Source organism: Pseudomonas sp. Marseille-P9899, assembly GCF_903166565.1.
Classification (GTDB): Bacteria; Pseudomonadota; Gammaproteobacteria; order Pseudomonadales; family Pseudomonadaceae; genus Aquipseudomonas; species Aquipseudomonas huaxiensis.
Genome location: NZ_CAESCG010000007.1, coordinates 276136 through 382633, shown reverse-complemented (window position 1 = coordinate 382633; position 106498 = coordinate 276136). Strand labels below are relative to the sequence as shown.

103 protein-coding genes and 3 pseudogenes (1 of these 106 cut by a window edge) are annotated in these 106498 nt (G+C 62.0%); 55 read left to right on the top strand and 51 right to left on the bottom strand.

The window, feature by feature from the left end:
* Positions 1-15: 15 nt before the first annotated feature.
* Positions 16-2157, top strand: coding sequence for a TonB-dependent siderophore receptor (locus HWV67_RS28135; protein ID WP_256680224.1), 2142 nt, complete (start codon positions 16-18; stop codon positions 2155-2157).
* 133 nt (positions 2158-2290) lie between these two features.
* Here the strand turns inward: HWV67_RS28135 and HWV67_RS28130 are convergent, their stop codons facing one another.
* The 3 genes from HWV67_RS28130 to HWV67_RS28120 all read right to left on the bottom strand — a co-directional run bounded on the left by HWV67_RS28130 (position 2291) and on the right by HWV67_RS28120 (position 4396).
* A complete protein-coding gene (locus HWV67_RS28130) occupies positions 2291-2884 on the bottom strand; it encodes an HAD family hydrolase (protein ID WP_175653595.1) in 594 nt (197 codons plus the stop codon).
* On the bottom strand, positions 2881-3750 hold the full coding sequence (tesB, locus tag HWV67_RS28125) for an acyl-CoA thioesterase II (protein ID WP_110968997.1): 870 nt from the start codon (positions 3748-3750) through the stop codon (positions 2881-2883). The genes HWV67_RS28130 and tesB overlap by 4 nt, the downstream gene beginning before the upstream one ends.
* A 76-nt stretch (positions 3751-3826) precedes the next feature.
* Entirely contained in the window at positions 3827-4396 is a 570-nt protein-coding gene (locus HWV67_RS28120; protein WP_175653594.1) for a GNAT family N-acetyltransferase, read from the bottom strand.
* Positions 4397-4535: 139 nt separating this feature from the next.
* Here HWV67_RS28120 and HWV67_RS28115 point away from each other — a divergent pair.
* Both HWV67_RS28115 and HWV67_RS28110 read left to right on the top strand, forming a co-directional pair.
* Positions 4536-4940: pseudogene (locus HWV67_RS28115) on the top strand (histone deacetylase); the annotation flags it as partial.
* A 187-nt stretch (positions 4941-5127) separates the two neighbouring features.
* Positions 5128-5682, top strand: a complete 555-nt coding sequence (locus tag HWV67_RS28110) for an arsinothricin resistance N-acetyltransferase ArsN1 family A (RefSeq protein ID WP_175653593.1) — start codon at positions 5128-5130, stop codon at positions 5680-5682.
* Here HWV67_RS28110 and HWV67_RS28105 read toward each other — a convergent pair.
* Positions 5627-6670: pseudogene (locus tag HWV67_RS28105) on the bottom strand (flavin-containing monooxygenase); the annotation flags it as partial. The gene HWV67_RS28110 and the pseudogene HWV67_RS28105 sit on opposite strands and share 56 nt — an antisense overlap.
* Positions 6671-6714: 44 nt before the next feature.
* Complete coding sequence (locus tag HWV67_RS28100; RefSeq protein WP_175653592.1) at positions 6715-7053, bottom strand: ArsR/SmtB family transcription factor; 339 nt, start codon at positions 7051-7053, stop codon at positions 6715-6717.
* A 128-nt stretch (positions 7054-7181) separates the two neighbouring features.
* Between HWV67_RS28100 and HWV67_RS28095 the strand changes: the two genes are divergently transcribed.
* From HWV67_RS28095 to HWV67_RS28050, 10 genes are all read left to right on the top strand, one after another.
* Positions 7182-7538: a metalloregulator ArsR/SmtB family transcription factor gene (locus tag HWV67_RS28095; RefSeq protein ID WP_175653591.1), complete on the top strand. Its 357-nt coding sequence runs from the start codon at positions 7182-7184 to the stop codon at positions 7536-7538.
* Positions 7539-7557: 19 nt separating this feature from the next.
* On the top strand, positions 7558-8028 hold the full coding sequence (locus HWV67_RS28090; RefSeq protein ID WP_175653590.1) for an arsenate reductase ArsC: 471 nt from the start codon (positions 7558-7560) through the stop codon (positions 8026-8028).
* A gap of 18 nt (positions 8029-8046) precedes the next feature.
* The gene (gene arsB / locus HWV67_RS28085) at positions 8047-9108 is read left to right on the top strand and encodes an ACR3 family arsenite efflux transporter (protein ID WP_175653589.1); all 1062 of its coding nucleotides are present in this window, start codon (positions 8047-8049) and stop codon (positions 9106-9108) included.
* Positions 9109-9112: 4 nt separating this feature from the next.
* Positions 9113-9829: an arsenical resistance protein ArsH gene (gene arsH, locus HWV67_RS28080; RefSeq protein ID WP_175653588.1), complete on the top strand. Its 717-nt coding sequence runs from the start codon at positions 9113-9115 to the stop codon at positions 9827-9829.
* A gap of 12 nt (positions 9830-9841) precedes the next feature.
* Positions 9842-10345, top strand: coding sequence for a cyclin-dependent kinase inhibitor 3 family protein (locus HWV67_RS28075; protein ID WP_175653587.1), 504 nt, complete (start codon positions 9842-9844; stop codon positions 10343-10345).
* Positions 10346-10377: 32 nt separating this feature from the next.
* On the top strand, positions 10378-11382 hold the full coding sequence (locus tag HWV67_RS28070) for an ArsJ-associated glyceraldehyde-3-phosphate dehydrogenase (RefSeq protein ID WP_175653586.1): 1005 nt from the start codon (positions 10378-10380) through the stop codon (positions 11380-11382).
* 9 nt (positions 11383-11391) lie between these two features.
* A complete protein-coding gene (arsJ, locus tag HWV67_RS28065; RefSeq protein ID WP_175653585.1) occupies positions 11392-12624 on the top strand; it encodes an organoarsenical effux MFS transporter ArsJ in 1233 nt (410 codons plus the stop codon).
* A 409-nt stretch (positions 12625-13033) separates the two neighbouring features.
* The gene (locus tag HWV67_RS28060; RefSeq protein WP_175653584.1) at positions 13034-13309 is read left to right on the top strand and encodes a metal/formaldehyde-sensitive transcriptional repressor; all 276 of its coding nucleotides are present in this window, start codon (positions 13034-13036) and stop codon (positions 13307-13309) included.
* 20 nt (positions 13310-13329) lie between these two features.
* Positions 13330-14232, top strand: coding sequence for a CDF family Co(II)/Ni(II) efflux transporter DmeF (gene dmeF / locus HWV67_RS28055; protein WP_175653583.1), 903 nt, complete (start codon positions 13330-13332; stop codon positions 14230-14232).
* Positions 14233-14479: 247 nt separating this feature from the next.
* Complete coding sequence (locus HWV67_RS28050; RefSeq protein WP_031314395.1) at positions 14480-14812, top strand: DUF2790 domain-containing protein; 333 nt, start codon at positions 14480-14482, stop codon at positions 14810-14812.
* Between the two features lie 69 nt (positions 14813-14881).
* Here the strand turns inward: HWV67_RS28050 and HWV67_RS28045 are convergent, their stop codons facing one another.
* From HWV67_RS28045 to HWV67_RS28015, 7 genes are all read right to left on the bottom strand, one after another.
* Positions 14882-15337 carry a DUF411 domain-containing protein gene (locus HWV67_RS28045; protein ID WP_088851393.1) on the bottom strand — a complete coding sequence of 152 codons (456 nt, stop codon included), beginning with the start codon at positions 15335-15337 and terminating at the stop codon, positions 14882-14884.
* Positions 15327-16109, bottom strand: coding sequence for a c-type cytochrome (locus HWV67_RS28040; protein ID WP_175653582.1), 783 nt, complete (start codon positions 16107-16109; stop codon positions 15327-15329). The genes HWV67_RS28045 and HWV67_RS28040 overlap by 11 nt, the downstream gene beginning before the upstream one ends.
* 9 nt (positions 16110-16118) lie before the next feature.
* Positions 16119-17249, bottom strand: coding sequence for a copper resistance protein B (locus HWV67_RS28035; protein ID WP_175653581.1), 1131 nt, complete (start codon positions 17247-17249; stop codon positions 16119-16121).
* On the bottom strand, positions 17239-17568 hold the full coding sequence (locus tag HWV67_RS28030; RefSeq protein WP_175653580.1) for a hypothetical protein: 330 nt from the start codon (positions 17566-17568) through the stop codon (positions 17239-17241). The genes HWV67_RS28035 and HWV67_RS28030 overlap by 11 nt, the downstream gene beginning before the upstream one ends.
* 14 nt (positions 17569-17582) lie before the next feature.
* Positions 17583-19496, bottom strand: a complete 1914-nt coding sequence (locus tag HWV67_RS28025) for a copper resistance system multicopper oxidase (RefSeq protein ID WP_175653579.1) — start codon at positions 19494-19496, stop codon at positions 17583-17585.
* A 182-nt stretch (positions 19497-19678) separates the two neighbouring features.
* Positions 19679-19882, bottom strand: a complete 204-nt coding sequence (locus HWV67_RS28020; RefSeq protein WP_031314397.1) for a co-regulatory protein PtrA N-terminal domain-containing protein — start codon at positions 19880-19882, stop codon at positions 19679-19681.
* Between the two features lie 251 nt (positions 19883-20133).
* Entirely contained in the window at positions 20134-20493 is a 360-nt protein-coding gene (locus HWV67_RS28015) for a co-regulatory protein PtrA N-terminal domain-containing protein (protein WP_049274248.1), read from the bottom strand.
* 197 nt (positions 20494-20690) lie between these two features.
* Here HWV67_RS28015 and HWV67_RS28010 point away from each other — a divergent pair, with 197 nt between their 5' ends.
* The 6 genes from HWV67_RS28010 (at position 20691) to HWV67_RS27985 (ending at position 29469) form a co-directional block, all read left to right on the top strand.
* Entirely contained in the window at positions 20691-21368 is a 678-nt protein-coding gene (locus tag HWV67_RS28010; RefSeq protein ID WP_023628542.1) for a heavy metal response regulator transcription factor, read from the top strand.
* On the top strand, positions 21368-22774 hold the full coding sequence (locus tag HWV67_RS28005; RefSeq protein ID WP_175653578.1) for a heavy metal sensor histidine kinase: 1407 nt from the start codon (positions 21368-21370) through the stop codon (positions 22772-22774). The genes HWV67_RS28010 and HWV67_RS28005 overlap by 1 nt, the downstream gene beginning before the upstream one ends.
* 494 nt (positions 22775-23268) lie before the next feature.
* Entirely contained in the window at positions 23269-24522 is a 1254-nt protein-coding gene (locus HWV67_RS28000; protein ID WP_175653577.1) for a TolC family protein, read from the top strand.
* On the top strand, positions 24519-25982 hold the full coding sequence (locus tag HWV67_RS27995; protein WP_175653576.1) for an efflux RND transporter periplasmic adaptor subunit: 1464 nt from the start codon (positions 24519-24521) through the stop codon (positions 25980-25982). Before HWV67_RS28000 ends, HWV67_RS27995 begins: the two co-directional genes overlap by 4 nt.
* Positions 25979-29137: an efflux RND transporter permease subunit gene (locus HWV67_RS27990; protein WP_175653575.1), complete on the top strand. Its 3159-nt coding sequence runs from the start codon at positions 25979-25981 to the stop codon at positions 29135-29137. The genes HWV67_RS27995 and HWV67_RS27990 overlap by 4 nt, the downstream gene beginning before the upstream one ends.
* Positions 29134-29469, top strand: a complete 336-nt coding sequence (locus HWV67_RS27985) for a copper-binding protein (RefSeq protein WP_175653574.1) — start codon at positions 29134-29136, stop codon at positions 29467-29469. The genes HWV67_RS27990 and HWV67_RS27985 overlap by 4 nt, the downstream gene beginning before the upstream one ends.
* A gap of 372 nt (positions 29470-29841) precedes the next feature.
* On the opposite strand, the gene HWV67_RS27980 is transcribed toward HWV67_RS27985, so the two are convergent.
* The 4 genes from HWV67_RS27980 to HWV67_RS27965 all read right to left on the bottom strand — a co-directional run bounded on the left by HWV67_RS27980 (position 29842) and on the right by HWV67_RS27965 (position 35391).
* Positions 29842-30048 carry a hypothetical protein gene (locus HWV67_RS27980; protein ID WP_175653573.1) on the bottom strand — a complete coding sequence of 69 codons (207 nt, stop codon included), beginning with the start codon at positions 30046-30048 and terminating at the stop codon, positions 29842-29844.
* A 475-nt stretch (positions 30049-30523) separates the two neighbouring features.
* Positions 30524-32611, bottom strand: a complete 2088-nt coding sequence (locus HWV67_RS27975; RefSeq protein WP_175653572.1) for an integrase — start codon at positions 32609-32611, stop codon at positions 30524-30526.
* Complete coding sequence (locus tag HWV67_RS27970) at positions 32604-34151, bottom strand: site-specific integrase (protein ID WP_175653571.1); 1548 nt, start codon at positions 34149-34151, stop codon at positions 32604-32606. Before HWV67_RS27970 ends, HWV67_RS27975 begins: the two co-directional genes overlap by 8 nt.
* Positions 34117-35391 (bottom strand): tyrosine-type recombinase/integrase, encoded by a 1275-nt coding sequence (locus HWV67_RS27965; RefSeq protein ID WP_175653570.1) that lies wholly within the window; start codon positions 35389-35391, stop codon positions 34117-34119. The genes HWV67_RS27970 and HWV67_RS27965 overlap by 35 nt, the downstream gene beginning before the upstream one ends.
* A 130-nt stretch (positions 35392-35521) precedes the next feature.
* Between HWV67_RS27965 and HWV67_RS27960 the strand changes: the two are divergent.
* A pseudogene (locus HWV67_RS27960) lies at positions 35522-36049 on the top strand (histone deacetylase family protein); the annotation flags it as partial.
* A 151-nt stretch (positions 36050-36200) separates the two neighbouring features.
* Positions 36201-37490 carry a TIGR03862 family flavoprotein gene (locus HWV67_RS27955; protein ID WP_175653569.1) on the top strand — a complete coding sequence of 430 codons (1290 nt, stop codon included), beginning with the start codon at positions 36201-36203 and terminating at the stop codon, positions 37488-37490.
* Positions 37491-37495: 5 nt separating this feature from the next.
* On the opposite strand, the gene HWV67_RS27950 is transcribed toward HWV67_RS27955, so the two are convergent.
* On the bottom strand, positions 37496-38818 hold the full coding sequence (locus tag HWV67_RS27950; protein WP_175653568.1) for a DEAD/DEAH box helicase: 1323 nt from the start codon (positions 38816-38818) through the stop codon (positions 37496-37498).
* A 58-nt stretch (positions 38819-38876) separates the two neighbouring features.
* On the bottom strand, positions 38877-39812 hold the full coding sequence (gene yedA / locus HWV67_RS27945) for a drug/metabolite exporter YedA (protein ID WP_175653567.1): 936 nt from the start codon (positions 39810-39812) through the stop codon (positions 38877-38879).
* A gap of 153 nt (positions 39813-39965) precedes the next feature.
* On the opposite strand from yedA, the gene HWV67_RS27940 reads away from it, so the two are divergent.
* On the top strand, positions 39966-40415 hold the full coding sequence (locus HWV67_RS27940; protein ID WP_095159276.1) for an Lrp/AsnC family transcriptional regulator: 450 nt from the start codon (positions 39966-39968) through the stop codon (positions 40413-40415).
* On the opposite strand, the gene HWV67_RS27935 is transcribed toward HWV67_RS27940, so the two are convergent.
* The 3 genes from HWV67_RS27935 to HWV67_RS27925 form a co-directional block, all read right to left on the bottom strand.
* Positions 40412-41017, bottom strand: a complete 606-nt coding sequence (locus tag HWV67_RS27935; protein ID WP_175653566.1) for a 3'-5' exonuclease — start codon at positions 41015-41017, stop codon at positions 40412-40414. The genes HWV67_RS27940 and HWV67_RS27935 overlap by 4 nt on opposite strands.
* A gap of 9 nt (positions 41018-41026) precedes the next feature.
* Positions 41027-41506, bottom strand: coding sequence for a LabA-like NYN domain-containing protein (locus HWV67_RS27930; RefSeq protein WP_175653565.1), 480 nt, complete (start codon positions 41504-41506; stop codon positions 41027-41029).
* Between the two features lie 219 nt (positions 41507-41725).
* Positions 41726-42472, bottom strand: coding sequence for a DUF2076 domain-containing protein (locus HWV67_RS27925; protein ID WP_175653564.1), 747 nt, complete (start codon positions 42470-42472; stop codon positions 41726-41728).
* Between the two features lie 137 nt (positions 42473-42609).
* Here HWV67_RS27925 and HWV67_RS27920 point away from each other — a divergent pair, with 137 nt between their 5' ends.
* Positions 42610-43275 carry a hypothetical protein gene (locus HWV67_RS27920; protein WP_175653563.1) on the top strand — a complete coding sequence of 222 codons (666 nt, stop codon included), beginning with the start codon at positions 42610-42612 and terminating at the stop codon, positions 43273-43275.
* Between the two features lie 46 nt (positions 43276-43321).
* Complete coding sequence (locus tag HWV67_RS27915; RefSeq protein WP_175653562.1) at positions 43322-44407, top strand: endonuclease/exonuclease/phosphatase family protein; 1086 nt, start codon at positions 43322-43324, stop codon at positions 44405-44407.
* Positions 44408-44759: 352 nt separating this feature from the next.
* On the opposite strand, the gene HWV67_RS27910 is transcribed toward HWV67_RS27915, so the two are convergent.
* From HWV67_RS27910 to glnT, 4 genes are all read right to left on the bottom strand, one after another.
* Positions 44760-46085 carry an FMN-binding glutamate synthase family protein gene (locus HWV67_RS27910; protein ID WP_110969006.1) on the bottom strand — a complete coding sequence of 442 codons (1326 nt, stop codon included), beginning with the start codon at positions 46083-46085 and terminating at the stop codon, positions 44760-44762.
* Between the two features lie 21 nt (positions 46086-46106).
* Positions 46107-46781 (bottom strand): protein glxC, encoded by a 675-nt coding sequence (locus HWV67_RS27905; RefSeq protein WP_110969007.1) that lies wholly within the window; start codon positions 46779-46781, stop codon positions 46107-46109.
* Positions 46782-46793: 12 nt separating this feature from the next.
* Positions 46794-47693, bottom strand: coding sequence for a class II glutamine amidotransferase (locus tag HWV67_RS27900; protein ID WP_095159284.1), 900 nt, complete (start codon positions 47691-47693; stop codon positions 46794-46796).
* A gap of 125 nt (positions 47694-47818) precedes the next feature.
* On the bottom strand, positions 47819-49153 hold the full coding sequence (gene glnT, locus HWV67_RS27895) for a type III glutamate--ammonia ligase (RefSeq protein WP_110969008.1): 1335 nt from the start codon (positions 49151-49153) through the stop codon (positions 47819-47821).
* 351 nt (positions 49154-49504) lie between these two features.
* Here glnT and HWV67_RS27890 point away from each other — a divergent pair, with 351 nt between their 5' ends.
* From HWV67_RS27890 to HWV67_RS27850, 9 genes are all read left to right on the top strand, one after another.
* Positions 49505-50098, top strand: coding sequence for a helix-turn-helix domain-containing protein (locus tag HWV67_RS27890; protein WP_110969009.1), 594 nt, complete (start codon positions 49505-49507; stop codon positions 50096-50098).
* Between the two features lie 302 nt (positions 50099-50400).
* Positions 50401-51267 (top strand): formyltetrahydrofolate deformylase, encoded by an 867-nt coding sequence (purU, locus tag HWV67_RS27885; protein WP_110969010.1) that lies wholly within the window; start codon positions 50401-50403, stop codon positions 51265-51267.
* Positions 51264-52187, top strand: a complete 924-nt coding sequence (gene folD / locus HWV67_RS27880) for a bifunctional methylenetetrahydrofolate dehydrogenase/methenyltetrahydrofolate cyclohydrolase FolD (protein WP_175653561.1) — start codon at positions 51264-51266, stop codon at positions 52185-52187. Before purU ends, folD begins: the two co-directional genes overlap by 4 nt.
* Positions 52169-53410: an FAD-dependent oxidoreductase gene (locus HWV67_RS27875; RefSeq protein ID WP_175653560.1), complete on the top strand. Its 1242-nt coding sequence runs from the start codon at positions 52169-52171 to the stop codon at positions 53408-53410. The genes folD and HWV67_RS27875 overlap by 19 nt, the downstream gene beginning before the upstream one ends.
* Before the next feature lie 11 nt (positions 53411-53421).
* Positions 53422-53724, top strand: coding sequence for a sarcosine oxidase subunit delta (locus HWV67_RS27870; RefSeq protein ID WP_110969012.1), 303 nt, complete (start codon positions 53422-53424; stop codon positions 53722-53724).
* Positions 53721-56618, top strand: coding sequence for a 2Fe-2S iron-sulfur cluster-binding protein (locus tag HWV67_RS27865; RefSeq protein WP_175653559.1), 2898 nt, complete (start codon positions 53721-53723; stop codon positions 56616-56618). The genes HWV67_RS27870 and HWV67_RS27865 overlap by 4 nt, the downstream gene beginning before the upstream one ends.
* Positions 56619-56621: 3 nt before the next feature.
* Entirely contained in the window at positions 56622-57191 is a 570-nt protein-coding gene (locus HWV67_RS27860) for a sarcosine oxidase subunit gamma (protein WP_175653558.1), read from the top strand.
* A 153-nt stretch (positions 57192-57344) separates the two neighbouring features.
* Complete coding sequence (locus HWV67_RS27855; protein ID WP_175653557.1) at positions 57345-58115, top strand: IclR family transcriptional regulator; 771 nt, start codon at positions 57345-57347, stop codon at positions 58113-58115.
* Positions 58116-58296: 181 nt separating this feature from the next.
* Positions 58297-59652: an APC family permease gene (locus HWV67_RS27850; RefSeq protein WP_175653556.1), complete on the top strand. Its 1356-nt coding sequence runs from the start codon at positions 58297-58299 to the stop codon at positions 59650-59652.
* A gap of 36 nt (positions 59653-59688) precedes the next feature.
* Here HWV67_RS27850 and hrpB read toward each other — a convergent pair whose 3' ends face one another.
* A complete protein-coding gene (gene hrpB, locus HWV67_RS27845; RefSeq protein WP_175653555.1) occupies positions 59689-62214 on the bottom strand; it encodes an ATP-dependent helicase HrpB in 2526 nt (841 codons plus the stop codon).
* A gap of 119 nt (positions 62215-62333) precedes the next feature.
* On the opposite strand from hrpB, the gene HWV67_RS27840 reads away from it, so the two are divergent.
* On the top strand, positions 62334-62753 hold the full coding sequence (locus tag HWV67_RS27840; protein WP_095159295.1) for a polyribonucleotide nucleotidyltransferase: 420 nt from the start codon (positions 62334-62336) through the stop codon (positions 62751-62753).
* Between the two features lies 1 nt (position 62754).
* Positions 62755-63627, top strand: a complete 873-nt coding sequence (locus HWV67_RS27835; protein WP_175653554.1) for a cation diffusion facilitator family transporter — start codon at positions 62755-62757, stop codon at positions 63625-63627.
* Between the two features lie 67 nt (positions 63628-63694).
* Here HWV67_RS27835 and HWV67_RS27830 read toward each other — a convergent pair whose 3' ends face one another.
* The gene (locus HWV67_RS27830) at positions 63695-64522 is read right to left on the bottom strand and encodes a DUF6515 family protein (protein ID WP_175653553.1); all 828 of its coding nucleotides are present in this window, start codon (positions 64520-64522) and stop codon (positions 63695-63697) included.
* Positions 64523-64921: 399 nt separating this feature from the next.
* Between HWV67_RS27830 and HWV67_RS27825 the strand changes: the two genes are divergently transcribed.
* Together HWV67_RS27825 and HWV67_RS27820 are read left to right on the top strand one after the other, a co-directional pair.
* Complete coding sequence (locus tag HWV67_RS27825) at positions 64922-65398, top strand: Lrp/AsnC family transcriptional regulator (RefSeq protein WP_009394930.1); 477 nt, start codon at positions 64922-64924, stop codon at positions 65396-65398.
* 55 nt (positions 65399-65453) lie between these two features.
* Positions 65454-65660: a DUF2788 domain-containing protein gene (locus HWV67_RS27820; protein ID WP_095159298.1), complete on the top strand. Its 207-nt coding sequence runs from the start codon at positions 65454-65456 to the stop codon at positions 65658-65660.
* A gap of 3 nt (positions 65661-65663) precedes the next feature.
* On the opposite strand, the gene HWV67_RS27815 is transcribed toward HWV67_RS27820, so the two are convergent.
* The 4 genes from HWV67_RS27815 to HWV67_RS27800 form a co-directional block, all read right to left on the bottom strand.
* Positions 65664-66293: a pseudouridine synthase gene (locus tag HWV67_RS27815; protein WP_256680221.1), complete on the bottom strand. Its 630-nt coding sequence runs from the start codon at positions 66291-66293 to the stop codon at positions 65664-65666.
* A 6-nt stretch (positions 66294-66299) separates the two neighbouring features.
* A complete protein-coding gene (amn, locus tag HWV67_RS27810; protein ID WP_175653552.1) occupies positions 66300-67772 on the bottom strand; it encodes an AMP nucleosidase in 1473 nt (490 codons plus the stop codon).
* A 66-nt stretch (positions 67773-67838) separates the two neighbouring features.
* Positions 67839-69491: an acyl-CoA dehydrogenase family protein gene (locus HWV67_RS27805; RefSeq protein WP_175653551.1), complete on the bottom strand. Its 1653-nt coding sequence runs from the start codon at positions 69489-69491 to the stop codon at positions 67839-67841.
* Positions 69492-69575: 84 nt separating this feature from the next.
* Positions 69576-71561 (bottom strand): sensor histidine kinase, encoded by a 1986-nt coding sequence (locus tag HWV67_RS27800; RefSeq protein ID WP_175653550.1) that lies wholly within the window; start codon positions 71559-71561, stop codon positions 69576-69578.
* Positions 71562-71821: 260 nt separating this feature from the next.
* Here HWV67_RS27800 and HWV67_RS27795 point away from each other — a divergent pair, with 260 nt between their 5' ends.
* The 4 genes from HWV67_RS27795 to HWV67_RS27780 all read left to right on the top strand — a co-directional run bounded on the left by HWV67_RS27795 (position 71822) and on the right by HWV67_RS27780 (position 75337).
* A complete protein-coding gene (locus tag HWV67_RS27795; RefSeq protein WP_175653549.1) occupies positions 71822-72619 on the top strand; it encodes a hydroxymethylpyrimidine/phosphomethylpyrimidine kinase in 798 nt (265 codons plus the stop codon).
* Positions 72620-72647: 28 nt separating this feature from the next.
* On the top strand, positions 72648-73274 hold the full coding sequence (thiE, locus tag HWV67_RS27790) for a thiamine phosphate synthase (RefSeq protein WP_175653548.1): 627 nt from the start codon (positions 72648-72650) through the stop codon (positions 73272-73274).
* Positions 73275-73290: 16 nt separating this feature from the next.
* The gene (gene hemL / locus HWV67_RS27785) at positions 73291-74574 is read left to right on the top strand and encodes a glutamate-1-semialdehyde 2,1-aminomutase (RefSeq protein ID WP_175653547.1); all 1284 of its coding nucleotides are present in this window, start codon (positions 73291-73293) and stop codon (positions 74572-74574) included.
* 214 nt (positions 74575-74788) lie between these two features.
* On the top strand, positions 74789-75337 hold the full coding sequence (locus HWV67_RS27780) for a tetratricopeptide repeat protein (protein WP_095159306.1): 549 nt from the start codon (positions 74789-74791) through the stop codon (positions 75335-75337).
* Between the two features lie 20 nt (positions 75338-75357).
* On the opposite strand, the gene HWV67_RS27775 is transcribed toward HWV67_RS27780, so the two are convergent.
* Positions 75358-75684, bottom strand: a complete 327-nt coding sequence (locus HWV67_RS27775) for a DUF1820 family protein (protein WP_095159307.1) — start codon at positions 75682-75684, stop codon at positions 75358-75360.
* 244 nt (positions 75685-75928) lie between these two features.
* Here HWV67_RS27775 and HWV67_RS27770 point away from each other — a divergent pair, with 244 nt between their 5' ends.
* Genes HWV67_RS27770 through lnt form a run of 4 tightly spaced genes read left to right on the top strand, consistent with a single transcriptional unit; the run spans position 75929 to position 79785 of the window.
* Positions 75929-76927 (top strand): PhoH family protein, encoded by a 999-nt coding sequence (locus tag HWV67_RS27770; RefSeq protein ID WP_095159308.1) that lies wholly within the window; start codon positions 75929-75931, stop codon positions 76925-76927.
* The gene (ybeY, locus tag HWV67_RS27765; protein WP_175653546.1) at positions 76920-77414 is read left to right on the top strand and encodes an rRNA maturation RNase YbeY; all 495 of its coding nucleotides are present in this window, start codon (positions 76920-76922) and stop codon (positions 77412-77414) included. The genes HWV67_RS27770 and ybeY overlap by 8 nt, the downstream gene beginning before the upstream one ends.
* Before the next feature lie 5 nt (positions 77415-77419).
* Complete coding sequence (locus HWV67_RS27760; protein ID WP_095159310.1) at positions 77420-78259, top strand: HlyC/CorC family transporter; 840 nt, start codon at positions 77420-77422, stop codon at positions 78257-78259.
* Positions 78260-78267: 8 nt separating this feature from the next.
* Complete coding sequence (lnt, locus tag HWV67_RS27755) at positions 78268-79785, top strand: apolipoprotein N-acyltransferase (RefSeq protein ID WP_175653545.1); 1518 nt, start codon at positions 78268-78270, stop codon at positions 79783-79785.
* 3 nt (positions 79786-79788) lie between these two features.
* On the opposite strand, the gene HWV67_RS27750 is transcribed toward lnt, so the two are convergent.
* The gene (locus tag HWV67_RS27750) at positions 79789-80550 is read right to left on the bottom strand and encodes a YdcF family protein (protein WP_175653544.1); all 762 of its coding nucleotides are present in this window, start codon (positions 80548-80550) and stop codon (positions 79789-79791) included.
* A gap of 269 nt (positions 80551-80819) precedes the next feature.
* A complete protein-coding gene (locus HWV67_RS27745) occupies positions 80820-81137 on the bottom strand; it encodes a hypothetical protein (protein WP_175653543.1) in 318 nt (105 codons plus the stop codon).
* A 239-nt stretch (positions 81138-81376) separates the two neighbouring features.
* Between HWV67_RS27745 and leuS the strand changes: the two genes are divergently transcribed.
* The 5 genes from leuS to HWV67_RS27720 all read left to right on the top strand — a co-directional run bounded on the left by leuS (position 81377) and on the right by HWV67_RS27720 (position 87352).
* The gene (leuS, locus tag HWV67_RS27740; RefSeq protein WP_175653542.1) at positions 81377-83983 is read left to right on the top strand and encodes a leucine--tRNA ligase; all 2607 of its coding nucleotides are present in this window, start codon (positions 81377-81379) and stop codon (positions 83981-83983) included.
* A 66-nt stretch (positions 83984-84049) separates the two neighbouring features.
* Positions 84050-84655 carry an LPS-assembly lipoprotein LptE gene (locus HWV67_RS27735; RefSeq protein ID WP_175653541.1) on the top strand — a complete coding sequence of 202 codons (606 nt, stop codon included), beginning with the start codon at positions 84050-84052 and terminating at the stop codon, positions 84653-84655.
* Between the two features lie 36 nt (positions 84656-84691).
* On the top strand, positions 84692-85729 hold the full coding sequence (holA, locus tag HWV67_RS27730; RefSeq protein WP_175653540.1) for a DNA polymerase III subunit delta: 1038 nt from the start codon (positions 84692-84694) through the stop codon (positions 85727-85729).
* Positions 85730-85815: 86 nt separating this feature from the next.
* On the top strand, positions 85816-85980 hold the full coding sequence (gene arfA, locus HWV67_RS27725) for an alternative ribosome rescue factor ArfA (RefSeq protein WP_175653539.1): 165 nt from the start codon (positions 85816-85818) through the stop codon (positions 85978-85980).
* 61 nt (positions 85981-86041) lie between these two features.
* Positions 86042-87352, top strand: a complete 1311-nt coding sequence (locus HWV67_RS27720; protein WP_175653538.1) for a lytic murein transglycosylase — start codon at positions 86042-86044, stop codon at positions 87350-87352.
* A gap of 152 nt (positions 87353-87504) precedes the next feature.
* Here the strand turns inward: HWV67_RS27720 and lipA are convergent, their stop codons facing one another.
* From lipA to HWV67_RS27660, 12 genes are all read right to left on the bottom strand, one after another.
* A complete protein-coding gene (lipA, locus tag HWV67_RS27715) occupies positions 87505-88503 on the bottom strand; it encodes a lipoyl synthase (protein WP_095159319.1) in 999 nt (332 codons plus the stop codon).
* 2 nt (positions 88504-88505) lie between these two features.
* Positions 88506-89153 (bottom strand): lipoyl(octanoyl) transferase LipB, encoded by a 648-nt coding sequence (lipB, locus tag HWV67_RS27710; RefSeq protein ID WP_095159320.1) that lies wholly within the window; start codon positions 89151-89153, stop codon positions 88506-88508.
* Positions 89153-89428, bottom strand: coding sequence for a DUF493 domain-containing protein (locus HWV67_RS27705; protein ID WP_095159321.1), 276 nt, complete (start codon positions 89426-89428; stop codon positions 89153-89155). The genes lipB and HWV67_RS27705 overlap by 1 nt, the downstream gene beginning before the upstream one ends.
* Positions 89429-89502: 74 nt before the next feature.
* The gene (locus tag HWV67_RS27700; RefSeq protein ID WP_175653537.1) at positions 89503-90663 is read right to left on the bottom strand and encodes a D-alanyl-D-alanine carboxypeptidase family protein; all 1161 of its coding nucleotides are present in this window, start codon (positions 90661-90663) and stop codon (positions 89503-89505) included.
* A gap of 146 nt (positions 90664-90809) precedes the next feature.
* Entirely contained in the window at positions 90810-91808 is a 999-nt protein-coding gene (locus HWV67_RS27695; RefSeq protein WP_095159323.1) for a septal ring lytic transglycosylase RlpA family protein, read from the bottom strand.
* Entirely contained in the window at positions 91808-92818 is a 1011-nt protein-coding gene (mltB, locus tag HWV67_RS27690) for a lytic murein transglycosylase B (RefSeq protein ID WP_095159395.1), read from the bottom strand. Before mltB ends, HWV67_RS27695 begins: the two co-directional genes overlap by 1 nt.
* Before the next feature lie 17 nt (positions 92819-92835).
* Complete coding sequence (rodA, locus tag HWV67_RS27685) at positions 92836-93939, bottom strand: rod shape-determining protein RodA (RefSeq protein WP_175653600.1); 1104 nt, start codon at positions 93937-93939, stop codon at positions 92836-92838.
* Between the two features lie 38 nt (positions 93940-93977).
* Entirely contained in the window at positions 93978-95873 is a 1896-nt protein-coding gene (gene mrdA, locus HWV67_RS27680; protein ID WP_095159325.1) for a penicillin-binding protein 2, read from the bottom strand.
* A 17-nt stretch (positions 95874-95890) separates the two neighbouring features.
* Positions 95891-96358 (bottom strand): 23S rRNA (pseudouridine(1915)-N(3))-methyltransferase RlmH, encoded by a 468-nt coding sequence (gene rlmH, locus HWV67_RS27675; protein WP_009397919.1) that lies wholly within the window; start codon positions 96356-96358, stop codon positions 95891-95893.
* A 9-nt stretch (positions 96359-96367) separates the two neighbouring features.
* Positions 96368-96787 carry a ribosome silencing factor gene (gene rsfS, locus HWV67_RS27670; RefSeq protein ID WP_095159326.1) on the bottom strand — a complete coding sequence of 140 codons (420 nt, stop codon included), beginning with the start codon at positions 96785-96787 and terminating at the stop codon, positions 96368-96370.
* Between the two features lie 51 nt (positions 96788-96838).
* Entirely contained in the window at positions 96839-97492 is a 654-nt protein-coding gene (gene nadD / locus HWV67_RS27665) for a nicotinate-nucleotide adenylyltransferase (RefSeq protein WP_095159327.1), read from the bottom strand.
* Position 97493: 1 nt separating this feature from the next.
* Positions 97494-98765, bottom strand: coding sequence for a glutamate-5-semialdehyde dehydrogenase (locus HWV67_RS27660; protein WP_175653536.1), 1272 nt, complete (start codon positions 98763-98765; stop codon positions 97494-97496).
* Positions 98766-98974: 209 nt separating this feature from the next.
* Here HWV67_RS27660 and HWV67_RS27655 point away from each other — a divergent pair, with 209 nt between their 5' ends.
* Together HWV67_RS27655 and HWV67_RS27650 are read left to right on the top strand one after the other, a co-directional pair.
* Positions 98975-99667, top strand: coding sequence for a DNA-3-methyladenine glycosylase (locus tag HWV67_RS27655; protein WP_095159329.1), 693 nt, complete (start codon positions 98975-98977; stop codon positions 99665-99667).
* A 4-nt stretch (positions 99668-99671) separates the two neighbouring features.
* Positions 99672-100988, top strand: a complete 1317-nt coding sequence (locus HWV67_RS27650; protein ID WP_175653535.1) for a bifunctional DedA family/phosphatase PAP2 family protein — start codon at positions 99672-99674, stop codon at positions 100986-100988.
* 3 nt (positions 100989-100991) lie between these two features.
* On the opposite strand, the gene HWV67_RS27645 is transcribed toward HWV67_RS27650, so the two are convergent.
* Genes HWV67_RS27645 through HWV67_RS27635 form a run of 3 tightly spaced genes read right to left on the bottom strand, consistent with a single transcriptional unit; the run spans position 100992 to position 102667 of the window.
* A complete protein-coding gene (locus tag HWV67_RS27645) occupies positions 100992-101582 on the bottom strand; it encodes an LON peptidase substrate-binding domain-containing protein (RefSeq protein WP_095159331.1) in 591 nt (196 codons plus the stop codon).
* 9 nt (positions 101583-101591) lie between these two features.
* On the bottom strand, positions 101592-102308 hold the full coding sequence (locus HWV67_RS27640; protein WP_095159332.1) for an LrgB family protein: 717 nt from the start codon (positions 102306-102308) through the stop codon (positions 101592-101594).
* Positions 102305-102667 (bottom strand): CidA/LrgA family protein, encoded by a 363-nt coding sequence (locus HWV67_RS27635; RefSeq protein WP_095159333.1) that lies wholly within the window; start codon positions 102665-102667, stop codon positions 102305-102307. The genes HWV67_RS27640 and HWV67_RS27635 overlap by 4 nt, the downstream gene beginning before the upstream one ends.
* Positions 102668-102837: 170 nt before the next feature.
* Between HWV67_RS27635 and HWV67_RS27630 the strand changes: the two genes are divergently transcribed.
* The 3 genes from HWV67_RS27630 (at position 102838) to HWV67_RS27620 (ending at position 105770) form a co-directional block, all read left to right on the top strand.
* Entirely contained in the window at positions 102838-103293 is a 456-nt protein-coding gene (locus HWV67_RS27630; protein WP_175653534.1) for a MaoC family dehydratase, read from the top strand.
* An 87-nt stretch (positions 103294-103380) separates the two neighbouring features.
* Positions 103381-105102: a C13 family peptidase gene (locus tag HWV67_RS27625; RefSeq protein ID WP_175653533.1), complete on the top strand. Its 1722-nt coding sequence runs from the start codon at positions 103381-103383 to the stop codon at positions 105100-105102.
* Between the two features lie 26 nt (positions 105103-105128).
* Complete coding sequence (locus HWV67_RS27620; protein ID WP_175653532.1) at positions 105129-105770, top strand: oxidoreductase; 642 nt, start codon at positions 105129-105131, stop codon at positions 105768-105770.
* A gap of 41 nt (positions 105771-105811) precedes the next feature.
* Here HWV67_RS27620 and HWV67_RS27615 read toward each other — a convergent pair whose 3' ends face one another.
* Complete coding sequence (locus HWV67_RS27615; RefSeq protein WP_175653599.1) at positions 105812-106072, bottom strand: YceK/YidQ family lipoprotein; 261 nt, start codon at positions 106070-106072, stop codon at positions 105812-105814.
* Positions 106073-106095: 23 nt separating this feature from the next.
* Positions 106096-106498: the 3' portion of a flavin prenyltransferase UbiX gene (gene ubiX, locus HWV67_RS27610; protein WP_110969055.1), read on the bottom strand. It continues 227 nt past the right edge of the window; the window shows 403 of its 630 coding nt (coding positions 228-630); the start codon falls outside the window, past its right edge — the gene reads right to left on this strand; the stop codon is at positions 106096-106098.

Below are 106498 nucleotides of genomic sequence, written 5' to 3'. Positions count from 1 at the left end.
CGCCAAGGGAGGGGCGTGGATGTGCGGTCCCGGCGGGGCGCGGGCAGCCCGGTGGCCCGGGGCCCCACAAGCGCCGCCGACCGGTGGCTCGACGACACCCCCGAGCGCTCCGGCAGCTACACCACCGGTGTGACCCGCACCGCCACCAAGTTGCCGCTGTCGATCCGCGAGACCCCGCAATCGGTGACCGTGGTCACCCGCCAGCAGATGGACGACCAGGGCGCCAAGAGCATCGCTGACGTACTGCGCAACACCCCCGGCGTCGCGGGCCAGGTCTACGACAGCGACCGCACCGAGTTCTCCAGCCGTGGCATGGTCATCACCAACTATCAGTACGACGGGGTCAACACCGTTTACGACGGCGTCTACAACGAGGGCGTGACCCAGGTCGACATGGCCACCTACGACCGCGTCGAAGTGCTCAAGGGCGCCACCGGCCTGATGACCGGCTCGGGTGATCCCTCGGCCACCGTCAACCTGATCCGCAAGAAACCCACCGCGCAATTCCAGGCCTCGCTGACCGGCAGCGCCGGCTCGTGGGACAACTACCGCGGCGAAGGCGACATCTCCGGCCCGCTCAACGACTCTGGCAGCCTGCGCGGCCGCTTCGTCGGCGCCAAGCAAGACCGCAAGGGCTATCAGGACCACTATCAGCAGAAAAAAGAAGTCTGGTACGGCATTCTCGAAGCCGACCTCAGCCCCGACACCCTGCTGACCGTCGGCATCGACCAGCAGACCACCACACCGCGCGGCACCTCCTGGACCGGCAACCCGGTGTACTTCGCCGACGGCGGTCGCACCGATTTCTCACGCTCGTTCAACCCCGGCGCAGACTGGAGCCGCCGCGACTTCCAGAGCCGCACCTACTTCGCCAGCGTGGAACAGGCGCTGGCCAACGACTGGACACTTAAGCTCAGCCTCAACCAGATGCAGTCCGATCACGACACCCGCCTGGCCTCGGCCAGCGGCGGCAATCCGGACCGCGCCACGGGCGACGGCATGTTCTTCTACTGGGGTCGCTGGGAAGGCCATCGCGTGCAGAACAGCGCTGACCTGAGCCTGTCCGGACCGTTCAGCCTGTTCGGCCGCGAGCATGATCTGGTGGTCGGCTTCAACAACTCGACCTCGCGCCAGACCGGCGCCACCTACGACACCAGCCTGTTCGCCATGGTCCCCGGGAGCATCTACGACTGGCAGGGCGATATCGACCGTCCGGTATTCCCGAAGAACGGCAAGTACGAGCAGAACAAACGGCAGAACGGCGCCTACATCGCCACCCGCTTGAAGCCCGCGGACGACCTGTCGGTGATCCTCGGCACCCGGGTCAGCAACTTCAAGTACGACGATGATTACAACTACGACGGCCTCAACCCGGCGTTCCAGGACAGCCAGGCCGGTTACAAGCAGCATGGCGTGGTCACGCCCTATGCCGGGGTGGTCTACGACCTCGATGACACCTGGTCGGTGTACGCCAGCTACACCTCGATCTACCAGCCGCAGACCAACAAGGACATCAACGGCGCGACCCTCGATCCGGTGGAAGGCGACAGCTACGAGACCGGCATCAAGGCCGCGTTTTTCGGTGGCAAACTGAACGCCAGCCTGGCGCTGTTCCGCATCGAGCAAGACAACGTCGCCGAGTCGATCGGCACCAACCCTGTGACCAACGAAGGCATCTACAAATCCCCCGACGGCGCCACCACCAAGGGCCTGGAACTGGAAGTGGCCGGCGAGCCGCTGGAGGGCTGGAACATCAGCGCTGGCTACACCTATGCGCGCACCCGCGACGCTGATGAGCAACGCATCTTCGGCTTCCCGATGACCACCACCAAGCCCGAGCATCTGGTCCGCCTGTTCACCACCTACCGCCTGCCGGGCGCGTTGGACAAGGTCACCGTGGGTGGCGGGGCGAGCTGGCAGAGCGCGTTCTACGGCAATATCTGGCATCCGGTGCTCAACGACTACAGCCGCATCAAACAGGGCGGCTATACCCTGGTGGACCTGATGAGCCGCTACCAGTACGACGAGCACCTGAGCTTCACGCTCAATGCCAACAACGTGCTGGACAAGCGCTACCTGAGCGGACTGGGGAACTTCGACACCACCTATTACGGTGAGCCGCGCAATGTGATGGTGACGACGCGCTGGGAGTTCTGAGGAAAGGCAGAGCCGCTTTGCGGCTCATCGCTGGCAATCGTAAACCGTCGTCCACTTCACAATCCTGTGGGAGCGGTGTCCTTAAGCTTTTTACTAGCCTGCGAGATGTGTAGATACCCATGCAACGATAGGGTCAGCCCGCCAACAACTGCTGCAATGCTCGGCAATCCGCCGCATGCCAGTCCGTCAGTTCCGGCCAGGGATTGTCCGGCAGGTTCACCAGCACCGTGCGGGTGCCAGCAGCGCGACCGCAGTCGAGATCGAAGCGGTAATCACCGACCATCACCATCCGCGCCGGCGCCACATCCCAGGCCTCGGCCAGTTTCAACAAACCGCCCGGGTGCGGTTTCGGCGGCGCTTCGTCGCGGCCCAGCACGCTGTCCGCCGCAAAGCAGTCGGCCAGGCCAATCGCTTCCAGCGTCACATGCGCCAGCTCCCGCGCATTGCGAGTCAGGATGCCGAGCTGATAACCCCGCCCCGCCAGTTCGCGCACCAGCTCCACCGCGCCCACCGCCGGTTTCGATGCAATCGCCAGGTCCCGCTCATGCTCCAGCAACCACGCATGCTTGGCCTGTGCCTCCTGCGCCGGCAACGCGGCGAGGTGGGTGAGGATGTCGTCTTCGGGGGGAATGCCCAGCGCTTCGCGGATTGCCGCGAAATCATGCACGGCCACCGTCAGGGTGCCGTCCATGTCGAACACCCAGTGACGAATCTCGGCAAGGCTCATGTCCAGTCCTTGCGGTGGCGAATCAGCCCTTCCTGACACGACGACGCCACCAACTGCCCCGCGCGGTTGAAGATGCTGCCACGGGAGAAACCACGGGCATTGCCGGCCCACGGGCTGTCCATCGCGTACAGCAACCACTCGTCCGCACGCAGGTTGCCGTGGAACCACAGCGCGTGGTCGAGGCTGGCGATCTGCATGTCCTTGTGCCACACCGATTTGCCGTGAGGCATCAGCGAGGTGGTCAGCAGGCCGAAGTCGGAGGCGTAGGCCAGCATGTACTTGTGCAGGGCCTGTGAGTCGGGAAGCGTGCCGTCGGCGCGGAACCAGACGTACTTCACCGGATCGCCGGGCTTGGGATTGAAGGGGTCTTTCTCGGTGATCGGGCGCACTTCGATAGGCTTGGCGCACAGCAGCTTGTCGTGAATGTGCTCGGGGAGCTGGTCGGCCATGGCCCGGGCCAGTTCCACTTCCGATGGCAGGTTTTCCGGGCCGACCACGTCGGGCATCTGGCCCTGGTGCGAGAAGCCTTCTTCGTCGTACTGGAACGAGGCGCTGCAGGTGAAGATCGGGTTGCCCTTCTGGATCGCCGTCACGCGCCGTGTGCTGAAGCTGCCGCCGTCACGCACGCGGTCCACCGAGTAGACCACCGGCATGGTCGCGTCGCCCGGACGCAGGAAATAGCCATGCAGAGAGTGCACGTGGCGCGCCTCTTCGACCGTCTGGCTGGCGGCCGACAACGATTGGCCGAGCACCTGGCCACCGTAGAGCTGACGAAAGCCCAGGTCCTGGCTACGGCCGCGGAAGAGGTTTTCCTCGATCGCTTCCAGACTCAACAGATCGACCAGATCGTCCAACACGTGGCTCATTCGAGATTCTCCAAAGCAGGGCGCAAGGCGGCAAATGATACAGGATCTGTCATTACTGGCCTGTATGTTCGCTGATTCAGCCGCGCAAGGTGGACTGCCACTGGGCGCGGTTGATGCGGTACAGCACGTGGGGGCGCAGCGGATGGCCGGTTTCGAGTTTCGGATGTTCGAAGTCGCCGGCCGGGTCGGCCTGCATGCCGATGGCCTGCATCACCTTCTGCGACGCAAGGTTGTCGCGGCAGGTGAACGACACCACTTCTTTCAGGCCGATCTGGGCGAAGGCGCAGCGCAGAGAGGTCCAGGCCGCCTCGCTGGCAAAGCCCAGGCCCCAGTGACGGCGGGCCAGGCGCCAGCCGATTTCCACCGCCGGGGTGAAATCGGCGTCGAAGCTGACCTTGGCCAGCCCGGTCATACCGATGAAGGCACCGGTGTCCTTGCGCTCCAGCGCCCAGAGACCAAAGCCGTATTCGGCGAAATGCCCGCGGATCCGCCCGATCAACGCGGCGCTTTCCAGCCGGGTCAGGGGCGCGGGGAAATAGCGCATCACCTGCGGGTCGGCGCACAGGGCGGCGAACTCCTTCAGGTCATCGTCCTGCCACTGACGCAGCAGCAAGCGCGCACTTTCCAGTTCAAGTATGGGGGTCATCAGCGCCTCCAGAATCCACGGCCTCGCATTCTACAGCGTAGGCAGGCAATGCTGGCCCTGCATGGCCATCATCGCCCGGCGCTGGCGCACCTCGCCGGGCAACTGGCAAGATCGACCGATCTCCACCAGCGGACCCACCATGCGCCTGCCTCTTGTCTATCACGACGACTACAGCCCGGAATTCCCTGCCGAACATCGCTTCCCCATGGACAAGTTCCGCCTGCTGCACGACCACCTGATCGACAGTGGGCTGACCACCGACGCGGCGCTGCTGCGTCCGGAAATCTGTCCCAGCGACATCCTCGCCCTGGCCCATGACCGCAGTTACATCGAACGCTACCTGAACGGCGACCTGTCCCGCGAAGACCAGCGCCGCCTCGGTCTGCCCTGGAGCGAAGCCCTGGCCCGGCGCACCGTGCGCGCGGTGGGCGGCTCGCTGCTGGCGGCGGAACAGGCACTGCAACACGGCATCGCCTGCCACCTGGCCGGCGGCACCCACCACGCCCATTACGATCACCCGGCCGGTTTCTGCCGTTATGCGGACCAAATTTGTAAACAAAGTCCACATTTCATTGAAAATACATGATTTTTCTACACTCGATGTCGGCAGAAGCGTCACAAACCAGGCATTTCAATGAAAAAGTTTACAATTCCAGAGCGCAGCGAGCCTAGAGGTTTGAGCCTACGACACTCATGCTCAATGGCTTCGCGCCATTCCAAAAGGAAGCAAGATGCACATCCGCCTCGCTCAACTCGGTGATGTTCAGGCCATTGCCGAGATCTACAACCAGGGGATCGAAGACCGCAGTTCTACGTTCGAGACCCAGCCGCGCACCGCCAAGGATGTACAGCCTTGGGTTGCCGACACGTCCCGCTATCCGGTGCTGGTCGTCGAGGTCGACGGCGCGGTAGCCGCGTGGGCAAACCTGAGCAGCTACCGCGCGCGTTCGTGCTACGCCGGCATCGCCGACTTCTCGATCTATCTGCACCGTGACGTCCGCGGACGTGGCATCGGTAAGGCGCTGCTCAAGGCATTACTCAGCGAGGCTGAGGCACGTGGTTTCTGGAAAGTCCTCTCCCGCATTTTCACCTTCAATGAGGCGAGTCTCGCGCTCTGCCAGTCCTGCGGCTTCAGAACGGTTGGCGTCTATGAGAAGCACGCTTGCCTTGAAGGCAGGTGGCTGGATTGCGCGATCGTTGAGCGGGTGTTTCCGTCGAACCAACCCGGTCCAGATGACGAAGTAGCTGGGGCAAGAGATAGCGTGCGTCAGCCCCTACACCCCTGAGGGTTGCTGAGGCGAAATTCCTTTGTTTGGGCAGCCCAACGAAGTACAGGCCGGGCACCTGATCTGCCATGCCGTTTCGCTGCAGGACACGACCGTGCTGGTCGGCGACTGGAAGCTGTGCCAGAAACTCCAGGTTCGGCCGGAAACCGGTGGCGAAGATCAGCGCGTCGGCCTGATGGGTGGTTCCATCCGGCCACACGACGCCGTCGGGCAACACCTTCTGGAACATCGCCTTGCGCTGGAGTCGCCCGGTATTTAGGGCCTTCCGGTACTTGCCGGTATCCAGTACAGGCGTGCTCTGGTCACTCAGCCAACGTGTGTGCTCCAACCGGGTGAATTTCAACCACGCGTGAAAATCGAGCCCCAGGATTCGCTGGGGGAAGAAGCGGATATTCTCGCGGGTGGCCAGCACCACCTGCGCAACACTTTCAAGCTCATAGGCAATTTGAACAGCCGAATTTGCCGCACCGACCACGACGACACGCTGGCCGGCAAAGGCCTCAGGCGTTCGATACGCCGAGCTGTGCAGACAGGTCCCTGAGAAGCTTTCCAGGCCAGGAATGTCAGGCATGTTTGGACGGCTGAAGCCCCCCGATGCAACGACCACCGCACGCGCCGTGAAGGTCGACCCATTGGCGGCGAGAACCTCAAATGCCTTGTCCTTCTGCACGACCTCCGTCACTCGGGTACCGCCCTCAAAAGGCAGTTGAAACTCGGCGGCGTATGCCTCCAGGTACTGCACCACTTCGTCTCGCAAAGGGTAGCCCTGGGGATCGCCGGGAAACACCATCCCCGGTAGCGCTGAATACTCCGCCGGGGAGAACAGCTGCAGGCTGTCGTAGTAGTTTCGCCAGTTTCCGCCCGGGCGCGTCTGCTCATCCAGGATGAGAAAGTCCAGGCCGTGTTGCCGCAAATGCCAGCCAAGCGCCAAACCCGCTTGCCCACCACCGATGACGATCACATCCATCGCGCGACTCAACTTATTCATATGTGCGCACCCATGCATATATAAGGGTAAAACAAGGGCTATAGCTACGGGCAGCACAGCGAAACCAGACCCTTGGTTCGCTGGAGCAAGCCCTCAAGGCGCTCGACGATCGCCCCACCATTCACTTCGTAGAACACCTGCCTGCCCACCTTGGTGGCCTTCACGATCTGGGCGTCGTGCAGCACCTGAAGGTGCCTGGAGATCACCGAGCGCTCCTGAGGCAGCTCTTTGGCGATTTCGCCGACATCCGCCCGGCCCAGCAGGAGTACGCGCTTGAACACCGCGACCCTGGATGGCTCGCAGAGCGCTTTGAAGAAGGCTTCGTCCAGCGACTCGATGGCAGCGTCGATGGCTTGGGTGCGGAGGTTCTGGTTGGTCGTCATGCCGACAATATATGTGCACAAACATGCACATGTAAAGCTACCCATAACCGGAGGAGTTGCGATACATTCGAAAAAGCGTATATTCGAAAAACCATATACGTGCAGTAACCCGCACATCGAGAGCCGATATGACTGACTCACTGACCCCTACCAAGGTTTTCAAATGCCTCGCCGACGAGAACCGCATTCGGATGATGCTGCTGATCGCCCGCGAGGAAGAGCTCTGCGTCTGTGAGCTGACCTGTGCACTGGAAGAAAGCCAGCCCAAGGTTTCCCGCCACCTGGCGCAGCTGCGCACGTGTGACCTGCTGGCAGACCGCCGCCAGGGCCAATGGGTTTACTACCGGCTGCATCCAGAGCTGCCCGCCTGGGTGCGCGAGATCCTGAAAACGACGCTGGAGGCCAATAGCGAGTGGCTGAACAGCAGTTCCACTCGATTGGACGCAATGGGTGACCGCCCACAGCGCGTCGCCACCTGCTGCTGATCACTGCCGAGCAAAACCGATGAAAGTTCTGTTCCTCTGCACCGCCAATAGCTGCCGCAGCATCCTGTCAGAAGCCGTGTTCAACCACCTAGCCCCGGCCGGTATGAAGGCCTACAGCGCCGGCAGCCAGCCCAAAGGCGAGGTACATCCGTTGTCCATCTCCGCGCTGCAGCGCGCCGGTATTTCCACCGATGGCCTCAGCAGCAAGTTCAGCGATGCGCACGCCGAACTGGCCCCGGACTTTGTCATCACCGTCTGCGACAAGGCTGCCGGCGAACCCTGCCCCGTGTTCTTCGGGCCGGCAGTAAAAGCCCACTGGGGACTTTCCGATCCGTCGGACCTGCAGGGCAACCCCGCCAAGTTGGACGCGGCGTTCGACACCACGCTTGAGCAGATTAAGCGACGCCTCAAGGCATTCCTTGCACTGCCTTTTGAACAATTGGATGCCGCCCAGCTCAAGGTTGAGCTGGCCCGCATCGGAACGCTCTGACGTATAGGGAGATCCACCATGAGCAAAAGCCGACTTTCCTTCCTCGACCGTTACCTGACGGTTTGGATCTTTCTGGCCATGGGCTTGGGTATCGCCCTGGGCAGTCTGTTCCAGGGATTGCCCGCGTGGCTGAACAGCCTGTCGGTAGGCTCGACAAACATCCCCATCGCGATTGGCCTCATCGTCATGATGTACCCGCCGCTGGCGAAGGTGAAATACGAGGAACTGCCTCAAGTTTTCAAGGACAAGCGCATCCTCGTGCTGTCGCTGGTCCAGAACTGGGTAATCGGCCCGGTGCTGATGTTCGGGCTGGCAGTAGTGTTCCTTCCCGACAAGCCTGAGTACATGACTGGCCTGATCCTCATCGGCTTGGCGCGCTGCATCGCCATGGTGCTGGTGTGGAACCAGATCGCCGGTGGCAACAACCAGTACGTGGCGGGCCTGGTCGCCTTCAACAGCATTTTCCAGATCCTGTTCTTCAGTGTGTACGCCTGGATCTTCCTGGGCCTGCTGCCGCCGCTGTTTGGACTTGAAGGCAGCGTCATCGAGACGAGTTTCCTCGATATCGCTCAGTCGGTGCTGATCTACCTGGGCATCCCGTTCCTGGCCGGTTTCCTGACCCGCAAGATCCTGATCAGTAGCAAGGGCGAGACCTGGTACCAGGAGCGCTTCATTCCGAAGATCAGTCCGCTGACGCTCGTGGCGTTGCTGTTGACCATCGTGGCCATGTTCAGTCTGAAGGGCGACATGGTGCTGCAGCTGCCGCTGGATGTGCTGCGCATCGCCATCCCGCTGACCATCTACTTCGTGGTGATGTTCTTCATCAGCTTCTCGATGGGCAAGCTGCTGGAGGCCGACTACCCACGCACCACCGCGCTGGCGTTCACCGCAGCAAGCAACAACTTCGAACTGGCCATTGCCGTGGCCATCGCTACCTTCGGCCTCGCTTCGCCGGTTGCCTTTGCAACCGTCATCGGGCCCTTGGTGGAAGTGCCGGTACTGATCTCACTGGTGGGCGTGGCCTTGTGGCTCAAGCGCCGCTGGTTTGATCAGCCCTCTGGTGCCTTGTCTCAGGAGTAAAATCATGACCGAACATCACATCCCCAACATCGACAACGAACTGGTCGACCTGCCGTCCGCCGACAAGCTCGCGATCGAGCAGCAGTCCACCCATAAACCGCGCATCCTGCTGCTGTACGGATCGACACGCGAACGCTCCTTCAGCCGTCTGCTGACAGAAGAAGCGGCACGCCTGCTGGAGCACTTCGGTGCGGAGACGCGGATCTTCAATCCCACTGGCCTGCCACTGGCGGATGACGTGCCCGATGACCACTCGATGGTCAAGGAACTACGTGACCTGGTGCTGTGGTCGGAAGGCATGGTCTGGTGCTCGCCTGAGCGCCACGGCGCGATGACCGGCGTGTTCAAGTCGCAGATCGACTGGATTCCACTGAGCATGGGCGCCGTACGCCCGACGCAAGGCAAGACCCTCGCGGTGATGCAGGTCTGCGGCGGCTCGCAGTCTTTCAACGTTGTGAACCAACTGCGCGTCCTCGGCCGCTGGATGCGCATGTTCACCATCCCCAACCAGTCATCCGTACCCAAGGCCTATCTGGAGTTCGACGAGGCGGGCCGCATGAAGCCCTCGGCGTACTACGACCGTGTCGTCGACGTGATGGAGGAGCTGGTGAAGTTCACCCTGTTACTTCGTGATCGCTCCGACTACCTGGTCGACCGTTACTCCGAACGTAAAGAGTCGGCTGAAGAACTATCCAAGCGTGTCAATCAACGATCCATTTGAGGCTTTGTGAGCATGCAATTGCACCCGTATTCCGTGTTGGCCAATTCCGAACTGGTCGGCCAGCTGATCTTCACTCCGTGCCCAGGTACCAAGGACACCTCAGTATCTCAGGCGTTGGCAACGCTGCGCGAAGCCGGTGCGAGTGCACTGGTAACTCTGATGCCGAGTGAAGAACTGCTGCAGAACGAGATCGACCTGCTGCCTGAGGAGTGTCAACTGCTGGGCCTCGAATGGTTCCACCTGCCGGTGGAAGACGACCAGGCACCCGGCGAGCCATTTGCTGCCGCCTGGGAGATCCACCGGGAACGCCTGAAAGAGTTGGTGATGACTGGCAAGACGATCGCCATTCACTGCAAAGGTGGCTCCGGCCGCACCGGCCTGTTTGCGGCCCGCCTGATGATCGAGTGCGGCATTCCTGTGCAGGAAGCAGTTGCCCAAGTCCAGGCTCTGCGCCCACGTGCGATCCAGAACCCTGCGCACGTCGACTACATCAACCAGTTCGCCAATACCCTCTGACCGTCCCCTGACGGCTACGCGAGAACAACAACATGGCAATCAAAGTAGGCATCAATGGGTTTGGCCGCATCGGTCGCTTGGCGCTGCGCGCGTCTTGGGACTGGCCAGAGTTCGAGTTTGTACAGATCAATGACCCGGCCGGCGACGCCGAGACCCATGCCCACCTGATCAACTTCGACTCGGTCCACGGCCGCTGGCACCGTGAAGCCCGTGCTGAGGGCAGTACGGTGGTGATCGACGGCAAGCGCATTCAGGTCACCGCGAACAAGACCATCGCAGACACCGACTGGTCGGGCTGCGACCTGGTCATCGAGGCCAGCGGCAAGATGAAGTCGGTAGCCGTGCTCCAGGCCTACCTGGATCAGGGCGTCAAACGTGTAGTGGTCTGCGCTCCAGTGAAGGAGAAAGGCGCACTGAACGTGGTGATGGGCGTCAACCAGCACCTGTTCGACCCGGCGCAGCATCGCATCGTTACCGCCGCCTCCTGCACTACCAACTGCTTGGCCCCGGTGGTCAAGGTGATTCACGAGAACCTGGGCATCCGCCACGGATCGATCACCACCATCCACGACCTCACCAACACCCAGAGCATCCTCGATACGCCGCACAAAGACCTGCGCCGCGCCCGCGCCTCTGGCATGAGCCTGATCCCAACCACCACGGGTTCGGCCACTGCGATAGCCGAGATCTTCCCCGAGCTGCGCGGCAAGCTGAATGGTCACGCCGTGCGTGTACCGCTGGCCAACGCCTCGCTGACCGACTGTGTGTTCGAAGTCGAGCGTGAGACGACGGCTGAAGAGGTCAACGCGCTGCTGAAGGCGGCGGCCGAAGGCCCGTTGAAAGACATCCTGGGCTACGAAGAGCGTCCACTGGTATCCATCGACTACCGCACCGATCCGCGCTCCTCGATCATCGACGCGCTGTCGACCTTGGTGGTCAATGGCACCCAGGTGAAGCTCTACGCCTGGTATGACAACGAATGGGGCTACGCCAACCGTGCAGCGGAACTGGCCCGCTTGGTCGGCGCAGCGGAGTAAACAGCGATCATGAAGGCGTTGTCAGCCCTGTCTGCGGAAGTGCGTCAGTACCTGCTGGTTACCGGCAACTACTGGGCCTTCACCCTCACCGACGGCGCATTGCGCATGTTGGTGGTACTGCACTTCCATTCGCTGGGCTACACGCCGCTGCAGATCGCAGCGCTGTTCCTTTTCTACGAAGTGTTCGGCGTGATCACCAACCTGGTGGGTGGCTACCTCGGCGCCCGCCTGGGGCTCAACCGCACCATGAACATCGGCTTGGGCATGCAGGTCTTTGCACTGCTGATGCTCACGGTGCCGGCAGCCTGGCTGACGGTGCCGTGGGTAATGGCCGCCCAGGCGCTGTCCGGCATCGCCAAGGACCTGAACAAGATGAGCGCCAAGAGCTCCATCAAGCTCCTGGTACCGGACAGCCAACAGGGGACGCTCTACAAATGGGTGGCCATCCTGACGGGCTCGAAGAACGCGCTCAAAGGCGTGGGCTTTTTCCTCGGCGGAGCACTGCTCGCGTTGCTCGGCTTCACCCTGGCGGTGCTGGCCATGGCAGCAGTACTGGCCATGATCTGGATCGGTAGTCTGGTGCTGCTGAAAAAGGACTTGGGCAAAGCCAAGGCCAAACCCAAGTTCCGCGACATGCTGTCCAAGAGCCGAGCCATCAACATCCTCTCGGCCGCACGGCTGTTTCTCTTCGGTGCCCGGGACGTCTGGTTCGTCGTGGCGCTGCCGGTGTACCTGAGCACCGCGTTTGGCTGGGACTTCTGGCTGGTCGGCGGCTTCCTCGCCGCGTGGATCATTGGCTACGGCATCGTCCAGTCGTTTGCTCCTCACATCACCGGCAAGAAACGAGGTCATGTGCCGGACGGCCGAGTGGCCTTCATCTGGGCAATCGCACTGGCTGGATTGCCTGCGCTTATTGCTGTGGGCCTATCGGCGGGCTGGTCGGCGCAGTTGGTTCTGCTCGGTGGGTTGATGCTGTTCGGCGTGCTGTTCGCGGTGAACTCATCGCTGCACAGCTACCTGATCGTCAGCTATGCCAAGGAAGACGGCGTCTCCCTGGACGTAGGCTTCTACTACATGTCCAACGCCCTGGGGCGGCTGGTCGGTACGCTGCTGTCGGGCTGGGTGTTCCAAGCCTATGGTTTGCAGGCTTGCCTGTGGGTTTCCAGCATTTTCGTATTGGCCGCCGCGCTCATCTCGATCGGGTTGCCCAGACATAGCGAAATGTCGCAGCAGACGCACTGATCACGCAGAGAGAGCGGAGGCACTCACGCCTCCGCTCTCACCAGAAACTGCTCGATGGCAGCGACAGTGCTCCTGGCTGTGCGCGTCATCCCGATCAAGGTGGCGGATGTAGAGCCTGTCCACTCTCCATAACCCACCAGCCATAGGCCAGGCGCATCCACTGCACGTGTACCTGTAACTTCGACGCGACCGTCCCCAGTGACTGCCCCGAGGCTCGCTAAGTGCCCCAGCGCCGGCTTGAATCCGGTGCGCCCTATCACCGCGTCGACTGAGGTCTCTGCCCCGTCCTCACAGACTACACCGTCGGTGGGTGAAGCGAGCGAAGGGCTTCATAACGTGCAGAACGCCCTGCCTTGCATAGGTATAGGGGGTATGCCTATTATGCGCATAATTCAGGTAGGAGTACTCCATGAGTCATATCGCGGCAAACAAAGACGATCTTCTCAAACGCGTTAAACGTATCGCCGGACAAGTCCAGGCCATTGAGCGGGCGCTGGAGTCTGATCTCGATTGCGCCAAAACGTTGCATCTTGTCGCCGCCACTCGCGGAGCTATCAACGGATTGATGGAGGAAATCATCGAAGACCACGCGCGGGAGCATGTTGCTAACCCGGCGCTGAGCGAAGAAGAGCGCAAAAAAGGCGTCGAAGAGCTTCTTGAAGCCATTCGCCGTTACTCCAAGTGAACGGATCCGGGTATACGCACATGAGCAGCACCAGCATCAACCACACACACGACCATATGTTTCTTGGCTCGGCACATGATGAAAACGCCAAGCGAACGCTTTGGGTCGTGGCATTGACCGTTGTGATGATGGTTGGAGAGATCACCGCAGGCTATCTCACAGGCTCGATGGCTTTATTGGCCGATGGATTTCACATGGCAACTCATGCCGGTGCATTGGGCATCGCGGCGGCCGCATACGGATATGCAAAACGGCACGCTTCCAGCCAACGCTACAGTTTCGGTACAGGAAAGGTAGGGGACTTGGGCGGTTTTGCCTCTGCATTGATTCTCGGAATCGTCGCCTTGGGAATTGGCATTGAATCTGTCATGCGCCTCTTGCAACCAACAGACGTTCAGTTCGGTACCGCTACGCTAATCGCGATTGCCGGATTGATAGTCAATGTTGTCAGTGCACTGTTGCTGGGTCACGGCCACAGTCATGACCATGACCATGTTCACCACGGGCACGATAACAATCTGAAATCGGCCTACATCCATGTCCTCGCTGACGCGCTCACTTCGGTGCTAGCGATTGCTGCACTGCTCGCCGGCCGGTATCTCGGTTGGGCGTGGCTGGACCCGGTTATGGGGATCGTAGGTGCCATCGTTATTGCGCGTTGGGCCTGGACCTTGATGAAGGTTACTGCAGGAGTACTGCTGGATCAGACAGACGTACATGTCGCCGATGAGATTCGCGAACTGGTTGAAAAACCGGGGGATGTCACGATTACGGATCTGCATGTTTGGCGGGTGGGACCACAAGCCCATGCCGCTATCGTCAGCGTTCTTGGTGAAGACACTGGCAGCGCGGAGAGTATTCGTGAACGGATCAAGCCGGTTCACGAAGTCTGCCATCTGACGGTAGAGTTCCGAGCGGTCTGATAGCAGAGCCCCCAACCTGTGCTTGATCGGCGTAACCTGTAAGCAGCGTATCGACAGGCTGGAAGGACCGGAGTCGGCATCAACGCTGTTTCCTTAGCCACAGCGCGGTCGATGAAGATGGCTACTCTATCAACCGTCGTTTTCCCGATTTAGTGCAAAGAAGGCTTACTTAGATGTAATCCCCCGATCATTTGGCCGACAGGTCAACCCGCTTAAGATTCAATCACACCAGATCGGAGTGATGAACATGAAAGCTCTCAAAAGTATTGCCGCCTTGCTGATTCTTACTGCCTCCTCGGTTGCACTGGCTGAGGGGGGCTCAGACCGCCTGCATGGCCAGATGATTCAGGCAAATGAGCAAGCAATGCGGGCGTACGCCGCCGCCAACGGGAAAAACGAACCTGAGGTCACCCATTATCGGTATGGGATGAAGCTCGACGTGGCCAAAGTGATCAGCGTGACCTCGAACCGGGGTAGCTGCGACGTGATGCCAGCACAGATGAACTATGAAGACTCAACTGGAAAGCTCAACATCCTCGAGTACCGTACATCCGGGATTGGTTGCCGCGGCCAGAATTGAGGAGTTCAGATGCTCACATATCCAACGAAAACGGCGCCAGGAAGGCGCCGTTTTCGTTGGTTGGTAGGTTTACTTGGCAGGATAATTTGCAACCACGCGATCTTCCCCACCTATGGTAAGGCCTATGACCTGGTAAGCATGACTTACGCCATCCCCCTCCATTCCTGGAGAACCAGCAGGCATACCAGGCACGGCGACCCCAACCAAATCATTTCGCTCTGAAAGCTGTCGAATCTGTTCGGCCGGAACATGGCCTTCAACGAACTTTCCGTTTATCACTGCGGTGTGACAGGAAGCTAGGCGCGGCGCTACCCCTAGCTTCTGCTTAACAGCACTCATATCGGCTTCAACGTGATCGATGACCTTGAAGCCATTTTGCTCCAAGTGAGCAATCCACTTTTTACAGCACCCGCAGTTTGCATCCCGGTGCACGTCAATAGTGGTTGGCACTGCCGCGTTGACTGGCGGAAGCACGAGAAAAGCAGCGAGTGCTGCCAAGCTAAGGAATCGCCTTCTAGCCCTCATGGGTGTGCTCCTTACCATCTTTGTGAGTATGCGACTTTGGGGTCGGTTTGGAGTGATGGTCACTATCAGCTTCCGTGACTTCATGCTCGTTGTGGTGATCGGCTTCAGGCTTGGCATCTGCAGGCTGCGCATGATGGGCTTCAGGCTCTCCCATATCATGATGGCCCTTCGCGGAGGCCGCCTCGCCGTGGTGATCAGCGTCACTTTTATCGTGCTGGCCTTCATGATTGTGCATATCACTTTCCCCACCGCCGTGCTGGTGGCCGCCGCTGGTCGCTACCATTGACTTGTATTGCTCAGCGTTCATCTGTGGGAGCTGATCTAAGAAAGCAACGATCCCCCAGATGTATTGATCACCCATGCTCTTGCCCCAAGCAGGCATGCCTGTGGCTTTGATGCCGTGTTTAATAGTCCAGAATGCAGCGGCAGCGCCCCCACCAACACCGATCTTGGAGAGATCGGGTGGAGACGGGTAAAGCGCTTGACTGAGCTCGGTCTTATCAACGCCTGGAGCGAGGTGACAGCCAATGCACATGGCATTGTAGTTTCCGGCGCCTGTTCGAATCAGGGTTTCATCTTTGAGATTCGGCACCTCGATATCCTTGGCACGCACTTCGATGGAGCGATCTCTCGCCATGGCGAGAAAAGCATGCACAGCGGGGAAATGAGGGTCATCAGCGCCCACGTTGACCAGACCAAAATAGGCGGCTCCCAATACAGCCGCGCTACCCACGACGCCAGCTGCGACCAACGTTGTAATTGTTTTTTTCATGTCAGGTTCTCAAAACCACATCCGAATACCGGCAACGAAACGCGCTTCACTCACATCCCCGCCTTCGTCCCGAATCAGGTCAGCAGTATTGCCGTAAGAGCGGCTCCAGGTGACGCCTATGTAGGGAGCAAATTGGCGAACAATTTCATACCGAAGACGTAGACCCACCTCGGTATTGGCAAGACCCGAACCAACATCACGCTCAGGGTCATTTTTGCCATAGAAGTTCGCTTCGGCGGTGGGCTGTAGGATGAGGCGATTGGTTAAAAGGATGTCGTAATCGCCTTCCAACCGTGCGGCAGTCTGGCCATTCTCACCAATGAACGCTGTGGCTTCCGCTTCAAACGCATAGAGAGCCATACCCTGAATACCAAAGGCTGCCCACGTCTGGGGAGATTCGGGTTGGAAATCCTGGCGCACCCCTGCAACAACATCCCACCACGGACCAATTGATCGGCCGTAGAGGAGCTGCAGCTCGGCATCCTCGGTTACACCATTTGTTCGCTCGCCCTCAGAGCGAATCCAAAGACGATTGATGTCGCCACCAACCCACCCAGAGGCATCCCAAGCCAAGGTGCTACCCTCGTCAGCATCCTGATACTCCAGCTGATCTAACAAGAAGAAGCTGTTGATGGCGCTGTCGTGAACCTCATGACCGCCCAAAGGGGGAAAAGCCGCTTTACGGTCTGCATCCGTCAGGACAGGAATTGGGGTACGACTGACTGCAGTAGGTGCATCAGCAGAACCGTGGTTCATTTTCGAATGATCCATCGTTCCGGGCCCCATCCCTTCCATGCTCCCATGACCCATATTGCTGTGGTCCATAGGGGCAGGCTTCACCTTAGGTTGACCATGTCCCATCGTGCGGTGATCCATGGTGCCCATGCCACCCTGCATGGCGCCATGATCCATCTTGCTATGATCAACAAGGGCAGGTTTTTTCTCCTGCTTGCTTGCTCCCATCTGGCTCTGGTCCATACCCGGCATCGGGTTTTGAGAAGGGGCAGAGTCCATTTGCATAGATCCATGCCCCATTGCCGAATGGTCCATTTCTTCAGCCGCGAAACTAGTTGTCCCCCCGAATGCGCTCAGGGAGACAGCCAATGCCAAGAGCGATGGTCGTGCCAGCCTATTGGTCATCTTTCCCTGCCTTAACTTTATCCCCGCCCTGCGATTCCATCATTTTGCTGTGATCCATACCTTCCATCGAGCCGTGATCCATACCTTCCATGGACCCGTGATCCATGCCTTTCATGGAGCCATGGTCCATGCTACCGGCCTGCTTATCCTGCGCCGTCTTTGCTCCTGCGTTGGATTTCGCTGCGTTAGGTGTATCTACAGACTTCTGGGAATGTTGGTCATGGTTTTCACCGGACCACGAGGACGGGGCGTAAACAGCCAGAAGTCCTACCATGGCAGCAGAGAAGAAAAAGGCGCTACGTTTCATTGGTTTGCTCATCTCAAATCTCCAGATCATTCGTCCACACGGACTTCTCGGAACATGCCCATTTCCATGTGGAGCAGTAGGTGGCAGTGATAGGCCCAACGGCCTAATGCATCCGCAGTTACGCGGTAACTTCGTTTAGAGCCAGGCGGCATGTCGATGGTGTGTTTTCGGACCATGAAATTACCGTTCTCGTCTTCCAGATCACTCCACATGCCATGAAGGTGAATTGGATGCGTCATCATGGTGTCGTTGACCAAGGTGATGCGAAGACGCTCGCCATATTTGAGACGCAGCGGCTCGGCATCTGAAAATTTGATTCCGTCAAAGGACCAGGAGAATTTTTCCATGTGACCAGTGAGGTGAAGCTCGATTGTTCGACCTGGATCGCGGCCGTCGGGATCAACGAACGTGCTTCGCAGATCTGCGTAGGTAAGGACACGACGCCCGTTGTTCCGCAGTCCGATTCCTGGATCGTTCAACTTAGGTGTTGGCGACATCGTTTGCATGTCGACAAATGGATTATTGGTCTCCGACGCAGGGTGAACCTGCATGGCGCCGCCCATCCCAGCCATCTTGCTGTGATCCATGCCAGCCATGCTGCCCTGGTCCATCCCAGCCATCTTGCTGTGGTCCATGCCAGCCATGCTGTCCTGGCCCATCCCAGCCATCTTGCTGTGGTCCATGCCAGCCATGCTGTCCTGGCCCATCCCAGCCATCTTGCTGTGATCCATGCCAGCCATGCTGTCCTGGCCCATCCCAGCCATCTTGCTATGGTCCATGCCGGCCATACTTCCATGGTCCATCCCACCCATACTGCCGTGATCCATGCCCATATCGCTCATCGAGATTAGAGGGCGTGGATCAACGGCTGGTACTGGTGCTTGCATACCTTCGCGCACGGCCAGGGTGCCTCTGGAGTAACCAGTACGATCCATGGATTGCGCAAAAATGGTGTAAGCCTGTGCGTCATCTGGTTCGACGATGACATCGAAGGTTTCGGCTACTGCAATTCTGAATTCATCCACCTTCACCGGCTTGACATGCTGTCCATCGGCTGCGACTACAGTCATTTTCAAACCAGGGATCCGCACATCGAAGTACGTCATCGCGGATGCGTTGATGAAGCGCAGGCGGATCTTTTCGCCCGGCTTGAAGATACCCGTCCAGTTACCGTCCGGAGCCTGGCCATTCATGAGATAGGTGTAGGTATAGCCACTAACGTCGGCCAAATCAGTGGGGCTCATTTTCATCTCAGCCCACATTTTCCGATCCGCTACTGCTGCTGACCAACCCATCTCACTGACGTCATTGACGAAGTCGCCAACCGTCCGCTTATGGAAGTTGTAGTAGTCCGACTGCTTTTTGAGCTTGGACAGTACTCTGGCAGGGTCCTCGTCCGTCCAATCGCTGAGCAGCACGACGTAGTCTCGCTCGTAGGTGAACGGCTCGGGCTCCTTCGCATCGATGACCAATGCGCCGTACACTCCGATCTGCTCCTGAAGACCAGAATGGCTGTGGTACCAGTAGGTACCGTTCTGATGGACCTTGAACTTGTACTCATACATGCCATCGGGTGCGATGCCATGGAAACTTAGGCCTGGGACACCATCCATGTTTGCCGGCAGAATGATGCCGTGCCAATGAATAGATGTGTCCTGCTGCAAACGGTTTCGAACCCTAAGGGTGACAGTGTCACCTTCGCGCCAACGAAGAATGGGACCGGGCAGTGAGCCGTTGATCGCCATTGCCGTGCGAGCAGCTCCGGTAATATTGACTGGCAGCTCACCGATATACAGATCAAAATCGTTCCCTGTCAGCACGTTAGCTTGGCCAGGGCTGGTCACGGCCCACACCGGCGTGCGCCACATGCCCAATCCACCCAATAATCCAGTGGCGGCCAAGCCTTTAACGAAGGATCGTCTCGTGGTTTTGCTTTGCATGCCGTAGTGTCCAGTGAGTCAGGTAATTCGCTGATATCCGGGCCTGCGCGAAGCCGCAGCACCCCGTTTCCTTAGAATTCCCGCAAGCTTTGTGAATTTCATACACAAGATGCGGCGGGAACGAGCACTCTGAAGCTGCCACACAAAAGATTCGTGAGTGATTACATTTCTGTAAGCTCGACTCAGCAATTCTCGTGTTTGGTCTCTCGGTGCTTAGCAGCAACTGGGACGGTGTCCTTCTTCTGCTGCGCGATCTGATAGGCCTGCATAGACGATTGGCGAGCTGTCTCCATCCTTGCAAAAGTGCGGTCGGCACCACCTTCAGCTAGGGCAACGCCAGCCAAACCAAAAGTGATCATCATCACAAGCGCTTTCACCATGTTCATTCCTAGTCTCTCTGCAGTCAGTTGGAGGCCCATTGGGTAGGCTTGGAGTCAACAATAGCCCCGCCTCGCTTTCAGGTAGCTGAGCTCGACGTTACAGATCTGTCAGCTTCTAGGGTCCAAGGAACCTCATCTGTTCCGGACCTTTCGAGAGGCTGACCAAGGAAAACTGCAGCCACGCGTCACCCAAAAAAACGGCGCCGGTTGGGCGCCGCAAGGCCAAGGAGCACTGGGGAACGGCCACGAAGAATGGATTATGGATGACATTCCTTGTCCGCCATCATGAGCTGGTGTTCACGAACCATCTGACCAAGGACGTCATCTACCATCTTGTCGTGTTTCTCCATCCACACGAGATGCTCATCCTTTGACATGCCGGCTTTGGGGTGGTCTTGATGCAATTGGCTCATCAAATCCTGAAGCATAGACATGTGTTCTTTCATATGAACGTGCCGTTGGCTGGGGTCGGCTTTCTCCGCCTTGATCAACACAGCTTCGGCCTTGTCTCGAAGTGACTGAATTCTTTCAAGCGCGCGGTCGCTTCCACCTTCAGCAAACGCAGCTGACGATATCAGCATAGCTGTAGCAAGAATCATGGGTTTGAGCGATTTCACAGGACGATCTCCATCAGGTTGTCAGGGTCACTGCTACCGCTAAATGACAGACAGGATCGATTGAAATGCCTGTCATGAATGACCGTAGACGGGGCTGCCTGACAGCGGCCTGATACCTAAATTACTTTTGCGTCAGGTTCTGGTTAGGTGGTGTTTTTGCTGCAAACTGGGCATGTACACCTTTGGGGTTGGAGCACATGAAATTACTCGTAGCTGAGGATGAGCCGAAAACGGGAGCCTACTTGCAGCAGGGCCTGGCAGAGGCAGGGTTCACCGTTGACCGAGTCCTCTCGGGTACCGACGCTCTTCAAAATGCACTGAGTGAGAGCTACGACCTGTTGATCCTCGACGTCATGATGCCGGGGTTGGATGGGTGGGAAGTCCTGCGGATGGTTCGTGCTGCAGGTAAGGACGTCCCGGTCTTGTTCCTGACCGCTCGGGATGGAGTGGACGATCGAGTGAAGGGCCTTGAACTGGGCGCCGATGACTATCTGATCAAGCCCTTCGCCTTCTCTGAATTGCTAGCTCGGGTACGAACATTACTACGCCGGGGAACCAGTGCCTCAGCCCAAACCACCATGAAGATGGCAGACCTTGAGGTAGACCTACTCAAGCGCAGAGCCACCCGAAGCGGCAAGCGAATCGATCTGACTGCCAAAGAATTCTCTCTTCTTGAGCTGCTGATGCGCCGACGCGGCGAAGTGCTGCCCAAGTCCTTGATTGCCTCCCAGGTTTGGGACATGAACTTCGACAGCGACACGAACGTGATTGAGGTAGCAATTCGCCGCCTACGTGCAAAGATCGATGACGATTTCGCTCAGAAGCTCATTCATACCGCCCGTGGAATGGGTTACATGATGGATGAGCCAGAGTGATGCTATCCCAGTCCTCGCTGGTCAAGCGTCTGACCCTCATGATCATGTTCGCGGTCATTTCGGTACTGGTGGTCGCAGGCATCAGCGTCAACATGTTAAGCCAGCATCACTTTCGCATGCTTGATGAGCAGGCACTGTCCGAGAAACTGGAGTCGACAAGGCACATCCTGTCAATTCAAACACAAGGGACGAGGCAAGAGGAGCTGCGAGAACAACTGCGCGCGCTGCTGGGCGCACACCAAGATTTGACGGCGGAAATTCTCACCTCGGATGGCGGCGTACTTTTTTCTGATCTCAAAACCACCCTAATCCCCGACCGATACAAGGTGGCGGGAAAGGACAATATGTGGGAGTGGCAAGACAGTTCCCATAATTTCCGTGGTGTAACCTCTCGCGTTCAGATCCAAGGCGATCCAGCCCTGGGTACCGTCATGCTGATGCTGGATGTCACTAGCCATGCTCACTTCTTTGAAACGCTGCAACGGTGGTTCAGTATCGGCTTGGTCATTAGCGCATTGGTCAGCGCGGCATTGGGTTGGGTGGTTGCAAAAAGTGGGTTGCGTCCCGTCGAGCAGATAACGAAGGTTGCGACATCCATGTCCGCGAGATCACTCCAAGAGCGCATCCCGTTGGAGCCTGTGCCCCTTGAGCTTCAGGAAATGATCGTGTCTTTCAACGGGATGCTTGCGCGTCTAGAAGATGCATTCATTCGCCTATCCAACTTTTCGGCCGATATCGCACATGAGCTAAGAACGCCAGTGAGTAACTTGCTAACGCATACCGAGGTAGTGCTTACAAAAAAACGTGATTTGGTCGCGTACGAGGAGAACCTGTACTCGAATTTGGAGGAACTGAAGCGAATGTCTCGAATGATCGATGACATGCTCTTCCTCGCCAAAGCCGACAATGGCCTCATCATTCCTGAGCAAGTTGATATCAAACTCGAAAAGCTAGTGGCTAAGCTCTTCGACTACTACCAATTGGTGGCTGAGGATCGGGGTATACGGCTAACCCTCCAAGGAGAGGGTGTTGTCTCTGGGGATACACTCATGATCGACCGTGCCCTTTCCAACATCTTGTCGAACGCTATGCGGTACACCCCCGAAGGAAGCTCAATCTCGGTAGGGATCCAGGAAACCTCTGACACCGTGACCCTCACTACTCGAAATGGGGGGGGCACAATTGCTCCAGAGCATGCCAAGAAAATCTTTGACCGCTTCTACAGGGCCGACCCGGCAAGACGGGAAGGGGGGCCCAGCAACGCCGGACTCGGCCTTGCAATAACCCGTTCCATCGTCGAAGCACACAACGGACGGATATGGTGCGCACCGGAGGACGGTGAGACTGCATTCCACATTGCATTTCCTGCCAGGAAGCGGCCGATGAATGATCGTGCCCACCATTAATGCCGGGCTAATCGATTTAACCTACACTCGACCACTATGATCCGCTTTGTACGACTGCTCACCATCCTGCTGCTCGTTCTATCGCTTCCCCTCAACGGTATGGCGGGAATTGACTCGCCCATCGAGCCCTGCCCAATGCAGGCGATGGACATGGAAATGATGGCGGGCATGGAGCACGACTGTTGTCAGGACCAGGACCAAGGGAAGTCTTCCCAGCACGCCTCCAAAGCCTCCAAAGCCTCCAAAGCCTGCAAAGTCGGCCAAGAGTGTAGAACCGCGAGCACACTTCAAGTCAGCTTGCTCGAACCCCAGCTGACCTTCTCTACTGCGCCCCCTGCGGATGCTTATGCCGTAAGCCTGGTAACTCGAGCGCCGCCAGATCACTGGCGTCCTCCGCGCGCCTGATTCCTTCGTAAACCTCAAACCCGTTGTTCTGCCTTGGCGGCCGAACGATGGCATGCGCCTGTGCGCTGGTTTTTCGAGGAATCGTGGTCATGACTCCCCTACGTTTCACTACAGGACGGATACTTCCGGCTGCCTTGGTAATGCTGCTACCGATGCTATCGGCGCAGGCGGCTTCGCTTTCTCTGGATGATGCGCTGCAATTGGCTGAGCGTAATGCGCCTTCGCTTCAGGCACGCCAAGAGCAAGTGTCGGTGGCGCGTCACTTAGTCGTGCCAGCGGGTGAACTACCCGATCCGCGGCTTAACCTCGGGGTCCAGAATCTACCGATCGAGGGCAGCGATCGCTGGAGCACCAACCGAGACTTCATGACCATGCAAGTGGTCGGGCTTTCTCAAGAGGTGCCCAACCGCGACAAGCGCAACGCACGAGTCGAGACAGCACGGGCCACAGTCGAACGCGCTGATGCCGAAGCTGTCTTCGAGCGTTTGAAGGTGCGCGCGGCGACGGCGCAGGCTTGGGTAGCCGCCTACACGGTGCAACGCAAGCTGCAACAGTTCGATGAGTTCTATAAGGAAAGCCGCCTGCTGGCTTCCGCCGTGAGGGCTCGTCTAGCCGGCGGGGGGGGGGCGTCGGCCGATGCGCTTGCGCCGAGTCAGGAAGTAGCACAGCTGGATGAACAAAAGGACCTGCTAATGAGCCAGGCGGCCCAGGCAAGAGCGGCACTCAAGCGCTGGGTCGGACAGGACGTGGATGCACAAGCACCGGTGTTTCCGCAGTGGCCAGTGAAAGCGCCGGAATATCTGCACGCACTGCATGCGCACCCCGAACTGGCGGCCTACGGCGCCAAGGCCCGTGAAGCCGAAGCACAGGTTCATCAGGCGGTCGCCGAGAAAAAGTCGGATTGGGGCTGGCAATTGGATTACCAACGTCGTGGTCCGGACTTTAGCAACATGGTCAGCGTGCAAGTCAGTTTCCAGTTGCCGCTGTTCACAGGCTCTCGCCAAGACCCAACGATCGCTGCGCGGCAAGCTGAGGTGCGCCAGCTGGAAGACGAGCAAGAGGCTGCGCTGCGTGAACATACCGAGCGGTTGGAGTCAGATCTGGCGGAATACCAGCGCCTGCAACGGGCAGTGACCCGTAGCCGCGAGACCCTATTGCCCCTCGCCGAGGACCGGGTTCGCCTGGCACTGGCGGACTACCGGGCGGGAAAGTCGACATTGAGTGAGGTGCTTGCGGCACGACGCCAGCGGCTCGAGGCCCGGCTACAGGATATCGACCTGCAAGGGCAATTAGCCGCGACAGCGGCGCGCTTGCACTTCGCATATGGAGAGGTTCGGGCATGAGACCTATGTCGATAGGATTGATCGCAGCGCTCGCACTGGCCATAGGCGGTGGTGCGGGCTATTGGCTGGCTCAACAGTCCCAAAGTGGACCGGCGCCGACACCAGAACAACGCAAAGCGTTGTACTGGTATGACCCGATGTACCCTCAACAGCACTTCTCTGAGCCTGGTAAGTCACCTTTCATGGACATGCCATTGGTCGCCAAATATGCCGATGGCACACAGGATCAAGCAGCGCCTGCGGTACAGATCACCACGGGTATACAGCAGAACCTCGGCGTGCGGCTCGCGACAGTGGGCCAAGGCCGCCTCGAACGCACGCTGCAGGTCAGTGGTGTGCTGGCCTTCGACGAGCGAGATTTCAGTGTGCTGCAAGCACGGACCGCAGGATTTGTCGAACGCACCTATGGCCGAGCCACGGGCGATGTCGTGGCCAAGGGCGCACCGCTGGCCGATGTCTTGACCCCCGAATGGGCAGGATTGCAGGAGGAGTATCTGGCACTGCGGCGCTTGGGCGATGGCGAACTGCAGGCCGCAGCCCGTCAACGCTTATTGCTGGCCGGAATGCCTGCCGAGCTCATCGAGCGGGTCGCGCGCATTGGCAAGGTACAGAACCTTGTCACGCTGCTAGCACCAAGCGCCGGGGTGATCCAAACGCTGGACCTGCGTCCGGGCATGAGCTTGGCGCCAGGGGCTACCCTGGCGCGGATCAATGGTGTGGCCAACGTCTGGCTCGAAGCCGCAGTGCCGGAGGCGCAGGCCCAGGGCCTGCGCGAGGGGCAGGCAGTGCAGGCGCATTTACCCGCCTATCCAGGTGAAGCCGTGCCGGGAAAGCTGACCGCTTTGCTTGCAGACGCCAACCCGCAAAGCCGTACTTTGCGCCTGCGTATCGAGCTACCCAATCGCGACGGCCGGCTGCGACCGGGGATGTCCGCCCAGGTCGCCCTGCATCCAGCCGGGCAAACCGATACCACACTGCTAGTACCCGCCGAAGCAGTCATCCGCACCGGCAAACGTGATCTGGTGATGCTGGCCGAAGACCAAGGTCGTTTCCGCCCAGTGGAAGTGGTGCTGGGTCAGGAGAGCGGCGGCCAGGTTGCCGTGCTGCAAGGGCTGCAGTCAGGCCAGCGGGTGGTGACATCGGGTCAGTTCCTCATCGACTCCGAAGCCAGCCTAAAGGGCATTGAGGCCATGACCACGCAGGAATCCCCACCTGCACCAGCACTGCCCGCACTGCATGAGGCAGACGGACGCATCGTGCAAATCGAGGGCAATCAGCTGACGATCGCTCACGGTCCCTTCCTCACCCTGGGCATGCCTGGCATGACCATGACCTTCCCCGTGTCTGATCCAACGCTGATTGTCGGGCTGAAGTTGGGCCAACGTATTCGCTTCGGAGTCCGCGAGCGGGATGAGGGCATGGTGATCGAGCAGATCAATGCGCTGGAGAGTCAACCATGATCGCGAAACTGATTCGCTGGTCGGTGGGCAACCGAGTGCTGGTGCTGCTCGCCACACTGTTCCTGGTGGCCTGGGGCGTGTTCTCGCTGCGCAGCCTGCCGATCGATGCACTGCCGGACCTGTCGGACGTGCAAGTGATCATCCGTACCTCCTATCCAGGTCAGGCGCCACAGATCGTCGAAAACCAGGTCACCTACCCGCTGACAACCACCATGCTCTCGGTACCGGGGGCCAAGACTGTGCGCGGCTTCTCGGCCTTCGGTGACAGCTTTGTCTACGTGCTGTTCGAGGATGGCACCGACCTGTACTGGGCACGCTCGCGGGTACTGGAGTACCTGAGCCAGGTGCAGTCGCGCTTGCCGGCGTCGGCAAAGCCGGTGCTCGGGCCGGACGCCACCGGCGTGGGTTGGATCTATCAGTACGCGTTGGTCGACCGCAGTGGTGGGCATGACTTGGCGCAATTGCGCAGCCTGCAAGACTGGTTCCTGCGCTTCGAACTCAAGACCTTGCCGGATGTCGCTGAAGTGGCGAGCATCGGCGGGATGGTCAAGCAGTATCAGGTGGTGCTTGATCCGCTGCGGATGGCCAGCCTGGGCATCACCCAAGAGGAGGTGTCGGACGCTATTGGAAAGGCCAACCAGGAAACCGGTGGCGGCGTGCTGGAACAAGGCGAAGCCGAGTTCATGGTGCGGGCGTCAGGGTACCTGAAGACGTTGAACGACTTCCGCGCCATTCCCCTGCGCCTGGCCACCAACGGTGCGCCGGTGACACTCGGCGATGTCGCCACGGTGCAACTTGGCCCAGAAGCGCGTCGGGGTATCGGTGAGCTGGATGGTCAGGGCGAGGCCGTTGGCGGTGTGGTGATTCTGCGCAGTGGCAAAAACGCCAGGGAGGCCATTGCCCACGTCAAGGACAAGCTTGAAGCGCTGAAAAAGAGCCTGCCCAAGGGCGTGGAGATTGTCACGACCTATGATCGCAGCCAACTGATAGATCGCGCAGTGGACAACCTCAGCCACAAGCTGATCGAAGAATTTATCGTGGTCGCGCTGGTGTGTGCGGCGTTTCTCTGGCACCTGCGCTCGTCGCTGGTGGCAATCGTCTCGCTACCGGTAGGGGTACTGATCGCTCTGATTGTCATGCGCCATCAAGGCATCAACGCCAACATCATGTCGCTTGGCGGTATCGCAATCGCCATCGGTGCGATGGTCGATGCTGCCGTGGTGATGATCGAGAACGCGCACAAGCGAGTCGAAGCCTGGCATGCACGCAACCCGGGGATGTCGCTGCGCGGCGAGCAGCACTGGAACGTGATGACCGAGGCGGCGGTCGAGGTGGGGCCGGCGCTGTTCTTCAGCCTGATGATCATTACTTTGTCGTTCATACCGGTGTTCACCTTGCAGGCCCAGGAGGGACGACTGTTCGCTCCCTTGGCGTTCACCAAGACCTACGCCATGGCAGCCGCGGCAGGGCTGGCGGTGACCCTGGTACCCGTGCTGATGGGCTACTGGATTCGCGGCCCTCTGCCAGCAGAGGAACGTAACCCACTCAACCGCGGCCTGATCCGTCTGTATCGGCCTGCGTTGGAAGTGGTGCTGCGCTGGCCCTGGATGACACTGGTTGGCGCGCTGGCGATCTTGTTCAGCAGCCTGTGGCCATTGAGCCAGCTGGGTGGGGAATTCCTACCACCGCTGGACGAAGGTGACCTGCTGTACATGCCCTCGGCCCTGCCAGGCCTGTCGGCGCAAAAGGCCTCGGAGCTGTTGCAACGCACCGACCGGCTGATCCGTACCGTGCCCGAGGTCGCCAGCGTGTTCGGCAAGGCTGGCCGAGCCGAATCAGCGACCGACCCGGCGCCGCTGGAGATGTTCGAAACCATCGTGCGGCTCAAGCCGAAAGATCAGTGGCGTCCGGGCATGACCACCGAAAAGCTGATCGAGGAATTCGACCGTACGGTGCGGATACCGGGCCTGACCAACATCTGGATTCCACCGATCCGTAATCGTATCGACATGCTGGCCACCGGCATCAAGAGCCCGATCGGCGTGAAAGTGGCGGGCAGCGACCTGACGCAGATCGACCGCACGACCCAAGCCATCGAGCGAGCCGCCAAAACCGTGCCCGGTGTGACCTCGGCACTGGCCGAACGTTTGACCGGCGGCCGTTACATCGATCTTGACATCGATCGCCAGACTGCATCTCGATATGGCCTGAACATTGCCGACGTGCAGTCCATCGTTGCCGGTGCCATTGGTGGCGAGACCATCGGCGAGACGGTCGAGGGCCTGGCGCGCTACCCGATCAGCGTGCGCTACCCCCGCGAATGGCGCGACTCGGTCGAAGCCTTGCGCCAACTGCCGATCTACACCGCGCAAGGCGGCCAGATCACTCTCGGCACCGTGGCCCATGTGCGCATCACGGAAGGTCCTCCGATGCTCAAGAGCGAGAATGCCCGCCCATCCGGTTGGGTATACATCGACGTGCGAGGTCGTGATCTGTCCTCTGTGGTCGCCGACCTGCGCCAGGTGGCGAGTCGCGAGGTGAAGCTCGATCCTGGCATGAGCCTGAGCTATTCCGGCCAGTTCGAGTACCTGGAGCGCGCCAACGCACGTCTGGCCTGGGTGATACCGGCGACACTGGTGATCATCTTCGTGCTGCTCTATCTGACATTCGGTCGCCTCAGCGAGGCGCTACTGATCATGGGCACTTTACCTTTTGCCCTTACCGGCGGCGTGTGGCTGCTGTACCTGATGGGCTTCAATTTGTCGGTGGCCACCGGCGTGGGCTTTATCGCCCTGGCTGGGGTCGCGGCGGAGTTCGGGGTGATTATGCTCATCTACCTGAACAACGCATGGACCGAGCGACAGTCCAATAGTGAGCGCACGCAACTGGCGCTACTGGAAGCGATCCGTGAGGGTGCGGTGCAACGCATCAGACCCAAGGCGATGACTGTGGCGGTGATCGTCGCAGGCCTGCTGCCAATTCTCTGGAGTGATGGTACCGGCAGCGAAGTAATGAGTCGCATCGCCGTGCCCATGGTGGGCGGCATGCTCTCTGCCCCCTTGCTCTCTCTGTTCGTTATCCCGGCGGCGTATTGGTTAGTCCGGCGCCGTAATCTCGCAGTAACTAATAATTCCAAACTAGGAGAAACCCGATGAAAAACGTCTATCTCGGCGCTGTACTGATGTTGGCTTTCGCGACTGGTGCACAGGCCCAGGACAGCATGGCAGGCATGAAGGACATGCAGATGAAGGCCGAGCAAGCGGCACTGGTCGCCCACGCGGAGGGTACGATCAAAACCATCGATCTCGATCAGGGCAAGGTCCTCTTGGCACACGGACCAGTGGTCGCGTTGAAATGGCCAGCGATGACCATGGGGTTCAAGGCGACCGCGCAGCAGCTTGAAGGACTGAAGGTGGGGGACAAGGTGGCGTTCGACTTCCGGATGGAGGGCAGTGCGGCAACGATTGTTGAAATCCGGAAAGAGTAAGCAACCTACTCTCATGGAGGGGCCGTAGGACAATCGAGGCAGCTCCTAGGCAACACTTTGGGGGTTGCCACAATTAAGACCGCTTTGCTCAGGTACGGCTCTATCCAAGGACCCGCTTCGCAGGAGCTGCCTGGCGGCGGTGAGCGACAAAAATGAACTTTCAAGCCGGATGCAGTAGATCGATCTGATTGACCACTACAGCGGTAACACCGCGTTCCAAGAGCGTGCCCGACGATTGCGAGTCCGCCTGGAGAGGTGAGGCCCAGGTGGGGAGTGCTTGCTCCCCCTAACCACCGCGCTCATCTCACCGCACTCACCTTGATTGATTTGCCCAAGCATGATGAAACAGAAAAACGCGCAAGGTAAATGATCTTAGATTGGATCAGGTCCATCTTCGAAACCGTGGAAAGTTATCTCTGCGGGTTCAGTTTCACGTTGCCATCCGAACACATACTGCCACTGATGTTCACCCTGCTGCCGGTCGGCTACCAGCAGAAGCGTCCAACCCGCAGTGAGCAGCTGGTTGGCATTCATCTCACTTCGAGTGCTGATTAGCCGGGTAGTCTTGTCGATATTCATTGACTGTTCCCCTCCCCTGATACCAATGATGAAATTGCTCGGCAATGCTTCGAGCCGAGCGGTTTCTAAGGCGTCCGTTGCCGGTTTGTCGGAGGCAGAGGGCGAGATAGGAATTGCTCATTCAAACCCCGGCTAAACGCGTTATAGGCCCAGCGCACGAACTGTTCGAGTAACCGCTCATTTTCCATTCGCAAACGCTGGTTTTCCCCTTCCAGTCGGGCGATGCGATCGGCGGCCGCTTGCAGCTCAGGGGTGGCAGCTTTCTTCGACACAGGCGATTCCATGAGTGCCTGCTTGCGTAGAGTGAAGGCGTGCCGAATCCGCTCGTGCTTGTGCAAAGCTTGCCGCGTATAGGTACTTCGCAAATGCCGGGAGACTGCAACGATGAGCAAATCCCAGGTCAACTTCCCGGCCCATCCGTCCAAGATCGATACAACCTGCTCAATTGCGGAGGGAGTGAGATTTCTTGAGCGGCTCATCCTTTTTCCTCTTCCGAAGCAAGCCTAGGGCGCAGATAGGTGCCTGTGTCCTGTCCGATCTCACTCTGTAGCACCTGGACAGAGCCCACTAACTGCTGCAGCTTCGATGCAGGCACGACACCACTGGGCCTGATCACAGCACCAATTGGAACGTCAGGATCGTCCAGGATTGCGCATAAGTCGTTCAGCCTTTTTAACGTCAGCGTCTGATGCTCAACCCAACGGTTGGCACCAAACTGCTCCTCGCCCAGCGCCTTGAGCGCCTTCTGCAATAGTGATTCCGTTTCTTGACGATGTTTTCGTAAGGCGCGTTCTCGAACAGGATCACCTTTTATACAGAGGTGCTCGTCGCAATTTGAACAGTCGCGATGTAGCTGACAGGGCAGCATCGAAAAATCATGCACGCAGTAGCCTAGATCAGTGGTGTGCGCAGTTAGAATTTTAAGCTCGGCAAATTGATCCCGACTGATCAAACTACTCTGAGGAATACTTGCAACGTAGCCAGCTGACTTCTCTGGGTTACCTAGGGCCTCCCTAGCCAAAGCAAGAATGTCCCGATCAGATTGATGGTCGTAGCATTTGTTCTGTGTGATCTTTGCCCGACCGCTCCACTTAGCAACATCAAGTTGTGAAAGCCCTCCCATCTGAGCCACCGTGTTCAGGTAGTGCCGAAACTGATGCGTAGTAATTTGCATCTTACCCCCGTCTTTTTCGGAAAAACCAAACCTATCAAAGATGTTGGTCACTGACGGGGTGCCGGTTAGCTGAGCTTGAATGTAGCCTGTGTCTGGCAATACAATCACAGCTCGATAGGTCATAATGTTATTCAGCTCGTTTTTTCGAACCAAACACAAAGCATCGCTGTACTTAAAATTACGTTTCTTATCCACATATGGGAAACCCTTTGGCTTGAGCTCAAGTATTGACCTTTCCACATCTCGAAAGGCGTACCTGGGTGCGTCCTTATGTTTTGGGTCGTACGGAATAACCTCAGGTATATTGTGCTTTCTGCACCAGTCCCCGCCACGCCTAGTTTCATCACTACTCAAGGGAGAATCTAGAAAAACAACCCTACTGACTTGTTTTGCCGACAACAGATGGCTGTTGCGTAGTTCTTCAAGCTCGGGAGGCAGAAACAATCGATCTGGGTTAAACTCGTACCATATAGCAATCTCCCTTGCAGGCTCTGACAAAGCCCTCAGCTTTTCTACAGCATCACGCACCACACTGGCCATCGATTGAACCACCCATTTCACTTGTGGTTTTCCTCCCTTCGAAGGAAACCAGCGAAGACCGTACAGAAACTGATCACTCTTAGCGTCGAACTCTTCAACTTCACAATTAATTGATATCGAAAGCACCTCATTGATACGACTGGGTGCAGAAGCTAAGACGGCACAAATACTGGACGTAAAAACGTCGCCCGGCTGCCGGGCGGCCCCAAAAATTTCAGCGATCGCTGATAGAGACTCCGGCGAGGGCAACCGAGCACGTCGGGTCGAATCAAATTCAGGCCCTACACTACGTTGAATGTTTTTTGGGGATTTGAGAGGATTTCGCCATGGGGCGGGCAACAAGCAATGTTGTTGTCGTACCAGAAAATTGGAAATCCTTTTAAGCTCCTCTGCAGCCATAAAAGCTGAGGCGATCTGATAGCGCTCATTGAGGATTGAGCAGGCCCTATTAAAATGTAAAATGGAGGCTTTGACCGGCGTGATACATTCTTCTGTTTCCTCTAGGGCCATTGCCAGCGCCCGTAGAGCTGCCAGCCGTGAGCTTACAGTAGTGTAAGCAACCATCGAGTAGTCGTAACTACAATAAGCTTTGGCAAAGTCCTTGTAAGGTTGACTGAAGCTATCAGAATCTTTGAATCCCTTCACGCTCGGGAAGCCGCGAAAAATTATTCGAGATCGAGTGTTCCGTCTTTTCAGCCTCACATAATCAGAGACGTCCCACGCATCACTTTCAAAGTCCAGATCGTCGCCAAAAACCTTGATTTTTTTTGCCAACGAAATAAAATCTTGCAGATTTTCTTCCATTGTTTGATCTTTTAGCGACTTAAACACAAAAACATTTTCATTCATCGATCTGTTTCCTTCTTTCACGGCAGAGCTGGACAACTTGAGCTACGGCGAGCGCCGTGCGGTCATTGATCGATGAAATACGCTCATCAGAAAAGCGCTTTTTATCCTCTAAGAGAAACTCCAGGACAGCTTCATGAGGTCCGTCCAACCAAGGCTGAAAACACTGGCAGGTGTAACAAGCAAGGGGGGCGTTTAACCCACAGAAGCTATAACTACCGCAAGACCCCATAGGCCGTGCAATTTGGTCTATTCGCAAATCGACAATTCGACTAGATGAATCCGAGCCGCGAACTGCTTGAGATTCATGATCAACCAATTTACCTTTGAATGCCTGAGCTAAAGGAGCCATGTGCAGAGCGGTTGCTTTATCTATGCGTACTGCAAGCTCGGGAGTTGCCGCAACATATACAGCAGCAGTATCTGTTCTCGTATGATCGAGCAGTTCCGCTATCACGTGAACCCCATGCCCTTCTCGCGCAACATTTGTACCCATGGTTCTGCGAAACCGTATTGCACATAAATTAATAGCTTTCCCTGTGCGCTCAGAGCAGACAGAAAGATGTTCTAGGGACCTGACTAAAAACTTGCTAATGCTTTCGCTAGTACGATGAAACTTGCTCCACTCGGGCAGATTCTGATCCAACCCCGAACGCAGGTTCGCAGGTATAGGAAATAAAGGTGCCTGTGAAGGGTCAGCTAGAACACTGACAAATTCCGACCTTACATTCATTGCGTAACGAAATATCAGGCAGCCTAGTTGATTTATCAAAACCCTTGGCTTTAACTCTTGCCGAATTAATGCGTTTTGTTGCTTTGCTCTAGGAACATAGATCAAGTATGACTCAGTTCCGTCACCCGCCACAGAACGTACAACGTCGCAAACCTTCATCGCCGCAATCTGGATAGGACGTGCCCCCAGAACAACAAACAACCAGGACAGAGTATGCGCCTCTTCGGTCAGCAATCCCGCTCCGTAAGCATCAATAAGCGCGCCCTGAATACCCTCTTGTTCAATTTCAGTAAAGGGTCCTAAATCTTGGTCCCAGGTCAAAACGGCCCCGCCAAGCTCTCGACGCCGTAATTTTTTATGATCAAGGACGTAAATAATATCTTCGTTCACCCCCGGAAGCCCTAATGCGTGCCATCGGCGCAATAAAGAGAAAAGGTTTCTGGTACTGAAATCTTCCGCATCACAAAACTTCAGAATAGTAATTTGAGATATCTCATCTAACGGTGCTCTATGATTCTTTTGTACCCGCATCGCAAAGTTTTTCAGAGCACGAAAGTGCCCCAAGAATGTTGACGGCGCCCGATTCTCGACGAACCAAATTAACGTCAGACGGAACGAATTCATAAACAACGGAGTAAAGTTTAATGTAGAAAAATCCATTAAAATTGAATAAAGGCCATCTTGGTAAGACCAAAGCGATTGTCGAGGGTCTAGATCAACGCCCCCTTTAGTCCGAATCTGCGAAGGCAGGGGCGGAAATGGAAGTTCTTCACCTTTAGTCGGCGGTTTCTTGTTTTGACTTTTTCTCATCTGAGCCTCCGGCCATGCTAATTCTGCCTTGCATTTCCAATGAAACTTCAGTTGCTTTTTTTCTAATGTGACGCTGATTGTAAACCTTCGCCATTCCAGACGTTTCAGACCACCCCATCATCCGAGAGCGTATTTTTTGCTCTAACTCAGGTGAAACCCCATGTTTATCTACAGCATCAGAAAACAGCTCATTCCAGGTGTGTCGGAGAGTATGCGGGGATAGATCGTCGGGTAGGAGTTCACAATTTAGGCGCAAGGTTTTGAAAATCTTGTTCAAACACGCAAGGCTCATAGGTCTTCCAGTTCCCATCGCTCCCCATAAGAACTCATGCCGCTGTGCCCCCGGAATCATCCTTCGGTCTGACATGATGTAGTTCCGGGTCAATCCCGCCAGTTCAGGATCAAGTGCCAATAACCGTGACGAGGTTTTCGTACAAGGTTGGCGCCGCCGAGGATCAGCGGGATCATCTGATCGTCTGGCAATGAACACCTCATTACTTTGAAAGTTAATATCTGAAATCTTTATCCCGAGCAGCTCGCCTCTGCGAACCCCTAGCGAGAGTAGCCAGCGAAAAATTAGATAGTTCCTCTGCCGAACGTGGGCTCCCCCCCAAGGATTCGCCTCGAAATCTGGCGCAACATGCCGCTGCATCAACTTCAAGTCGCTTTCACTCAAACCTGCTTTCGAACCACTTCCTAGATAATGCCGACCTGATGGGATTCGTGCCTGCACAGACTCCAAGACCAGCACTTTGAGTTTTTCTAACGGTAGAAAATTTGGACTGCCCGCACCAATGGCCATCAAGTGAGTGGTAGCAAGCCAACCCAGATAGCGTTTTATGTAATACAATCTGATTGAAACAGTGCTCACGCTGACTTGAGGACTTGACTTCTCTACAGCATTTACTTTCCCGCCGGGCATTGCACCTAGCGATTTTGCTACTTCACCAGCTGGAAACTTACAGCGCCGAGCGACAAGCTCAATTTCACCGACTGTTAGAAAGGCACCACCATATAGCCGCTCGACCAAATCAATTTCCAACTCATCAAGCACATTCAACAAAACCATTATTGACTGCAGTGCTTGCTGGATTGTGCTGACTGACAAATTCACTGCGCGCAACTCTGTCAGCACCCACAAAGTTACCTTATGGATCGGCAGACCACTCTGTCGATCACACAGTATCGGGAGGCGCTCGCCACTCTCCAATCGCACCAGCTTGATCGCATAGTGAGCCATTGTTTACTTTTCCGATAGGTAAGCGCTAAGAACGCTAGCTCACCATCGGCTTCGACGCCAGTAAAAACTTAAGCCTCTAATATCTATAAGAAAAATAAATTTATGTTTACAGATAAAGAGAAGTCATCCTTTCTGCATCTTCAACGACCTGGCGGTGATCAGCCATTACCTGCTGGAGGCCGGCCGGGTCCACCGGGTGCTGATCTTCGACTGCGACGTGCACCAGGGCGACGGCACCGCGCGGATTCTCGAACACACCCCAGACGCCATCACCGTGTCGCTGCACTGCGAACAGAACTTCCCCGCGCGCAAGGCCCGCAGCGACTGGGACATTCCCCTGCCCCGCGGCATGGGCGACGCCGATTACCTGAAGGTGGTGGACGATGCGCTGAACTACCTGCTGCCGCTCTACCAGCCGGACCTGGTGCTCTACGACGCCGGCGTCGACGTGCACAAGGACGATGCCCTCGGCTACCTGCAACTCACCGACGAAGGCCTGGCCGCGCGGGATACCTGCGTGCTGCGCCACTGCCTGGGCCGCGATATCCCGGTGGTGGGCGTGATCGGCGGCTGCTACAGCAAGGACCGCGAAGCCCTCGCCCGTCGCCACGGCATCCTCCATCACAGCGCGCAACGGGTGCTGGATTACCCACAATGACTGTGGAACCGCTTGTGGATAACCTGAGCGAAAGCCCGTTTGGTCCTTTGAAACCGGGCACGCGCGGCACTTGATCGTTTTTTGTACAGTGCCGCCGGTAACCCACCTCGGGTAGAATGGCCGGCTCTTTTATCCCCAGCCTGCCGCCACCATGACCGATACCCCCGCCACTCACCCCGCCCACGTTGCCATTATCGGCGGCGGCCCCGCCGGCCTGATGGCGGCGGAAGTCCTCAGTCTGGCCGGGGTTCGGGTCGATCTGTACGACGCCATGCCCTCGGTGGGGCGCAAGTTTCTCCTGGCCGGCGTCGGCGGCATGAACATCACCCATTCCGAGCCCTACCCCGCCTTTATCTCCCGCTACGCCGAGCGTCGCGAAGATATCGCCGCGCTGCTGCAAGGCTTCGACGCCGATGCGCTGCGCGCCTGGATTCACGGCCTGGGCATCGACACCTTCGTCGGCACCTCGGGGCGGGTTTTCCCCACCGACATGAAAGCCGCGCCCCTGCTGCGCGCCTGGCTCAAGCGCCTGCGCGACGCCGGCGTAGTTATCCACACCCGCCATCGCTGGTTGGGCTGGAATGACGATGGCGCGCTGCGGATCGGTTATCCACAGGGCGAACTGGCGGTAAAACCCGACGCAGCCATCCTCGCCCTCGGCGGCGGCAGTTGGGCGCGGCTGGGGTCGGATGGCGTCTGGTTGCCGCTGCTGGCTGGGCGGGGTGTGGATATCTCGCCTTTGCAGCCGGCCAACAGCGGTTTCGAAGTGGCGACCTGGAGCGACTTGCTGAAACAGAAATTCGCCGGCGCCCCGTTGAAGAACATCGCCCTCAGCCTGCCCGGCCAGGCGCCGCGCCTGGGTGAATTCGTGCTGACCGAAGGCGGCGTCGAAGGCAGCCTGGTATATGCCTGGTCGGCGCAGGTACGCGAAACCATCAACCGCGACGGCAGCGCCACCCTGCTGCTGGACCTGCTGCCGAACAAGCCTGTGGATAAAATCGCCGCTGCGCTGAGCAAGCCGCGTGGATCGCGCTCCATGGCCAAGCACCTGCACGGCCAGTTGGGTCTGGACGGCGTGAAAGCGGCGCTGCTGCGGGAGTTGACCGGACCTGAGGTGTTCGCTGACCCGCAACGGCTGGCGGCGGCGATCAAGGCGTTGCCCATAGTGGTCGTGCGGCCACGGCCGCTGGATGAGGCGATCAGCAGTGCTGGCGGGGTGAAGTTCGAAGCACTGGATCAGGGCTTGATGCTGAAGCAGGTGCCGGGCGTGTTCTGTGCCGGCGAGATGCTGGACTGGGAGGCGCCGACAGGGGGGTATTTGCTGACGGCGTGTTTTGCCAGTGGGCGGGTGGCGGGTTGGGTGTGCTGGGGTGGCTGGAAAACCGGTGATTTTCGATTGATTGTTCCGGCCTCATCACGGGCAAGACGCGATGAGGCCTGAACGAACTAAGGCTTACGCTTCTTGGGCCCGGTATTGAACGCCGGCACCTTGCGTACCGCCTTCGCCGGCACCGGCGCATCGCCGCTGTCGGTCCAGCGCCCGAGGCTGCCTTTCGCGCCGCTCTGCTTGGGCTTCTTCGGCTTCTTCGGCTTTTTCAGGATCTGCCCGCTGGCATCCGTCTCCGGTACCCGGTGATCCGGCTCGAAATCCGGCTGCATATGACGCGGCAAGGTCTTGCGGGTCAGGGTTTCGATCGCCGAAAGCAGTTGCACTTCATCAGCGCAGACCAGGGAAAGCGCTTCGCCGGTATTACCCTTGCGGCCAGTCCGCCCGATGCGGTGGATGTAATCCTCGGCCACGATCGGCAAATCGAAGTTCACCACCAGCGGCAGGTCATCGATATCCAGGCCCCGCGCCGCGACGTCGGTGGCGACCAGAATCTGGGTTTCCCGCGCCTTGAAACTGTCCAGCGCGCGCTGGCGGGTTGCCTGCGGGCGATCACCGTGGATGCCGTCGGCATTGATGCCCAGGCCGACCAGACGCTCAACCAGTTGGTCCACACCGTTACGGGTCTTGGCGAACACTAGCACCTGGCTCCAGCGCTGCTTGCGCAGCAGGTGGCAAAACAGCTCGGTCTTGCGCTTTTTATCCACAGGCACGATCCACTGCTTCACCGTGCTCGCCGCGACGTTGCGCGGGCTGACTTCGATGCTCAGCGGGTCGTTGAGCATCTGCCCGGCCATCAGGCGGATTTCGTCGGAGAAGGTGGCGGAGAACAGCAGGGTCTGACGCTTGGCCGGTAGTGCGGCGTAGATCGAACGCAGCTCTTCGGCGAAACCTAAGTCCAGCATGCGGTCGGCTTCGTCCAGCACCAGCGCCTGGAGCTGGTTGAACTTCACCGCGTTCTGGCGGAACAGGTCGAGCAGGCGGCCGGGTGTCGCCACCAGCAGGTCGATGCCCTTGCGCAGTTTCATCATCTGCGGGTTGATGCTGACGCCGCCGTACACCGCGTAGGTGCGCAGCGGCAGGTGCTCGGCGTATTCGCTGATGTTGGCGTGAACCTGCTCAGCCAGTTCGCGGGTCGGCACCAGCACCAAAGCGCGGACCGAGTTGCTGGCGACCTGGGCGCCTTCCATCGTCAGGCGCTGCAGCAGCGGCAGGGCAAAACCGGCGGTCTTGCCGGTGCCGGTCTGGGCCGCGGCCATCAGGTCGCGACCGGCCAGTACGGCGGGGATGGCCTCGGCCTGAACCGGTGTCGGGGTGTTGTAGTTCAGGCCTTCGAGGGCGCGCAGCAGCGGTTCGATCAGGCCGAGTTTGGCGAATGTCATGGAAATACCGTCAGGGGATTCGTGCAATGGCGCGAAGTTTACCCTGTTCGGCCCCGGATCACCGAGTTCCGGACATCTCGCCCTTCAGCACCTCGGGTACGGGCGGCGTCACCGGCGTCTTGCGCCACTGCGGAATGCCGATCAGCACCACCGCGCCGATGATCACCGCCATCGCCAGGCATTCCTCGGCGCCGATCTGCTCGCCGGCAAAGGCGATGCCCAGCAGCACCGCCACCGCGGGGTTGACGTAGGCGTAGCTGGTGGCCGCCGCCGGGCGCACATGCTTGAGCAGGTACATGTAGGCGCTGAAGGCCAGGATTGAGCCGAACACCACCAGATAGGCCAGCGCGCCCCAACCAGCGGCGGTGGGCATCTGGGTCATGCGTTCACCGCTGAACGCACTCGCCACCAGCAAGGCCACGCCGCCCACCAGCATTTCCGCGGCACTGGCCATCGGACCTTGGGGCAGCGGCAGGCTCTTGCTCCACACCGAGCCGAACGCCCAGGACGCCGCCGCGAACAGGATCAGCGCCGCACCCAGCGGACTGGCCTGCAGGTTGGAACCGAGGTTGAGCAAGCCGATACCGAGCAGCCCGAGAAAGATCCCGCCCCATTCCAGACGGGTATTGCGATGCCCGAAGAACAGTCCGAACAACAGGGTAAACAGTGGCACCGTGGCCACCGCCAGCGCCGCGACACCGGAAGCGACGCCCGCGTGCTCGGCCACCGTCACCCCGCCGTTGCCGCAACTGAGCAAAAGCACGCCGATCATCCCCGCCGCCTTCCACTGTTGCCAGGTCGGCGCCGGAACCCCGCGCCAGCGCAGGAAACCGTAGAGCAGCGCCCCCGCCACCACGAAGCGCACACCCGCCATCAGCATCGGCGGCCACGACTCGACACCGATGCGAATGGCCAGGTAGGTAGACCCCCAGACCAGATAGAGGGCAAGGAACGCACCGATCAATAACCAGGGAAAACGACGGGAGGCAGGCATGGGGGGCTCGAATTTGAGTTGTTGTGGCGTTAGTTTAGAAAGCTTAACCGGCAAAATTAAGTTTCAAAAAACGCTTATCGAGCACCTGGACTTTCGAAAAAACGGATCTTTCAGGTGTTTCCCTTTGTTTTCACAAGGCCCTTTGCAGACCCCATGGACAAGTACGATCGCATGCTCCTCGCCGCCCTCCTGGAAAACGGCCGCGCCTCGTTCGCGCAACTGGCGCGCACGGTCAATCTCTCGGCTCCGGCGGTGGCCGAGCGGGTGGCGAAGCTGGAAGCCAGCGGGGTGATTACCGGTTATCAGGCCAAGGTCGACATGAGCAAGATCGGCCTGCCGATCCAGTGCGTGATCGAGCTGCGCCTGGCCAGCCACGGCAATCAGCAGGCGTATGAAGCGCTGACGCAGATTCCGCAGCTCACCGAATGCCACCGGGTCACCGGCGATCCCTGCGTGATCATGCAGGCGGCGGTGGGCTCGATGCCGGAGCTGGAAGAGCTGATCAACCGCGTGGCGCAGTTCGGTTTCAGCAAGACCTCGATCATCCTCTCCAGCGCCGTCGAGCGGCGGGTGCCGCTGGGGCAACTGGAGAAAAAGGCTTAGCGGTATTTGCTCAAGGCGTCGCGGATTTTTGCGGCGGGGACCTTCTGCAGGCGGCACAGGAATGAGTGGGACAGCTCCTGCACACCGTGGGTCTGGCGCAGTTCGCCGACCAGATGCTGCAGCAGGTTGGCGGCCATCTCGGCGTCGGCCATGGCCCGGTGCGCGGTGCCGGTGTCCGGCAGGCCGGCCCAACGGGTCAGGGTGCCGAGCTTGTGGTTCGGCGCTGCGGGCAGCAGGCGCCGCGACAACAGCAGCGAACAGGCGAACGACTGGTTGCGGCTACGACCGATGCGGCTCAGTTCGTAGTCCCAGAATTTCTGGTCGAAAGCGGCGTTGTGCGCCAGCAGCGGCGTGTCGCCAACGAATTCGGCGACTTCGTTCATCACCTGATTGACCGGCGGGGCGCTGCGCAGCATTGCCGTGTTGATGCCAGTCAGCGCCGCAACGAAGGCCGGCACCGGCACGCCAGCATTCATCAGGCTCTGGTAGCGCTCGACGATGCGCCCCTGCTCCAGCATGACCACCGCCACCTCGGTGGCGCGGCAGCTCGCGCCGGGGGTGATGCCGGTGGTTTCAAAGTCGATGACAGCGATACGTTCCACGAAAAAACCTCAATGCTTGAGCAAAAGCGCGCCGTCGATGGGCACATAGCGACTGGCGGCGCGGATCAGCGAATTCGCGGTCAGCCCCGGCACGCCGTAGGCCACGGCCTCGACGCCATGGCGCTGAATGATGCGCTCCAGCAGCAGGTCGAAATCGCCGTCGCCGGACGCCAGCACCACCTGATCGACCCGGGCGGCGGCGTCCACCACATCCAGGGTGATGCCCACGTCCCAGTCGCCCTTGGCCGAGCCATCGCTGCGCTGGATATAAGGCTTGAGCTTGACGGTAAAACCGAGGTTGCGAAGGATCTGCTGGAATTGCTGCTGCTTGCTGTCGCCACGGTCGATGGCGTAGGCGAAGGCCTCGACGATCTCGCCATCACGGCTGACGTCGGCCCAGAAGGCGGCGTAGTTGAAATGACAACCATAGGCCTGGCGGACGGTGTAGTAGAGGTTCTGGACATCGACGAACAGCGCGATTTTCTTCACTTCCACCTCCTTTCACACCGGGTTTGAGCCAACAAAGGCGCCCAGTATGCCAGCCCGGAGGCGTATCCGTTAGTTGATCGCAAGAACCCTGTGGGAGCGAGCTTGCTCGCGAAGGACTGCAAAGCAGTCCCCAGCAGATGTCCAGGGATGGGGCGCGTTGCGCCCCTTCGCGACGGTTCGGCGCACCGACAAGCTCCCACAGTTTCTCGTTCGGCTGGATCAGACGTAATCGTCGTCGGAGAAGAAGCCGCCACCGTCGTCGTTGTAACCGGTGTCGGTGAAGCCCGCGTCGTTGCCGTTATCGGCGGTATAGCGCTGGTTGTCATCATTCCAGCCGCCGTGATCACTGGTCGGTGCCGGCTCTTCCTTGATGACTTCGACAATTTCTTCCGGCTGCGAATTGTGGTGGAACAGGCTGCTGATGCCTTGCGCCAGCATCACGCCACCGGCCACGCCGGCCGCAGTCTGCAACGCACCGCCGAGGAAGCTGCTGGCACCACTGCGGGCCGGGGCCGCCTGGGGCGCTGGCGCAGGTGGCGCGCCCCAGTTGGATTGCGCAGCCACACCTCCACCGCTGCCAGGGCCATCACGCCAGCCGCCGCCGCTCGATGGCGCCGGGGTCGGCGCAGCCGCAGGCTGGCTCGGCGCCGGACGGCTACCGGAACCGAAAATGCTCGACAGGAAACCACCACTGCTCTGCTGCGCCGGCGCACTCGCGGCGGCGGCGGCCTGGGCCTTTGCCTCGGCCAATTCGGTCTGCAACTGCCGGTTCTGCTCGTCGAGGCGCTTGATCGCGGCCTCCTGGACCAGAATCGCCTGGGCCATGTAGTACGGCGCGACCGCATGTTGCTGAACAAGGCCCGCGATATGGGCCTGTGCCTGGGCATCCCGCGGTGCGCCTTCGGCTTCGGCCTGGCGCAGCCTGGCGAACAGCCCATCGATCAGGGTTTGTTCTTCGTGATTCATGACGCGACCTCTCTAGTACGGTTGCAGTGAACATGCGGACAAGCATCGCCAATTCAATGCGACACCGGCATGAAACTTTGTTCAGATTCGGCCCCTGCGCTAAAGTGGCCGCTTGCTTTGGACTTCGAAAACGACCCATGAATCCGCTCAGTGTTTTGCGTGACTCGCTGTATTTCTTCCGCCGCCACCTGATCAGCATCGCCGGCCTGTGCCTGCCGCTGGTGATCATCGAGGCGCTGTGCACTCAACTGCTCTACGGCCAGTTGGGCGATGACGCTTCGCCGGCCTACGGCCTGTTGGTCGGGTTGCTGTTCTACCCGCTGTACAGCGGCGCCCTGATCCTTTACCTCGACGCCCGCAGTGACGGCCACGAGCCGCTCAAGCGCAACCTGCTGGCCCGCGCCCTGCAGTTGTGGCCGTCTTTCGCCCTGCTGGTGCTGCTCAGCTCGCTGCTGATCATGGCGGGCATCTCGCTGTTCATCCTGCCCGGCATCTGGGTGATGACCAACCTGGTGTTCGCCGAGTACCTGCTGGTGCTGCAGGGCCGCGCGCCGATCGCCGCCATGCGCGAGAGCTTCCAGATGGTCAACGGCCACTTCTGGCGGATTCTGGTGTGCATGCTCGGGGTCATGGCGCCGCTGTGGCTGTTCAACGGCCTCACCCTGGCGCTGCTGCCCGAGCAGGTCAGCCCGGTGCTGGAGCTGCTGGTGAATGTGGTCAACAGCTTCGTGCAACTGTTCAGCACGGTGGTGCTGTTCCGCCTGTTCATGCTGATAAGCGAGTCCAGCCCGGCGCGTTCCTGAGCCCCGGGGCTATGCTCAATCGTCACTCCCGACCTTGCCGAGCCCGATGACCCGACTACTGCGCAACATCCTGCTGATACTGCTGTTGATTGCCGTCCTGCTATGGCTGCTGGCCTGGCAGGCGAGTTGGCGACCGGAGCCGGAAGAAGCGCTGCCGGTGGCCTGCACCGCTCCGGCCAAACCGCTGGCGCCGGGTCAGCAGCTCAAGGTGATGAGCTGGAACGTGCAGTACCTGGCGGGCAAGCGCTATGTGTTCTGGTATGACGAGGCCAAGGGCAGCGACCGCCGCCCTACCGAGCAGGACCTGGCCGTCAACCTCGATGAAGTGGCGCGGGTGATCCGCGCCGAGCAGCCGGACATCGTCCTGCTTCAGGAGCTGGACAACAACGCCAAGGCCAGCGACTACCAGGACCAGTTGGCGCTGCTGCGCGAACGCCTTGCTGATCTCTACCCTTGCGCCGTCCAGGCGTACCAGTGGAAAGCCGAATTCGTCCCCGACTGGCATATCGCCGGCAGCGTCGGCCGCACCCTCGCCACCCTCAGCCGCTACCCGATCCAGCAGGCGCAGCGGATCCAGTTGCCGCTGGCGTCCGACAACCTCCTCAGCCGTTTGCTCCAGCCGCAACAAGCGGTGCTGGTGAGTTACCTGCCTCTGCGCGAGGGCGGTCAGTTGGCGGTGCTCAACACCCAACTGGCACAGCATGAACCGGGCAACGATGTGCAGGCGCGCCAGATCGCGGAACTGGAGCGATTACTCGACCAGTTCGAACGCCAGGGCACGCCGTGGTTGATCGGTGGGGATTTCAATCTGCTGCCACTGGGGCAGTACCGGCGGTTGAAGCCGGAACAGCGCCAGTTCTATTCGCCGGACAGTGAACTGCATGTGCTGTGGGACAAGTACCCGATGATCCCCGGCAATGCCGAAGCCACCGGTGCCGAGCGGTCGGCGTGGCTGACCCATTTCCCCAATGACCCGCAACTGGACGGGCCGGACCGGACGCTGGATTACCTGCTCCACAGCCCGAAACTGCGTCGGGTGAGTGCGCAGGTGTTGCAGCAGGACACGTTGGAGATTTCCGATCATTTGCCGGTGACGGCGCGGCTGTTGTTGCCGATGCCGCCGGAGTCCTGAGGGCCCTATCGCTGCACGGGTATCTACACATCTCGCAGGCGATCGCAAACCGTCAGCCACTTGCGATTCTGTGGGAGCGGATTCATCCGCGAAGGGCCGCATAGCGGCCCTAAATCCATCCAGCACATTGTTTCTGTCTGGTCTGGATATCATATTCAGGCATCCCGAAGGTCGAAAGAGATACCTGACATAGACAGCTACCTCGTGCTGGATGGTTTTGGGGCCGCTATGCGGCCCTTCGCGGATGAGTCCGCTCCCACAATATACGAGGCGATCTGACGTCCTGCGCTGCCTGCGAGATGTGTAGATACCCATGCTCATCGCTGGCAAGCCAGCGATGAGACCAGTCACCTCAATATTGCTGCTGCCCCGGCACCCAGTTGGTCCCCGCCAACGGCACCCGCGCCATCGCCGCCGCTTCCACTGTCAGCGCCACCAGATCCTCGGGATCAAGATTGTGCAGGTGCGACTTGCCGCACGCCCGCGCCATGGTCTGCGCTTCCAGCACCAGCACCCGCAGGTAATTCGCCAAGCGGCGCCCTGCCTCCACCGGATCAAGGCGCTTGGACAGCTCCGGGTCCTGGGTGGTGATGCCCGCCGGGTCGCGGCCGTTCTGCCAGTCGTCGTAGTAACCCGCCGCCGAACCGATTTTCTTCAGTTCTTCATCCAGCCGCGGATGGTTGTCGCCCAGCGCCACCAGCGCTGCGGTGCCGATTGCCACCGCATCCGCGCCCAGGGCCATGGCCTTGGCCACGTCGGCGCCGTTGCGGATACCACCAGACACGATCAACTGAACCTTGCGGTGCATGCCCATCTCCTGCAGCGCCTGGACCGCCTGCGGAATGGCCGGAAGAATCGGGATGCCGACGTGTTCGATAAACACTTCCTGAGTCGCCGCGGTGCCGCCTTGCATGCCATCGAGGACGATCACATCAGCACCGGCCTTCACCGCCAGCTTGACGTCGTAGTACGGGCGGCTGGCGCCGATCTTCACGTAGATCGGTTTTTCCCAGTCGGTGATTTCCCGCAGTTCGGCAATCTTGATCGCCAGGTCGTCCGGGCCGGTCCAGTCCGGGTGACGGCAGGCGCTGCGCTGATCGACGCCGATCGGCAAGGTGCGCATGCCGGCCACACGCTCGGTGACTTTCATCCCCAGCAGCATGCCGCCGCCACCCGGCTTGGCGCCCTGGCCAAGGACGATTTCGATGGCGTCGGCCTTGCGCAGGTCATCCGGGTTCATGCCGTAGCGTGACGGCAAATATTGATAGACCAGATGCTGCGACTGGCCGCGCTCTTCCGGGGTCATGCCGCCGTCACCGGTGGTGGTGCTGGTGCCGGCGATGGTGGCGCCGCGGCCCAAGGCTTCCTTGGCGTTGGCCGACAGCGCGCCGAAGCTCATGCCGGCGATGGTCACCGGGATTTTCAGGTGGATCGGCTTCTTCGCGAAGCGGGTGCCGAGCACCACGTCGGTGCCGCATTTCTCGCGGTAGCCTTCCAGCGGATAACGCGACACCGAGGCGCCGAGCAGCAGCAGGTCGTCGAAGTGCGGCAGCTTGCGCTTGGTGCCGCCACCGCGGATGTCATAGATGCCGGTCTCGGCGGCGCGCTGGATTTCCTGGATGGTCAGGCGGTCGAATGTCGCGGACTCGCGCAGCACAGGGGTGTTTTTTTCGCTCATGGGAATACTCCTCGCCGCGGGTCAGTAGGCGGATGCGTTATCGACTTTGAAGTTGTACAGCTCGCGCGCCGAGCCGTAGCGCTTGAAGCTGGCCGGGTCTTCGGCGAAGCCTGCGCGGTTGAGCAGTTCTGCCAGTTCGCTCAGGTGCTCGGCGCGCATCTCTTTCTCGATGCAGTCCGAGCCCAGCGACTTGACCGTGCCCTTGACGTAGATGCGCGTCTCGTAGAGCGAATCGCCCAGCGCATCGCCAGCATCGCCGCACACCACCAGACGCCCGGCCTGGGCCATGAAGCAGCTCATGTGGCCGATGCTGCCGCCGACCACGATGTCGACGCCCTTCATGGAAATCCCGCAGCGCGCGCCGGCATCGCCCTCGATCACCAGCAGCCCGCCATGGGCAGTGGCGCCGGCGGCCTGGGAGGCGCTGCCTTTGACCCGTACCGAGCCGGACATCATGTTTTCCGCAACGCCGACACCGACGTTGCCGTGCACGGTGATGCAGGCTTTCTGGTTCATGCCGGCGCAGTAGTAGCCGGCGTGGCCCTGGATATCGATGCTCACGGCCTGATTCAGGCCCACCGCCAGGTTGTGCTTGCCGTCCGGGTGGCTGACCAGCCACTCGCGGTCTTGCACGTCGCCGTGCAGGGTCTGGTTCAGTTCACGCACCGTGGCGCTGGAAAGGTCGATGGTTTTCATGTGCGGGGCTCCTCAGGCACGTTCCCAGATGTACATGGTGGCGGGTTCGGGCTCCCAGACTTTCGCCTTGTCGATGCCCGGCAGGCTGGCCAGCGCCTGGTATTCGGAGGCCATGGCGACGTAATCTTCGGTCTCGGCGAGGATCGCCGGCTTGCAGGCGATCGGATCGCGGATCACGGCAAAGCCGTTGCGGGTGCCGATGGCGAAGGTGAAGAAGCCGTCCAGATCTTCCAGGGATTTATCCAGCGCCTCTTTCAGGCTGTCGCCCTGACGCAGGCGCCAGGTCAGGTAGCCGGCGGCCACTTCGGTGTCGTTGTCGGTCTCGAAGGTGATGCCTTCGCGCTTGAGTTCCTGACGCAGGCGGAAGTGGTTGGACAGCGAGCCGTTGTGCACCAGGCACAGGTCGGCGCCGGTGGAGAACGGGTGGCTGCCTTCCATGGTCACGGCGCTTTCGGTGGCCATGCGGGTGTGGCCGATGATGTGGCTGCCTTTCATCCCTTTGAGGCCGAAGCGCTCGGAGATTTCCCGCGGCAGGCCCATGCCCTTGAGGATTTCGATGCTCTGGCCGGCGCTCATGATGCGCACGTCCGGGGCCAGTTCGGCGAGGGCTGCGCGTACCGGCTCCTCGGCGCTGTGGGCCTTGAGCACGGCGGCGCTGGCGTTCTGGAACCAGTCCAGCGAGCAGCCGAGGCGGCCTTCCAGCTCGCCCATCAGGTGTTTCCAGTCGTAGCCGAGGTCGGTGGCCTGGAGGGTCAGCTTGACCCAACCGTCGGCGACTTCATCGCCGTAGATAGCGAAGCCGGCACTGTCCGGGCCGCGGTCGGTCATGGCTTCGAGCATGGGTTCGAACAGTTTGCCGAGCTGGCCTTCAAGCTCGGGCTTCTTCAGGTAAAGACCTACGATTCCGCACATAAGCGCCTCACTTTGTTCGGCAGCAAGCGACAAGCGGCAAGCTGCAAGTTGTCCGTGTAGAACGGGAATAAGGTGTGCGCCGCAAACTGCCCTCTCTTGCAGCTCGCAGCTTGAAACTTGCAGCTTCAAAAGAATTCGGTGTATCGCTGGATCTCCCAGTCGGAGACATGGCGGCTGTACTCCACCCATTCCATGCGCTTCTGGCGGATGAATTCATCGACGATTTCCGGGCCCAGCACCTCGCGGAACAGCGGGTTGGCGGCCAGGGCGTCGGTGGCTTCCTTGAGCGACTGCGGCAGGGTCTTGATGCCGCGGGCGGCGATTTCTTCGAGGCTGAGGTTGTAGAGGTTCTCGTTGCACACGAAGTCCGGTTCCAACTGGCGTTCGATGCCGTCAAGCCCGGCGGCGATGATCGCGGCGGTCACCAGGTACGGGTTGCAACCGGCATCCGGCAGGCGGAATTCGAGGCGGCCATACGGCACGCGAACCATCGCCGAACGGTTGTTGGAACCGAAGGCGATGAACGCCGGGGCCCAGGTCGAGCCGGACAGCGAACGGCCGACGACCAGGCGCTTGTAGGAGTTCACCGTCGGCGCGGCGAAGGCGCACAGCGCAGGGCCGTGGGCCAGCAGGCCGGCGGCGAAGTGATAGGCCATTTTCGACAGGCCCATGCCGCTCGGATCGCTCGGGTCGTGGAACAGGTTCTTGTTGGTTGCGCTGGCGATCGACAGGTGGAAGTGCATGCCGTTGCCGGCGCGCTTAGGGTCGGGCTTGGGCATGAACGAGCAGATCATGCCCATGTCGTTGGCGATCTCGCCGGCGGCCATGCGGAAGAAGGTGAAGCGGTCCGCCGACTCCATGGCGTCGCTGTAGGTGTAATTGATCTCGAACTGGCCGTTGGCGTCTTCGTGGTCGATCTGATAGATCTCGAAGCCCACCGGCTGCAGCGCTTCGGTCAAACGTTCGAGGAATTCGCGGGAGCGCGACAGGCCTTTGTAGTCGTAGCAAGGCTTGTCGAGGTTGTCGGAGACGTCCACCAGTTGCAGCTTGCCGCCCGCGTCACGGCGGAACAGGCTGAATTCCGGTTCCAGGCCGGTGTTGAGGGTCCAGCCCTTGTCAGCCAGGCGCTGCACCTGCTGTTGCAACACGTAGCGGGTGTCGTAGGGCCAGGGCTGGCCATTGACGTGACCGATGCAGACGATCCGGCCGTAGCCCGGTTGCCACGGCACCGGCACCAGCGTGGACAGATCGCCCCGGGCCATGAAATCCGGGCCGTGGGGTTCCATGCCCATGCCGCAGATCGCGAAACCGGCGAACCCGGCACCATCCTCGGCCACCGCCTTGAGCCCGTTGACCGGGACGGATTTGGTCTTCGCGGCGCCATGGATATCGACGAACTGGGCCAGCACGTACTTGATGCCGTGCTGTTCGATGATGCGCTGCGTTTCAACTGGCAACATGATTCTTCACTCCTGGAAAAGGGCAAGGCGGTCGATAGAAGGCAGGCGAACAAGGACGGAACGCGCCAGCACCTGTGCCCGAAGAAGCGAAACCCGCGGTGGGAAGCTGGCTGTGATCATGTGAATTCCAATCAGGAAAGTTAGTTTCCCTACAGGAATGCAATGCGCTTGCCAGTTTTTCAGCGACCGGAAGAAATGGCCCCGGCGTTGCACCGGTCTGCTGTTTATATGGGAAACTCTCTTTCACCCGAGGAAAGTCCCGGCGCCCGAACCAGGCGCCGGGTTATTTTTTGCACTTTCTCAGTGCGAATTTAAGTTTCCTGAACCGAAAACAAGCAGGATTGACCGACTGTGAATACCGAGACCCCGCCTCGCCTTCGCCTGGAGCAGTACCTGGGCATGCAGATCCGCCGCGAGCGCCAGGCCCAGGAGCTGAAACTGGCCGATGTGGCGCGCATCGCCGGGATCAGCCAGGGCATGCTGAGCAAGATCGAGAACGCTCAGGTGTCCACCAGCCTGGATATCCTCAGCCGCCTGTGCGACGTGCTGGGCATGCCGATGTCGAAGTTGTTCAGCCAATATGACCAGCCGGACGGCAATGCCATCCTGGTCAAGGCTGGCGAAGGCATGGAAGTGGTGCGCCGCGGCACCGAGAAAGGCCACACCTACCACCTGCTCAACCACACCCGTGGGCCGAAGAAGAATTTCGAGGCGTACATGGTGAGCATGGATGACGCCAGCGAAGAGTTCCCCACCTTCGCCCACCCCGGCACCGAGTTCCTGCACCTGCTGGAAGGCGAGCTGGTGTACCGGCATGGCAACCAGCTCTATCACATGCAGGCCGGCGACAGCCTGACCTTCGATGGTGATGTACCGCATGGGCCTGAGAAGCTGGTGCAGGTGCCGATTCGGTTGTTGTCGGTGATGAACTACGGCAACGACTGAAATCTTCTGTCGTTCTCTGGCCTCATCGCTGCGGGTCGGCGTCCCGACAAGCCAGCTCCCACATGTAGGAGCTGGCGTTGCCAGCGATGAGGCCCTCACGAACAACCTGATCCCAGCCAGCAAGTTTCCTCCCAAGATAAAAATTTTCCCCACAGGCTAGACCTGCACCTTCCTTTCGCCTATAAAAGCGAAAAAGGAATATTTTATTCCCACCAATAAATAATCTTCACCGACAAAACGTCGCTTCACCGCTGAAATTTCCGCCTTGCGAGAGCTGCCGCCACTCCACCCGAGGACCTGAAATGCAACACGCCACCAGCCACTACATCCTCAAGATCAGTTGTCCGGCCACGTCCGGCATCGTCGCGGCGGTCACCACTTACCTGGCGGAAAAAGGCTGCTACATCAGCGAAATGTCGCAGTTCGACGACGAGACCAGCGGGCGTTTCTTCATGCGTGCGGTGTTCCGTTTCAACGATCACTACGAAGGCGACATCGACGAGGTCGAGCAAGGTTTCGACCCGGTGGCCCAGCGCCTCGACATGCAGTGGAGCCTGCACGGCAGTTCGCAACCGATGCGCGTGCTGCTGATGGTCAGCAAATACGACCACTGCCTCGCCGACCTGCTCTACCGCCACCACAAGGGCGAGATGGACATGCAGATCACCGCCATCGTCTCCAACCACCTCGACCTGCGCCCCATGGCCGAACGCGAGGGCATCCGCTTCATCTACCTGCCGGTGACCCGGGACACCAAGTCGCAACAGGAAGCGGCGCTGCTGCAGATCGTCGAAGAAACCGGCACCGAGCTGGTGGTGCTCGCCCGCTACATGCAGATCCTTTCCGATGACCTGTGCAAACAGCTTGCCGGCCGCGCCATCAACATCCACCACTCGTTCCTGCCCGGCTTCAAGGGCGCCAAGCCCTACCACCAGGCCTACGCCCGCGGCGTGAAGCTGATCGGCGCCACCGCCCACTACGTGACGTCCGACCTCGACGAAGGCCCGATCATCGAGCAGGAAGTGCAGCGCGTGGACCACAGCTACCTGTCCGACGACCTGGTCAACGTAGGCCGTGATACCGAAACCGTGGCCCTGTCCAAGGCGGTGAAATACCACCTGGAGCACCGGGTTTTCCTCAACGACGACCGCACGGTGATCTTCCGGTGAACACTCATACCTCCCCCAAAATCATCGACGGCAAAGCCGCCGCCGCCCGCGTCCTCGCCGAGGTGAAAAGCCAGGTGCAGGCGCTGAACGCCGAAGGCATCGCCCCCGCACTGGCGGTGGTGCTGGTCGGCCAGGACCCGGCCAGTCAGGTCTATGTGCGCAACAAGGTGCTGCGCGCCGAGGAATGCGGCATTCGCTCGCTGGAACACAAGCTGCCGGCGGACACCGCTGAATCCACGCTGCTGGCGCTGATTGCGCAGTTGAATGCCGACCGCGACGTGCACGGCATCCTCGTGCAGTTGCCGCTGCCGGGGCACATTGATGAAACCCGCGTGCTGCAGGCCATCGACCCGCTGAAGGACGTCGACGGCTTCCACGCCGAGAACGTCGGCGGCCTCAGCCAGGGCCGCGACGTGCTCACGCCCTGCACCCCCGCCGGCTGCCTGCGCCTGTTGCAGGACACCTGCGGCGACCTCGCCGGCCAGCATGCGGTGGTGATCGGCCGCTCCAATATCGTCGGCAAGCCGATGGCCGCGTTGCTGCTCAAGGCGCACTGCACGGTGACCGTGGTCCACTCGCGCAGCGCCAACCTCAAGGAGCTTTGCCGCCAGGCCGACATCGTCGTCGCCGCCGTCGGCCGCCCGCGTTTGGTGGACGCCGACTGGCTCAAGCCCGGCGCAGTGGTGATCGATGTCGGCATCAACCGCATCACCGAAGGCGAGCGCTCGCGGCTGGTGGGCGATGTCGATTTCGACAGCGCCCTGTCCACGGTCTCGGCCATCACTCCGGTGCCCGGTGGCGTCGGCCCGATGACCATCGCCTTCCTGATGAAAAACACCCTGACCGCCGCCCGCCTGCAACAGCTGGCGTCAGTCACTTTCGCTGAGCATCCGGAGGCCGCATGCCCTTCAATCTCCTGAAATACGGCCTGAGCTCCGAGTACCCGGCGGAAGTCGATCTGCCACCGCCCACCGAGCTGAAAGCCTCCTACGACGTGGTCATCATCGGTGCTGGCGGCCATGGCCTGGCGATCGCCTATTACCTGGCCAAGTACCACGGCATCACCAATGTCGCGGTGCTGGAAAAGTCCTATCTCGGTGGCGGCAATACCGCACGCAACACCGCGGTGATCCGTTCCAACTACCTGACCAGCGAAGGTGTGCGCTTCTACATCGAGTCGGTGAAGATGTTCCAGGAGCTCTCCAACGAGTTCGATTTCAACATCATGTATTCCGAGCGCGGCCAGCTCACCCTGGCCCACACCGACGCCACGGTGCGCGCCTTCCGCCAGCGCGCCGAAGTGAACAAACACTTCGGTGGCCGCACAGAAATGCTCGACCGCCAGCAGATCCGCGAACTGGTGCCGACCCTCAACCTCGACCCCGGCCACCTGCCGGTGATCGCCGGGCTTTGGCATATCGACGGCGCCACCGCGCGCCACGACGCGGTGGCTTGGGGCTACGCCAAGCAGGCGGCCAAGCGCGGGGTGGAAATCCACCAGCTCACCGAAGTGCAGGACCTGGTCATCGAGCACGGCCGCATCACCGCCGTGAAGACCAACCGCGGCACCGTGAAGTGCGGCTGCGCCGTGCAAGCCATCGCCGGCGCCAGTTCGCTGATGCTGCAAAAGGCCGGGATTCGCGCGCCGATCCACACCTACCCGTTGCAGGCCATGGTCACCCAGCCATTCAAGCCGTTCCTCGACCCGCTGGTGAGTTCGTCCGCCCTGCACTGCTACGTGCAACAGACCAGCCGCGGCGAGATCGTCTTCGGCGGCGGCTCCGATCCCTACCCGCTGTACAACACCCGCTCGACCCTGGACCTCAAGGAAAGCCTGCTGGCCCACGCCATCGAGATGTTCCCGTTCATGGCCAACGCCAAGTTGATGCGCCAGTGGGCCGGGATTACCGACATGACCCCGGACTACAGCCCGATCATGGGCCTGTCGCCGGTGCAGAACTATTACCTCGATGCCGGCTGGGGCACCTGGGGCTTCAAGTCCACGCCCATTTGCGGCAAGACCATGGCCGAACTGGTGGCCAGCGGCGGCCGCGTGCCGGAGCTGATCAAACCGTTCGCCCTGGAGCGCTTCAGCACCTTCCAGCAGGTCAACGAAATGGGCGCCACCGCGGCCAGCCACTAAAGGGGAAAGTCATGAAAATCATGCACTGCCCGCTCAACGGGCCGAGAAACATCAGCGAGTTCACCTACGGTGGCGAGTTCAAGGCGATGCCCGACCCGGCCACCTGCAGCGACACCGAGTGGGCCGACTACGTGTTCAACAGCGACAACCTCGCCGGCGTCGTCCGCGAGTGGTGGCTGCACAACGCCTCCAGCTACTGGTTCCTCGCCGAGCGCCACACCGTCACCGACCAGATCATTCGCACCTTCGACGCGAAGGAAATCTTCACCCAGCGGGTCGACTTCGCCCCGCGCACCGAGGAGATCGCCGGATGAACCGCCTCCCCGCTCCGATGGGCCTGCTGATCGACCGCCAGCAGCCGCTGCGTTTCAGTTTCGACGGCACCGATTACCAGGGCTTCGCCGGCGACAGCATCGCCAGCGCCCTGGTCGCCAATGGCCGCTGGTTGCTCTCGCGCTCGTTCAAATACCACCGCCCGCGCGGCCCGCTGACCATGGCCGGACAAGACGCCAACACCCTGGTGCAACTGCCGGACGAACCCAACGTGCTGGCCGATGCGCACGCCATCGACGCCGGCATGACCGTCACCGGGCAGAACTTCAACGGCTCGCTGGACAGCGACAAGGACGCCTGGCTCGGCAAGTTCTCGCGCTTCATGCCCGTGGGTTTCTACTACCGCTCGTTCTACAAACCCAAGGGCATGTGGAAAGTCTGGGAGCCGCTGATCCGCAAGAAAGCCGGCCTCGGCGTGCTCGACCTGAACTTCAAGCCGCAGTACTACGACAAGGCGTACCTGTTTGTTGATGTCGCCATCATCGGCGCCGGCCCCGCCGGACTCAGCGCCGCCCTCACCGCCGCCAACGCCGGCGCGCGGGTGCTGCTGGTGGAACAGCAGGCGCTGCTCGGCGGCTCGCTGACCTACGCCCGCTTCGACACCGAAGGCCAGCGTGCGCACACCCTGCGCCGCGAACTGGTGGACGCAGTGCAAGGCCACGCCAATATTCAGGTGCTGACCCAGGCCACCTGCAACGCCTGGTTCACCGACAACTATCTGCCAGTGATTCAAGGCCGACGCATGTACAAGGTGCGGGCGAAACAGTGCATCGTCGCCGCCGGCTCCTTCGACCAGCCGGTGGTGTTCCGTAACAACGACCTGCCGGGCGTGATGCTCGCCAGCGCCGCGCAACGATTGATGAAGCTGTACGCGGTGAAACCGGGCAACTGCGCGGTGGTGCTGGCCGGCAACGACGACGGCTACCTCGCCGCCCTCGACCTCGCCGAACAGGGCGTGAAGGTCGCGGCGCTGGTGGATATGCGCCAGCAACCTGCCGACGGCGCGCTGAAAGTCGCGCTGGAGAAACAGGGCATCCCCGTGCATGTCAGCAGTACCGTGTACGAAGCGCTGCACGATAAAGGCATGCGCCATGTCAGCGGTGTCGACATCCGCCGCATCACCGCCCAGGGCCAGGTCGCCGAACAGGGCCTGACGCTGGACTGCGACCTGCTGTGCATGTCCGCCGGCTACATGCCGGTCTATCAACTGCTGTGTCAGGCCGGCGGCAAGCTGGCCTACGACGAACAACGCGCCGAATTCGCCATCAGCGGCCTGCCGGACGGCCTGACCGTCGCAGGCTCGGTGAACGGTCGCCATCAACTGGACAACGTGCTGCTGGACGGCAGCCGGGTTGCCGCCGCCGCCGTGCAGGCGCTGGGACTGGCGCCGGGCATCGGTGACGTCACCTTCACCGGCGAGGCGCGGGTCAATTTCGACTGGCCGATCTTCGCCCATCCCAAGGGCAAGGATTTCGTCGATTTCGACGAAGACCTGCAAGTGCGCGATATCGTCAACGCCACCCGCAGCGGCTACCGCGACGTGCAACTGGTCAAGCGCTTCTCCACGGTTGGCATGGGCCCGTCCCAGGGCCGTCACTCGGCGCTGCCGACCGCACGGCTGGTGGCCCAGGCAACCAAACGCAGCATCAGCGAAACCGGGGTGACCACCGCCCGTCCGCCGTTCGAAGCGGAAAAACTCGCTCACGTCGCCGGCCGCGCGTTCGACCCGTATCGGCAGACCGCCATGCACAGCCGCCATGTCGCCGCCGGCGCCAAACTGATGCCCGCCGGCATCTGGCAGCGCCCCGCTTACTACGGCCACGCCGACGAGCGTGAGCGCTGCATGCAGGACGAAGTTCGTCAGGTGCGCGAGAAGGTCGGCCTGATCGACGTCTCAACCCTTGGCGGCCTCGACGTGCGCGGCGCGGATGCCGCCGAGTTGCTGGAGCGCATGTACACCATGCCGTTCAAGAAACAGCCGGTCGGCCGCACCCGCTACGGCCTGATGACCAACGAACACGGTGTGGTGATCGACGACGGCGTTATCGCGCGCATGGCCGACAACCACTTCTACGTCACCGCTACCACCAGCGGCGTCGACCGCATCTACCAGCAGATGCTCAAGTGGAATGCGCAATGGCGCCTGGACGTGGACATCACCAACGTCACCGCCGCCCTCGCCGCGGTAAACGTCGCGGGGCCGCTGTCGCGCAAGGTGCTGGAGAAGGCCTGCGCCGATGTCGATCTGTCCGCCGAAGGTTTCCCTTATCTCGCGGTGCGCACCGGCAGCGTGGCGGGGATTGCGGCGCGGCTGATGCGGGTCGGTTTCGTCGGTGAACTGGGTTACGAAATCCATGTGCCGGCACGCCATGGCGGCAAGCTCTGGGACGCGTTGATGGAGGCTGGCGCCGCGTTCGGCATTCGTCCGTTCGGCGTGGAAAGCCAGCGCCTGCTGCGCCTGGAAAAAGGCCACGTGATCATAAGCCAGGACACCGACGGCATGACCCACCCCGGCGAGATCGACATGCAGTGGGCGATCGGCCGCAAGAAGCCATTCTTCGTCGGCAAGCGCTCGATCGAAATCCTCGAACGCCAGCCGCTCAAGCGCAAACTGGTGGGCTTCAGCCTGCCCAAGGGCAGCAGCCAGCCGCTGGAAGGTCATCTTGTGCTCAGCGGGCCGGACATCAGCGGCAACGTCACCTCCTGCGAGTACTCCGCGACGCTCGGCCAGATCATTGGCCTGGCCTACGCCGGCGCCGACCAGGCCGAGCCGGGCATGCGGATTCCGATCCGTGTCGAAGGCGGCGAAGTGGTCCAGGCCACCGTGGTGAAACTGCCGTTCTACGACCCCGCCAACCAGCGCCAGGAGCTCTGAGCCATGACCAGCCTCAACCCTATCGAGCGCTGCGCGCTCATCGACCTGACCGACCTGCCGCGAGTGGGCTTTCGCGGCGCCGATGCCGCCGCCTGGCTGCAACAGCGCGACTACGAACTGCCGCCGACGCCCAACCAGGCGGTGTTTCTCGCCGACGGCACGCTGGTGGCGCGGCTGTCGCAGACCGAGTATCTGCTGCTGGGCAGCCTGGTGGATCGCGGCGAGCGCATCGCCGCCGAAGAAGCCGGCTGGCAGTTCAGCGAGCAGCGCAATTATCTGCTGCCACGCCAGGACAGCCACGCATGGGTGCAGTTGTCCGGACGGCATGTGGCCGACGTGATGGCCAAGCTGTGCGGCGTCGACCTGCGCAGCGAAGCCTTCCCGGTGGGTAGCGTGGCGCAGACTTCGGTGGCGCGGCTCAATGCGATTGTGATCAACGCCGGGAATGCGGAGTTGGCGCGGTTCCACATTCTTTTTGATCGGGCTTCGCTGGCGTATTTCCAGGATGCGCTGCTGGATGCGATGGGGGAGTTTGGTGGGTTGCCGGTGAGCCTTGAGAGTTTGCTTGGCTGATCCATTTTTGGAACCGCCTTGCGGTTCTTCGCGACGGTGCGGCGATCCGCCGAGCTCGCTCCCACAAGGTGGACTCAGATACCTGTGGGAGCGAGCTTGCTCGCGAAGGGCCGCAAAGCGGCCCCGTCGTTCCCACCCTCTGACGAGCCCCCAATGACCGCCATCGAACCCACCGACTACCACGTCCCCGCGCTGCAACGCGGCCTCGCCATCCTCGGCATGTTTAACGGCCGCCAGCGCACCCTGAGCATGCAGGACATGGCCGAGCGCCTGGCCGTCAGCCCCTCCGCCGTCTACCGCATCGTGCAGACGCTGGTGGACATGGGCTACCTGCGCAAGGTCGGGCGCAGCGACTTCGAGCTGGGCAGCCGGGTCATCTCCGACGGCTTCGCCTACCTCGCCAGCCGCGACATCGTCGAAGTCGCCATGCCCCACCTCAACGACCTGCGTGACCGCACCTCGCTGTCCTGCCACCTGAGCATTCGCGAACAAACCGACAGCCTCTACATCTACCGCGCCTTCGCCCCGCAGCGCCTGACGGTGAACATCCCCATCGGCACCCGCCTGCCCTGCCACGGCACGGCCCTTGGCCGGGTGCTGCTGACCGCCTTGAACGATAGCGAACTGAGCCAGCTCTACCAGCACGTGCGCCTCGACGACTACCCGCCGCCCGCGCCGCGCACGCTGCCGGAACTGCGCCGGTTGATCGCCGAAGACCGTGAACGCGGCTGGGTGCTGCACCGCTCGGATTACTCCACCGCCATCGCCAGCGGAATCCGCGATCACAGCGGCGCCATCACCGCCGCGATCAACCTGTCCGGCCCGGACGCGGTGATGAACACCTCGGCGGCGCAGGAGGCGTTTCTCGATGCCCTGCTGGCAGCGAGCGGGGAGATTTCGGCGGCACTGGGGTTCAACGCCTGAAGGCGCTAGCGCTCTAGACCGGGCATCTCGGCAATCACACCTTGCGCGCATGCAATATCAATTCGCTTACGGTGCTTTGTCCTCGGCTGCTAGCCTAGCCCGCACACAGGACAGCATCGGCAGGTATCGCCACCGCATGGTTCATGCGTGCAACCGTATAAAAAAAATAACGGGATTCCAGATGACCACTAGCAATCACACCCTCACAGCGAAGGGTGACGAACAACTTCGTCGCGTCCTGGGGCTGCCCGCCCTGGTCTTTTTCGGGCTGGTGTACATGGTGCCGCTCACCATCTTCACCACCTACGGCATCGTGACCGAAACCACCGGTGGCAGAACCGCAGGCGCCTATCTGGTGACCCTCGCCGCCATGCTCTTCACCGCCGCGTCCTACGGCATCATGGTTCGCCGCTTTCCGGTAGCGGGTTCGGCCTACTCCTACACCAATATCGCCTTCGGCTCGAATGTCGGCTTCCTCGCCGGCTGGTCGCTGCTGCTCGATTACCTGTTCATCCCGATGATCAACTACCTGTTGATCGGGCTGTTCCTGAACATCGCCTTCCCCGCCATTCCGGCCTGGGTTTTCGTCCTGGTGTCGATCGCCCTGGTGACCGTGCTCAACGTCCTCGGGATCCGCTCGGTCGCCAAGGCGAGCAACCTGATCGTCGGCGCGCAGGTGATTTTCATCGTGGTGTTCGTGGCCCTGTCCTGTAACTCACTGGGCAATGCCGGACCTGTCGACTACCTCTCGCCGCTGCTGGGCGACGGCAGCAAGCCCGGCTTCAACCCGCTGATGGCCGGCGCCGCGATCCTGTGCCTGTCGTTCCTGGGCTTCGACGCCGTCTCTACCCTCGCCGAGGAAACCCGTGACGCCCGCCGCACCGTGCCGCGCGCGATCATGCTGACCACACTGGCGGCGGGCGTGCTGTTCACCCTGCTGGCCTACCTCAGCCAGTTGGCGATCCCGGGCAGCCACTTCGAAAACGCCGACACTGCCGCCAATGAAGTGATGTTCACCGTCGGTGGCCAATTCCTCGCCAACTTCTTCACTGCGGCTTTCGTGGCCGGCAGCCTGGGTTCGGCGCTGGCCTCGCAAGCGGCCGTCTCGCGGATCATCTACAGCATGGGCCGCGACAAGCTGCTGTCCGAGCGCTGCTTCGGCACCCTGTCGGCGCGCTTCGGCACCCCGGTCAACGCGACCCTGCTGGTGTCGCTGATTTCGCTGGTGGCGCTGGTCATCGACCTGGGAACGCTGGCATCGCTGATCAGCTTCGGCGCACTGGTGGCCTTCTCGGCGGTGAACATGGCCGTGCTGCGCACCCACCTGTTCGCCAAAGGCCAGCCGAAAAACCTGCTGCTGCACGGTGTGGTGCCGCTGATCGGCCTGGCCCTGACGCTGTGGCTGTGGACCAGCCTGTCCGCCCTGACCCTGAGCATCGGCCTGGCCTGGTTCGGCGTCGGCGTGGTCTACCTGCTGGTGCTGACCAGCGGATTCCGGCGGAATGTGCAGGTTGCTGACTTTTCCGAAGCCGGCTGAGAACCCTCCCAAACCTGAGTGCGCTTAGCAGCGCACTCAGGTCCCCCGCGGCTTCGCCCGCGCCGTCGCTTCCGCCACCAGCGGGTCATCCGGCCAGTAGTGCTTCGGATAGCGTCCCTTCAAATCCTTCTTCACTTCGGCGTAGGTGCTGCGCCAGAAGTTCGCCAGGTCCTGGGTGACCTGCACCGGCCGTCGTGCCGGCGAGAGCAGGTGCAGCAAGACCTTCTGCCGGCCCTGAGCAATACGCGGCGTGTCGGCCAGGCCGAACAGTTCCTGCATGCGGACCGCCAGCACCGGCGGCTGCTCGCTGTAGTCGATGCGGATGTTCGAACCCGACGGCACGTTGATATGCACCGGCGCCCATTCGTCCAGGCGCTGCGGCAGCGGCCACGGCAACAAATTGCGCAGGATCGAGGAGAGGTCGAGCTGGGCGAAGTGGCTCAGGCGGGTGACTTTGCCCAGGTACGGCTGCAGCCAGTCCGGCAGGGTCGCCAGCAAGGCGTCGTCGCTCAGGTCCGGCCATTCGCTTTGCCCGCCAGCGGCAAGGTCGAGCTGGCGCAGCAACGCCACCCGCGCCTGCCACTGGCGCAGTTCCGGGGTCCATGACAGCAGCGCCAGGCCTTTGCGCCGCACTAGGTCGAGCAAGGCGCGGGCACGGGCGTCGGCGTCCAGGCCGGTCAGCGGTTCGCGGCTGAGTACCAGTTCGCCGAGCTTGCGCTGGCGCTCGGCGCGCAGGACGTTTTCCTTTTCATCCCACTCCAGTTGCTCGACCACGCTGACCTGCTCGGCGAGCACGTCATCGAACAGCGCCGGATCAAGCTCGGCGGCCAGATAGATGCGCTCTTCGCGCTGGCCCTGGCGACTACCGAGGTCGGCGACCACCAGCCAGGGCTCTTTCATCAAGGCATCGGCCTCGCCGAACTGCGCGGCGCGACCATTGGCCAGCCGGTACTCCGCGCCGCCAGCGCGGCGCTGTTGGGCCACCCGGTCCGGGTAGGCCAGCGCCAGCAGTGCGCCGAGCCAACGCGGGTGATCGGGATCGGCGACGGCGGCGCCGGGCTTGTTGCGCAGAAAACCGCGGTATTGCCGCGACAACTGCCGCGCCCGCTGCACGCCGCCCTGGCCGCCACGATTGGCGCGGGTTTCGCCGCTGAGCAGGCTCAAGCGGCTGTGCAGATCGGCGCCAGCACCGCGAAGAATGTCGCGCTCGCCGAGCAAGGCGGCGACATCACAGGCCATCGCGGTCAGCCCCAGGTCCTGGCCGCGCAGCAGCAGGTGGGCGATACGCGGATGGGCCGGCAGTTCGGCCATCGCCTGGCCGTGCGCGGTGAGGCCGAGGCGCTCGGCGGTCAGCGCGCCGAGGCGCAGGAGCAGATCCTGAGCCTGGGCGTAGGCGGCGGCGGGCGGCACATCGAGCCAGCGCAATTGCGTCGGGATCACGCCCCAGCGGCTGAGTTGCAGGGCCAGCCCGGAGAGGTCGGCCTGGATGATTTCCGCGGTGCCGTAGGCCGCCAGTTGCTCGTGCTGGGCCTCGGACCACAGCCGGTAACACACGCCCGGTTCCAGGCGTCCGGCGCGACCCGCACGCTGGGTCGCGCTGGCGCGGGAAATACGCTGGGTATCGAGGCGGGTCATGCCGCTGCCGGGGTCGAAACGCGGCACCCGCGCCAGCCCGGCATCCACCACCACCCGCACGCCGTCGATGGTCAGGCTGGTCTCGGCGATGTTGGTCGCCAGCACCACCTTGCGCGTGCCCGCCGGGGCGGGCTCGATGGCGGCGCGCTGGGCGGACAGGTCGAGTTCACCATGCAGCGGGCACAGCAGAACGCCAGCGCGGCCACCCAACGCGTCCTGCAAGGACTGATGCACGCGGCGAATCTCGGCCTGACCCGGCAGGAACACCAGCAAGCTGCCGCTCTCGTCGTCCAGCGCCTGCAGCACGGTGTCCACCACCCGTGGCTCGATGTACTCGCCGGGCTGGAACGGCCGGCTCCAGCGCATCTGCACCGGGAACATGCGGCCTTCGCTGCTGATCACCGGGGCATCGTCCAGCAGCGCCGACAGGCGTTCACCTTCCAGGGTCGCGGACATCAGCAGGATTTTCAGCGGCGAATCATCGCGCAGCAGCTCACGGCCATTGAGGCTCAGGGCCAGGGCGAGGTCGGCATCAAGGCTGCGTTCGTGGTACTCGTCGAAGATCAGCAGGCCGACGCCATCCAGCGCCGGATCGTCCTGCAGACGGCGGGTGAGGATACCTTCGGTGACCACTTCGATGCGCGTGCGCGGGCCGACCTTGCTGTCCAGACGGATGCGATAACCGACCGTCTCGCCCACCTTTTCGCCCAGTTCGCTGGCCAGCCGCTCGGCGGCGGCGCGGGCGGCCAGGCGCCGTGGTTCGAGCATCAGGATGGTCTGCCCGGCCAGCCACGGCTCGTTCAGCAGCGCCAGCGGTACGCGGGTGGTCTTGCCGGCGCCAGGCGGTGCTTCGAGCACGGCTTCGTGGCGTTGCGCCAAGGCTTCGCGCAGCGCTGGCAGAACGGCATCAATCGGTAAGGAAATCATGGTAGCCCTCAAACAATGGGGCGAGTATAACGGCGAACCCAGCCTGCCCTATCATGGTCTTATCCCCTGAAGCCGGCCTTTTGCCGGTATCGTTGCGGCTTTCATTGCGGAGACTCTCAATGCGTATTTCTTCCCGTGTCACTGGTGGCGCCCTGATCGCAGCCCTGCTGACTCAGCTCACGGCCTGCGGCACCCTGTTCTACCCCGACCGTCGCGGCCAGATCGAAGGCAAGATCGACCCGGTGATCGTCGCCCTCGACGCGGTCGGCATCCTCTTCTATGTGATCCCCGGTCTGATCGCCTTCGGCATCGACTTCGCCAGCGGCGCGATCTACCTGCCGGGCGGCAGCACCGCGCAAGTCTCGCCAGAGAAGCTCAACGAAGCCATCGGCGCTGACGGCAAAGTGGACAACACCCGCCTGCAAGCCATTATCGAAAGCGAACTGGGCCAGCGCCTGCCGCTGAACGACCCACGCCTGATCCAGCACAAGGGCAGCACCGAACAACTGGCGATGTACGGCCTGGTTCCTGCCGCCTGACATGACCACCACCTCCGTCGAGCACGCTCGCCTGCTGCGCCTCGCCACTCGCGCTTCGCTGGCGGTGGCGTGCATCCTGATCGTCAGCAAGGCAATCGCCTGGTGGCTTAGTGGTTCGGTCAGCCTGCTGGCCGGCCTGACCGACTCGCTGCTCGACGGCGCCGCGTCCTTTCTCAACCTGATCGCGGTGCATTACGCGCTGCGCCCCGCCGATGAAGATCACCGTTACGGGCACGGCAAAGCCGAAGCGCTGGCGGGCATGGCGCAGGCGCTGTTTATCAGTGTCAGTGCGGTGCTGATCGCGTTCCAGGCCGTGGAGCGGTTGCAGAACCCGCAGCCGCTGGGCAATGCCGGGCTGGGCGTGGCGGTGATGGTGTTGTCGCTGGTGCTCACCGTGGCGCTGCTGATGGTGCAAGCGCGGGTGATCCGCATCACCGGCTCCACGGCAGTGCGGGCTGATTCGCTGCATTACCGTTCCGACCTGCTGCTCAACGGCAGCATCCTCGTCGCCCTGTTGCTGGCAGCGTTTGGCTGGCCGCAACTGGATGCGTTTTTCGGTTTGGGGATTGCGGTCTACATCCTCTGGAGCGCGCTGACCATTGCTCGCGAGAGCTTTGCCACGCTGATGGATGAGGAATTACCGGCGGATGTCAGCGAGCGGATGCTCGGCCTGGTGTGTGCGGTGCCGGGCGTAGTCGGTGCGCATGACCTGCGCACGCGGGTTTCGGGGAGTCGCTGGTTCGTGCAGGTGCATCTGGAATTGCCGGGGGCGTTGCCGCTGACCCAGGCGCACGGGTTGTGCGAGGACGCGGCGGCGGCGATCACTCGTGAGTATCCGCGGGCCGAGGTGCTGGTACATGCGGATCCGGTTTAGGGGTGATCTCCAGGGCCTCAATCGCGGCGGTTCGGCACCCCGACACGCCAGCGATTGAGCCCCAGGATCAGTTGACGCTATACCCCCGCCCCGCCATGCAAGCCCCCATCGCCCGCCGATAGGTATCCGCCACCTGCACCGGTGGCGCCTGGTTGGCATAGGCCGGGTCGAAGCCACTCTGCTCCACCGCCCAGCGATGGCATTGATAACGGTCCTGCTCGACCTGCTGCGGCGGCTGGCCCTGCATCGGGTAGGCGACCACGTCATAGCCGCTGCCCTGCACCGGCACCGGCTGCTGAACCTGCGGTGGATTGACCACCACGTACTCGCGGCTGTCGTTCTGATACTGGTAATAGGTGTCCGCCACCAGGAAGAACAGCGCCCCGCCGATCCACATCTCGCGGGCGTAATCCGGCAGGTAAGCCACCCGCACGCCGTAAGGCGGCGTCACCACCACGTAACCGCCGCCATGCGGGCGATACCAGTAGCCGCCGGAGAAGAAGTAGTCCTGACCGCGATACGGCACCCGCGAGAAACGATCAGGGAAGCGATCGATGGTGTGCCCCGGCCGGTATTGCGGTCCCGGCCCCCAGCCATTGCCATGCCCGTCGGGACGGCCCGACCAGTTCGGCTGCTGCGGGCGTTGGCCGCCCTGGTTGCCCTGCCAGTTCGGGTTGCCATCGTTGCGCCGGGGGATGTCCTGGTAATGGCCCTGCCGCGGCTGCTGGGTCTGTCGCACTTCGTCCGGCCGCTGGCCCAGCGGCGATCCCTGTTGACGCTGCTCGCCGCCGCGGGACTCCGAAGGCCCGCGGTGATCCCGCTCGTCATCGGCATGGACGCCCAGGCTCAGGCAGAGCACGCCGACACCCACCAACGGCCAGATACGCAAGGTCATGCTGTTCCTCTTTCATCGTAGGAAATGATCACAGCGCCACTCTAGCAGGCGCAGTTCCGGTCGCCAGATGAAATCTCGGACATTAAAAAAGGGCGACCGTTGGGTCGCCCTTTGAGAATTTTGTCCTGGCTCGGCGCTTGTGACGCCGGCTCACCTCACACCTGTCTTGTGGACCGTGTGTAGCCCGGGGGCCAAGCACAACCCTGTGGGATTGCTGGCCGCGACTGTCCTGATTGAGTCAGTCGCCGTGGACGTGTGTCCGGGCAGTGATTCTGGAAACAATCATAGGAAAATCGAGGTGACAGAGGATTGCGAAGATTGCGGGAAAAAACATCACTTGCGCAATTTTTTACTAAATATTAATAATTGTCAGCAATTCAAACAGAAAAGGCCTGATCGATGAGCAAGCTGGACCGCTATGACCTGAGCATTCTCGCCGAATTGCAGCGCGACGCGCGCATCTCCAACCAGGAACTGGCCGAGCGCATCGGGCTGTCGCCCTCGCCCTGCTCGCGTCGGGTCAAGCAACTGGAAGACGACGGCTTCATCTCCCGCCAGGTGGCGTTGCTGGACCGCAAGAAGCTCGGCCTGAGCCTGACCGCCTACGTGCTGATCGGCATGGACCGACACACACCCGAGCGTTTCGAGACTTTCGAAGCGGCGATCCGCAACCTGCCCCAGGTGCTGGAATGCAGCCTGGTCACCGGGATGGACGCCGACTACCAGCTCAAGGTGGTGGTGCCGGACATGGATCATTACCAGAAACTGCTGCTCGGTCACCTGACCCGCATCGAGGGCGTGACCAGCGTTCGCTCAAGCTTTGTCCTGAATCAAGTGTTGGCCAGTACGGAGCTGCCACTGACGCACCTGCGTTAGTCAGCCCTGAGGGTGAGGCGTATACTTGCGCGCCTCACGCCGCCGGAGAAAATCGATGGATCCTGTGCTGTTCGAAGAGTGGATGATGACCATCCTCGTCACCATCCTGATTGGTTTCATGGGCTTCATCGTCTGGGACCTGGCAAAGAAGTCCAAGGCCGGCAAACTCGGCACGTTCATCCTGTTTTTCGCGCTCGGCCTGGGTGTCCTCGCCTTCGTCATCAAGAGCGTGGTGATCACCTGGATCGAGCTTCATCAGTAAGCCTCAGCGCTTCGCAGGCACTTCCTTCCACTGGCCTGGCTCAAGCCCGTCCACAGTCCAGTCGCCGATCCTGACCCGCACCAGACGCAGGGTCGGCAGCCCCACCGCCGCGGTCATTCGTCGCACCTGGCGGTTGCGCCCTTCCTTGATGATCAACTCCAGCCAACTGGTCGGCACGCTCTTGCGAAACCGCACCGGCGGATTGCGTGGCCAGAGTTCCGGCTCTTGCAGTTGCCGGGCCTGGGCCGGCAGGGTCATGCCGTCGTTCAGCTCGACGCCGTCGCGCAGGCGCTGGATCTGCTCTTCGTTCGGTTCGCCTTCCACCTGCACCCAATAGGTTTTCGGCAGCTTGTGCTTCGGGTCAGCGATGCGCGCCTGCAACTGGCCGTCGTTGGTCAGCAGCAGCAGGCCTTCACTGTCGCGGTCGAGGCGGCCAGCGGGATAGACGCCGGGCTCCGCGATGAAATCCTTGAGGGTCGCCCGCCCCTCGCCGTCGCTGAACTGGGTCAGCACGTCGAAGGGTTTGTTGAACAACAGCAACCGCGGCTCGGCCGGCGGCGCCTTGGGCGGGCGTCGCGGACCGGCGGGTTTTGCCGCGGGGCGGCGCGGCGTGGAGCGTGGTGGTAACGGCATGGGGCCTCAGCGGAACGGCGGCTCGTCAAAACTGCGCAGTTTACGCGAGTGCAGCGAGTTCAGTTCGGTGCGCAGCAGGTCGAGGGCGGCGATGCCGATCTTCAGGTGCTGGCTGACGGCGCGGTTGTAGAAGGCGTTGGCCGCACCCGGCAGCTTGATCTCGCTGTGCAACGGCTTGTCCGAGACACACAGCAACGTGCCGTAAGGCACCCGCAGGCGATAACCCTGGGCGGCGATGGTGCCGCTTTCCATGTCCACCGCCACGGCGCGCGACAGGTTGATCAACGGTCGCTCCTGAGCCCAGCGCAGCTCCCAGTTGCGGTCGTCGTAGGTCAGCACGGTGCCGGTGCGCAGGCGTTTCTTCAGCTCGTCGCCGCGCTCGCCAGTCACTTGCGCCGCCGCTTCCTGCAAGGCCATCTGCACTTCGGCCAGGGCCGGAATCGGGATGTTCGGCGGCACCACGCGGTCGAGAATGCCGTCGCGCCGCATGTAGGCGTGGGCCAGCACGTAGTCGCCGATGGTCTGCGACTGCCGCAGGCCGCCGCAGTGGCCGATCATCAGCCAGCAGTGCGGACGCAGTACCGCCAGGTGGTCGGTGATGTTCTTGGCGTTGGACGGGCCGACGCCAATGTTGACCAGGGTGACGCCATCGCCATCGGCGGCAATCAGGTGATACGCCGGCATCTGGTAGCGGTGCCAGACCACGCCGGCCACCAGCGCCTGGGCCTCGCCGTTGTCCATGGCCTTTTCGATGATGACGTTGCCCGGCAGGACCATGCGCACGAAACGCGGGTCATTGCGCAGTTGCTCAAGGCCATGGCTGATGAACTGATCGACATAGCGGTGGTAGTTGGTCAGCAGGATCCACGGCTGCACATGACGCCAGTCGCTGCCGGTGTAATGCACCAGGCGGCGCAGCGAGAAGTCCACCCGCGCGGCGTCGAACAGCGCCAGCGGCAGGGTCTCGGCGCTGCCCCAGTCGTACAGGCCGTCGGCGATGCCGTCGGTGGCGGCGGACAGGTCGGTGCTCGGGAACACCCGCGCCAGCGCCGCGGCAGTGATGCCGGTGCCCGCCAGCTCATCGCCCTGCTCGACGACGTAGGGGTAAGGAATGTTCTGCTCGCTGACGCCCACTTCGACCGTGACGGTGAAGTCCTGCATCAGCGGACGCAGTTGTTCCAGCAGGTAGCCGCGGAACGCCGCAGGATGGGTGACGGTGACGCTGTAGGTGCCCGGCAACTGGACCTTGGCGTAGGCCCGGGTGGTGGCGGCAACCTCACCGTTGTAGTGATAGGTCAGGCGCAGTTCGGGGTAGCGGAACAGCGCACGCTCGTCCGCATCCGGCTCGGTGCGGTCCTTCAGGTAGCGCTTGAGCGCCTGGCTCAGGGCGGTAGTCGCGTTTTCGTGCAGGGCCGCCAGACGATCGACGGCTTGCTCGGCGGTTTCTACGACAACGAAGGCTTCATCAAAACGGCTCACTGGTTACTTCCTGTCTGACATGCAGGTTTCCATCTTGCCTACATCCGCGGCCAAAGGCACGCCCGTTCAGAGCGGCCAGGCCGGCGTGGACCGTTGCACCAGCGCGGCGACGTCCACGCCCCGCGGCAAGGTGCCATAGACGCGCCCGCCAGCGCTGAGGCGGCTGGCGATAAAGACGTCGCTCACCGTGGCGTTGCCCGCCTCCAGCAGCAGCTTGGCCTGCAGGCCGACGGCGATCTCCTCGACCAGTTGCCGGGCGCGGTACTGGATATCACCAGTGTCGGCGAACGCCGCCTTGAGGTTGCCGATATGCGCGGCCAGGCGTGGGTCGCCGTGGCCATCGCCGAGTTCAGCGAACAGGCTATCGAGCACGCCGGGTTCCTTGGACAACGCCCGCAGCACGTCCAGGCACTGGACGTTGCCCGAGCCTTCCCAGGTCGAGTTCACCGGTGCTTCGCGGTACAGCCGCGGGAGAATGCTGTCTTCGACATAACCGGCGCCGCCCATACATTCGGCGGCCTCGTTGATCATCGCCGGGGCGCGCTTGCAGATCCAATACTTGCCCACCGCCGTCACCAGCCGGGCGAAGCGGGCCTGATGCGGGTCGTCGAGATGGTCGAGGGCGTGGCCCATGCGCAGGCTCAGGGCCAGGGCCGCTTCGCTTTCCAGCGCGAGGTCCGCCAGCACGTTCTGCATCAGCGGCTGCTCCGCCAACAGCCGGCCGCTGACCTGACGATGTGCGCAGTGGTGGGCGGCCTGGGTCAGGGCCTGGCGCATCAACGCGCTGGAGCCGACCATGCAATCGAAGCGGGTCATCGCCACCATCTCGATGATGGTCGGCACGCCGCGGCCTTCTTCGCCGATCATCCAGGCCAGAGCGCCGCGGAACTCCACTTCGCTGGATGCGTTGGACCAGTTGCCGAGCTTGTTCTTCAGGCGTTGCACGTAGAACTCGTTGCGCTGGTCGTCCGGCCGATGGCGCGGCAACAGGAAGCAGCTCAGGCCCTTTTCGGTCTGCGCCAGGGTGAGGAAGGCGTCGCACATCGGCGCCGAACAGAACCACTTGTGACCGACCAGTTCGTAAGCCTGGCCCGGCCCCGGCGAACCCACCGGGTACGCCCGAGTGGTGTTGGCCCGCACGTCGGTGCCGCCCTGTTTCTCGGTCATGGCCATGCCAATGGTGACCCCGGTCTTGTGCCGGTCGCCGACATTGCGTGGGTCGTACTCGGTGGCCAGCACCTTGGGCAGCCAGTATTGCGCCAGTTCCGGCTGCAACTTCAGCGCCGGCACTGCGGCGAAGGTCATGGTCAGCGGGCAGCCACTGCCGGCTTCGGCCTGGCTGTGGAGGTAGGTCATGGCGGCGCGGGCGACATGCGCGCCTTCTCGCGGATCGGTCCAGGGCAATGACGGCAGGCCGTGCTCGACGGCCGTGCGCATCAACTGGTGATAGGCCGGATGAAACTCCACCAGATCGATCCGGTGGCCGTAGCGGTCGTGGCTGACGAACTGCGGTTTGTTCTGGTTGGCGAGAAAGCCCGCCTCCATCAACGGCCCGCCGGCAAGGGCACCGTAGGCATCGATCCGCGACTCGGCCCAACCCGCTCCGAACCTGCGGCTCCATTCCTGCAACGGCAGGTCGAGGCGGTAGAGATTGGCGCCATCGAGGGACGGCGGCTGGTTGGTGACTTCGTGGGTTTCAGCGTACTGATGCAGGTTCATGCGGGCTCCTGATCGTATGGGACGTGTCTGAAAAACCCAGTGAATCACGCCCCGCCGCCCGGTCAAAGTGACATAAACGCCACACTAGCCGCGATATGACACCTGCCCCTGGGCATCGCTCTGCGGCGCTGCCAGGGTCACCGCTACCCCGAGCTCGAAGCGGCTGCCCTCGCCCGGCACCGAGCTGTGCTGCAAGCGGGCGTCGATCAGTGCGGCCAGCTTCCGGCAGATCGCCAGGCCAATACCGAGGCCGCCGTATTCACGGCTCATCGAGCCATCGACCTGGAAGAAGCGCTGGTACAGCAGGGTGTCGTCCAGCGCGGCGAAGCCGATGCCGCTGTCACGCACGACGAAGCTCAAATGCAGCGACGGCCCCTGCGCCCTGACTCCCCGCACCTGCAGACTGACGCCGCCGCGGTGGGTGAATTTGAGGGCGTTGTCGAGCAGGTGACCAAGGCACAGGGTCAGCTTGTGCCGGTCGCCGACGATCCGGTCCGGGAGTTCTTCCGCCACGTCCAGGTTCAACAGCAAGCCCTTGTCCAGCGCAGTCGGATGGAACCGCCCGCGCAGCTCTTGCAACAGGCCACGCAGGCTGAACGGCTCGTGGCGGGCAGCCAGCCGGCCGGCCTGCAACTCAGTGAGGACGAGGATGTCATCGACCATGCGCATCATGTTCTGTGCGGCAACGCTGGCGGTGTGCTGGTAGTGGCCCAGTTCGGCTTCCAGCGGCAGCGTCTGCATCAGTTCCAGCGAGCCGATCACACCGTTCATCGGGGTGCGCAGTTCGTGGGTCACGGTGGCGAGGAATTGATCCTTGAGGCGGTTGCTGTGGGCCAGTTGCTGGTTCAGTTGCTCCAGCGCATGGCCGGCTTCACGCAGGGTTCGTGCCTGTTCATCGCGCATGCCGTTGATCCGGTCGGCCAGGGCCAGCGACAGCAGGCCGACCTCCAGCGCCGCGCCGATCTGGCTGGCGTACATGGTGAGGAAGACGTTGGGCAGGTAGCCCAGCACCATCAGCGTGTTGACCAGACCACCGAGCAGAAACGCCGACCAGGCGATGATGAAGTAGCGCGCTACCCGCATGCCCTGGCGCCAGGCGAACACGCCGGCGGCAAAGATGCACAGGGTGAAGGCCAGCGCCAGCGCGGTGGCCAGGCGCAGGGCGAGGCCATAGCTGGAGGCCAGCGACATCAGCATCACCAGCGCCGAGCAGATCACCAGCCCCAGCAGCAGACGGTCGAAGGCCCGGCTATGGCGTGACATTTGCAGGAAACTGCGGGCGAACTGGCAACCGAACAGGCCGGCCGCACCGATGAACAGCGGCGTCGCGGCATTCGCCCACCACGGGCTGTCCGGCCAGAAATACGCCACCGCCGCACCGTTGACCGACAACTGGTAGAGGCCGAACGAGGCGATATAAAGGATGTACCAGAGGTAACTGGTGTCGCGCACGCTGACATAGATGAACAGGTTGTAGACCAGCATCCCCAGCAGCACGCCGTAGATCAGCCCGAGCACATAGATCTTCGCCGGCAGGGCTTCCACATAGGCCTGGCTGGACCAGAGCGTCAGCGGTGCCTGCACCGAGCCTTCGCTGTGCAGGCGCAGGTAGACGGTCAGCGACTGGTTCGGCTGCACGGGCAATTCGAACAGGAAGTTGCTTTGGGCGATCTGCCGGCTGGCATACGGCAGCGCATCGCCGGTGCGCTGGGCCAGGCGATAGACGCCGCCTGCGTCCGGCAGATACAGCTCAAGGTGATCCAGCGGCGGGTAGGCGAGCTCGAGCAGCCAGGTGCGCGGCGCGGCCTCGGGCATGGCGTTGTAGTGGAGATCGATTTTCAGCCAGAACGCGGACGTGGAATAACCGGCGTTGAGCACATCAGCCTGGTGCGGCTGGAAGTGGGTGGCAAAGGATGGCGCACTGACCTGGACGATGGAGGCACTGCCGTCGTGGTCTTCGAACACCTGCATGACGCGGCCCAGGGGCAGGTTTCGGGTCGAGTCGTCGAACTCCACCGCATCGGCCAGCAACGGAAGCCAGCCCAACAGAACGATCAGCAAATAGCGCATACAGCCCCAGCGTGGCCTGCACGGTCGCGTCGCGATGCCTCCTGTCCGTTTGAGACGACGAAATCCGGCAGTGCCTGATGTCAATTTCGAAGCGCGCAAGTATAGCCGCTCGGCGCTGCCAGCAACCACGGCGAATTTCAAACCAGCCGCTCTGGCACGGCCTCTACAGCCATAAAACAAAATATTTCTGACCGCTCGATCAAAAAACTCGCACGCGGCGGCAAACCCGCTAAAAGAGTTTGGTGGTAAGCTCGCGCACCATGAATATCTACAGCTCCCGCCCCGTTGTCCTCTGTCTCTCCGGCCACGACCCCAGTGGCGGCGCCGGCTTGCAGGCAGATATCGAAGCCCTGATCGCGCAAGGCTGTCACGCCGCTCCGGCCGTGACCGCACTGACCGTGCAGAATACCGTCAATGTCCAGGACTTCCGCGTGCTCGACCGCGAGTGGGTGCTGGCCCAGGCCAACATCGTCCTGACCGATTCCGAGGTCGCCGCCGTCAAGCTCGGCATGCTCGGTTCGCTGGAGATGGTCGAGACCGTGGTCGAGCTGCTCAGCGCGCATCCGCACCTGCCGGTGGTCTGCGACCCGGTGCTGCGCGCCGGTGGCGGCGGTCGGCTGGGCAAGGACGAAGTCGGCTACGCGATCCGCGAACGCCTGCTGCCGCTGGCGACCATCGCCACGCCGAACCTGCCCGAAGCACGCATCCTCGCCGAACTGCCCGAGGGCACGGCCGACGAATGCGCGGAAAAACTCCTGCCGTTCGTCAAACACCTGCTGATCACCGGCGGCCACGGCGAAGAAACCGAAATCCATAACCGCCTGTACAGCCGCGACGGCGAGCCATCCACCTGGACTTGCCAGCGCCTGCCCGGCAGCTACCACGGTTCCGGCTGCACCCTGGCCAGCGCCCTCGCCGGCCGTCTCGCCCTTGGCGAGCAACTGCCGAGCGCGGTGCGCTCGGCGCTGGATTACACCTGGCGGACCCTGCGCGACGCCGAACAACTGGGCAAGGGCCAGTTCGTGCCCCGCCGCCTACCCCTGGATTTCTGCTCCTGAAACACTGAATTGCTGTGAGGCGCCTGTAATGAAGCTACGCGGTTTGTATGCCATCACCGACAGCCAGTTGCTGGCCGGCCGGTTTCTGCCTTATGTCGAAGCCGCGCTGGAAGGCGGGGTGACCCTGCTGCAATACCGCGACAAGAGCGACAACCAGGCACAACGGTTGCGCGATGCCGAAGCGCTGCGCGACCTCTGCGAGCGCTACAAGACCCAGTTGATCATCAACGACGACGCCGAACTGGCCGCGCGCCTGGGCGTCGGCGTGCACCTGGGGCAGACCGACGGCCCGCTGACCCCGGCGCGGACCCTGCTCGGGCGCCAGGCAATCATCGGTTCCACCTGCCACGCCCAGCTTGATCTGGCCGAACAGGCCGCCCGCGAAGGCGCCAGCTATGTCGCCTTCGGCCGCTTCTTCAATTCGGTGACCAAGCCCGGCGCGCCGGCGGCCAACGTCGAGTTGCTGGAACAGGCCCGCACACGGATCAAACTGCCGATCGCGGTCATCGGCGGTATCACCCTGGACAACGCCGCGCCGCTGGTCGAGCACGGTGCCGACCTGCTGGCGGTGATCCACGGTCTGTTCGGTGCCGACAGCACGCAGGAAGTCACCCGCCGCGCCCGTGCCTTCAACGCCCTCTTTACCCGTATCTGATTTGCGAGAGACCACCATGTCCCGTTCCGAAATCCTGTTCGCCAACGCCCAGAAACACATCCCCGGCGGCGTCAACTCGCCGGTCCGTGCCTTCCGCAGCGTCGGCGGCACCCCGCTGTTCTTCAAACACGCCGAAGGCGCCTACGTCACCGACGAAGACGACAAGCGTTATGTCGATTACGTCGGTTCGTGGGGCCCGATGATCCTCGGCCACAGCCACCCGGACGTGCTGGCCTCGGTGCGCAAGCAACTGGAGCACGGCCTGTCCTACGGCGCCCCGACCGCGATGGAAACCGAGATGGCCGATCTGGTCTGCTCGCTGGTGCCGTCGATGGAAATGGTGCGCATGGTCAGCTCCGGCACCGAAGCGACCATGAGCGCTATCCGCCTGGCCCGTGGTTTCACCGGTCGCGACAGCATCATCAAGTTCGAAGGCTGCTACCACGGTCACTCCGACAGCCTGCTGGTGAAAGCCGGCTCCGGCCTGCTGACCCAGGGCGTGCCAAGCTCGGCCGGCGTGCCGGCGGACTTCGCCAAACACACCCTGACCCTGCCGTTCAACGACATCGACGCGGTAGCCAAGATGCTCGGCGAAGTCGGCCAGGACGTGGCGTGCATCATCGTCGAGCCGGTAGCCGGCAACATGAACTGCGTGCCGCCGGCTCCGGGTTTCCTCGAGGGCCTGCGCAGCCTGTGCGACCAGCACGGCGTGGTGCTGATCTTCGACGAAGTGATGACCGGTTTCCGTGTCGCCCTCGGCGGCGCCCAGGCGCACTACGGCGTGACCCCGGACCTGTCGACCTTCGGCAAGATCGTCGGCGGCGGCATGCCGGTCGGCTGCTTCGGTGGCAAGCGCCACATCATGGAACAGATCGCCCCGCTGGGCCCGGTCTACCAGGCCGGCACCCTGTCCGGTAACCCGCTGGCCATGGCCGCCGGCCTGACCACCCTGAAGCTGATCAGCCGTCCGGGCTTCCACGACGAACTGAGCGCCTTCACCAGCCGCCTGCTGGACGGCCTGCAACAGCGCGCCGACGCAGCGGGCGTACCGTTCGTCACCACCCAGGCGGGCGGCATGTTCGGCCTGTACTTCACCGGGGCCGACGATATCGTCACCTTCGAAGACGTGATGGGCAGCGACACCGATCGCTTCAAGCGCTTCTTCCACCTGATGCTGGAAGGCGGCGTGTACCTGGCGCCAAGCGCGTTCGAAGCGGGCTTCACCTCGATCGCCCACGGCGAAACCGAACTGAAGATCACCCTCGATGCTGCCGAGCGGGCCTTCGCCAGCCTGAAGTAAACAGCGGGCAAACATAACGGGGGCGAAAGTCTTGAAGCCAATAGCTTGTAAGACTTTCGCCCCTGTTTATTAAGAATTAACCAAACGCGTGACAGTTAATTCCGTCTCATTAACAGAAATTCTGGTAAAGACTTTGTAAGGTTGGCGCTGCTTATCCCATAATGTGCCACCAGACACACTTTGGCCGCAGCTTTGCAGAGGTAAGTCGATCACCATGAACCGCGCCGGCCGCGCCCTCGTCCTGGGCTGCCTGTTGCTACTTCAGCCCCTGCTGGCCATGGCAGGCGGTAACTCGTTGCTGATCCCCACCACGGGCCGCTGCACCCTCAACACGTCCCCAGAAGAACTCGCCGACGCCGTGACTCGCTGCAAGCAGTCCGCGCAATCCGGTGATGCCCAGGCGCAATACGAACTGGGTGAGTTCTATCACGATGGCAAGAACACTCCGCGCGACCTCAATCAGGCCCTGAATTATTTCGAGCAGGCTTCACTGCAAGGCCACGCCGACGCGCAACTGCAACTGGGCACGATGTTCTTCCGCGGCGAAGGCGTCCCCGCCAACAACGTCCAGGCCTATATCGTGCTGAAGATGGCGGCGGTCAACGGCGCCGAGGACGCGCTGGATCTGGCCGACCAGGTGGCGGCGCAGATGCAGCGTGATGAACTGGAAGTCGCGACCCAGGTGCTCGGGCAGATCTTCCGCAAGTATTTGCTGGAGCTGCAGACCGTCGACGGTCGCACGCCCTTCTCGCCACTGCCCTGATCCGGGCTTGTTTTTCCGGCTTATTTATCCGAGATAGGCATCGGGAACGGCATCACATTGCTGACGCCCTTGGCCTCACTGATCTTCGGCGTACCCAGGCGCTCGACTTCATCAATCCGCACGATCGAATGCATCGGTACAAAGCTGCGGGTGACACCTTCAAACTGCGCCTTGAGTTTCTCTTCGCTGGGATCGACCACCACCTGGGTGCGCTCGCCGAACACGAATTCCTCTATTTCGAGAAAGCCCCACAGATCACTCTGGTAAATCTGCTTGGCATACATCTCGAATACCTGACCCTGGTTGAGAAAGATCACTTTGTAGATGGGGGCTTCACGCTTGGTCATTTTCGGCAGGCAAGATCGGAATCAAAGAGGGCGCGAACTATAGCACAGGCCCTTGGGACCACTGCCGTGGGAACAGTCCACCACCGGTCCTGTACTTTGCCCCCGTTGAGTCAGCCGATGATCGCGCACGGTGGCGGGCCCGGACAAACCCGCCACCCATTGATCGTTTCAGCGCTTTCGCAGGCACGCGGCTGGGGTTATCCTTCACCACATATTTCTTGCCCAAGGGCGGCTTAAAACAACCTTGAACGCACCCATCGAACCCCATCGTTTCATCCTCGAGCCCTTCGAAGCTCACCGTTTCGCCAACCTGTGCGGCCAGTTCGACGAGCACCTGCGCCTGATCGAACAACGCCTGGCCATCGAAATCCGCAATCGCGGCAACCAGTTCGAATTGATTGGCGAGCCCAAGGTCACCTCTTCCGCCGAGCAACTGCTGCGCCGTCTCTATCGCGAGACCAAGGCCACTGAACTGTCGCCGGAAATGGTCCATCTGTACCTCCAGGAATCCACGGTTGAAGCGCTGGAAAACCCGGCCATCAACGAAGTCAGCGTCTCGCTGCGCACGCGCAAGGGCACCATCCGTCCGCGCGGGCTGAACCAGCAACGCTACGTCAAGGAAATCCTCGGCAACGACATCAACTTCGGCATCGGCCCGGCCGGTACCGGCAAGACCTACCTCGCGGTAGCCTGCGCCGTGGACGCGCTCGAGCGCGAACAGGTGCGACGCATCCTGCTGGTGCGCCCGGCGGTAGAAGCGGGTGAAAAACTCGGCTTCCTGCCCGGCGACCTGGCCCAGAAGATCGACCCGTACCTGCGCCCGCTGTACGACGCCCTGTATGAAATGTTCGGCTTCGAGCACGTGACCAAGCTCATCGAGCGCCAGGTCATCGAAATCGCCCCGCTGGCCTACATGCGCGGCCGTACCCTGAACAACAGCTTCATCATTCTCGACGAGAGCCAGAACACCACCGTCGAGCAGATGAAGATGTTCCTGACCCGCATCGGCTTCGGCTCCACCGCCGTGATCACCGGTGACATCACCCAGGTCGACCTGCCGCGTGGCACCAAGTCGGGCCTGGCCCATGTCATCGAGGTGCTCAAAGGCGTGCCGGGCATCACCTTCACCCATTTCCAGCCCAAGGACGTGGTGCGCCATCCACTGGTGCAACGCATCGTCGAAGCCTACGAGCGCTTCGAAGACCAGCAGGCCAAGGCTGAAGGCAAACCGCGCAATGCTTGAACTGGACCTGCAACGGGCGACCGAAGCGGCCGCCCCCGATGACGCCCTGTTCCGCCGCTGGTGCGAACTGGCCCTGCGCCAGCGCACTGCCGACTCGGAAATGACCATCCGTCTGGTGGACGAAGCTGAAGCCCGCGAACTGAATCACACGTACAGGCACAAGGACTACGCCACCAACGTACTGTCCTTCCCCGCCGACGTCCCCGACGACATGCTCGATATCCCGCTGCTGGGCGATCTGGTGATCTGCGTGGCGGTGGTCGAGCGTGAAGCCGCCGAGCAAGGAAAATCCCTCGAAGCCCACTGGGCGCACCTGGTCATCCATGGTTGCCTGCACCTGTTGGGCTACGACCACATCGATGACGATGAGGCCGAGGAAATGGAAGCACTGGAACGAACGTTGCTAGCAGAACTGGGTCATCCGGACCCTTATGCCGACGACGAAGACGACACACCTCACACTGATATCTGCAAGGATCACGAGTAACCGCCATGAGCGAAGATCGATCGAGCAACGGGCAAAAGTCCTGGCTGGGCAAACTGACCCAGGCTTTTGCCCATGAGCCGAAAAACCGCCAGGAGCTCCTTGAGCTGCTGCGCGAAGCCCACCAGAACAAGCTGCTCGACAGCGAAGCGCTGACCATCGTCGAAGGCGCCATCCAGGTCGCCGACCTGCAGGTGCGCGACATCATGGTGCCGCGCTCGCAGATGATCAGCATCAAGTCGTCGCAGTCGCCCCGCGAGTTCCTCCCGGCGATCATCGACGCCGCGCACTCGCGCTATCCGGTGGTTGGCGAAAGCCACGACGATGTCCTCGGCGTCCTGCTCGCCAAGGACCTGTTGCCGCTGATCCTCAAGGAGAACGGCGACAGCTTCAACATCAAGGACCTGCTGCGCCCGGCCACCTTCGTGCCCGAGTCCAAGCGCCTGAACGTGCTGCTGCGCGAGTTCCGCGCCAACCATAACCACATGGCCATCGTCATTGACGAATACGGCGGCGTGGCGGGTCTGGTGACCATCGAGGACGTGCTGGAGCAGATCGTCGGCGATATCGAGGACGAGCACGATGTCGAGGAAGACAGCTACATCAAACCGCTGCCCAGTGGCGATTTCCTGATCAAGGCGCTGACCCCGATCGAGAACTTCAACGAGTTCTTCGACAGCGAGTTCTCCGATGACGAGTTCGACACCGTCGGTGGCCTGGTCATGAGCGCGTTCGGGCACCTGCCCAAGCGCAACGAAACCACTGAAATCGGGCCGTATCGCTTCCGTATCCTCAACGCTGACAGCCGCCGGATACACCTGCTGCGCCTGACTCCCGTCACCCGCTAAGGACCACCATGCGTTGGATCACCCGCCCCGGCTGGCCCGGTAACCTGCTGGCCGTGGCGGCCGGCGCCCTGACTCCGCTGGCGCTCGCGCCGTTCGATATCTGGCCGCTGGCCTTGCTGTCGCTGGGTCTGTTCTACCTCGGCCTGCGCGAGCTGAGCCCACGCCAGGCGCTGGGTCGCGGTTGGTGCTACGGCTTCGGCCTGTTCGCCGCCGGCACCTGGTGGATCTACGTCAGTATCCACACCTACGGCGGCGCCTCGGCGCTGCTGGCCGGTGGACTGATGCTCGCGTTCTTCGCCTCCATCGCCTGGTTCTTTGCCCTGCCCGCCTGGCTCTGGGCGCGCTGGCTGCGGCGCAACGAAGCGCCACTGGCCGACGCCCTGGGCTTCGCCGCCCTGTGGCTGGGCCAGGAAGCCTTCCGCGGCTGGTTCCTGACCGGCTTCCCCTGGCTCTCCGCCGGTTACAGCCAGCTTGACGGCCCACTCGCCGGACTCGCGCCGGTGGGCGGCATGTGGCTGGTGTCCTTCACGCTGGCATTGACCGCCGCGCTGCTGTGCAACCTGCGTCTTCTGCGCCCGCGCAAAGCCTTCCTCGCGGCCGGTATCGCCTTGCTGGTCGGCCCGTGGGCCATCGGCCTGGGGCTCAAGGGGCATGCCTGGACCGTGCCGTCCGGTGATCCCCTGAAGGTCGCGGCCATCCAGGGCAACATCGAACAAAGCCTGAAATGGGAACCCAACCAGTTGCGCAGTCAACTGGAGCTGTACCGTGACATGAGCTTCACCAGCAAGCCGGTCGACCTGATCGTCTGGCCGGAAACCGCAGTGCCGGTGTTCAAGGACTCGGTGCAAGGCTATCTGGACATGATGAGCGGCTTTGCCGGAGATCGGCATTCGGCGCTGATCACCGGGGTTCCGGTGCGGCAGATCGAGCACGAACAGCGGCGCTACTACAACGGCATCACCGCGATCGGCGAAGGCGACGGCACCTACCTGAAACAGAAGCTGGTGCCTTTCGGCGAATATGTTCCGCTGCAAGACCTGCTGCGCGGCCTGATCGAATTCTTCGACCTGCCCATGTCCGACTTCGCCCGCGGCCCGGCCGACCAGCCACTGCTGCAGGCCAAGGGCTACCAGCTTGCGCCGTTCATCTGCTACGAAGTGGTCTACCCGGAACTGGCCGCGAGCCTGGCGGCACGCAGCGACATTCTCCTGACCATCAGCAATGACACTTGGTTCGGCAAGTCCATCGGCCCGCTGCAGCACCTGCAGATGGCGCAGATGCGCGCCCTGGAAGCCGGACGCTGGATGATCCGTTCGACCAACAACGGCGTTACCGGCCTGATCGACCCGTTCGGTCGGATCACCGTGCAGATTCCGCAGTTCGAACGCGCCATCCTCTACGGCGAAGTGGTGCCGATGCAGCAACTGACGCCTTACCTGCAATGGCGTTCGTGGCCGCTGGTGATCCTCTGCACGCTGTTGCTGGGCTGGGCATTGCTGACCAGCCGGATCGCCAAGACGGTCTGAGCCTCAGTAGAAAAGCCGGTAACCGACAAGGCCAACTGCTTCGTTGAACAGTTGGCCGCTTTGCCACATCACCTTGCTGTGTGGCAGCCAACCGCCGAACGGGTAACCGTGGTCGATGCCCATGAAGCCCACGGGCGCTGGCACCACGTCAAAACCAGCCCGCTGGAAGCTCCAGACCGACCGCTGCATGTGCCAGGCCTGCGTCACCACCACGACCCGCTTGACCCCTTGCGGCAACAGCATGGCAGCGCTCAGTTCGGCATTTTCCCAGGTGGTGCGGCTCTCTTCTTCAAGCCAGCGCACCGGCACACCGAAATCCCGCTGCATCGAATCGGCCATCAGCCGTGCTTCGCTGGGCGGCGAACCGTAGTGCAGACCGCCCGTGGTCAGTACCGGCAACCCGGACGCCTTGGCCAGTTGTGCGGCATAGCGCATGCGTTCCAAGGCCACGCCGGTTGGCTGGTCTTGCGAGCCCCAGGCCGGGTCGCCGCGCTCGCGCCCTGAGCCGAGGACAACGATGGCATCAGCACGCTCGGCTAGCGTTGCCCACTGATCCATGCGCAGCGCCGGCACCGTTTCGATCTGGCTGGCCACGTACCGCATCACCACCGGCAGGCTCATCGCCAGCAGGCCACCGAATCCCGCAACAAAACACAGGAGTGCCGTGCGCGGCCACGACGTGCGCAACCACCAGGCGGCAATCAGCAGCACGAAGAAAATGCCCGGCGGCATCAACCATTGTTTGATGAAGAAACGAAACGGCATCGGGCATCTCCTTGAAATGCGCGAAGCCTAAGCTTTGTACGAAATGTATTCGAGCGAAGGCCAGGCAAGGCGAAAATAGGCGAGGAAGCGGAGTTTACTGACTGTAAATGAGCATTCCGAGCCTATTTTCAACGCAGCCTGGCCGAGTTCGGATGCATTTCGTGCAGAGCGTAAGAGAAATCGGCGCCTGGAAACATTAACCAGGCGCCGTATCGGAGAAAAGAATGCTGCGGTGGCGCACTCCAGACTGCGCCGTGATAGGCCTAACGCTATTTGCGTTGCAGCGCTCGGGTTTTGAGCGCTGCGGTGGAACGTGCCTTGTCCTTGAGCCAGATGACCCGACCCGAAGGGGGCGCTTCCATTGAGGGTGCAACGCCGGAAACTTTTTGCCCGCGTGCCGGCGCGGACTCGAGATAGGCTTTGATAACGTCGAACTCGGCGCTGCTCAAACCACGCAGTTCCAGTTCGTCGGGCATTTCATCGCGTAATCGAACCGAGGTCCGGGCCACATCCAAGGCCAGTCCCAGACGGTCGATCAGTCGTTCGTAAAGCTCCGGTTTCAATGCTTGTAGCTGCGACTCTCCCATCCGTTCACCTCATCGAAGATAAAATTCATCTCCCCCAGACATGAGCTTAGCGTCACCGGCAAAAGCGGCCGGACGCCGCGACCAACGGCCCTGGCGCCGGCCCGCGATGCAATCAGGGTTTCCCACGACCGTTGGGGGTCATGTATGCTACGGCGTTCACTCTTGACACCGGATTACCGGGCACAAACGGTTTTCAACCGGCCTGGATAAGGTCTCCCATTTCTCAGCGCAAAGTAGCCATGCACGAACACTATCAGCCCCGCGAAATCGAAGCCGCCGCCCAGTCCTACTGGGACGAGCACAAGTCTTTTGAAGTCAGTGAACAGCCAGGCAAGGACACTTACTACTGCCTGTCGATGTTCCCGTACCCGAGCGGCAAGCTACACATGGGGCACGTGCGCAACTACACCATCGGCGACGTGATCGCGCGCTACCAGCGCATGCTCGGCAAGAACGTCCTGCAGCCGATGGGCTGGGACGCCTTCGGCATGCCGGCAGAAAACGCCGCGATGAAAAACAACGTCGCGCCGGCCAAGTGGACCTACGAAAACATCGACTACATGAAGACCCAGCTCAAGAGCCTGGGCCTGGCCATCGACTGGTCGCGTGAAGTCACCACCTGCAAGCCGGACTACTACCGCTGGGAACAGTGGCTGTTCACCCGCCTGTTCGAAAAAGGCGTGATCTACCGCAAGAACGGTACCGTGAACTGGGACCCGGCCGATCAGACCGTACTGGCCAACGAGCAGGTCATCGACGGCCGTGGCTGGCGTTCGGGCGCGCTGATCGAGAAGCGCGAAATCCCGATGTACTACTTCAAGATCACCGACTACGCCGACGAACTGCTGGAAAGCCTCGACGACCTGCCGGGCTGGCCCGAGCAGGTCAAGACCATGCAGCGCAACTGGATCGGCAAGTCCCGCGGCATGGAAGTGCAGTTCCCCTATGACGAGGCGAGCATCGGCGAAGCCGGCGCGCTGAAAGTCTTCACCACCCGTCCCGACACCCTGATGGGCGCGACCTACGTCGCCGTCGCCGCAGAGCACCCGCTGGCCACCCTCGCGGCTCAAGGCAACCCGCAACTGCAAGCGTTCATCGACGAATGCAAGAGCGGTAGCGTCGCCGAAGCCGACATCGCCACTCAGGAAAAGAAAGGCGTGGCCACCTCGTTGCTGGTCCGCCATCCACTGACCGGCGAAAAACTGCCGGTGTGGGTCGCCAACTACGTGCTGATGCACTACGGCGACGGCGCGGTCATGGCCGTACCGGCCCACGACGAGCGCGACTTCGAATTCGCCACCAAGTACCAACTGCCGATCAAGGCTGTGGTCCGCACCAGCGCCGGTGATGAAGTCGGCAGCGAATGGCAGGCCGCCTACGGCGAGCATGGCCAACTGATCAACTCCGGCGAGTTCGACGGTCTGGACTTCGCCGGCGCCTTCGACGCCATCGAAGCCGCGCTGATCCGCAAGGAGTCGGGCAAGTCTCGCACCCAGTTCCGCCTGCGCGACTGGGGCATCAGCCGCCAGCGCTACTGGGGCTGCCCGATCCCGATCATCCATTGCCCATCCTGCGGCGACGTACCGGTGCCGGAAGACCAGTTGCCGGTCACCCTGCCGGAGAACGTGGTGCCAGATGGCGCCGGTTCGCCACTGGCGCGCATGCCCGAGTTCTACGAGTGCACCTGCCCGAAATGCGGCACTGCGGCCAAGCGTGAAACCGACACCATGGACACCTTCGTCGAGTCGTCCTGGTACTTCGCCCGCTACGCATCGCCGAACTACGAAGGTGGCCTGGTCGACCCGAAAGCGGCCAACCACTGGTTGCCGGTCGACCAGTACATCGGCGGCATCGAACACGCGATCCTGCACCTGCTCTACGCGCGCTTCTTCCACAAGCTGATGCGTGACGAAGGCCTGGTCAGTTCCAGCGAGCCGTTCAAGAACCTGCTGACCCAGGGCATGGTGGTCGCCGAGACCTACTACCGCGTTGCCAGCAATGGCGGCAAGGACTGGTTCAACCCGGCCGACGTCGAGCTCGAGCGCGATGCCAAAGCCAAGATCATCGCCGCACGCCTGAAGACCGACGGCCTTCCGGTGGAAATCGGCGGCACCGAGAAGATGTCCAAGTCCAAGAACAACGGCGTTGACCCGCAGTCGATGATCGATGCCTACGGCGCCGACACCTGCCGCCTGTTCATGATGTTCGCCTCGCCGCCCGACATGAGCCTGGAATGGTCCGACTCCGGCGTCGAGGGTGCCAGCCGCTTCCTGCGTCGTGTCTGGCGCCTGGCTCAGGCGCATGTCGCCCAGGGCCTGCCGCCCAAGGCCGACCTGAGCAGCCTGAGCGACGCGCAGAAAGCCGTGCGCCGCGCCACGCACTCGGCGATTCGCCAGGCCAGCATCGATGTCGGCCAGCACCACAAATTCAACACCGCCATCGCCCAGGTGATGACCCTGATGAACGTGCTGGAAAAGGCCGCACAGGACAGCGAGCTGGACCGCGCGCTGATCCAGGAAGGTCTGGAAGCCGTGACCCTGATCCTGGCTCCGATCACCCCGCATATCAGCCATGGCCTGTGGCAGAGCCTCGGCCACAGCGGCCCGGCGATCAATGCCGGCTGGCCAGCTGTGGACGAAAGCGCCCTGGTGCAGGACAGCCTGCAGCTGGTCATCCAGGTCAACGGCAAGTTGCGCGGGCAGATCGAAATGCCTGCCGCCGCCAGCCGCGAGGACGTCGAAGCCGCCGCGCGCAGCAACGAAAACGTGCTGCGCTTCACCGAAGGCCTGACAATCCGCAAGGTCATCGTGGTACCCGGCAAGCTGGTCAACATCGTCGCCAACTGACAGGACCGGGCGCCCCGGCGGGCGCCCGCACAGACAAGGCCCACAAGGTTTCAAGGGAGCAACAAGATGATCAAACGCAATTTGTTGGTAATAGGCCTGGCGGTAATGCTCAGCGCCTGCGGTTTCCAACTGCGTGGTACCGGGACCAACGAGCTGGCCATCAAGGAACTGGACCTGAGCGCCCGTAACGCTTACGGCGAAACGGTCACTCAGCTGCGCGACGTACTGAAGAACAGCGGCGTCAACGTCCATGCTGGCGCGCCGTTCAAACTGGTACTGACCAACGAAGTCGAAAACCAGCGCGCCGCCAGCTACGCCGGCGCCGGGCGCTCGGTGGAATACGAGCTGAGCACCGAACTGTCCTACGAGATCCAGGGCCAGAACAACACGCCGCTGCTCAACGACAAGCTGGAAGTCCGCAAGATCTACGTGCATGACGGCAACAACATCACTGGCTCCGGCCAGGAAGCCAGTCAGATCCGCAAGGAAATGCGTCGCGACCTGGTACAGAACATGGTGCTGCGCCTGCAACTGCTGACCCCGGCCCAACTCGAAGAGCTGCAAGTCAAGGCTGATGAACGCGCCCGGGCGGAAGCCGAGGCACTGGAAGCGGCCCGCCGCGCCCAGGCAGCCCAACCCCAGCAATCGCCGCTGGAAATCCCGGCCCGCTGAGGCTGAACGGGGCGCTTCGGCGCCCCGACTTCTTTTATGAAACTTGCTCCCGCCCAGCTCAACAAGCACCTGCAAGGCGCACTCGCCCCGGTTTATGTGGTCAGCGGCGATGATCCGCTGCTGTGCCAGGAAGCCGCCGACGCCATTCGCCTGGCTGCGCGCCAGCAGGGCTTCGATGAGCGCCAGGTATTCAGCGCCGATGCCAACTTCGACTGGGGCACCCTGCTCCAGGCAGGTGCCAGCCTCTCGCTGTTCGCCCAAAAACGCGTGCTGGAACTGCGACTGCCCTCCGGCAAGCCCGGCGACAAGGGCGCCGCGGCGCTGATCGAATATTGCTCACGCCCCGCCGACGACACCCTTCTGCTGATCAGCCTGCCCAAGCTCGACGGCAGTGCGCAGAAGACCAAGTGGGGCAAGGCGCTGGTCGAAGGGCCACAGGTGCAGTTCATCCAGATCTGGCCGGTCGACACCCAGCAACTGCCGCAATGGATCAACCAGCGCCTGGCCCAGGCCGGGCTGGCGGCGCAGCGTGATGCGGTGGAACTGATTGCCGCACGGGTCGAAGGCAACTTGCTGGCCGCCGCCCAGGAAATCGAAAAGCTCAAGCTGCTCGCCGACGGCAACACCATCACCGTGGAAACGGTACAGGGTGCGGTGGCCGACAGCGCGCGCTTCGACGTCTTCGGCCTGGTCGACGCCATCCTCAATGGCGAAGCCGCCCACGCCCTGCGCATGCTCGAAGGCCTGCGCGGTGAAGGCGTCGAGCCGCCGGTGATTCTCTGGGCCTTGGCTCGGGAACTGCGCGTCCTCACGGGTCTAGCCCAGCAATACAGCCAGGGTGTACCACTGGACAAAGCCTTCAGCCAGGCTCGTCCGCCGGTCTGGGACAAGCGCAAGCCACTGATGAGCAAGGCACTGCAACGCCATTCGGCGCAGCGCTGGGCCCAACTGCTGTTTGACGCCCAACGCATCGACGCGCAAATCAAGGGCCAGGCCCAAGGTTCGCCGTGGACCAGCCTGACCCGCCTTTCGCTGCTGATGGCCGGGCAGCGCCTGAACCTGCCGGCGGAGTAACCGCCAGGATCGTGACCAACGGCCTTGCGACGGACGCGTGACAGTCCTATAGTTCGCGCCGAATCCACCCAGGCAGGACCTTCTCCATGAGCAAGAAATCGGCAAAAACCCGGCCGAACAAGGCCAAATCCATCATTGCCCAGCCCCTGTTCCGCAGCCGCCAGGAACAACCGGAAAAGGGCAAAGGCAGCTACCGCCGCGAAGCCTTCCAATCGAGAGATTGGGAGGCTTCTTGCTTTAAGGCCGCATGAAGGCAGGAAATCCACAGGCATGATATGGTCGTCACCTGACCCGTATTACCTGGATTCGTGCATGCCCTTCCGCCTTTCCCGTCGCTGGCAACTCCGCCAACTGACCGCTGCTTTCAGCCTCATCCTGCTCGTTGCCTGCGCCGAGCACCCGACCGCCGCCGATGCCCTGCCCATCGCGCCAGTCCAACCGGCCCCGGCCCTTGTCCAGCCCACGCCATCCGCCGACATCGTAGTCCAGCCACAGCAAACCTTCGCCGAGTGGCAGGCCAGTTTCCGCCAGCAGGCGCTGCAGGCCGGCGTAACGCCAAGCCTGTTCGACCGCGCCTTTGCCGGCATCACCCCAGACATGGATGTAATCAAGGCCGACCGTAGTCAGCCGGAGTTCAGCCGCCCGGTATGGGAATACCTCGATGGCGCGCTGTCACCACTGCGGGTGCGCAACGGCAAGGCACTGCTGGCGCAGAACAGCGAACTGCTGAGCCGCATCGAGCAGCGCTACGGTGTAGAGCGCAATGTGCTGGTGTCCGTCTGGGGCATGGAAAGCAACTTCGGCCAGTTCCAGGGCAACAAATCGGTGATTCGCTCCCTCGCGACCCTGGCCTATGAAGGCCGTCGCCCGGCGTTCGCCCAGGCGCAGTTGCTGGCGGCGCTGAAGATCCTGCAGAACGGCGATATCGCCCCCGAAGCCATGCGCGGCTCCTGGGCCGGAGCCATGGGCCAGACCCAGTTCATCCCCACCACCTACGACACCCATGCTGTGGACTTCGACGGTGACGGCCGCCGCGACATCTGGAACAGCTCCGCCGACGCCCTCGCCTCCACCGCCCACTACCTGCAAAGTTCAGGCTGGAAACGTGGTGAGCCTTGGGGCTTCGAAGTCGAACTGGCACCGGGCTTCGATTACTGGCTGGCTGACGGCACTCAACGCAAAACCGTCGCCGAATGGCTGCACTTGGGCCTGAAACTGCCAGCTGGCGCTCGCGTCCCGGCCGGCAGCGAGCAACTCTCCGCCGCCCTGATACTGCCTGCGGGCTACCGTGGCCCGGCGTTCCTGGTGCTCGACAACTTCCGCGCGATCCTCAAGTACAACAACTCGTCGTCCTACGCCTTGGCCGTCAGCCTGCTGAACGAGCGCTTCGATGGCGCCGGCTACATCCGCGGCGCCTGGCCCAAGGACGACCTGCCGTTGAGCCGCAGCGAGCGCATCGAGTTGCAGGACCGGCTCAATGCCACCGGGCATGAGGCCGGCACGGCGGATGGCATCATTGGAGCCAACACCCGCAAAGCGATTCGCAATGCCCAACAGACCCTGGGCTGGCCGGCGGACGGGTATCCGACGCACAAGTTGCTGGATAGCCTGCGCACGCGCTGAAGGCCGCTATCGCGACGGTTCGGCGCCCCGACAAGCTCGCTCCTACAATGTCCGCGTGATAATCCTGTAGGAGCGAGCTTGCTCGCGATGCCAGATACACAAAAAAGCCCCCGTACCTTCTCAGGTGCGGGGGCTTTTTTTACGGGCCGGGATCAGAGCTTGATCTTGGCCTCATGCGCCTGCTGGTCGGCGTGGTACGAGGAACGTACCAGCGGGCCGGAAGCGACGTTCTTGAAGCCCATCTTGTAGCCTTCCTCGGCGAACCAGGCGAAGGTGTCCGGGTGGACGAAACGCTGCACCGGCAGGTGGCTACGGGACGGTTGCAGGTACTGGCCGAGGGTCAGCATGTCGATGTTGTGCTCGCGCATGCGGTGCATGACTTCGATCACTTCGTCGTCAGTCTCGCCCAGGCCAAGCATCAGGCCGGACTTGGTTGGTACGTGCGGCACCAGTTCCTTGAACTTCTCCAGCAGGGTCAAAGACCACTGGTAGTCCGAGCCCGGACGCGCGGCCTTGTACAGACGCGGCACGGTTTCCAGGTTGTGGTTGAACACATCCGGCGGCTCCTGGGCGGTGATCGCCAGGGCGACATCCATACGGCCACGGTAGTCCGGCACCAGGGTTTCCAGCTGGACGCCCGGGGACAGCGCGCGAATCTCGCGGATGCAATCGGCGAAGTGCTGGGCACCGCCATCACGCAGATCGTCACGGTCCACCGAAGTGATGACCACGTACTTCAGGCGCAGGTCGGCGATAGCGACCGCCAGGTTCTTCGGCTCGTCGGCGTCCAGCGCTTTCGGGCGGCCATGGCCGACGTCGCAAAACGGGCAGCGACGGGTGCAGATGTCACCCATGATCATGAAGGTCGCGGTACCGCCGGAGAAGCACTCGCCCAGGTTCGGGCAGGATGCCTCTTCGCAAACGCTGTGCAGCTTGTGTTTGCGCAGCAGTTGCTTGATGCGATCGATCTCCGGAGAAATCGGGATGCGCACGCGGATCCAATCGGGTTTCTTCGGCAGTTCGTCAGTGGGGATGATCTTTACCGGGATACGCGCAACCTTCTCGGCGCCACGCAGTTTCACACCGGCTTCAACCTTCGGCCGAGGGGCCGGGGTCACGGTGCTTTGCACCAGTTCTTGCACAATAGTCATTTTCAGTCGATTCCGCCCGCAAGGGTCGTCTGCTCAGCATAATCGAGGTGCTTGACCAGCTGTCCGCGCAGCCTTGCCCTGACCTCGGAGAGTTCGATCGGGCCTGCCTGGTCGCGTAGCTGGGTCATGGCCAGCCCGGCATACCCGCAGGGATTAATTCGGCGGAATGGCGCAAGGTCCATGTCCACATTCAAGGCAAGGCCATGGAACGAGCAGCCATTGCGGATTCGCAGGCCGAGGGACGCGATCTTCGCGCCATCGACATAAACACCCGGCGCATCGGGTTTAGCCGCAGCCTCGACACCGTAGCTGGCGAGCAACTCGACCAGGCAGCGCTCGATACGCGTCACCAACTCGCGGACACCAAAGCCCAGGCGACGCACGTCGAGCATGAGGTAGGCCACCAGTTGGCCGGGGCCATGGTAGGTCACCTGGCCGCCGCGATCGGTCTGAACCACCGGGATATCGCCCGGCACCAGCAGGTGCTCGGCCTTGCCGGCCTGGCCCTGGGTGAAGACCGACGGGTGCTCCACCAGCCAGACTTCGTCGCCGCTACCCGGCTGACGCTGGTCGGTGAACCGGCGCATGGCATCCAGCACCGGTTCGTAAGGCAGCAGGCCGAGGTCGCGAAAGCCGAGGCTGGCGGACATCAGAGCACCATTTTTACGATACCGGTGGCACGCAGGGCACTGTTGATGTCGTGCAGCTGGTCTTCGCCGGTAGCGACGATGTGCAGTTGCACGGTGGTGTATTTGCCTTCCTTGCTCTGGCGCTCAGCAAGCGTGGTCATATCGACCTCGGCGTATTTCTTGAGAACTTCGATCACGGTGTCCTTGAAGTGGACCACGGTGTCGCCAATTACCTTGATTGGGTAATCCGCGCAGGGGAATTCGATTTTTGGCGCTTTGACGTCAGCTTGAGTCATGGCAGTACCGGCCTCGTAAGCCGTGGCAACAACAATGCCCCTGCATGGTGGCAGGGGCATGGCAGGTCACGATATCAGTTGAACAACCCGTAGAAGAACAGACGAATGCTATCCCACACCCGGCGGAAGAAACCACCTTCCTCGACGCCGTCCAGCGCGATCAGATCGGCGCTATGAACAACGTTGTCATCCAGTTTGACTTCGACTTTACCGATCACGTCACCTTTGGCGATCGGTGCAACCAGTTGCGGGCTCATGGTCATGCTGGCGGCCAGTTTCTTCAATTGGCCTTTAGGCAAAGTCATGGTCAGGTCTTCGGCCAGACCGGCTTTGACCTGGCTGCTGGTGCCCTTCCAGACCTGGGCCTGAGCCAGCTCGGTGCCTTTCTGGTAGAAGGTCTGGGTTTCGAAGAAGCGGAAACCGTAGGTCAGCAGCTTCTGGGTCTCGGCGGCGCGGGACTGTTCGCTGTTGGTACCGAATACCACGGCGATCAGGCGCATGCCGTCACGAACGGCGGACGACACCATGCAGTAGCCGGCTTCGTCGGTGTGGCCGGTCTTCAGGCCATCGACGGTCTTGTCACGCCACAGCAGCAGGTTGCGGTTGGGCTGCTTGATGTTGTTCCAGAAGAACTCTTTCTGCGAGTAGATCGCGTAGTGAGCCGGGTCTTCGTGGATGATCGCGCGAGCCAGCACGGCCATGTCGTGCGCCGAGGAGTAGTGCTCCGGGTGCGGCAGGCCGGTCGGGTTCATGAAGTGGCTGTTGCTCATGCCGAGGTCGCCGGCAGTCTTGTTCATCATGTCGGCGAAGGCGTCTTCGCTGCCGGCGATGTGCTCGGCCAGCGCAACGCTGGCGTCGTTACCCGACTGGATGATGATCCCGTGCAGCAGATCGCTGACGGTGACCTGGGTGCCGACCTTGATGAACATCCGCGAACCACCGGTGCGCCAGGCGTTTTCGCTGACGGTTACCGGGTCGCTCTCGCCGATCTGTCCGCGACGGATATCCAGGGTCGCGATGTAGGCGGTCATCAACTTGGTCAGGCTCGCCGGAGGCAGACGCTGGTCGCCATTGTTCTCGACCAGGATGTTGCCGCTGGAGGCTTCCATGAGCACGTAGGACTTGGCTGCCAGTTGCGGCGGCGACGGCATCATCTGCTCTGCCGCGAATGCGGCAGGGGTGATCATCAGCGGAACAAGCAGGCAAAGGCGTTTGGCAAAGGTGGTGATGTTCATCCGTCTCTCGAAATGGCTTATGGGCTCATGCCCTGAAGGGCAAAGTTACAAAAGGCGCTGCGACAAACCGCCGCGCCTGCGAGCAAAACCGCCATTGTACATGGCTGTTCGGCCCGGCTACATGACAAACCGACCAGTCCCCCCGGTCAGTCCGCCGTGACTACTTTCGCCTGTCCCAGGTTGGCCAGGCGTACGCTGTCCTGCGTCTGCTGGACCTCGCCCTGACTGCGGATCGGCCCCAGGCGCACGCGGTGCAGGGTCTGCTGGTTGCGCACGATGGAACTGATGAACACCGGTGCGCTGACCATGCCGCTCAACTTGGAGCGTAGCAACTCGGCGGCGTCCGGGTTGGCGAATGCGCCAACCTGCAGGAATGTGCCGCCATTGGCCGGCACGCTGTTGCTGGCGACCTGCACCGGCAGGACTGCGGCGGCGTGCTGCTGCGGCGGTGGCGTCCACTGTTCGACGGTGCCGGTGCTCGCCGCAATCGGCTTGGCCTGGGCCACTTGCGGCTGGTCGAGTACCAACGGCGCCGGACGACCCTTCTGGGCCCACCATTGCTGAGGATCGATGCCTTCGACGCGAACCCGCGCGGTGCCGGTTTCGGCGTAACCGAGCTTCTTCGCTGCCGCATAGGACAGGTCGATGATGCGGTCGGAATAGAACGGGCCGCGGTCGTTGACCCGCAGGATCACGCTGCGGTTGTTGTCCAGGTTGGTCACCTTGACGTAGGCCGGCAGCGGCAGGGTCTTGTGCGCCGCAGTCATGGCGTAGAGGTCATAGACCTCGCCGTTGGCGGTGTTCTGCCCGTGGAACTTGGTGCCGTACCAGGACGCGGTGCCCTGGGCGACATAGTTGCGCGAGTCGGGGATCGGGAAGTAGGTCTTGCCCAGTACGGTGTACGGGTTGGCCTTGTAGTTACCGGTGTGCACGGTTGGCGTGGCGTCCGGGATCTTCGAGACATCGACGTCCCACCACGGCGCGCCGTCCTTGTGGGCCCGGTTGATGTCCAGCCCGGGCTTGGCGCGAACCACGTTGCCGCTGCTGCTCTGGGTCGGACGGCTGGAAGAACAACTGACCAGCACCAGGCCAAGCGCCGCGCAGCCCAGCAGTTTCAGCGATGTAGCAGAGAACAGTATGCGCATTACCGGGCGCCCCTTGCCTGAACCAGCAGGTCTGAAAGTTGATGTACCGCCATGGCGTACATCACGCTGCGGTTATAGCGAGTGATCGCGTAGAAGTTCTTCAGGCCAAGCCAGTACTCGGGGCCGTTTTCGCCTTCAAGCCGGAAAGCGGTGACCGGCAGATCATCGCGCAGCGCATCATGACTCGACCAGCCCAATGCCCGCAACTCCCCCACCGTCTTGACCGGCTCGATGCCCGGGCTCAGGCCTTCGTCGACACGCTCGCCACGGACCATCGCACGACTGACCACCGGCTCGCCGGCAACCCAGCCGTGACGCTTGAAGTAGCTGGCGACGCTGCCGATGGCGTCGTCGGGGTTGTTCCAGATGTTGATGTGGCCGTCGCCGTCAAAGTCCACGGCGTAGGCGCGGAAGCTGCTCGGCATGAACTGCGGCAGCCCCATGGCTCCGGCGTAGGAACCCTTGAGGGTCAGCGGATCGATCTGCTCTTCGCGGGCCAGCAGCAGGAATTCACGCAGTTCCTTGCGGAAGAACGGAGCCCGCTGCGGGTAATCGAAGGCCAGGGTCGACAGCGCGTCCATGACCCGGTAGTTGCCGGTATTGCGGCCAAAGAAGGTCTCGACACCGATGATCGAGACGATCACCTGCGCCGGCACGCCGTATTCCTGCTCGGCGCGGGCCAGAGCGGCCTCGTGCTGGCGCCAGAAGTCCACGCCACGGGCGATACGCGCGTCGGTGAGGAACATCGGCCGGTATTCTTTCCACGGTTTGACCCGTTCTGCAGGACGGGAAATGGCGTCGAGGATCGCCTGCTTGCGCTGGACATCGCGGAACACGCCCATCAACTGCTCGCCGGCGAACCCGTAGTCACGGGTCATCTCGCCAACGAATTCGGCTACCTGGGGGGATCCATCGTAGTCGCCGGCGCTGGCCTGCTGCACGCCGCCGAACAGCCCGATCAGGCCCGCCAGAGGTACACAACGGGCCATCCAGCCACGCATTGCTTGCATCAAGAAATTCACCTTACTCAAACCTGCGCGATCCATTTGCGGTGGGTATGGATCGACATGAGAACGCCAAACGCTGACAGCAGCGTCACCAGCGAAGTTCCACCATAACTAATGAAGGGCAGCGGCACGCCCACGACGGGCAGCAAGCCGCTGACCATGCCGATATTGACGAAGACGTACACGAAGAAGGTCATGGTCAGGCTGCCGGCCAGCAACTTGCCGAACAGGGTCTGGGCCTGGGCGGTGATCACCAGCCCGCGGCCGATCAGCAGCAGGTAGATCAGCAACAGCGCGCAAATGCCCACCAGGCCGAACTCTTCGCCGAGCACGGCGATGATGAAGTCGGTGTGGCTTTCCGGGAGGAAGTCCAGGTGCGACTGGGTGCCCAGCAGCCAGCCTTTGCCGAATACGCCACCGGAACCGATCGCCGCCTTCGACTGGATGATGTTCCAGCCGGTGCCCAGCGGGTCGCTTTCCGGGTCGAGGAAGGTCAGTACCCGTTGCTTCTGGTAGTCATGCATGACGAAGAACCACATCGCCACCGCCACCGGCACGGCCGCCGCCAGCACGCTGATGATCCAGCGCCAGCGCAGCCCGCCCATGAACAGCACGAACGCACCGGAAGCGAGGATCAGCAGCGCGGTGCCGAGGTCCGGCTGGCGAACGATGAGGATGAACGGCAGGCCGATCAGAACCAGGCTGATCAGTACGTGTTTCAGGTGCGGCGGCAGCGTGCGCTTGGCCAGGTACCAGGCGATGGTCGCCGGCATGATGATCTTCATGAATTCCGACGGCTGGAAGCGGATCACCCCGGGGATGTTGATCCAGCGCGTCGCGCCCATGGCGTTGTGCCCCATGACGTCCACCACCACCAGCAGGATCACCCCGAGCACATACGCCAACGGCACCCAGCGCGCCATGAATCGCGGTTCGAGCTGGGCAATGACGAACATCGAGACCAGGCCGATACCGAACGACGACGCTTGCTTGAGCAGCAGGTCCCAGTTCTTGCCGCTGGCCGAATAGAGGACGAACAGGCTGCCGGCCGCGAGGGTCAGCAGCAGGATCAGCAAAGGGCCGTCGACATGGATGCGCTGCAGGAAGCTGGCGCGCCGACGCATCACGTCCTCGCTGGAGAGCATGCGATCGAAATTACTCTTCACGGGGCCGGTTCCTGGGCAACGGTGGCGGAGGGGTCAGCGTATTCGGGTTTGAGACGGCCATGTTCGTCCAGCAGCCAGGCATCCATTACCTGACGCAACACCGGCGCAGCGACACCCGAGCCGGACTCCCCGTTCTCGACCATCACCGAGATCACGATGCGCGGATCTTCGGCCGGGGCGAAACCGACGAACAGGGCGTGGTCGCGATGGCGCTCCTGGACCTTGTTGCGGTCGTACTTCTCGCCCTGCTTGATCGCCACGACCTGGGCCGTACCACTCTTGCCGGCAATCCGGTACTGGGCGCCGACAGCGGCTTTGCGCGCGGTGCCGCGGGCGCCGTGCATCACCTGCTCCATGCCGTGGGTGACCTTGGCCCAGTCGGACTTGTCGCGCAGGACGATGTCTTCCATCGGGTTCGGATCGACCGGCGGCTGGCCCTCGATGGTCTTGGCCAGGTGCGGACGGATCCACTTGCCCTTGCTGGCGATCAGCGAGATGGCCTGGGCCAGTTGCAGCGGCGTGGCCTGCATGTAGCCCTGGCCGATCCCGAGAATCAGCGTCTCGCCCGGGAACCAGGCCTGGCGACGGGTGGCGCGTTTCCACTCGCGGGACGGCATCAATCCCGGCGATTCCTCGAACATGTCCAGCGCGACCTTCTGGCCGATGCCAAAGCGGTTCATGTAGCTGGACAGCTTGTCGATGCCCATCTTGTGCGCGAGGTCGTAGAAGTAGGTGTCGTTGGACCGCATGATTGCTGTGTCGAGGTCGACCCAGCCGTCACCAGTGCGGTTCCAGTTGCGGTATTTGTGATCGTAGTTGGGCAGTTGGTAGTAGCCCGGGTCGAACACCCGCGTCGAGGCGTTGACCACACCGGAATCGAGGCCGGCGACGGCAACTGCGGGCTTGATGGTCGAGCCCGGTGGATAGAGCCCGCGCAGCACGCGGTTGAACAACGGCCGGTCGATCGAGTCACGCAGCTCGGCGTAGGCCTTGAAACTGATACCGGTGACGAACAGGTTCGGGTCGAAGCTCGGCTGGCTGACCATCGCCAACACTTCGCCGGTTTTCGGGTCGAGGGCCACGATGGCGCCGCGCCGCCCGCCCAACGCGGCTTCGGCCGCTTCCTGCAGCTTGATATCGAGGCTCAGGACGATGTCCTTGCCGGGAATCGGGTCGGTCCGCTTGAGCACCCGCAACACTCGGCCGCGGGCGTTGGTCTCGACTTCCTCGTAACCCACCTGGCCGTGCAGCTCGGGCTCGTAGAAGCGCTCGATGCCGGTCTTGCCGATATGGTGGGTGCCGCTGTAGTTGACCGGATCGAGGACCTTCGCCTCTTTCTCGTTGATCCGTCCGACGTAGCCGACCGAATGGGCGAAATGCGCACCCTGTGGATAATGCCGCACCAACTGCGCCACCACTTCCACACCGGGCAGGCGGAACTGGTTCACCGCAACCCGGGCGATCTGCTCCTCGGTCAGCTCGAACAGGATCGGCACCGGCTCGAATGGCCGACGCCCCTGTTTCATGCGTTTCTCGAACAGCGCGCGGTCGTCCGGGGTCAGCTCCAGTACCTCGACGATCACGTCGAGGACCGCCTGCCAGTCGCCGGAACGCTCCCGGGTCATGCTCAGGCTGAAGCTGGGACGGTTGTCGGCGATGATCACGCCATTGCGGTCGAAGATCAGCCCGCGAGTCGGCGGAATCGGCTGCACGTGCACCCGATTGTTCTCCGACAGCGTGGAGTGATACTCGTACTGGATCACCTGCAGGTAATACAGGCGGGCGATCAGCACGCAGATCAGCAGAAGGATCGCCACTGCACCGACCACGACGCGGCTACGCACCAGACGGGCGTCTTTCTCGTGATCCTTGAGGCGAATCGGCTGCGACATTGAAAAGGCTTACAGGCTTATTTGTGGTAAGGGTGCCCGGACAAAACAGTCCAGGCGCGATAAATCTGTTCGCCAATCAGTATCCGTACCAATGGGTGTGGCAGGGTCAGCGGAGACAGCGACCAGCGCTGCTCGCTGCGCGCACAGACTTCCGGCGCCAGCCCTTCGGGGCCGCCGACCATCAGGTTCACGGTACGCGAATCCAACCGCCAGCGGTCGAGCTCGACCGCCAGTTGCTCAGTGCTCCAGGGCTTGCCATGGACCTCCAGGGTGACAATCCGTTCCCCTGGCTGGACCTTGGCGAGCATGGCCTCGCCCTCCTGACGAATCAGGCGAGCGACGTCGGCATTCTTGCCCCGGGTGTTGAGCGGAATTTCCACCAGTTCCAGGGACAGCTCGGACGGCAGGCGCTTGGCATATTCATGCCAGCCTTCCTCGACCCACTTGGGCATGCGCGAGCCGACCGCGATCAGGCGCAGACGCATGACGCTTCCTTATTCCCGGTCTTTGAGCTTGTCGGAATAGTCGTGGACGTTTTCCGGGCTGTGGTGCTTGCCATCGGCGGCGCGGCTTTGCTCGGCGCCAGCCCACAGACGCTCCAGATCGTAGAACTGGCGCGCGGCGGCGGTCATCATGTGCACGATGACGTCGTTCAGGTCCAGCAGGACCCAGTCGCTGTCGCCCTTGCCTTCTTCGCCCAGCGGCATGACGCCCTTGGTCTTGACGAACTCGCGAACCTTCTCCGCCATCGCGTTGATCTGGCGATTGGAGGTACCGGTGGCGATGATCATGTAGTCGGTCAGGCTGTGCTTGTCGTGCACGTCGATGACCTGGATATCCTGGGCCTTGACGTCTTCCAGGGCCGATTTGGTCAACTGGACCAGCTCTTCGCCGGTGATTTTCTGCTTGGTCATAAAAAACTCGTTCAACTCATTGAATGAGGCGCCCGCGGGGCGCCTGCAGTTCTACGCACGGTAAAGGCCGTGCGTTTCGATATAGGCCAGTACTGCGTCCGGCACCAGGAACCTCACCGACTTGCCGCTGGCCAGCAGCTGTCGGATTTGCGTGGCGGACACCGAAAGTGGCGTCTGCCAAACGAACGAAATGTTCCCCGCCGGGCCGGACATGGCGGTGGGATCGCTCTCCGAGCGCGCAGCCAGCAGGTTGCGCAACTCGTCAGGGGGCTCGACATCGGCATCCGGGCGTTGCAGCACCAGGATGTGACAATGTCGCAACAATTCTTCCCAGCGATGCCAGCCGGGCAGGCCGCAAAAGGCATCCCAGCCCAGCAGCAGGAACAACTGGTCGTCGGCGCCCAACTCGGCGCGCATCGACTCCAGGGTGTCGATGGTGTACGACGGCTTGTCGCGGGCCAGCTCACGGGCATCCACGCTTAGCCGGTCAACACCTTCGACGGCGCAGCTGACCATCGCCAGACGGTCCTGCGGCACCACATGCGGCGTGTCGCGGTGCGGTGGCCGGGCGTTGGGCAGCAGGCGCACCTCGTCGAGCCCCATCAGCTCGACCACTTCCAGCGCACTGCGCAGGTGGCCGATGTGCACGGGATCGAAGGTGCCACCCAGCACACCGATACGCCGGACCGCCTGGGCCTTGCTCAACTCAGCAGGACTCCTGTCCACGCAACTGGCCGTCACCGACGACCACGTATTTCTCGCACGTCAGGCCTTCCAGACCGACCGGGCCGCGGGCGTGCAGCTTGTCGGTGGAAATGCCGATTTCCGCACCCAGACCGTACTCGAAGCCATCGGCGAAGCAGGTCGGGGTGTTGATCATCACCGACGCCGAATCCACTTCGGCCACGAAACGCCGGGCCTGGCCCTGGTGTTCGGTGACGATGGAGTCGGTGTGGTGAGAACCATAGTGATTGATGTGTTCGATGGCCGCCTCGACGCCGTCGACGATGCGGATCGACAGGATCGCCGCCAGGTACTCGGTGTGCCAGTCTTCTTCGGTCGCCGCAACGGCCTCGATGATCTGCCGGGTACGCTCGCAACCGCGCAGTTCGACGCCTTTTTCCCGAAATTGGCGGGCCATTTCCGGCAAGAATTCGGCGGCGACGCTGGCATCCACCAGCAGGGTTTCCATGGCGCCGCAGATGCCGTAGCGGTAGGTCTTGGCGTTGAAGGCGATGCGCCGGGCCTTGTCCAGTTCGGCATGCTCGCCGACATACACGTGGCAAATGCCATCGAGGTGCTTGATGACTGGCACCCGGGCATCGCGGCTGATGCGCTCGATCAGGCCCTTGCCGCCACGGGGAACGATGACGTCAACGAACTCCGGCATGGTGATGAGCGCGCCCACCGCCTCGCGGTCGGTGACTTCCACCACCTGGACCACCGCCGGCGGCAGGCCAGCCTCTGCCAGGCCGCGCTGGATGCAGGCGGCGATGGCGCGGTTGGAGTGAATCGCCTCGGAACCGCCGCGCAGGATGGTGGCGTTACCCGACTTCAGGCACAGGCTCGCGGCGTCGATGGTCACGTTCGGCCGCGACTCGTAGATGATCCCGATCACGCCCAGCGGCACCCGCATCTTGCCGACCTGAATGCCCGATGGCCGATAGCTCATGTCACGAATCGCCCCGACCGGGTCCGGCAGAGTGGCCACCTGACGCAGACCGACGATCATGCCGTCGATGCGTGCCGGGGTCAGCGCCAGACGATCGAGCATGGCCGGTTCCAGGCCGTTGGCCCGGCCGGCGGCCAGATCGAGTTCATTGGCAGCGGACAGTTCGGTGCGAGCCGCGTCCAGCGCGTTGGCGGCAGCGTGCAGGGCGCGGTTCTTCTGCGCAGTGCTGGCACGGCCGATCACGCGGGACGCCTCACGGGCGGCGCGACCCAGGCGGGTCATGTAGTCAAGAACGGACTCAGTCATGGGGCTCAGTGTCTTGGCGGAGGGGAAAATCGGACGAGTATAACTGCGACAGGGTTATACGCCCAGCGGTGACAGGCGGATGGTAGGACGTGAGTCACAGAGAAGTGATAGGCCCGCCCCTGTGGGAGCCCGCTCCCACAACTCCGTTCAGCTTCGATAAAGGAAGAAGTTGCTATCATCGGCACTTCTTCCACCTGCCCAAAACCACCATGTCCCAGCCAGCGCCCTGCCCGCCCCGTGCCTTGCCCGACGCCTTTTTCGACCGCGACGCCCAGGTCCTCGCCAAGGACCTGCTGGGCAAAGTGATCCGCCATCGCCACGGCCCCTACTGGCTGTCGGCGCGGATCATCGAGACCGAGGCCTATTATCTCGACGAGAAAGGCAGCCACGCCTCGCTCGGCTATACCGAGAAACGCAAGGCGCTGTTCCTCGATGGTGGGCATATCTACATGTACTACGCGCGCGGTGGCGATTCGCTCAACTTCAGCGCTCAAGGGCCGGGAAACGCAGTACTGATCAAATCCGCCTTCCCGTGGGTCGACGCCGTCTCCGACAGCAACGCCCTGGCACAAATGCAGGTGAACAACCCGGACGCCAGCGGCGGGGTCCGCCCGATCGAGCGGCTCTGTAACGGGCAGACCCTGCTGTGCAAAGCCCTGGGCCTGAAAGTGCCGACCTGGGACGCCAAGCGCTTCGATCCGGAACGGCTGTTTGTCGAGGACTGTGGAATCATCGTGCAACACATTATCCAGGCCAGCCGGCTGGGCATTCCCAAGGGCCGCGACGAACATCTGCCGCTTCGTTTCGTCGACGCCGAATACGCCCGTCACTGCACGCGGAACCCGCTGCGCCGCGGCCAAGTCGAAGGCCGCGACTTCTCTCTACTGACACAAGGAAACTGACACGATGGGCCCATGGCTCGACAGCCTGACCGGCTGGCTGACCGCGAACCCGCAATGGCTGGGCGTCGCGATTTTTCTGGTGGCCTGTGTAGAGTGCCTGGCCATCGCCGGGATCATCGTGCCCGGCACTGTCCTGTTGTTCGCGGTCGCCGTGCTGGCCGGCAGCGGCGCGCTATCCCTGAGCGAAACCCTGCTGCTGGGCTTTCTCGGCGGATTGCTGGGTGATGCCATCTCCTACACCGTGGGACGACGTTTCCATCAGAACATCCGGCGCCTGCCACTGCTGCGCCATCACCCGGAGTGGATTGGCAGCGCCGAAACCTACTTCCAGCGTTATGGCATCGCCAGTCTTCTGGTTGGCCGCTTCATCGGCCCATTGCGGCCGATGCTGCCGATGGTCGCCGGCATGTTCGACATGCCGCTGCCGCGCTTCATCGCTGTCAGCCTGATTGCCGGCGCCGGCTGGGCGGTGGCCTACCTGCTGCCGGGCTGGGCCACCGGCGCCGCCATGCGCCTGCCGTTGCCGGAGGGTTTCTGGCCGCAGGCCGGCGTGGTCGCTGCGGGTGTGGCCATATTGATCGGGGTGAGCATCAACAGCAGCCTGCGCGCGCAGCCCCGCGGGACACGGCTGATCGCGGCGGTCAGCCTGGTCATGCTGGTGGCGCTGTTCATCGGCTTCCCGCACCTGAGCCAGTTCGACCAAGGCCTGATGACCCTGATCCAGGAACACCGCAGCCGCGTCCTGGACGGCAGCATCGTGCTGATCACCCGTCTCGGCGACTTCCGCACCCAACTCGTCGTCGCCGGCGTGCTGGTGGTGATGTTGCTGCTCGCGCGGCAATGGCGCCCGGCGGTCTTCGCCTGCAGCACCCTGCTGGGCACGGCCCTCGCCAACTCCGCCACCAAGTGGTTCTTCGCCCGCGCCCGCCCGGAAGTCCTGACCGATCCGCTGACCACCTACAGCATGCCGAGCGGTCACAGTTCCGCTTCGTTCGCCTTCTTCCTGACCCTCGCCGTGCTGGCCGGCCGCAGCCAGCCACCGCGGATGCGCCTGACCTGGATTCTGCTGGGCTGCCTGCCGGCGCTGTCGATCGCGGTGTCGCGCGTTTACCTCGGCGTGCACTGGCCCACCGACATCCTCGCCGGTGGTCTGCTCGCCTGCTGCGTCTGCGCCATCAGTCTGGCACTGGTCCAGTACCGCGAGCCGCTGACGGCCATGCCGCTGCGGGTCTGGTGGCTGATTCTGCCGGCGTGCGTCGGCGTGCTGGCGTTCTTCGCCTTGCACGCGCTACCGCACGCCCTGCTGCGTTATCAGTACTGAGGCTCAGGCGAAGAGTTCGCCCTGGATGCGGTCGAGCAGCGACTGGATCGCTACCAGGCGCTGAGTGGGAGAGTCGATGGCGAGGAGCTTGAGCTTGTCCTCGTCATCGAACGGCAGCAGGTAGGCCAGTTGATTGGCCAGGGCCTGCTTGCCGGTGACCCGGCTGGCCATGTCCAGCCCTGAAACCATCGGGTGTTCGGCCAACGCCATGAGCAGCGCCAGCAGGTCGTCATCCTCGTCGTCCAGCGGCGGATCGTCCTGCTCATCCAGCCAGCGCACGTCAGCCACCAGCAGGTTGTCCTTGCGCACTTCGAAGTCATCGACCATGAAGCGCCGTTCGCCCTTGACGCGAATGCCCAGCAGGCCGTTGTCCTGCTGCTGGAAATCCTCGATCAGCGCCTGGCAGCCGATGCCGGCGAAAGACTCCGGCGCCTTGCCGACCTGCTCGCCCTCGAGGATGCACACCACGCCAAAGCCGCCGCCCTGCTTCATGCAGCGGCCGATCATGTCCAGGTAACGCGCCTCGAAGATCTGCAAATCCAGGTTGCAACCGGGAAACAGCACGGTGTTGAGGGTAAACAAGGGCAACGTCATTACAGGTCCTCAGGCTACCAGGCTGACCGCCAACGGCAGGAACACCGCGGTAGCCACACCCATCAAGCTCATGGCCAGGGCCGCGAACGCCCCGCACTCTTCACTTTCCTGCAGCGCCACCGAGGTGCCCACGGCGTGCGCTGTCAGACCCAGCGCCATGCCCCGGGCCTCGGGGCTGTTCACACCCAGCAGCGACAACAGCGCCGGGCCGAAAATCGCCCCGATCACGCCGGTGATCAGCACGAACACCGCGGCCAGCGCGGCGACACCACCAATCTGCTCAGCCACCAGCATGGCGATCGGCGAGGTCACCGACTTCGGCGCGAGGGTCATCAGAATCATGTGCTCGGCACCGAACCACCAGCCCAGCAGCAGGCAGATAGCGGTCGCGAACACACCTCCGACTATCAGCGTAGTAAAGGTCGGCCAGAACAGTTGGCGGATCCGCCGCAGGTTCAGATAGAGCGGCACGGCCAGGGCGACCGTGGCCGGGCCCAGCAGGATGTTCATGATTTCCGTGCTCTTGCGGTACTCGGCGTAGGTCAGGCCGCAACTGAGCAGTACGCCGATCACCACCAGCATCGAAACCAGCACCGGCTGGAGAAACAGCCATCGGGTCTTTTCATACGCGGCGATCACCAGTTGGTAGGCGCCCAGGGTGATGCCGATGCCGAACAGCGGATGGTGGATAACCGCCTGCACCGCGCCTTGCCAGTCGAGACTCATGGGCGATCCTCGCGGCGGGCCTGTCGGGCGATCATTTTCTGCATCAGTACGCCACAGAAGGCCATGGCCAGAATCAGCGACAGCACCAGCGCGCCGGCAATCGCCCAGAAGTCGGCGACGATGTCAGCGGCATAGACCATCACCCCCACGGCTGGCGGCACCAGCAGCAGCGGCAGATAGCGCAGCAGGCTGGAAGCCGCCTCGCTCAGTGGCTCGCCGACTTCGCCCCGCACCATCAGGAAGACCAGCAGCAACACCAGGCCGATGATCGGCCCCGGAAGAATGGGTACAAACAGGTGATTGATCGCTGTACCGAGCAACTGGAACAGCACGAGCCACGTCAAACCGCGCAACAACATTGCCTATCTCCCTCAAACCTGGCGGCCATTATAAGCACGCTAACGACCGGTCTATACCCCGACATTCGCCCGGGTCATGCCTACTTGACCCGGCCAATGGAGCGTGCTGATCTTAAGCATTCGTATCTGCCTTAGTCATAAGAAATTCAAAGACAGTCAGGAGAGTCGCAATGCCCTATGTACCCGTTGCAGAGCTGCCGCAGTACGTTGGAAAGGAACTCGGACGTTCCGAATGGCTGAAGATCGATCAAGAGCGCATCAACCTGTTCGCCGAGGCCACCGGCGACTTCCAGTTCATTCACGTGGACCCGGCGAAGGCGGCAAAAACGCCATTTGGCAGCACCATCGCCCACGGCTTCCTCACCCTTTCGCTGATTCCCAAACTGATGGAAGACATCCTGGTCCTGCCCGAGGGCCTGAAGATGGTCGTCAACTACGGCCTGGACAGCGTGCGATTCATCCAGCCGGTCAAGGTCAACTCGAATGTCCGCCTCGCGGTGAGCCTGACCGAGGTCACCGAGAAGAAACCCGGCCAGTGGCTGCTCAAGGCCACCGCGACCCTGGAAATCGAGGGTGAAGAAAAACCGGCCTACATCGCCGAGCCCCTTTCCCTCGCGTTCGTCTGACGCCCGCTGGTGAAACGGCCTGACCGCCGTTTCACCAGAACCCTGGTTCTGCGGCATACTCGGGGCTTCAAACGCCCGGACCCCGCCATGCGCCCACTCGTTCCACTTGCCCTGATTCTGCTGCTCGCCGCCTGTGGCGATGGCGAACCGCTGTCGCCGCCCGATGCCCGCCTGCCCGATGGCGGCCGTTACCGGGGCGAGGTGGTCGACGGCCTGCTGCAGGGCGAAGGTCGCGTCGACTACCCCAACGGCAGTTGGTACGCCGGACACTTCAGCAACGGCCAGTGGCATGGCCAGGGCGAATGGCACGGCAGCAACGGCGAGGTCTATGTCGGCCAGTTCCAGCAGGGACTGTTCCACGGCCAAGGCAAGCTCACCACCCCTACCAGCAGCTACAGCGGCGGCTTCAAACTCGGCCGGCGCGACGGCGAAGGCACCCTGCGCGAAGGCGGCCAGCATTACCGCGGCCAGTTCAAGGACGACCAGTACAGCGGCGCCGGCGAGTTGGTGCTGGCCGATGGCAGCCAGTACCAAGGGCAGTTCGCCAAGGGCAAGCCCAATGGCGAAGGCGTTCGCAGCGACGCCAGCGGCAATCAGTTCAGCGGCCACTTCGTCGATGGCCTGCTCAAGGGCACCGGCACCTTCAACAGTGCCGAGGGCGATCAGTACATCGGCGAGTTCAAGGCCAATCGCCTGGAAGGCCGCGGCCGTTACGAGAATGCCGACGGCGACGTGTGGATCGGCGAATTCAAGGACGGCGCGCTCACCGGCAAGGGCGAGTTGTTCGCCGTTGACGGCAGCCATTACAAAGGCGGCTTCCGCGACTGGCGCTTCTCCGGCAAGGGCCGCCTGCAACTGGCCGACGGCAGCGTCTACAGCGGCGGATTCGAAAACGACAGCTACCAGGGCAGCGGTCGCCTGGTCCTGCCTGGCGGCCGGGTCGAGGCCGGTCACTGGATCAACGGCCTGCGGGTACGCGACGAACAGGGCCGGTTGCTGCCCGACCCGCTCGAACAAGCCTTGCTCAACCAGGGCAGCCTGCTGGAACAGGCCCTGGGGCAAATACCGCCCTCCACCGGCGATATCGAGCTTTACAGCCTGACCCTGGCGGGCGACGGCAACCAGAGCGTGTTCCTGCGCGAAGCCGACTACGTCAGCGAGATGCTCAAGACCCGTTTCGGCGCCGTTGGCCAGGTCAGCCTGGTCAACCACCGCGACCACCTCGCCGACCGGCCCATGGCCACCCGCGAGACCCTCACCCGCGCCGCCAAGCGCCTGGCCGAGCGCAGCGGCCCGGAAGACCTGGTGTTCGTCTACCTCACCACCCACGGCAGCCACGAGCATGAACTGGTGCTCGACCAGCCACGGCTGCAACTGGCCGACCTCCCCGCCGACGAACTGGCCGCCGCCCTCGCGCCACTCAAGGAACGCGACAAGATCATTGTCATCTCCGCCTGCTATTCAGGTGGCTACATCGAACCGCTCAAGGATGAACGGACCCTGATCATGACCGCCTCGCGGGCCGACCGGGTGTCCTTCGGCTGTTCCGAGGAGGCGGACTTCACCTACTTCGGTGACGCGCTGTTCGCCCAGGCCCTGAACCAGACCGACGATCTGCAACAAGCATTCGAACTTGCCCGCGCCCATGTGGACCAACGGGAACAAGCCGAAGGCTTCGAAGCGTCCGAACCGCAGATATGGGCGCCCAAAGGCGTCCTGGCACATTGGCAAAAACTGCGTCAGCAACAAGCGCGAAAAGCGCTGCAAAGTGCCACTGCGGTCGAGGAAAAAAGTACAGCCAGCCACTAAGCTGACTGTATCAAGGGAGAAACATCATGTACTTGACGCCGCAGCACATCCTGCTTGCCGGGGCTACCGGCCTTACCGGTGAACACCTGCTCGATCGCCTGCTCAACGAGCCGACCATCAGCCGCGTGCTTGCTCCTACTCGCCGGCCACTGGCCGAGCATCCGCATCTTGAAAACCCGGTCGGGGACCCGGCGGTTTTTCTCCCGCAGTTGAGTGGCCGTGTCGATATCGCGTTCTGCTGCCTGGGCACCACCATCAAGCAGGCCGGGTCGGAAACGGCCTTCCGCGCCGTCGACCTGGACATGGTCGTGGCCTTCAGCAAACGCGCCCGGGAAATGGGCGCGCGGCACCTGCTGGTGGTCAGCGCGATCGGCGCCGACGCGAAATCGTCGGTGTTCTACAACCGGGTCAAAGGCGAGATGGAAGAGGCGCTGAAGGCCCAGGACTGGCCACAACTGACCATTGCCCGGCCGTCGCTGCTGCTGGGCGATCGCATTGAGCCGCGCCTGGCCGAACAGGTGGCCGGCACGCTGTCGAAGCTGATTCCGGGTAAATATCACGGGATCGAGGCTTGCCAGCTGGCGCGGGCGCTGTGGCGGCTGGCGCTGGAGGAACAGGACGGGATTCGGGTGGTGGAATCCGATGAGCTGAGGAAGCTGGGGAAATAAGGTCACGAATATGGGAGCGAGCTTGCTCACTCCCACAAGTGCTACAAGCCACCGCTGGCCTGGAACCCAACCCCGAGGACCGTCAGCACCGACAACGGCAAGAACAGCGTATCCAGCACCATGCTCCCCGGCAGATCCAGCCCCGGGTACTTCGGCGCCTCAGCGCCAAAGCGGTCCTCGGCGCAACAACCACCCTGCATCGCATACAGGTCCAGCCGCGTCCCGGAATACACCACCGGAGCGCCCGGTTTCGCCGCATCCAGCGTGCGGACCGTGGCGCAGCCACTGAGGGTCAGCGCCATCAGCAGCCCCGCCAGCAGGCGCTTCACTCTTCCCCACCGAAATGATGCTCGCCCCAGCGCGGCAGCATGTCCTGGGGAATGTTCAGCAGATTGAGAATCCGCGCCACGACGAAGTCCACCAGGTCATCGATGGTTTGCGGCTGGTGATAGAACCCCGGCGCCGCCGGCAAGATCACCGCGCCCATTTGCGACAGCTTGAGCATGTTCTCCAGATGGATGGTGGAAAACGGCGCTTCCCGCGGCACCAGGATCAACTGGCGGCGCTCTTTCAGGGTGACGTCCGCAGCGCGCTCGATCAGGTTGTTGCAGGCCCCGGTGGCGATCGCCGACAGGGTGCCGGTGGAACACGGCACCACCACCATCGCCGCCGGGGCGCCGGAGCCGGAAGCCACGGGCGACATCCAGTCCTCCTTGCCATAGACGCGA

What these genes read in the sequence shown, in the direction of transcription:
- HWV67_RS27835 (WP_175653554.1), top strand. Translation starts at nt 62,755, where the DNA reads ATGACCACCACCTCCGTCGAGCACGCTCGCCTGCTGCGCCTCGCCACT.
- HWV67_RS27695 (WP_095159323.1), bottom strand. Translation starts at nt 91,808, where the DNA reads ATGCGCATACTGTTCTCTGCTACATCGCTGAAACTGCTGGGCTGCGCG.
- ybeY (WP_175653546.1), top strand. Translation starts at nt 76,920, where the DNA reads ATGCTTGAACTGGACCTGCAACGGGCGACCGAAGCGGCCGCCCCCGAT.
- lipB (WP_095159320.1), bottom strand. Translation starts at nt 89,153, where the DNA reads ATGTCCGCCAGCCTCGGCTTTCGCGACCTCGGCCTGCTGCCTTACGAA.
- purU (WP_110969010.1), top strand. Translation starts at nt 50,401, where the DNA reads ATGCAACACGCCACCAGCCACTACATCCTCAAGATCAGTTGTCCGGCC.
- HWV67_RS27975 (WP_175653572.1), bottom strand. Translation starts at nt 32,611, where the DNA reads ATGAATGAAAATGTTTTTGTGTTTAAGTCGCTAAAAGATCAAACAATG.
- dmeF (WP_175653583.1), top strand. Translation starts at nt 13,330, where the DNA reads ATGAGCAGCACCAGCATCAACCACACACACGACCATATGTTTCTTGGC.
- HWV67_RS28035 (WP_175653581.1), bottom strand. Translation starts at nt 17,249, where the DNA reads ATGACCAATAGGCTGGCACGACCATCGCTCTTGGCATTGGCTGTCTCC.
- HWV67_RS27850 (WP_175653556.1), top strand. Translation starts at nt 58,297, where the DNA reads ATGACCACTAGCAATCACACCCTCACAGCGAAGGGTGACGAACAACTT.
- yedA (WP_175653567.1), bottom strand. Translation starts at nt 39,812, where the DNA reads ATGCCTGCCTCCCGTCGTTTTCCCTGGTTATTGATCGGTGCGTTCCTT.
- HWV67_RS28120 (WP_175653594.1), bottom strand. Translation starts at nt 4,396, where the DNA reads ATGACCCCCATACTTGAACTGGAAAGTGCGCGCTTGCTGCTGCGTCAG.
- HWV67_RS28060 (WP_175653584.1), top strand. Translation starts at nt 13,034, where the DNA reads ATGAGTCATATCGCGGCAAACAAAGACGATCTTCTCAAACGCGTTAAA.
- HWV67_RS27985 (WP_175653574.1), top strand. Translation starts at nt 29,134, where the DNA reads ATGAAAAACGTCTATCTCGGCGCTGTACTGATGTTGGCTTTCGCGACT.
- HWV67_RS27800 (WP_175653550.1), bottom strand. Translation starts at nt 71,561, where the DNA reads ATGCGCTATTTGCTGATCGTTCTGTTGGGCTGGCTTCCGTTGCTGGCC.
- HWV67_RS28050 (WP_031314395.1), top strand. Translation starts at nt 14,480, where the DNA reads ATGAAAGCTCTCAAAAGTATTGCCGCCTTGCTGATTCTTACTGCCTCC.
- HWV67_RS27990 (WP_175653575.1), top strand. Translation starts at nt 25,979, where the DNA reads ATGATCGCGAAACTGATTCGCTGGTCGGTGGGCAACCGAGTGCTGGTG.
- HWV67_RS27805 (WP_175653551.1), bottom strand. Translation starts at nt 69,491, where the DNA reads ATGAACCTGCATCAGTACGCTGAAACCCACGAAGTCACCAACCAGCCG.
- HWV67_RS27915 (WP_175653562.1), top strand. Translation starts at nt 43,322, where the DNA reads ATGACCCGACTACTGCGCAACATCCTGCTGATACTGCTGTTGATTGCC.
- lipA (WP_095159319.1), bottom strand. Translation starts at nt 88,503, where the DNA reads ATGACTATTGTGCAAGAACTGGTGCAAAGCACCGTGACCCCGGCCCCT.
- HWV67_RS28095 (WP_175653591.1), top strand. Translation starts at nt 7,182, where the DNA reads ATGACTGACTCACTGACCCCTACCAAGGTTTTCAAATGCCTCGCCGAC.
- HWV67_RS28090 (WP_175653590.1), top strand. Translation starts at nt 7,558, where the DNA reads ATGAAAGTTCTGTTCCTCTGCACCGCCAATAGCTGCCGCAGCATCCTG.
- HWV67_RS28030 (WP_175653580.1), bottom strand. Translation starts at nt 17,568, where the DNA reads ATGAGCAAACCAATGAAACGTAGCGCCTTTTTCTTCTCTGCTGCCATG.
- HWV67_RS27655 (WP_095159329.1), top strand. Translation starts at nt 98,975, where the DNA reads ATGTCCCAGCCAGCGCCCTGCCCGCCCCGTGCCTTGCCCGACGCCTTT.
- HWV67_RS27995 (WP_175653576.1), top strand. Translation starts at nt 24,519, where the DNA reads ATGAGACCTATGTCGATAGGATTGATCGCAGCGCTCGCACTGGCCATA.
- HWV67_RS27940 (WP_095159276.1), top strand. Translation starts at nt 39,966, where the DNA reads ATGGACAAGTACGATCGCATGCTCCTCGCCGCCCTCCTGGAAAACGGC.
- HWV67_RS27910 (WP_110969006.1), bottom strand. Translation starts at nt 46,085, where the DNA reads ATGAGCGAAAAAAACACCCCTGTGCTGCGCGAGTCCGCGACATTCGAC.
- HWV67_RS27865 (WP_175653559.1), top strand. Translation starts at nt 53,721, where the DNA reads ATGAACCGCCTCCCCGCTCCGATGGGCCTGCTGATCGACCGCCAGCAG.
- HWV67_RS28020 (WP_031314397.1), bottom strand. Translation starts at nt 19,882, where the DNA reads ATGAACATGGTGAAAGCGCTTGTGATGATGATCACTTTTGGTTTGGCT.
- HWV67_RS27645 (WP_095159331.1), bottom strand. Translation starts at nt 101,582, where the DNA reads ATGACGTTGCCCTTGTTTACCCTCAACACCGTGCTGTTTCCCGGTTGC.
- HWV67_RS27650 (WP_175653535.1), top strand. Translation starts at nt 99,672, where the DNA reads ATGGGCCCATGGCTCGACAGCCTGACCGGCTGGCTGACCGCGAACCCG.
- HWV67_RS27735 (WP_175653541.1), top strand. Translation starts at nt 84,050, where the DNA reads ATGATCAAACGCAATTTGTTGGTAATAGGCCTGGCGGTAATGCTCAGC.
- HWV67_RS27860 (WP_175653558.1), top strand. Translation starts at nt 56,622, where the DNA reads ATGACCAGCCTCAACCCTATCGAGCGCTGCGCGCTCATCGACCTGACC.
- hrpB (WP_175653555.1), bottom strand. Translation starts at nt 62,214, where the DNA reads ATGATTTCCTTACCGATTGATGCCGTTCTGCCAGCGCTGCGCGAAGCC.
- rodA (WP_175653600.1), bottom strand. Translation starts at nt 93,939, where the DNA reads ATGCGTCGGCGCGCCAGCTTCCTGCAGCGCATCCATGTCGACGGCCCT.
- HWV67_RS27920 (WP_175653563.1), top strand. Translation starts at nt 42,610, where the DNA reads ATGAATCCGCTCAGTGTTTTGCGTGACTCGCTGTATTTCTTCCGCCGC.
- arsH (WP_175653588.1), top strand. Translation starts at nt 9,113, where the DNA reads ATGACCGAACATCACATCCCCAACATCGACAACGAACTGGTCGACCTG.
- HWV67_RS27625 (WP_175653533.1), top strand. Translation starts at nt 103,381, where the DNA reads ATGCGCCCACTCGTTCCACTTGCCCTGATTCTGCTGCTCGCCGCCTGT.
- glnT (WP_110969008.1), bottom strand. Translation starts at nt 49,153, where the DNA reads ATGTTGCCAGTTGAAACGCAGCGCATCATCGAACAGCACGGCATCAAG.
- HWV67_RS27660 (WP_175653536.1), bottom strand. Translation starts at nt 98,765, where the DNA reads ATGACTGAGTCCGTTCTTGACTACATGACCCGCCTGGGTCGCGCCGCC.
- HWV67_RS27925 (WP_175653564.1), bottom strand. Translation starts at nt 42,472, where the DNA reads ATGAATCACGAAGAACAAACCCTGATCGATGGGCTGTTCGCCAGGCTG.
- HWV67_RS28130 (WP_175653595.1), bottom strand. Translation starts at nt 2,884, where the DNA reads ATGAGCCTTGCCGAGATTCGTCACTGGGTGTTCGACATGGACGGCACC.
- HWV67_RS27750 (WP_175653544.1), bottom strand. Translation starts at nt 80,550, where the DNA reads ATGCCGTTTCGTTTCTTCATCAAACAATGGTTGATGCCGCCGGGCATT.
- HWV67_RS28005 (WP_175653578.1), top strand. Translation starts at nt 21,368, where the DNA reads ATGCTATCCCAGTCCTCGCTGGTCAAGCGTCTGACCCTCATGATCATG.
- HWV67_RS27775 (WP_095159307.1), bottom strand. Translation starts at nt 75,684, where the DNA reads ATGACCAAGCGTGAAGCCCCCATCTACAAAGTGATCTTTCTCAACCAG.
- arsB (WP_175653589.1), top strand. Translation starts at nt 8,047, where the DNA reads ATGAGCAAAAGCCGACTTTCCTTCCTCGACCGTTACCTGACGGTTTGG.
- HWV67_RS27795 (WP_175653549.1), top strand. Translation starts at nt 71,822, where the DNA reads ATGAATATCTACAGCTCCCGCCCCGTTGTCCTCTGTCTCTCCGGCCAC.
- HWV67_RS27615 (WP_175653599.1), bottom strand. Translation starts at nt 106,072, where the DNA reads ATGGCGCTGACCCTCAGTGGCTGCGCCACGGTCCGCACGCTGGATGCG.
- HWV67_RS27870 (WP_110969012.1), top strand. Translation starts at nt 53,422, where the DNA reads ATGAAAATCATGCACTGCCCGCTCAACGGGCCGAGAAACATCAGCGAG.
- HWV67_RS27875 (WP_175653560.1), top strand. Translation starts at nt 52,169, where the DNA reads ATGCCCTTCAATCTCCTGAAATACGGCCTGAGCTCCGAGTACCCGGCG.
- HWV67_RS27780 (WP_095159306.1), top strand. Translation starts at nt 74,789, where the DNA reads ATGAACCGCGCCGGCCGCGCCCTCGTCCTGGGCTGCCTGTTGCTACTT.
- HWV67_RS28110 (WP_175653593.1), top strand. Translation starts at nt 5,128, where the DNA reads ATGCACATCCGCCTCGCTCAACTCGGTGATGTTCAGGCCATTGCCGAG.
- tesB (WP_110968997.1), bottom strand. Translation starts at nt 3,750, where the DNA reads ATGAGCCACGTGTTGGACGATCTGGTCGATCTGTTGAGTCTGGAAGCG.
- rsfS (WP_095159326.1), bottom strand. Translation starts at nt 96,787, where the DNA reads ATGACCAAGCAGAAAATCACCGGCGAAGAGCTGGTCCAGTTGACCAAA.
- HWV67_RS27635 (WP_095159333.1), bottom strand. Translation starts at nt 102,667, where the DNA reads ATGTTGTTGCGCGGTTTGACGTGGCTCGTGCTGTTCCAGTTGCTCGGT.
- rlmH (WP_009397919.1), bottom strand. Translation starts at nt 96,358, where the DNA reads ATGCGTCTGCGCCTGATCGCGGTCGGCTCGCGCATGCCCAAGTGGGTC.
- lnt (WP_175653545.1), top strand. Translation starts at nt 78,268, where the DNA reads ATGCGTTGGATCACCCGCCCCGGCTGGCCCGGTAACCTGCTGGCCGTG.
- HWV67_RS27640 (WP_095159332.1), bottom strand. Translation starts at nt 102,308, where the DNA reads ATGAGTCTCGACTGGCAAGGCGCGGTGCAGGCGGTTATCCACCATCCG.
- HWV67_RS27830 (WP_175653553.1), bottom strand. Translation starts at nt 64,522, where the DNA reads ATGACCTTGCGTATCTGGCCGTTGGTGGGTGTCGGCGTGCTCTGCCTG.
- HWV67_RS28010 (WP_023628542.1), top strand. Translation starts at nt 20,691, where the DNA reads ATGAAATTACTCGTAGCTGAGGATGAGCCGAAAACGGGAGCCTACTTG.
- HWV67_RS27820 (WP_095159298.1), top strand. Translation starts at nt 65,454, where the DNA reads ATGGATCCTGTGCTGTTCGAAGAGTGGATGATGACCATCCTCGTCACC.
- HWV67_RS27620 (WP_175653532.1), top strand. Translation starts at nt 105,129, where the DNA reads ATGTACTTGACGCCGCAGCACATCCTGCTTGCCGGGGCTACCGGCCTT.
- HWV67_RS27905 (WP_110969007.1), bottom strand. Translation starts at nt 46,781, where the DNA reads ATGAAAACCATCGACCTTTCCAGCGCCACGGTGCGTGAACTGAACCAG.
- mrdA (WP_095159325.1), bottom strand. Translation starts at nt 95,873, where the DNA reads ATGTCGCAGCCGATTCGCCTCAAGGATCACGAGAAAGACGCCCGTCTG.
- thiE (WP_175653548.1), top strand. Translation starts at nt 72,648, where the DNA reads ATGAAGCTACGCGGTTTGTATGCCATCACCGACAGCCAGTTGCTGGCC.
- HWV67_RS28040 (WP_175653582.1), bottom strand. Translation starts at nt 16,109, where the DNA reads ATGAAAAAAACAATTACAACGTTGGTCGCAGCTGGCGTCGTGGGTAGC.
- hemL (WP_175653547.1), top strand. Translation starts at nt 73,291, where the DNA reads ATGTCCCGTTCCGAAATCCTGTTCGCCAACGCCCAGAAACACATCCCC.
- HWV67_RS27745 (WP_175653543.1), bottom strand. Translation starts at nt 81,137, where the DNA reads ATGGGAGAGTCGCAGCTACAAGCATTGAAACCGGAGCTTTACGAACGA.
- HWV67_RS27630 (WP_175653534.1), top strand. Translation starts at nt 102,838, where the DNA reads ATGCCCTATGTACCCGTTGCAGAGCTGCCGCAGTACGTTGGAAAGGAA.
- HWV67_RS27955 (WP_175653569.1), top strand. Translation starts at nt 36,201, where the DNA reads ATGACCGATACCCCCGCCACTCACCCCGCCCACGTTGCCATTATCGGC.
- HWV67_RS27815 (WP_256680221.1), bottom strand. Translation starts at nt 66,293, where the DNA reads ATGCCGTTACCACCACGCTCCACGCCGCGCCGCCCCGCGGCAAAACCC.
- HWV67_RS27965 (WP_175653570.1), bottom strand. Translation starts at nt 35,391, where the DNA reads ATGGCTCACTATGCGATCAAGCTGGTGCGATTGGAGAGTGGCGAGCGC.
- HWV67_RS28045 (WP_088851393.1), bottom strand. Translation starts at nt 15,337, where the DNA reads ATGAGGGCTAGAAGGCGATTCCTTAGCTTGGCAGCACTCGCTGCTTTT.
- HWV67_RS28100 (WP_175653592.1), bottom strand. Translation starts at nt 7,053, where the DNA reads ATGACGACCAACCAGAACCTCCGCACCCAAGCCATCGACGCTGCCATC.
- HWV67_RS28025 (WP_175653579.1), bottom strand. Translation starts at nt 19,496, where the DNA reads ATGCAAAGCAAAACCACGAGACGATCCTTCGTTAAAGGCTTGGCCGCC.
- HWV67_RS27980 (WP_175653573.1), bottom strand. Translation starts at nt 30,048, where the DNA reads ATGAATATCGACAAGACTACCCGGCTAATCAGCACTCGAAGTGAGATG.
- HWV67_RS27900 (WP_095159284.1), bottom strand. Translation starts at nt 47,693, where the DNA reads ATGTGCGGAATCGTAGGTCTTTACCTGAAGAAGCCCGAGCTTGAAGGC.
- HWV67_RS27825 (WP_009394930.1), top strand. Translation starts at nt 64,922, where the DNA reads ATGAGCAAGCTGGACCGCTATGACCTGAGCATTCTCGCCGAATTGCAG.
- HWV67_RS27705 (WP_095159321.1), bottom strand. Translation starts at nt 89,428, where the DNA reads ATGACTCAAGCTGACGTCAAAGCGCCAAAAATCGAATTCCCCTGCGCG.
- arsJ (WP_175653585.1), top strand. Translation starts at nt 11,392, where the DNA reads ATGAAGGCGTTGTCAGCCCTGTCTGCGGAAGTGCGTCAGTACCTGCTG.
- mltB (WP_095159395.1), bottom strand. Translation starts at nt 92,818, where the DNA reads ATGCAAGCAATGCGTGGCTGGATGGCCCGTTGTGTACCTCTGGCGGGC.
- holA (WP_175653540.1), top strand. Translation starts at nt 84,692, where the DNA reads ATGAAACTTGCTCCCGCCCAGCTCAACAAGCACCTGCAAGGCGCACTC.
- HWV67_RS27720 (WP_175653538.1), top strand. Translation starts at nt 86,042, where the DNA reads ATGCCCTTCCGCCTTTCCCGTCGCTGGCAACTCCGCCAACTGACCGCT.
- HWV67_RS28075 (WP_175653587.1), top strand. Translation starts at nt 9,842, where the DNA reads ATGCAATTGCACCCGTATTCCGTGTTGGCCAATTCCGAACTGGTCGGC.
- HWV67_RS28000 (WP_175653577.1), top strand. Translation starts at nt 23,269, where the DNA reads ATGACTCCCCTACGTTTCACTACAGGACGGATACTTCCGGCTGCCTTG.
- HWV67_RS28070 (WP_175653586.1), top strand. Translation starts at nt 10,378, where the DNA reads ATGGCAATCAAAGTAGGCATCAATGGGTTTGGCCGCATCGGTCGCTTG.
- HWV67_RS27855 (WP_175653557.1), top strand. Translation starts at nt 57,345, where the DNA reads ATGACCGCCATCGAACCCACCGACTACCACGTCCCCGCGCTGCAACGC.
- leuS (WP_175653542.1), top strand. Translation starts at nt 81,377, where the DNA reads ATGCACGAACACTATCAGCCCCGCGAAATCGAAGCCGCCGCCCAGTCC.
- HWV67_RS27760 (WP_095159310.1), top strand. Translation starts at nt 77,420, where the DNA reads ATGAGCGAAGATCGATCGAGCAACGGGCAAAAGTCCTGGCTGGGCAAA.
- arfA (WP_175653539.1), top strand. Translation starts at nt 85,816, where the DNA reads ATGAGCAAGAAATCGGCAAAAACCCGGCCGAACAAGGCCAAATCCATC.
- HWV67_RS27840 (WP_095159295.1), top strand. Translation starts at nt 62,334, where the DNA reads ATGCGTATTTCTTCCCGTGTCACTGGTGGCGCCCTGATCGCAGCCCTG.
- HWV67_RS27970 (WP_175653571.1), bottom strand. Translation starts at nt 34,151, where the DNA reads ATGAGAAAAAGTCAAAACAAGAAACCGCCGACTAAAGGTGAAGAACTT.
- HWV67_RS27950 (WP_175653568.1), bottom strand. Translation starts at nt 38,818, where the DNA reads ATGACATTCGCCAAACTCGGCCTGATCGAACCGCTGCTGCGCGCCCTC.
- HWV67_RS27700 (WP_175653537.1), bottom strand. Translation starts at nt 90,663, where the DNA reads ATGAACATCACCACCTTTGCCAAACGCCTTTGCCTGCTTGTTCCGCTG.